The sequence below is a fragment of the Burkholderia sp. LAS2 genome, assembly GCF_018417615.1.
Lineage (GTDB): Bacteria > Pseudomonadota > Gammaproteobacteria > Burkholderiales > Burkholderiaceae > Burkholderia > Burkholderia sola.
Genome location: NZ_CP071052.1, coordinates 395,943 through 510,572 on the forward strand (window position 1 = coordinate 395,943; position 114,630 = coordinate 510,572).

At 64.4% G+C, this 114,630-nt stretch carries 101 protein-coding genes, 3 tRNA genes, 3 rRNA genes and 2 pseudogenes (2 of these 109 running past the window's edge); 49 read left to right on the plus strand and 60 right to left on the minus strand.

All coding sequences use genetic code 11. The features are described from left to right. Positions 1-833 carry the 3' portion of an NAD(P)-dependent alcohol dehydrogenase gene (locus tag JYG37_RS01850; protein ID WP_213345833.1) on the plus strand. It extends 220 nt beyond the left edge of the window, so 833 of the gene's 1,053 nt are visible here — the last part of the coding sequence; its start codon lies off the left edge, out of view; it ends in the stop codon at positions 831-833. A gap of 86 nt (positions 834-919) precedes the next feature. Here JYG37_RS01850 and JYG37_RS01855 read toward each other — a convergent pair whose 3' ends face one another. The 5 genes from JYG37_RS01855 to gatC form a co-directional block, all read right to left on the minus strand. Continuing rightward, positions 920-1,693 (minus strand): exodeoxyribonuclease III, encoded by a 774-nt coding sequence (locus JYG37_RS01855; protein ID WP_050017918.1) that lies wholly within the window; start codon positions 1,691-1,693, stop codon positions 920-922. Between the two features lie 34 nt (positions 1,694-1,727). Further along, positions 1,728-2,567, minus strand: coding sequence for a polyphosphate kinase 2 family protein (locus JYG37_RS01860; protein ID WP_213345834.1), 840 nt, complete (start codon positions 2,565-2,567; stop codon positions 1,728-1,730). Between the two features lie 118 nt (positions 2,568-2,685). Beyond that, positions 2,686-4,158: an Asp-tRNA(Asn)/Glu-tRNA(Gln) amidotransferase subunit GatB gene (gene gatB, locus JYG37_RS01865; RefSeq protein ID WP_050011133.1), complete on the minus strand. Its 1,473-nt coding sequence runs from the start codon at positions 4,156-4,158 to the stop codon at positions 2,686-2,688. A gap of 2 nt (positions 4,159-4,160) precedes the next feature. Continuing rightward, positions 4,161-5,651, minus strand: a complete 1,491-nt coding sequence (gene gatA, locus JYG37_RS01870) for an Asp-tRNA(Asn)/Glu-tRNA(Gln) amidotransferase subunit GatA (protein WP_006494379.1) — start codon at positions 5,649-5,651, stop codon at positions 4,161-4,163. 69 nt (positions 5,652-5,720) lie between these two features. After that, positions 5,721-6,020 carry an Asp-tRNA(Asn)/Glu-tRNA(Gln) amidotransferase subunit GatC gene (gene gatC / locus JYG37_RS01875; protein ID WP_006485929.1) on the minus strand — a complete coding sequence of 100 codons (300 nt, stop codon included), beginning with the start codon at positions 6,018-6,020 and terminating at the stop codon, positions 5,721-5,723. 367 nt (positions 6,021-6,387) lie between these two features. Here gatC and JYG37_RS01880 point away from each other — a divergent pair, with 367 nt between their 5' ends. The 5 genes from JYG37_RS01880 to rodA all read left to right on the plus strand — a co-directional run bounded on the left by JYG37_RS01880 (position 6,388) and on the right by rodA (position 12,694). Continuing rightward, positions 6,388-7,431 carry a rod shape-determining protein gene (locus JYG37_RS01880; RefSeq protein WP_004189550.1) on the plus strand — a complete coding sequence of 348 codons (1,044 nt, stop codon included), beginning with the start codon at positions 6,388-6,390 and terminating at the stop codon, positions 7,429-7,431. Between the two features lie 127 nt (positions 7,432-7,558). Then, the gene (gene mreC, locus JYG37_RS01885) at positions 7,559-8,635 is read left to right on the plus strand and encodes a rod shape-determining protein MreC (protein WP_213345835.1); all 1,077 of its coding nucleotides are present in this window, start codon (positions 7,559-7,561) and stop codon (positions 8,633-8,635) included. Continuing rightward, positions 8,632-9,144, plus strand: coding sequence for a rod shape-determining protein MreD (gene mreD / locus JYG37_RS01890; RefSeq protein WP_006477476.1), 513 nt, complete (start codon positions 8,632-8,634; stop codon positions 9,142-9,144). The genes mreC and mreD overlap by 4 nt, the downstream gene beginning before the upstream one ends. A 101-nt stretch (positions 9,145-9,245) precedes the next feature. Then, on the plus strand, positions 9,246-11,534 hold the full coding sequence (gene mrdA, locus JYG37_RS01895; RefSeq protein ID WP_124556230.1) for a penicillin-binding protein 2: 2,289 nt from the start codon (positions 9,246-9,248) through the stop codon (positions 11,532-11,534). An 11-nt stretch (positions 11,535-11,545) separates the two neighbouring features. Continuing rightward, positions 11,546-12,694: a rod shape-determining protein RodA gene (gene rodA, locus JYG37_RS01900; protein WP_050011130.1), complete on the plus strand. Its 1,149-nt coding sequence runs from the start codon at positions 11,546-11,548 to the stop codon at positions 12,692-12,694. Positions 12,695-12,761: 67 nt separating this feature from the next. Here the strand turns inward: rodA and JYG37_RS01905 are convergent, their stop codons facing one another. The 14 genes from JYG37_RS01905 to def all read right to left on the minus strand — a co-directional run bounded on the left by JYG37_RS01905 (position 12,762) and on the right by def (position 25,602). Continuing rightward, positions 12,762-13,517: a tetratricopeptide repeat protein gene (locus JYG37_RS01905; RefSeq protein ID WP_213345836.1), complete on the minus strand. Its 756-nt coding sequence runs from the start codon at positions 13,515-13,517 to the stop codon at positions 12,762-12,764. Then, positions 13,514-14,299, minus strand: coding sequence for an HpcH/HpaI aldolase family protein (locus JYG37_RS01910; RefSeq protein ID WP_050011128.1), 786 nt, complete (start codon positions 14,297-14,299; stop codon positions 13,514-13,516). Before JYG37_RS01910 ends, JYG37_RS01905 begins: the two co-directional genes overlap by 4 nt. A gap of 333 nt (positions 14,300-14,632) precedes the next feature. Further along, positions 14,633-15,085, minus strand: a complete 453-nt coding sequence (queD, locus tag JYG37_RS01915) for a 6-carboxytetrahydropterin synthase QueD (protein WP_050011127.1) — start codon at positions 15,083-15,085, stop codon at positions 14,633-14,635. Between the two features lie 18 nt (positions 15,086-15,103). Further along, positions 15,104-15,736, minus strand: coding sequence for a 7-carboxy-7-deazaguanine synthase (gene queE, locus JYG37_RS01920; protein WP_050011126.1), 633 nt, complete (start codon positions 15,734-15,736; stop codon positions 15,104-15,106). Positions 15,737-15,812: 76 nt separating this feature from the next. Continuing rightward, a complete protein-coding gene (gene queC, locus JYG37_RS01925; protein ID WP_050011125.1) occupies positions 15,813-16,547 on the minus strand; it encodes a 7-cyano-7-deazaguanine synthase QueC in 735 nt (244 codons plus the stop codon). 350 nt (positions 16,548-16,897) lie between these two features. Continuing rightward, positions 16,898-16,973 (minus strand) — tRNA-Phe (locus tag JYG37_RS01930). Between the two features lie 60 nt (positions 16,974-17,033). After that, positions 17,034-17,735, minus strand: coding sequence for a response regulator transcription factor EsaR (gene esaR, locus JYG37_RS01935; protein ID WP_006495385.1), 702 nt, complete (start codon positions 17,733-17,735; stop codon positions 17,034-17,036). Further along, on the minus strand, positions 17,736-20,150 hold the full coding sequence (esaS, locus tag JYG37_RS01940; RefSeq protein ID WP_089491792.1) for a sensor histidine kinase EsaS: 2,415 nt from the start codon (positions 20,148-20,150) through the stop codon (positions 17,736-17,738). It lies immediately after the preceding gene. Continuing rightward, positions 20,140-20,730, minus strand: coding sequence for a DUF4390 domain-containing protein (locus JYG37_RS01945; RefSeq protein WP_006477467.1), 591 nt, complete (start codon positions 20,728-20,730; stop codon positions 20,140-20,142). The genes esaS and JYG37_RS01945 overlap by 11 nt, the downstream gene beginning before the upstream one ends. Continuing rightward, complete coding sequence (rsmB, locus tag JYG37_RS01950) at positions 20,727-22,118, minus strand: 16S rRNA (cytosine(967)-C(5))-methyltransferase RsmB (RefSeq protein WP_213345837.1); 1,392 nt, start codon at positions 22,116-22,118, stop codon at positions 20,727-20,729. Before rsmB ends, JYG37_RS01945 begins: the two co-directional genes overlap by 4 nt. A gap of 233 nt (positions 22,119-22,351) precedes the next feature. Continuing rightward, on the minus strand, positions 22,352-23,209 hold the full coding sequence (gene htpX, locus JYG37_RS01955) for a zinc metalloprotease HtpX (protein ID WP_011546484.1): 858 nt from the start codon (positions 23,207-23,209) through the stop codon (positions 22,352-22,354). Between the two features lie 100 nt (positions 23,210-23,309). Further along, positions 23,310-23,951 (minus strand): LysE family translocator, encoded by a 642-nt coding sequence (locus JYG37_RS01960; protein WP_050011122.1) that lies wholly within the window; start codon positions 23,949-23,951, stop codon positions 23,310-23,312. Between the two features lie 120 nt (positions 23,952-24,071). Continuing rightward, positions 24,072-25,064: a methionyl-tRNA formyltransferase gene (gene fmt, locus JYG37_RS01965; RefSeq protein WP_050011121.1), complete on the minus strand. Its 993-nt coding sequence runs from the start codon at positions 25,062-25,064 to the stop codon at positions 24,072-24,074. A 34-nt stretch (positions 25,065-25,098) separates the two neighbouring features. Next, positions 25,099-25,602, minus strand: a complete 504-nt coding sequence (gene def / locus JYG37_RS01970) for a peptide deformylase (RefSeq protein WP_006485794.1) — start codon at positions 25,600-25,602, stop codon at positions 25,099-25,101. Between the two features lie 185 nt (positions 25,603-25,787). On the opposite strand from def, the gene dprA reads away from it, so the two are divergent. The 3 genes from dprA (at position 25,788) to JYG37_RS01985 (ending at position 30,326) form a co-directional block, all read left to right on the plus strand. Then, on the plus strand, positions 25,788-27,104 hold the full coding sequence (gene dprA / locus JYG37_RS01975; RefSeq protein WP_050011120.1) for a DNA-processing protein DprA: 1,317 nt from the start codon (positions 25,788-25,790) through the stop codon (positions 27,102-27,104). A gap of 36 nt (positions 27,105-27,140) precedes the next feature. Continuing rightward, on the plus strand, positions 27,141-27,521 hold the full coding sequence (locus tag JYG37_RS01980) for a thioredoxin family protein (protein WP_050011119.1): 381 nt from the start codon (positions 27,141-27,143) through the stop codon (positions 27,519-27,521). Positions 27,522-27,713: 192 nt separating this feature from the next. Next, the gene (locus tag JYG37_RS01985) at positions 27,714-30,326 is read left to right on the plus strand and encodes a DNA topoisomerase III (RefSeq protein WP_213345838.1); all 2,613 of its coding nucleotides are present in this window, start codon (positions 27,714-27,716) and stop codon (positions 30,324-30,326) included. Between the two features lie 124 nt (positions 30,327-30,450). Here JYG37_RS01985 and JYG37_RS01990 read toward each other — a convergent pair whose 3' ends face one another. After that, positions 30,451-31,497, minus strand: a complete 1,047-nt coding sequence (locus tag JYG37_RS01990) for a transcriptional regulator GvmR (protein WP_124631136.1) — start codon at positions 31,495-31,497, stop codon at positions 30,451-30,453. 426 nt (positions 31,498-31,923) lie between these two features. Here JYG37_RS01990 and JYG37_RS01995 point away from each other — a divergent pair, with 426 nt between their 5' ends. Continuing rightward, positions 31,924-32,937, plus strand: a complete 1,014-nt coding sequence (locus JYG37_RS01995; protein WP_050011116.1) for a D-2-hydroxyacid dehydrogenase family protein — start codon at positions 31,924-31,926, stop codon at positions 32,935-32,937. A gap of 61 nt (positions 32,938-32,998) precedes the next feature. Here the strand turns inward: JYG37_RS01995 and JYG37_RS02000 are convergent, their stop codons facing one another. Both JYG37_RS02000 and JYG37_RS02005 read right to left on the minus strand, forming a co-directional pair. After that, entirely contained in the window at positions 32,999-33,865 is an 867-nt protein-coding gene (locus tag JYG37_RS02000) for a patatin-like phospholipase family protein (RefSeq protein WP_124631135.1), read from the minus strand. Positions 33,866-33,873: 8 nt separating this feature from the next. Continuing rightward, the gene (locus JYG37_RS02005; protein ID WP_050011114.1) at positions 33,874-34,278 is read right to left on the minus strand and encodes a PaaI family thioesterase; all 405 of its coding nucleotides are present in this window, start codon (positions 34,276-34,278) and stop codon (positions 33,874-33,876) included. A gap of 191 nt (positions 34,279-34,469) precedes the next feature. Between JYG37_RS02005 and JYG37_RS02010 the strand changes: the two genes are divergently transcribed. Together JYG37_RS02010 and JYG37_RS02015 are read left to right on the plus strand one after the other, a co-directional pair. Then, positions 34,470-34,545: transfer RNA gene (locus JYG37_RS02010), tRNA-Lys, on the plus strand. Positions 34,546-34,736: 191 nt separating this feature from the next. Next, entirely contained in the window at positions 34,737-35,786 is a 1,050-nt protein-coding gene (locus tag JYG37_RS02015) for a DUF3592 domain-containing protein (protein WP_176016697.1), read from the plus strand. A gap of 36 nt (positions 35,787-35,822) precedes the next feature. On the opposite strand, the gene JYG37_RS02020 is transcribed toward JYG37_RS02015, so the two are convergent. Then, positions 35,823-36,437, minus strand: coding sequence for a CGNR zinc finger domain-containing protein (locus tag JYG37_RS02020; RefSeq protein WP_124631133.1), 615 nt, complete (start codon positions 36,435-36,437; stop codon positions 35,823-35,825). Between the two features lie 81 nt (positions 36,438-36,518). Between JYG37_RS02020 and JYG37_RS02025 the strand changes: the two genes are divergently transcribed. Then, positions 36,519-37,334 (plus strand): alpha/beta fold hydrolase, encoded by an 816-nt coding sequence (locus JYG37_RS02025; protein WP_176016695.1) that lies wholly within the window; start codon positions 36,519-36,521, stop codon positions 37,332-37,334. A 30-nt stretch (positions 37,335-37,364) separates the two neighbouring features. On the opposite strand, the gene JYG37_RS02030 is transcribed toward JYG37_RS02025, so the two are convergent. The 5 genes from JYG37_RS02030 to phnA form a co-directional block, all read right to left on the minus strand. Beyond that, positions 37,365-38,123 carry an amino acid ABC transporter ATP-binding protein gene (locus JYG37_RS02030; protein ID WP_089488917.1) on the minus strand — a complete coding sequence of 253 codons (759 nt, stop codon included), beginning with the start codon at positions 38,121-38,123 and terminating at the stop codon, positions 37,365-37,367. Then, entirely contained in the window at positions 38,120-38,800 is a 681-nt protein-coding gene (locus tag JYG37_RS02035; RefSeq protein ID WP_069618246.1) for an amino acid ABC transporter permease, read from the minus strand. The genes JYG37_RS02030 and JYG37_RS02035 overlap by 4 nt, the downstream gene beginning before the upstream one ends. Positions 38,801-38,814: 14 nt before the next feature. Then, positions 38,815-39,597 (minus strand): amino acid ABC transporter substrate-binding protein, encoded by a 783-nt coding sequence (locus JYG37_RS02040; RefSeq protein WP_050011108.1) that lies wholly within the window; start codon positions 39,595-39,597, stop codon positions 38,815-38,817. A 180-nt stretch (positions 39,598-39,777) separates the two neighbouring features. Continuing rightward, positions 39,778-41,232, minus strand: a complete 1,455-nt coding sequence (gene phnY / locus JYG37_RS02045) for a phosphonoacetaldehyde dehydrogenase (RefSeq protein WP_050011107.1) — start codon at positions 41,230-41,232, stop codon at positions 39,778-39,780. A 26-nt stretch (positions 41,233-41,258) separates the two neighbouring features. Next, positions 41,259-42,497, minus strand: coding sequence for a phosphonoacetate hydrolase (phnA, locus tag JYG37_RS02050; RefSeq protein ID WP_213345839.1), 1,239 nt, complete (start codon positions 42,495-42,497; stop codon positions 41,259-41,261). Positions 42,498-42,770: 273 nt separating this feature from the next. On the opposite strand from phnA, the gene JYG37_RS02055 reads away from it, so the two are divergent. From JYG37_RS02055 to JYG37_RS02070, 4 genes are all read left to right on the plus strand, one after another. After that, a complete protein-coding gene (locus tag JYG37_RS02055) occupies positions 42,771-44,159 on the plus strand; it encodes an FAD-dependent oxidoreductase (RefSeq protein ID WP_124631130.1) in 1,389 nt (462 codons plus the stop codon). A 48-nt stretch (positions 44,160-44,207) separates the two neighbouring features. Then, positions 44,208-44,609 carry a hypothetical protein gene (locus JYG37_RS34720; RefSeq protein ID WP_244138026.1) on the plus strand — a complete coding sequence of 134 codons (402 nt, stop codon included), beginning with the start codon at positions 44,208-44,210 and terminating at the stop codon, positions 44,607-44,609. 473 nt (positions 44,610-45,082) lie between these two features. After that, positions 45,083-45,529 carry a lipoprotein N-acyltransferase Lnb domain-containing protein gene (locus JYG37_RS34965; RefSeq protein WP_124631129.1) on the plus strand — a complete coding sequence of 149 codons (447 nt, stop codon included), beginning with the start codon at positions 45,083-45,085 and terminating at the stop codon, positions 45,527-45,529. Further along, positions 45,526-45,798 carry a hypothetical protein gene (locus JYG37_RS02070; protein ID WP_124556212.1) on the plus strand — a complete coding sequence of 91 codons (273 nt, stop codon included), beginning with the start codon at positions 45,526-45,528 and terminating at the stop codon, positions 45,796-45,798. Before JYG37_RS34965 ends, JYG37_RS02070 begins: the two co-directional genes overlap by 4 nt. A gap of 125 nt (positions 45,799-45,923) precedes the next feature. Here JYG37_RS02070 and JYG37_RS02075 read toward each other — a convergent pair whose 3' ends face one another. Then, entirely contained in the window at positions 45,924-46,649 is a 726-nt protein-coding gene (locus JYG37_RS02075) for a phosphonate utilization associated transcriptional regulator (RefSeq protein ID WP_124593544.1), read from the minus strand. A gap of 217 nt (positions 46,650-46,866) precedes the next feature. Then, a complete protein-coding gene (locus tag JYG37_RS02080) occupies positions 46,867-49,038 on the minus strand; it encodes a phosphocholine-specific phospholipase C (protein WP_124631127.1) in 2,172 nt (723 codons plus the stop codon). Positions 49,039-49,267: 229 nt separating this feature from the next. Here JYG37_RS02080 and JYG37_RS02085 point away from each other — a divergent pair, with 229 nt between their 5' ends. Continuing rightward, positions 49,268-50,185 carry a LysR family transcriptional regulator gene (locus JYG37_RS02085; RefSeq protein WP_050011102.1) on the plus strand — a complete coding sequence of 306 codons (918 nt, stop codon included), beginning with the start codon at positions 49,268-49,270 and terminating at the stop codon, positions 50,183-50,185. Positions 50,186-50,284: 99 nt separating this feature from the next. Here the strand turns inward: JYG37_RS02085 and JYG37_RS02090 are convergent, their stop codons facing one another. Further along, on the minus strand, positions 50,285-51,925 hold the full coding sequence (locus tag JYG37_RS02090; RefSeq protein WP_050011101.1) for an L-lactate permease: 1,641 nt from the start codon (positions 51,923-51,925) through the stop codon (positions 50,285-50,287). A 471-nt stretch (positions 51,926-52,396) separates the two neighbouring features. Between JYG37_RS02090 and JYG37_RS02095 the strand changes: the two genes are divergently transcribed. Then, entirely contained in the window at positions 52,397-52,714 is a 318-nt protein-coding gene (locus tag JYG37_RS02095) for a DUF4148 domain-containing protein (RefSeq protein ID WP_213345840.1), read from the plus strand. 75 nt (positions 52,715-52,789) lie between these two features. On the opposite strand, the gene gshA is transcribed toward JYG37_RS02095, so the two are convergent. From gshA to ada, 3 genes are all read right to left on the minus strand, one after another. Continuing rightward, entirely contained in the window at positions 52,790-54,403 is a 1,614-nt protein-coding gene (gene gshA / locus JYG37_RS02100; RefSeq protein WP_213345841.1) for a glutamate--cysteine ligase, read from the minus strand. 465 nt (positions 54,404-54,868) lie between these two features. Then, positions 54,869-55,828, minus strand: coding sequence for a DNA-3-methyladenine glycosylase family protein (locus JYG37_RS02105; protein ID WP_213345842.1), 960 nt, complete (start codon positions 55,826-55,828; stop codon positions 54,869-54,871). Then, positions 55,825-56,916, minus strand: a complete 1,092-nt coding sequence (ada, locus tag JYG37_RS02110; RefSeq protein WP_050011097.1) for a bifunctional DNA-binding transcriptional regulator/O6-methylguanine-DNA methyltransferase Ada — start codon at positions 56,914-56,916, stop codon at positions 55,825-55,827. Before ada ends, JYG37_RS02105 begins: the two co-directional genes overlap by 4 nt. A 429-nt stretch (positions 56,917-57,345) precedes the next feature. Between ada and JYG37_RS02115 the strand changes: the two genes are divergently transcribed. Beyond that, the gene (locus JYG37_RS02115) at positions 57,346-57,759 is read left to right on the plus strand and encodes a VOC family protein (RefSeq protein ID WP_006498690.1); all 414 of its coding nucleotides are present in this window, start codon (positions 57,346-57,348) and stop codon (positions 57,757-57,759) included. Positions 57,760-57,790: 31 nt separating this feature from the next. Here JYG37_RS02115 and JYG37_RS02120 read toward each other — a convergent pair whose 3' ends face one another. The 3 genes from JYG37_RS02120 to speG all read right to left on the minus strand — a co-directional run bounded on the left by JYG37_RS02120 (position 57,791) and on the right by speG (position 59,928). Next, positions 57,791-58,345, minus strand: coding sequence for a YaeQ family protein (locus tag JYG37_RS02120; protein ID WP_050011096.1), 555 nt, complete (start codon positions 58,343-58,345; stop codon positions 57,791-57,793). A 189-nt stretch (positions 58,346-58,534) separates the two neighbouring features. Beyond that, positions 58,535-58,882: a surface attachment protein Sap1 gene (sap1, locus tag JYG37_RS02125; RefSeq protein ID WP_124556203.1), complete on the minus strand. Its 348-nt coding sequence runs from the start codon at positions 58,880-58,882 to the stop codon at positions 58,535-58,537. 488 nt (positions 58,883-59,370) lie between these two features. After that, positions 59,371-59,928 (minus strand): spermidine N1-acetyltransferase, encoded by a 558-nt coding sequence (gene speG / locus JYG37_RS02130; protein ID WP_050011094.1) that lies wholly within the window; start codon positions 59,926-59,928, stop codon positions 59,371-59,373. A gap of 151 nt (positions 59,929-60,079) precedes the next feature. Between speG and JYG37_RS02135 the strand changes: the two genes are divergently transcribed. The 4 genes from JYG37_RS02135 to JYG37_RS34970 all read left to right on the plus strand — a co-directional run bounded on the left by JYG37_RS02135 (position 60,080) and on the right by JYG37_RS34970 (position 62,360). Next, positions 60,080-60,250 carry a hypothetical protein gene (locus JYG37_RS02135; RefSeq protein WP_006489933.1) on the plus strand — a complete coding sequence of 57 codons (171 nt, stop codon included), beginning with the start codon at positions 60,080-60,082 and terminating at the stop codon, positions 60,248-60,250. 118 nt (positions 60,251-60,368) lie between these two features. Then, the gene (locus JYG37_RS02140) at positions 60,369-60,617 is read left to right on the plus strand and encodes a DUF2795 domain-containing protein (protein ID WP_050011093.1); all 249 of its coding nucleotides are present in this window, start codon (positions 60,369-60,371) and stop codon (positions 60,615-60,617) included. Between the two features lie 109 nt (positions 60,618-60,726). After that, the gene (locus tag JYG37_RS02145; RefSeq protein WP_050011092.1) at positions 60,727-62,085 is read left to right on the plus strand and encodes a sensor domain-containing diguanylate cyclase; all 1,359 of its coding nucleotides are present in this window, start codon (positions 60,727-60,729) and stop codon (positions 62,083-62,085) included. 149 nt (positions 62,086-62,234) lie between these two features. Then, positions 62,235-62,360 carry a hypothetical protein gene (locus JYG37_RS34970; RefSeq protein ID WP_256097665.1) on the plus strand — a complete coding sequence of 42 codons (126 nt, stop codon included), beginning with the start codon at positions 62,235-62,237 and terminating at the stop codon, positions 62,358-62,360. A 125-nt stretch (positions 62,361-62,485) separates the two neighbouring features. Here the strand turns inward: JYG37_RS34970 and JYG37_RS02150 are convergent, their stop codons facing one another. Then, entirely contained in the window at positions 62,486-62,722 is a 237-nt protein-coding gene (locus JYG37_RS02150; RefSeq protein ID WP_213345843.1) for a hypothetical protein, read from the minus strand. A 196-nt stretch (positions 62,723-62,918) separates the two neighbouring features. Here JYG37_RS02150 and JYG37_RS02155 point away from each other — a divergent pair, with 196 nt between their 5' ends. After that, positions 62,919-64,772 carry an ATP-dependent nuclease gene (locus tag JYG37_RS02155; protein WP_213345844.1) on the plus strand — a complete coding sequence of 618 codons (1,854 nt, stop codon included), beginning with the start codon at positions 62,919-62,921 and terminating at the stop codon, positions 64,770-64,772. A gap of 260 nt (positions 64,773-65,032) precedes the next feature. Here the strand turns inward: JYG37_RS02155 and mnmE are convergent, their stop codons facing one another. After that, complete coding sequence (gene mnmE, locus JYG37_RS02160) at positions 65,033-66,427, minus strand: tRNA uridine-5-carboxymethylaminomethyl(34) synthesis GTPase MnmE (protein WP_176016688.1); 1,395 nt, start codon at positions 66,425-66,427, stop codon at positions 65,033-65,035. 338 nt (positions 66,428-66,765) lie between these two features. On the opposite strand from mnmE, the gene JYG37_RS02165 reads away from it, so the two are divergent. Next, positions 66,766-67,200, plus strand: coding sequence for a transcriptional regulator (locus JYG37_RS02165; RefSeq protein ID WP_050018236.1), 435 nt, complete (start codon positions 66,766-66,768; stop codon positions 67,198-67,200). A 120-nt stretch (positions 67,201-67,320) separates the two neighbouring features. Here the strand turns inward: JYG37_RS02165 and yidC are convergent, their stop codons facing one another. The 4 genes from yidC to rpmH form a co-directional block, all read right to left on the minus strand. Continuing rightward, positions 67,321-68,982 (minus strand): membrane protein insertase YidC, encoded by a 1,662-nt coding sequence (gene yidC / locus JYG37_RS02170; protein WP_050018235.1) that lies wholly within the window; start codon positions 68,980-68,982, stop codon positions 67,321-67,323. Positions 68,983-68,990: 8 nt separating this feature from the next. Then, the gene (gene yidD / locus JYG37_RS02175) at positions 68,991-69,257 is read right to left on the minus strand and encodes a membrane protein insertion efficiency factor YidD (protein ID WP_040142602.1); all 267 of its coding nucleotides are present in this window, start codon (positions 69,255-69,257) and stop codon (positions 68,991-68,993) included. A 75-nt stretch (positions 69,258-69,332) separates the two neighbouring features. After that, positions 69,333-69,794 (minus strand): ribonuclease P protein component, encoded by a 462-nt coding sequence (gene rnpA / locus JYG37_RS02180; RefSeq protein ID WP_006489941.1) that lies wholly within the window; start codon positions 69,792-69,794, stop codon positions 69,333-69,335. Positions 69,795-69,809: 15 nt separating this feature from the next. Beyond that, positions 69,810-69,944, minus strand: a complete 135-nt coding sequence (gene rpmH, locus JYG37_RS02185) for a 50S ribosomal protein L34 (RefSeq protein WP_004198824.1) — start codon at positions 69,942-69,944, stop codon at positions 69,810-69,812. Positions 69,945-70,365: 421 nt separating this feature from the next. Here rpmH and dnaA point away from each other — a divergent pair, with 421 nt between their 5' ends. The 13 genes and pseudogenes from dnaA (at position 70,366) to JYG37_RS02250 (ending at position 87,521) form a co-directional block, all read left to right on the plus strand. Continuing rightward, entirely contained in the window at positions 70,366-71,943 is a 1,578-nt protein-coding gene (gene dnaA, locus JYG37_RS02190; RefSeq protein ID WP_213345845.1) for a chromosomal replication initiator protein DnaA, read from the plus strand. 170 nt (positions 71,944-72,113) lie between these two features. After that, a complete protein-coding gene (dnaN, locus tag JYG37_RS02195; protein WP_006756934.1) occupies positions 72,114-73,220 on the plus strand; it encodes a DNA polymerase III subunit beta in 1,107 nt (368 codons plus the stop codon). A 189-nt stretch (positions 73,221-73,409) separates the two neighbouring features. Beyond that, a complete protein-coding gene (gyrB, locus tag JYG37_RS02200; RefSeq protein WP_050018233.1) occupies positions 73,410-75,884 on the plus strand; it encodes a DNA topoisomerase (ATP-hydrolyzing) subunit B in 2,475 nt (824 codons plus the stop codon). Between the two features lie 537 nt (positions 75,885-76,421). Next, entirely contained in the window at positions 76,422-77,528 is a 1,107-nt protein-coding gene (locus JYG37_RS02205; RefSeq protein WP_213345846.1) for a DNA cytosine methyltransferase, read from the plus strand. Beyond that, entirely contained in the window at positions 77,476-80,379 is a 2,904-nt protein-coding gene (locus JYG37_RS02210; protein ID WP_213345847.1) for an ATP-dependent helicase, read from the plus strand. The genes JYG37_RS02205 and JYG37_RS02210 overlap by 53 nt, the downstream gene beginning before the upstream one ends. A gap of 27 nt (positions 80,380-80,406) precedes the next feature. Further along, positions 80,407-80,832 (plus strand): very short patch repair endonuclease, encoded by a 426-nt coding sequence (locus tag JYG37_RS02215; protein WP_283813225.1) that lies wholly within the window; start codon positions 80,407-80,409, stop codon positions 80,830-80,832. A 150-nt stretch (positions 80,833-80,982) separates the two neighbouring features. Beyond that, positions 80,983-81,807 carry an HNH endonuclease gene (locus tag JYG37_RS02220; RefSeq protein ID WP_213345849.1) on the plus strand — a complete coding sequence of 275 codons (825 nt, stop codon included), beginning with the start codon at positions 80,983-80,985 and terminating at the stop codon, positions 81,805-81,807. 195 nt (positions 81,808-82,002) lie between these two features. After that, entirely contained in the window at positions 82,003-82,398 is a 396-nt protein-coding gene (gene tnpA / locus JYG37_RS02225) for an IS66-like element accessory protein TnpA (RefSeq protein ID WP_006477754.1), read from the plus strand. A gap of 198 nt (positions 82,399-82,596) precedes the next feature. Next, a pseudogene (gene istA, locus JYG37_RS02230) lies at positions 82,597-84,092 on the plus strand (IS21 family transposase). Continuing rightward, positions 84,089-84,910 carry an IS21-like element helper ATPase IstB gene (istB, locus tag JYG37_RS02235; protein ID WP_213345850.1) on the plus strand — a complete coding sequence of 274 codons (822 nt, stop codon included), beginning with the start codon at positions 84,089-84,091 and terminating at the stop codon, positions 84,908-84,910. Before istA ends, istB begins: the two are co-directional and overlap by 4 nt. 78 nt (positions 84,911-84,988) lie before the next feature. Further along, positions 84,989-85,294, plus strand: a pseudogene (tnpB, locus tag JYG37_RS02240) (IS66 family insertion sequence element accessory protein TnpB); the annotation flags it as partial. Between the two features lie 29 nt (positions 85,295-85,323). Next, complete coding sequence (tnpC, locus tag JYG37_RS02245; protein ID WP_213345851.1) at positions 85,324-86,886, plus strand: IS66 family transposase; 1,563 nt, start codon at positions 85,324-85,326, stop codon at positions 86,884-86,886. A 38-nt stretch (positions 86,887-86,924) separates the two neighbouring features. Then, positions 86,925-87,521: a plasmid pRiA4b ORF-3 family protein gene (locus JYG37_RS02250; protein ID WP_060011521.1), complete on the plus strand. Its 597-nt coding sequence runs from the start codon at positions 86,925-86,927 to the stop codon at positions 87,519-87,521. A 111-nt stretch (positions 87,522-87,632) separates the two neighbouring features. Here JYG37_RS02250 and JYG37_RS02255 read toward each other — a convergent pair whose 3' ends face one another. The 4 genes from JYG37_RS02255 to JYG37_RS02270 form a co-directional block, all read right to left on the minus strand. Further along, the gene (locus tag JYG37_RS02255) at positions 87,633-87,923 is read right to left on the minus strand and encodes a hypothetical protein (RefSeq protein WP_213345852.1); all 291 of its coding nucleotides are present in this window, start codon (positions 87,921-87,923) and stop codon (positions 87,633-87,635) included. A gap of 100 nt (positions 87,924-88,023) precedes the next feature. Then, the gene (locus JYG37_RS02260) at positions 88,024-88,689 is read right to left on the minus strand and encodes a hypothetical protein (protein WP_213345853.1); all 666 of its coding nucleotides are present in this window, start codon (positions 88,687-88,689) and stop codon (positions 88,024-88,026) included. Beyond that, the gene (locus JYG37_RS02265) at positions 88,682-89,089 is read right to left on the minus strand and encodes a hypothetical protein (protein ID WP_213345854.1); all 408 of its coding nucleotides are present in this window, start codon (positions 89,087-89,089) and stop codon (positions 88,682-88,684) included. The genes JYG37_RS02260 and JYG37_RS02265 overlap by 8 nt, the downstream gene beginning before the upstream one ends. A gap of 7 nt (positions 89,090-89,096) precedes the next feature. Next, entirely contained in the window at positions 89,097-90,182 is a 1,086-nt protein-coding gene (locus tag JYG37_RS02270; RefSeq protein WP_213345855.1) for a hypothetical protein, read from the minus strand. A 345-nt stretch (positions 90,183-90,527) separates the two neighbouring features. Between JYG37_RS02270 and JYG37_RS02275 the strand changes: the two genes are divergently transcribed. Next, the gene (locus tag JYG37_RS02275; protein WP_077189471.1) at positions 90,528-90,773 is read left to right on the plus strand and encodes a SymE family type I addiction module toxin; all 246 of its coding nucleotides are present in this window, start codon (positions 90,528-90,530) and stop codon (positions 90,771-90,773) included. Between the two features lie 226 nt (positions 90,774-90,999). Here JYG37_RS02275 and rrf read toward each other — a convergent pair. The 5 genes from rrf to JYG37_RS02300 form a co-directional block, all read right to left on the minus strand. Further along, positions 91,000-91,112 (minus strand): 5S ribosomal RNA (rrf, locus tag JYG37_RS02280). 129 nt (positions 91,113-91,241) lie between these two features. Then, positions 91,242-94,122, minus strand: a 23S ribosomal RNA gene (locus tag JYG37_RS02285). A 410-nt stretch (positions 94,123-94,532) separates the two neighbouring features. Beyond that, positions 94,533-96,065, minus strand: a 16S ribosomal RNA gene (locus JYG37_RS02290). Together the 16S, 23S and 5S rRNA genes form the textbook arrangement of a ribosomal RNA operon. Positions 96,066-96,639: 574 nt before the next feature. Next, entirely contained in the window at positions 96,640-97,170 is a 531-nt protein-coding gene (locus JYG37_RS02295; RefSeq protein WP_185641133.1) for a cytochrome b, read from the minus strand. Then, entirely contained in the window at positions 97,170-98,255 is a 1,086-nt protein-coding gene (locus JYG37_RS02300) for a catalase family peroxidase (protein WP_027812172.1), read from the minus strand. Before JYG37_RS02300 ends, JYG37_RS02295 begins: the two co-directional genes overlap by 1 nt. A 158-nt stretch (positions 98,256-98,413) precedes the next feature. Here JYG37_RS02300 and JYG37_RS02305 point away from each other — a divergent pair, with 158 nt between their 5' ends. Together JYG37_RS02305 and JYG37_RS02310 are read left to right on the plus strand one after the other, a co-directional pair. Then, positions 98,414-98,935, plus strand: a complete 522-nt coding sequence (locus JYG37_RS02305) for a sigma-70 family RNA polymerase sigma factor (RefSeq protein WP_175931028.1) — start codon at positions 98,414-98,416, stop codon at positions 98,933-98,935. Then, on the plus strand, positions 98,932-99,690 hold the full coding sequence (locus JYG37_RS02310) for an anti-sigma factor family protein (RefSeq protein WP_176016554.1): 759 nt from the start codon (positions 98,932-98,934) through the stop codon (positions 99,688-99,690). The genes JYG37_RS02305 and JYG37_RS02310 overlap by 4 nt, the downstream gene beginning before the upstream one ends. Positions 99,691-100,181: 491 nt before the next feature. Here the strand turns inward: JYG37_RS02310 and JYG37_RS02315 are convergent, their stop codons facing one another. From JYG37_RS02315 to JYG37_RS02325, 3 genes are all read right to left on the minus strand, one after another. Beyond that, entirely contained in the window at positions 100,182-100,499 is a 318-nt protein-coding gene (locus JYG37_RS02315; protein ID WP_124555719.1) for a hypothetical protein, read from the minus strand. A gap of 133 nt (positions 100,500-100,632) precedes the next feature. Next, a complete protein-coding gene (locus JYG37_RS02320) occupies positions 100,633-100,953 on the minus strand; it encodes a hypothetical protein (protein WP_124555720.1) in 321 nt (106 codons plus the stop codon). A 31-nt stretch (positions 100,954-100,984) separates the two neighbouring features. Further along, positions 100,985-101,245, minus strand: coding sequence for a hypothetical protein (locus JYG37_RS02325; RefSeq protein ID WP_124594483.1), 261 nt, complete (start codon positions 101,243-101,245; stop codon positions 100,985-100,987). Positions 101,246-101,833: 588 nt separating this feature from the next. Between JYG37_RS02325 and JYG37_RS02330 the strand changes: the two genes are divergently transcribed. Together JYG37_RS02330 and JYG37_RS02335 are read left to right on the plus strand one after the other, a co-directional pair. Continuing rightward, a tRNA-Val gene (locus JYG37_RS02330) sits at positions 101,834-101,910 on the plus strand. A 320-nt stretch (positions 101,911-102,230) separates the two neighbouring features. Continuing rightward, on the plus strand, positions 102,231-102,746 hold the full coding sequence (locus JYG37_RS02335; protein ID WP_050015720.1) for a DUF2628 domain-containing protein: 516 nt from the start codon (positions 102,231-102,233) through the stop codon (positions 102,744-102,746). Between the two features lie 90 nt (positions 102,747-102,836). On the opposite strand, the gene JYG37_RS02340 is transcribed toward JYG37_RS02335, so the two are convergent. Further along, positions 102,837-103,718, minus strand: coding sequence for a sigma-70 family RNA polymerase sigma factor (locus tag JYG37_RS02340; RefSeq protein ID WP_213345856.1), 882 nt, complete (start codon positions 103,716-103,718; stop codon positions 102,837-102,839). Further along, positions 103,718-104,194: a carboxymuconolactone decarboxylase family protein gene (locus JYG37_RS02345; protein WP_124594471.1), complete on the minus strand. Its 477-nt coding sequence runs from the start codon at positions 104,192-104,194 to the stop codon at positions 103,718-103,720. The genes JYG37_RS02340 and JYG37_RS02345 overlap by 1 nt, the downstream gene beginning before the upstream one ends. Positions 104,195-104,774: 580 nt before the next feature. On the opposite strand from JYG37_RS02345, the gene egtB reads away from it, so the two are divergent. From egtB to JYG37_RS02370, 5 genes are all read left to right on the plus strand, one after another. Then, the gene (egtB, locus tag JYG37_RS02350; protein ID WP_209939495.1) at positions 104,775-106,001 is read left to right on the plus strand and encodes an ergothioneine biosynthesis protein EgtB; all 1,227 of its coding nucleotides are present in this window, start codon (positions 104,775-104,777) and stop codon (positions 105,999-106,001) included. After that, positions 105,985-106,998: an L-histidine N(alpha)-methyltransferase gene (gene egtD / locus JYG37_RS02355; RefSeq protein WP_050015726.1), complete on the plus strand. Its 1,014-nt coding sequence runs from the start codon at positions 105,985-105,987 to the stop codon at positions 106,996-106,998. The genes egtB and egtD overlap by 17 nt, the downstream gene beginning before the upstream one ends. 292 nt (positions 106,999-107,290) lie before the next feature. After that, positions 107,291-107,581 carry a hypothetical protein gene (locus tag JYG37_RS02360; protein WP_213345857.1) on the plus strand — a complete coding sequence of 97 codons (291 nt, stop codon included), beginning with the start codon at positions 107,291-107,293 and terminating at the stop codon, positions 107,579-107,581. A 37-nt stretch (positions 107,582-107,618) separates the two neighbouring features. Further along, positions 107,619-107,873 carry a hypothetical protein gene (locus JYG37_RS02365; protein WP_176016550.1) on the plus strand — a complete coding sequence of 85 codons (255 nt, stop codon included), beginning with the start codon at positions 107,619-107,621 and terminating at the stop codon, positions 107,871-107,873. Between the two features lie 233 nt (positions 107,874-108,106). Further along, positions 108,107-108,478 (plus strand): hypothetical protein, encoded by a 372-nt coding sequence (locus JYG37_RS02370; protein ID WP_176016549.1) that lies wholly within the window; start codon positions 108,107-108,109, stop codon positions 108,476-108,478. Positions 108,479-108,728: 250 nt separating this feature from the next. On the opposite strand, the gene JYG37_RS02375 is transcribed toward JYG37_RS02370, so the two are convergent. From JYG37_RS02375 to JYG37_RS02385, 3 genes are all read right to left on the minus strand, one after another. Then, the gene (locus JYG37_RS02375) at positions 108,729-111,761 is read right to left on the minus strand and encodes a type III restriction-modification system endonuclease (RefSeq protein WP_089488002.1); all 3,033 of its coding nucleotides are present in this window, start codon (positions 111,759-111,761) and stop codon (positions 108,729-108,731) included. Next, a complete protein-coding gene (locus JYG37_RS02380; RefSeq protein ID WP_089488003.1) occupies positions 111,761-113,779 on the minus strand; it encodes a site-specific DNA-methyltransferase in 2,019 nt (672 codons plus the stop codon). The genes JYG37_RS02375 and JYG37_RS02380 overlap by 1 nt, the downstream gene beginning before the upstream one ends. 358 nt (positions 113,780-114,137) lie before the next feature. Beyond that, positions 114,138-114,630, minus strand: the 3' end of a protein-coding gene (locus JYG37_RS02385; protein WP_089488004.1) for a porin. 638 nt of this gene lie beyond the right edge of the window; only the last 493 of its 1,131 coding nucleotides appear in the window; the start codon falls outside the window, past its right edge; it ends in the stop codon at positions 114,138-114,140.

Below are 114,630 nucleotides of genomic sequence, written 5' to 3' on the forward strand. Positions count from 1 at the left end.
CGCAGGTGTCGCGCTTCAAGGTCGGCGAGCTGGTCGGCGTCGGCTGCCTCGTCGATTCGTGCCGCACCTGCGCAAGCTGCGAAGAAGGCCTCGAGCAGTATTGCGAAAACGGCTTCGTCGGCACCTACAACGGCCAGGATCGCGTGACGGGCGACATCACTTACGGCGGCTACTCGACGCAGCTCGTCGTCGACGAAGCATTCGTGCTGCGCGTGCCGGACACGCTCGATCCGGCCGGCGCCGCGCCGCTCCTGTGCGCGGGGATCACGACCTACTCGCCGCTGCGGCAGTGGAACGTCGGCCCCGGCAAGAAGGTCGGCATCGTCGGCCTTGGCGGCCTCGGCCACATGGGCGTGAAGCTGGCGCGCGCGATGGGCGCGCACGTCGTGCTGTTCACGACGTCGCCGTCGAAGATCGAGGACGGCAAGCGGCTCGGCGCGCATGAAGTGGTGATCTCGAAGGACGAAGCGCAGATGAACGCGCACCTGAACAGCTTCGACTTCATCCTGAACACGGTCGCCGCGCAGCACGACCTGAACCCGTTCCTGCACCTGCTGAAGCGCGACGGCACGATGACGCTCGTCGGCGCGCCGGAGCACGATCATCCGTCGCCGCAGGTGTTCAACCTGATCTTCAAGCGCCGCCGCCTCGCGGGCTCGCTGATCGGCGGGATCGCGGAGACGCAGGAAATGCTCGATTTCTGTGCGGAACACGGGATCACGTCGGACATCGAGACGATTCCGATGCAGCAAATCAACGCCGCTTACGAACGGATGCTGAATAGCGACGTGAAGTACCGGTTCGTCGTGGATATGGCGTCGCTCAAGCAGTAAGCCGCGCCCCAAACGAAACGGGCCGCATGTTCGACATGCGGCCCGTTTTGCATGCGGCGGCTACGCGCACCGCGTAGCGCCGGCCGTCACTTCGTGTAGTCGTAGTCGATCGTCAGCGGCGCGTGGTCGCTGAACTTGATGTCCTTGAAGATCGACGTGCTTTTCGCGGTGCCGGCCACGCCCGGCGTCGCGATCTGGTAATCGATCCGCCACCCGACGTTCTTCGCGTACGCCTGGCCGCGGTTGCTCCACCACGTGTACTGCTCGGGGCGTTGATCGAGCGTGCGGAACACGTCGACGTAGCCGACGTCGTCGAACAGCCTCGTGAGCCACTCGCGCTCTTCCGGCAGGCAGCCGGAGTTCTTCTGGTTGCTCTTCCAATTCTTGATGTCGATTTCCTTGTGGACGATGTTCACGTCGCCGCACAGAATCACCTCGCGCTTCTTCTTCAGCGCGGCGAGGTGCGGCATGAATTCGGCCATGAAGCGGTACTTGGCCTGCTGGCGTTCTTCGCCGCTCGAGCCGGACGGCACGTACACCGACACGACCGACAGCTTGCCGTAGCGCGCCTCGACGTAGCGCCCTTCGGCATCGAATTCGCTGCTGCCGAAGCCGATGATCACGTCGTCGGGCTCGCGGCGGCTGTACACGCCCGCACCGCTGTAGCCCTTCTTCTCCGCGTGGTGGAAATAGCTCTTGAAGCCGTGCGGCTCGACGAATTCGGCCGGCAGGTCGTCGGCCGACACCTTGATTTCCTGCACGCACACGCAATCGGCGTTCTGTTCGCCGAGCCAGTCGAAGAAGCCCTTCTTCGCGGCGGAGCGGATGCCGTTCAGGTTGGCGGTGATCACTCGCATCATGTCGGGTTCCGTTCAGTTCGATGTTTTTACAGGGTTAGCGGATCTTCACGCCTTCGAGCTCGGGCTTCGGCGGCGGGAATTCCAGCTTCATGTCGGTCATCGTGCGCAGCAGCAGCTCGGCGATCATCACGTTGCGGTGCGTCTTCGAATTCGCCGGGATCACGTACCACGGCGCATGCTCGGCCGACGTCGCGGCGAGCGCGTCGCGGTACGCGGACTGGTACGCGTCCCAGTGCTTGCGCGCGTCGAGATCCGAGATGTCGAATTTCCAGTGCTTGGTCGGATCGTCGATACGCGCCTGCAGCCGCGCGCGCTGCTCGTCCTTCGAAATGTGCAGGAAGCACTTGACGATGGTCGTGCCGTTCTCGAACAGCATCGTCTCGAAATCGCGGATCTGCCGGTAGCGACGCTCGCATTCCTTGTCGTCGATCGCACCGAGCACGCGCGGCACCAGCACGTCCTCGTAGTGGCTGCGGTTGAAGATCGCGAGTTCGCCCGCCGCCGGCACCTGCGCATGCACGCGCCACAGGAAGTCGTGCGCGGCCTCGATCGGCGTCGGCGCCTTGAACGGCACGATGCGCAGGCCGAGCGGATCGACCTCGCGGAACACCGCGCGCACGGTGCCGTCCTTGCCGCTCGTGTCCATCCCCTGCAGCACGAGCAGCACGCGCTTCTTCTGCTGCGTGTGCAGGCACTCCTGCTGGACGTCGAGCTCGGTCGACACGGCCGACAGCCGTTCGCGGTCGGCCTCCTTCGAACCGGACGAAAACGGCTTCGCGGCCGGGTCGAACGCGTCGAGCTTGAATGCGGCGGCTTCCTTGTCGCGCGTGCTGTAGGGCACGCGGAAATCGTCGAGCGACGGTTGTTTCGCCATTCGTTCCTCCGTTGAACGGTGCGATGCATACGATAACGCATCCACCAAACGCGACGGGCCGCCCCGAACTGGTTCGGAGCGGCCCGTCGTCAAGCGCGGTTCAGGCGCGCGCGCATGCTCAGCCGAGCTTCTTCTTCAGCAGTTCGTTGACCTGCTGCGGATTGGCCTTGCCCTTGGTCGCCTTCATCGCCTGGCCGATCAGCGCGTTGAACGCCTTTTCCTTGCCCGCGCGGAATTCCTCGACCGATTTCGCGTTCGCCGCGAGCACTTCGTCGATGATCGCTTCCAGCGCGCCGGTGTCGGAGATCTGCTTCAGGCCCTTCGCGTCGATGATGCGGTCGGCCGCACCTTCGTCGGTCGCCTTCTCGTCCCAGATCGTCGCGAAGATTTCCTTCGCGATCTTGTTCGAGATCGTGCCGTCGGCGATGCGCTGCAGCAACAGCGCGAGTTGCGCGGCCGACACCGGAATCGCGTCGATCTCGATGCCGTCGCGGTTCAGTTGCGACGACACGTCGCCCATCAGCCAGTTCGCGACGATCTTCGCATTCGCCGCGCCGGCCTTCGCGACCACCGATTCGAAGTACGCGGCCATCGCCTTGCTCGACGTCAGCACGCCCGCGTCGTACGCGGACACGCCGTACTCGTCGACGAAGCGCTGCTGCATCGCGGCCGGCAGTTCGGGCATGCCCGACTGCACACGCTCGACCCAGTCCTGGCCGATCACGAGCGGCATCAGGTCGGGGTCCGGGAAGTAGCGGTAATCGTGCGCGTCTTCCTTGCTGCGCATCGACCGCGTCTCGCGCTTGTCCGGATCGTACAGGCGCGTTTCCTGCACGACTTCGCCGCCGTCCTCGATCAGCTCGATCTGGCGACGCACTTCGTAGTTGATCGCTTCCTCGAGGAACCGGAACGAGTTCAGGTTCTTGATTTCCGCGCGCGTGCCGAATTTCTCCTGGCCGACCGGGCGCACCGACACGTTCGCGTCGCAGCGGAACGAGCCTTCCTGCATGTTGCCGTCGCAGATGCCGAGCCACACGACGAGCGCGTGCAGCGCCTTCGCGTACGCAACGGCCTCTGCCGCGCTGCGCATTTCCGGCTCGGTGACGATCTCGAGCAGCGGCGTGCCGGCACGGTTCAGATCGATGCCCGTCATCCCGGCGAAGTCTTCATGCAGCGACTTGCCCGCGTCTTCCTCGAGGTGCGCGCGGGTCAGGTTGACGGTCTTCTCGTACGCGGCCTTGCCGGCCTTTTCGTTGGCCGGCACCTGGATCGTGATCTGGCCGCCCTGCACGACCGGAATCTCGTACTGGCTGATCTGATAGCCCTTCGGCAGATCGGGGTAGAAATAATTCTTGCGCGCGAAGATGCTGCGCGGCGCGATGGTCGAGCCGATCGCGAGGCCGAAGCGGATCGCCCGCTCGACCGCGCCGCGGTTCAGCACCGGCAGCACGCCCGGCAGCGCCAGGTCGACCGGGCACGCCTGCGTGTTCGGCTCCGCGCCGAACTGCGTCGAGGCGCCCGAGAAAATCTTCGAGACGGTCGACAGTTGCGCGTGCGTCTCGAGACCGATAACGACTTCCCATTGAGTCATGCTTACACCCCCGCCGGAACTTGCTTGTGCCAGTCGGTCGCGCGCTGGAACGCATCCGCGACCTGCAGCATCCGGGCTTCGTTGAAATAGTTGCCGATGATCTGCAGGCCGACCGGACGCTGCGCGTTCGCGCCCGCGCCGAAGCCGCACGGCACGCTCATGCCGGGCAGGCCGGCGAGGCTCACCGACAGCGTATAGATATCGGCGAGATACATCTGCACCGGATCGTCGCCCTTCGCGCCGAGATCCCATGCGACCGTCGGCGACGCCGGGCCCATGATCACGTCGCAGGACTTGAACGCTTCCTGGAAATCGTTCGCGATGATGCGGCGGATCTTCTGCGCCTGCAGGTAGTACGCGTCGTAGTAGCCGTGCGACAGCACGTACGTGCCGACCAGAATCCGGCGCTTCACCTCCGGCCCGAAGCCTTCGGCGCGCGACTTCTTGTACATGTCGAGCAGGTCGCCGTACTGCGCGGCGCGGTGGCCGAAGCGCACGCCATCGAAACGCGACAGGTTCGACGACGCTTCCGCCGGCGCGATCACGTAGTACACGGGGATCGACAGTTCCGTCTTCGGCAGCGACACCGGCACGAGCGTCGCGCCGAGCGCTTCGTATTGCTTGAGCGCCGCGTCGATCGTCGCGCGCACGTCGTCGGCGAGGCCGGCGCCGAAATACTCGTTCGGCAAGCCGATGCGCAGGCCCGCGAGCGGCTTGCCCGCGTCGTTGCCGGCCGCCCACGGCTGGCCGAGGTGGCGCGTGAAGTCTTCGTCGTCGCGCTCGAGGCTCGTCGAGTCGCGCTCGTCGAAGCCCGCCATCGCGTTCAGCAGCAGCGCGCAATCGGACGCGCTCTGCGCCATCGGGCCACCCTGGTCGAGCGACGACGCGAACGCGATCATCCCGTAGCGCGACACGCGGCCGTAGGTCGGCTTGATGCCCGTCACGCCCGCGAACGACGCGGGCTGGCGGATCGAGCCGCCGGTGTCGGTGCCGGTCGCGGCCGGCGCGAGGCGCGCGGCGACGGCGGCCGAGCTGCCGCCCGAGCTGCCGCCCGGCACCGCGTTCGTGTCCCACGGGTTCTTCACCGCGCCGAACGCCGAATTCTCGTTGGACGAGCCCATCGCGAACTCGTCCATGTTGGTCTTGCCGAGCGTGACCATGCCGGCCGCCTGCAGGCGGGCGACGACGGTCGCGTCGAACGGGCTCTCGTAGTTCGCGAGCATCTTCGAGCCGGCGGTCGAGCGCCAGCCGCGCGTGACGAACACGTCCTTGTGCGCGATCGGCAGGCCGGTCAGCGCGCCGCCCGCACCGCGGGCGAGTTCCGCGTCGGCGGCTTTCGCCTGCGCGAGGGTGAGGTCGGCGTCGACGTGGACGAACGCGTTCAGGTCGCGCGCGGCGTCGATCCGTTTCAGGTAGTGCTGCGCGAGCTCGACGGCCGAGCATTCCTTGGCGGCGAGCGCGGCGCGCAGTTCGGTCAGGCTTTTTGCGTGCATTGAGTGGTTTTCCTGGGAATTCTGGGTGGCGCGCGGCGCTGGACGGCCGGCGCGCTTGTCATCGAATGCTTACTCGATCACCTTCGGCACGAGATAGAGGCCGTCCTGGACGGCCGGCGCCGGACGCTGGTTGTCGTCGCGATCGACGACTTCCGTCACGGCGTCGTCGCGCAGGCGCTGCGCGACTTCCTGGATCTGTTCGATCGGGTGGGCGAGCGGCGCGATGCCGGCGGTGTCGACCGCCTGCATCTGTTCGACGAGGCCGAAGAATTCATTGAGCTGGCCGAGCATGTGCTCGGCGTCGGCGTCGGCCATTTCGAGTCGCGCCAGGTGCGCGATGCGTTTCACATCGGTCAGGGTCAGGGCCATGCGATCACCGGAAAAACAAGGCTGCGCAGTGCATCGACGACAGCACTGCGGCGGGGGGTTGGAGGGTGCGATCCCACCCTCAAAAATCGGGGCCGAAGCGGCAAAAATACCGCCCGTTTCGATTCAAATACCGAGAAATTATAAGGTATCATTACGCGTTCGACCCAAACCCGGCAGCCTTTTCCCGCACCGTTTCGCCCTGTTTCGGCAAGCCGTGCGTGCTTCGTGCGATCCCCGGTAGACATCACTCGCAGCTTCGTGCGCCGCGGCGGCCGCTTCCGCCACGCTTCCCGAGGCTGTTATTTTTTCCGCTGCCGCCCTCAGCGCTCGCTATGCAGGGCCGGCCCAGAGCGAAACAGGATTCTGAATGTTCGGTTTTTTGCGCAGCTACTTCTCCAACGATCTCGCGATCGACCTCGGCACCGCAAACACCCTGATCTACATGCGCGGCAAGGGCATCGTCCTCGATGAGCCGTCCGTCGTGTCGATCCGCCAGGAAGGCGGCCCCAACGGCAAGAAGACGATCCAGGCGGTCGGCAAGGAAGCCAAGCAGATGCTCGGCAAGGTGCCGGGCAACATCGAGGCGATCCGCCCGATGAAGGACGGCGTGATCGCCGACTTCACCGTCACCGAGCAGATGATCAAGCAGTTCATCAAGACGGCCCACGAGTCGCGCATGTTCTCGCCGTCGCCGCGCATCATCATCTGCGTGCCGTGCGGCTCGACCCAGGTCGAGCGCCGCGCGATCAAGGAAGCGGCGCACGGCGCCGGCGCGTCGCAGGTCTATCTGATCGAGGAGCCGATGGCGGCCGCGATCGGCGCGGGCCTGCCGGTGTCCGAAGCCACCGGCTCGATGGTCGTCGACATCGGCGGCGGCACGACCGAAGTCGGCGTGATCTCGCTCGGCGGCATCGTGTACAAAGGCTCGGTGCGCGTCGGCGGCGACAAGTTCGACGAGGCGATCGTCAACTACATCCGCCGCAACTACGGGATGCTGATCGGCGAGCAGACCGCCGAGGCGATCAAGAAGGAAATCGGCTCCGCGTTCCCGGGCTCCGAAGTCAAGGAAATGGAAGTGAAGGGCCGCAACCTGTCGGAAGGCATCCCGCGCAGCTTCACGATCTCCAGCAACGAAATCCTCGAAGCGCTGACCGATCCGCTGAACCAGATCGTGTCGTCGGTGAAGATCGCGCTCGAACAGACGCCGCCGGAACTCGGCGCCGACATCGCCGAACGCGGGATGATGCTGACGGGCGGCGGCGCGCTGCTGCGCGACCTCGATCGCCTGCTCGCGGAAGAAACCGGCCTGCCGGTGCTCGTCGCCGAGGATCCGCTCACCTGCGTCGTACGCGGTTCGGGCATGGCGCTCGAGCGCATGGACAAGCTGGGCAGCATCTTCTCGTACGAGTGATCGCCTAAGCAGTCCCGTTTGATATGACGCACCCGCGGCGTGGCCGGATCGCTCGTTCAGAACGAACCGCCGCGCCGTTTGCGCGTCTGAGCATTATTTAACCGATCACACGCGCCCGGCGCCGACCATGGAATACAGTCCGCCGCCCCTCTTCAAGCAAGGTCCGCCCGCGCTCGCGCGGCTCATCTTCTTCGTCGCCCTCGCCATCGCGCTCCTCGTGTCGGACGCGCGCTTCAGCACGCTCGAAATCGTGCGCGGCGTGCTCGGCACCGTGCTCTACCCGCTGCAACGCGCGGCGCTCGTGCCGCGCGACCTGTTCATGGGCGCGGCCGACATCGCCGTTACCGGCGCGTCGCTGCGCCACGAGAACGACGACCTGCGCAAGCGCAACCTGCAACTGTCCACGCAAGCCAACCAGGCCGCCGTGCTCACGCAGGAAAACGCGCACCTGCGCGCGGTGCTCGAACTGCGCCAGCACATCGCGACGCAATCGACGCCGGTCGAGATCCAGTACGACACGAGCGATCCCTTCACGCAGAAGATCGTGGTCGGCCAAGGCTCGCAGCAAGGCATCCAGGACGGCTCGCCCGTCGTCAGCGAGGACGGCGTGATCGGTCAGGTCACGCGCGTGTTCCCGCTGCAATCCGAAGTCACGCTGGTCACCGACCGCGATCTCGCGATCCCCGTGCAGGTGCTGCGCACCGGCCTGCGCAGCGTGATCTACGGCACGCCGAAGGGCGATTCGCTCGACCTGCGCTTCGTGCCGACGAGCGCGGATCTCGTCGCCGGCGACGAGCTCGTCACGAGCGGCCTCGACGGCGTCTATCCGCCCGGACTGCCGGTCGCGAAGGTCGTGCGCGTCGACAAGCTCGCCGATACCGCGTTCGCCCGCGTGACCTGCGCACCGGTCGCGGCCGTGCGCGGCGCGCGCCAGATGCTCGTGTTGCATTACCGGAACGACATCCCGCCGCGCCCGGCCGAGCTTGATCCCGCGACCGAGAAGAACGCGAAGGGCAAGAAGGGCGCGAAAGCCGCCGCGAAGAGCGACAAAGCGGAGAAAACCGACAAGGCCGACGCGAACGCGAAGCCGGCCGCCGCGGCCCAGTCCGGCGCAAAGCCGGCGCCCGCGGCGCCTGCCGCGCCGGCCCAACCGGCCGCCGCGCCCGCGAAGCCCGCCGCCGGGCAATCAGGAGCCCAGCGATGAACCGCCCGCAATACATCCTGCAGCCGGTCAATCCGTATTTCATCGTCTTCAGCCTCGCCGCCGCGTTCCTGCTGAACCTGATGCCGTGGGGCCGCCTGCCCGGCGTGCCCGACTTCGTCGCGCTCGTGCTGCTCTTCTGGAACATCCATCAACCGCGCAAGGTCGGGATGGGCGTCGCGTTCGCGCTCGGCATCCTGATGGACGTGCACGACGCGGGGCTGCTCGGCGAGCACGCGCTCGCCTATACGCTGCTGTCGTACGGCGCGATCACGATCCACCGCCGCGTGCTGTGGATGCCGATCGGCGTGCAGGTGCTGTACGTCACGCCGCTGCTCGTCGCCGCGCAGCTCGTGCCGTTCGTGATCCGCCTGCTGATGGGCGCCGCGTTCCCCGGCTGGCGCTATCTGGTCGACGGTTTCGTCGAAGCCGCGCTGTGGCCGATCGCGAGCCACCTGCTGCTGATGCCGCAACGCCGCCCGGTCGACCCGGACGATACGCGACCGATCTGAGCCGGACCGACCTTGAATACCCGCCGCCCCCACGCCCGCCGCGCGCCGCGCTCCGGGGCGGCACCTCGCCCGCGCCCGCGCGCGGGCCAGATTGCCCTTAAATGACCGAATTCAACGACACCCAACAGCAGCTCTCGAGGTTCCGCCTGCGCGTCGCGGCGGCGGGCGTGTTCGTGTTCGTCTGCTTCGGGCTGCTCGCGAGCCGCTTCTTCTACCTGCAGCTGATGCAGCACGGCAAATACGCGCTGCAGGCCGAGGAAAACCGCATCTCCGTCGCGCCGATCGTGCCGAACCGCGGGATCATCACCGACCGCAACGGCGTGATCCTCGCGAAGAACTACTCGGCGTACACGCTCGAGATCACGCCGTCGAAGCTCGACGACACGCTCGACAACACGATCGACAAGCTGTCCGAGATCATCCCGATCGACGCACGCGACCGCCGCCGCTTCAAGAAGCTGCAGGAAGACTCGAAGAACTTCGAGAGCCTGCCGATCCGCACGCGGCTCACCGACGCGGAAGTCGCGCGCTTCACCGCGCAGCGTTTCCGCTTCCCCGGCGTCGACGTGCGCGCGCGGCTGTTCCGTCAGTACCCGCTCGGCATGACGGCCGCGCACGTGATCGGCTATATCGGCCGGATCTCGAAGCGCGACCAGGATCGCATCGACGCGATGAGCGACGACAACGACAGCGACCAGGAGCACTACGATCCGCGCCGCGACGCGAACAACTACAAGGGCACCGACTACATCGGCAAGATCGGCGTCGAGCAGAGCTACGAAACCGAGCTGCACGGGCTGACGGGTTTCGAGGAAGTCGAGGTGACGGCCGGCGGCCGGCCGGTGCGCACGCTGTCGCGCACGCAGGCGACGCCCGGCAACAACCTCGTGCTGTCGCTCGACATCGGGCTGCAGCAGGTCGCCGAGCAGGCGTTCGCCGGCAAGCGCGGCGCGCTCGTCGCGATCGAGCCGAAGACGGGCGACGTGCTCGCGTTCGTGTCGTCGCCAAGCTTCGACCCGAACTCGTTCGTCGACGGCATCGACCAGCAGACCTGGGACGAGCTGAACAACTCGCCCGACAAGCCGCTGCTGAATCGCCCGCTGCACGGCACCTACCCGCCGGGCTCGACGTACAAGCCGTTCATGGCGCTCGCCGGCCTGACGCTCGGCAAGCGCACACCGGGCTGGGGCTTCCAGGATCCCGGCTACTTCACGTTCGGCGGCCACACGTTCCGCAACGACGTGCGCTCGGGCCAGGGCTGGGTCGACATGAACAAGGCGATCATGGTGTCGAACGACACCTACTTCTACATGCTCGCGCGCGACCTCGGCGTGAACGCGATCGCGAACTTCATGAAGCCGTTCGGCTTCGGCCAGATCACCGGGATCGACATCCAGGGCGAGGCGCGCGGGATCCTGCCGTCGACCGACTGGAAGAAGAAGGCGTTCAAGAAAGCGGCGCAGCAGAAGTGGTTCGACGGCGAGACGATCAGCCTCGGGATCGGCCAGGGCTACAACTCGTTCACGATCCTGCAGCTCGCGCACGCCACGGCGACGCTCGCGAACAACGGCGTCGTGATGAAGCCTCACCTCGTGAAGGAAGTCGAGGATCCGATCTCGCGTGCGCGCCACCTGACCGTGCCGAAGGAAAGCGACGTGATCCCGCTGAAGGCGGCCGACATCGACGTCGTGAAGCGCGGGATGGAGAACGTGATCGAGAACCCGTCCGGCACCGCGTACAAGGTGTTCCGCGGCGTGCCGTACCTCGCGGCCGGCAAGACCGGGACCGCGCAGGTGTTCTCGCTGCAGGGCTCGAACTACAAGGGCCACCTGCTCGCCGAGCACCTGCGCGACCACGCGCTGTTCATCGCGTACGCGCCGGTCGACCATCCGCAGATCGCCATTGCGCTGGTCGTCGAGAACGGCGGCTGGGGCGCGCAGGCCGCCGGCCCGATCGCGCGGCGCGTGCTCGACTACTACCTCGTCGAGCGCCAGAACCCGAAGAACGAAGCCGCGGCCGTGGCCGCCGCGGCGTCGGCCACCGAGCCGGTGAGCGCGCCGGTGGTCGGCGACACGTCCAAGCCCGCCACGATCGCGGCCGGCTTCACCGCGCTGCCGCAGCCGGTCGTGCCGTCGGCGGCCAGCGCGGCCGATGCGGCATCGGCTGCATCGGGGGCGTCGGGTGCCTCGGGGCCGGCTAGCGCCAGCGCCACCGCGCCGGCCGACGCGAGCGCCGCGGCGCCGATGGCCGCGAGCCTGCCGCCGATCCGGCGCCCGCACCGGCCGCGCCGGCCCGCCAGCGACGCGCAGCCGGTCGTCGCCACGCCGCGGGACGACAACCACCGCGCAACGGCCCCCGCGAAAGCGGCGGACGCCGGCACCGCTCATTAACGGAGAAAGGCATGCAATTCGACAAGCGCGCCTGGCTCGACAAGATCAAGCAGATGTTCGCGGGCTTCGACCGCCCGCTCGCCCTCATCGTGTTCCTGCTGCTGTGCGTCGGCATCGTCACGCTGTACAGCGCGTCGATCGACGTGCCGGGCCGCGTCGAGGACCAGTTGCGCAACATTCTGCTGACGTTCGTGCTGATGTGGGTGATCGCCAACATCCCGCCGACCACGCTGATGCGCTTCGCGGTCCCGCTCTATACGTTCGGGGTCGCGCTGCTGATTGCCGTCGCGCTGTTCGGGATGACCAAGAAGGGCGCGAAGCGCTGGCTGAACGTCGGCGTCGTGATCCAGCCGTCGGAAATCCTGAAGATCGCGACGCCGCTGATGCTCGCGTGGTACTACCAGCGCCGCGAAGGCGGGCTGCGCTGGTACGACTTCGTCGCCGCGTTCGGGATCCTGATGGTGCCGGTCGGGCTGATCGCGAAGCAGCCCGACCTCGGCACGGGCCTGCTCGTGTTCGCGGCCGGCTTCTTCGTGATCTACCTCGCCGGCCTGTCGTTCAAGCTGATCGTGCCCGTGCTCGTCGCGGGCGTGATCGCGGTCGGCTCGATCGCCGTGTTCGAGGAACGCATCTGCCAGCCCGAAGTGCAGTGGCCGCTGATGCACGACTACCAGAAGCACCGTGTGTGCACACTGCTCGACCCCACGTCCGACCCGCTCGGCAAGGGCTTCCACACGATCCAGGCCGTGATCGCGATCGGCTCGGGCGGCGCGCTCGGCAAGGGCTACCTGAAAGGCACGCAGGCGCACCTCGAATTCATTCCGGAAAAGCACACCGACTTCATCTTCGCGGTGTTCTCCGAGGAATGGGGCCTCGCCGGCGGGCTCGTGCTGCTGACGCTGTACATGGCGCTGATCGCACGCGGCCTCTACATCGCCGCGCAGGGCGCGACGCAGTTCGGCCGGCTGCTCGCGGGCTCGCTCACGCTCGCGTTCTTCGTCTACGCGTTCGTCAACATCGGGATGGTGAGCGGCGTGCTGCCGGTCGTCGGCGTGCCGCTGCCGTTCATGAGCTACGGCGGCACCGCGCTCACGACGCTCGGCATCGCGATCGGGATGATCATGAGCGTCGGGCGGCAGCGGCGGCTGATGAAGAGCTGACCGCGCGGCCTGCCCCGCGACACACGAAAACGGCGCCCCGGCGCCGTTTTTCATTGGGCCAGGCCGCTTACTGCGGCGGCGCGTACGGCTTGCCTGGCTGCACCGCGCCGGCGCCCGATGCCGGCGTCGGCGCCTTCAGCCGCGCGCTCAACTCCTTGAATTTCAGCCCGGCCGTCTCGTCGCCCTGCGCGGCGGCGGCCGCGTAATACGCGCGCGCGATGTTCAGGTTCTGCGCGACGCCGTCGCCGCCGCGCTCGTAGAACGACGCGGTCACGTACTGCGCGACGGGATCGCCGGCGTCGGCGGCCTGCTTGTACCACGTGAACGCCTGCCGGTTGTCGCGCGGCGTACCGCGCCCGTCGAGGAACTGGTTTGCGAGCGACAGCTCGGCCTGCACATGCCCCTGCTTCGCGGCCCGCAAGAACCAGCGATGCGCTTCTGCCGGGTTGCGCGCGACGAACTCGCCGTCGTCGAACATCCGGCCGTACACGTACTGCGCGTGCGACATGTTCGCGTCCGCCGCGCGCTTGAGCCAGCGCACCCCTTCGTCGATGTTCGCCGTCACGCCTTCGCCCGTCAGCAGCATCATCGCGTAGTTGAACTGCGCGAGGCGATCGCCGCGCTCGGCCGCATCGTGGAACTGCACGAGCGCCGCGCGATAGTCGCCGGCGTTGTAGTCGGCGACCGCCGATTGCGTCTCGCGCGCCGGATCGGGCTTCGCTTGCGGCACGCCCTGCGCGGCGGCCGCCGCCCACACGGCCCACAGCCCGACCATCGTCCCGATCCGCACCCGCCTGCGGCACGCAGCGTCTGCTCCGTTCATGACCGTACCTCCTGCAACGCCTGCCGCGTCGCGCGCAACAGCCAGCTCACGTCGGCCGATACGGTAATCATCCGGTATCCGGCGTCGCGATACTGGCGCGCGGCCGCCGTATCGCCGGCGAAGATGCCGACCGCGACGCCCGCCTGCTTGCCGGCCGCGAGCACGCGCGCCATCGCGGTTTCGACGTCCGGGTGGCGGATATCGCCGAGATGCCCGAGGCTCGCCGCGAGATCGGCCGGGCCGACGAACAGGCAATCGACGCCGGGCGTCGCCGCGATCCGCTCGACTTCGTCGACGCCGCGCGCCGATTCGACCTGCACGACCACCGCGACTTGCGCATTCGCCGTCTGCAGGTAGTCGCGGCGCATGCCGAATGCCGCCGCGCGCACCATGCCGGCCACGCCGCGCAGCCCGTCCGGCGATTCCGGCGACGGGAAGCGCGTGAGCCGCACCGCGTGCGCGGCGTCGTCGGGCGACTCGATACACGGGAACATCAGCGTGCGCGCGCCGGCGTCGAGCGCGCGCTTCACGAGCCACGGCTCGCGCGCCGGCACGCGCACGACCGGCTCGCTCGGCAGGTGCGCCGCGGCGATCGCGCGCAGTTGCGATGCCACGTCGCGACTGTCGTTCGGCGCATGCTCCATGTCGATGCAGAGCCAGTCGTAACCGGCATGCGCGAGCGCTTCCGCGGCCGAGTCGCTGCCGAGCGACAGCCACAGGCCGTACAGCGGCTCGTCACCGTCGCGCAGGCGTTGTTTGAGGGAATTGGTGAGCGTGCTCATCGATACGGCCTCCGGAACGGAACGGCAATCGAACGGGACAAGCAACAGGCAAAGCGAAACGCGCACCGCCCAAGCAATCGAAGCATGGCGGCGGCCGCAGACCGCGCGCCGCAGAACGTGAGTCGGACCGGGACGGCCGATCTGACAGCGCGGGCCGCGCGATCGCCCACGCGCGCGTTTTTCGGTGCCGCACGACGATCATAGCGCGGCGGGGTGCTCGATGCGGGAACAGACGGGGGAAGCCGTACCGGCGCGGGACGGCGGGAGGCGACACCGCCAGGCGCGGTGACGGGCAGCCCGCGCCGGACGGCGGGGCTGCCGGTGCAGGCAGGATCAGCGGCCGGACTGGCGCTCGACGTCGGCCCAGCAGTTCGGCGTTTCGTACAAGCGCACGCGCTCGAGGCGCAGGTTCACGCCGTAGTGCGCGTCGTACACGTTCGCGAGGCGGTCGAACGCGATCGCCGCGAGGTTCTCGACGGTCGGGATCCGGTCGATCACGACGGTCTTGTGGTCGGCCATCTGCTCGAGGAACGAGCGCACGACGTCGTCGCGCGCATAGACCAGGAACGCGTGGTCCCACTTGCTGACGAGGTGCTCCATCGCGAGCGCCTTCACGTCGGCGAAATCCATCACCATGCCGCGGTCGGGCGCGCCCTCGGTATCGACGAGATCGCCGCGCAGCGTGATTTCGAGCACGTAGCGATGGCCGTGCAGGTTCCTGCACTGGCTGCGGTGATCGGGAATGCGGTGGCCCGCGTCGAATTCGAGTTTTCGGGTAATCAGCACGATGTCAAAGGCCGTGGCTCAGGGAATGTTCAGATATTTGTGGGTCTGCATCGACAGCCGCCACTGCGGATGACGCTTGCACCAGTCGATCGCGAGCTTCGTGTTGAGGTCGCGCGACGGGCCGTCCATCGGCTGCACGAGAAAATACTCGAAATCGAGCTTCGCGTAGTCGGCGAGCCGCTGGTTGTCCTGCGGCACGACGACCTTCAGTTCGTTGCCCTTCGTGACGACGAGCGGCGCATCGGCCTTCGGGCTCACGCAGATCCAGTCGATCGTGTCGAGCACCGGCAGCGAACCATTGGTCTCGATCGCGATCTCGAAGCCGGCCGCATGCAGCGCGTCGACGAGCGGCTGGTCGAGCTGCAGCATCGGCTCGCCGCCCGTGCAGACGACGAAGCGGTGCGCTTCGCCGTCCGGCCACAGGCCGGCGATCGTCGCGACGAGCGCGGCGGCATCCTTGAACTTGCCGCCGTTCTCGCCGTCGGTGCCGACGAAATCCGTATCGCAGAAGCGGCACACGGCCTCCGCACGATCCTCTTCGCGGCCCGACCACAGGTTGCAGCCGGCGAACCGGCAGAACACGGCCGGCCGGCCCGCATTCGCGCCCTCGCCCTGCAACGTGTAGAAAATTTCCTTGACCGCGTAAGTCATCGTGCTTCGTCCGGCTCGCGCCGCTCGTTGTCGATCAGAATCCGTTGTCCATCAAGCGCTGCCCGCGCGAGCCGCGTCACAGCGGCGCTTCGGTCACCCGCTCGCCCTTCAGGTAGGCCTCGTAGCCGCGCTTGCGCAGCTTGCAGGCCGGGCATTCGCCGCAGCCGAAGCCCCAGTCGTGCAGCTCCGCACGCTCGCCCACGTAGCACGTGTGCGTCTCGACGCGGATCAGTTCGACGAGCGCGTTGCCGCCGAGCTGTTCGGCGAGCTGCCAGGTCTGCGCCTTGTCGAGCCACATCAGCGGCGTCTCGAGCACGATGCGCGTATCCATCCCGAGATTCAGCGCGACCTGCAGCGCCTTCATCGTGTCGTCGCGGCAGTCCGGATAGCCGGAGAAATCGGTCTCGCACATCCCGCCGACCAGCACGCGCAGCCCGCGGCGATAGGCGATCGCCGCGGCGATCGTCATGAACATCAGGTTGCGGCCCGGCACGAACGTGTTCGGCAGGCCGTTGGCCGTCGTCTCGATCTCGATCGTGCGCGTCATCGCGGTATCGCTGATCGCGCCGAGCACCGACAGGTCGATCATGTGATCGTCGCCGAGCCGGTCCGACCACGCCGGAAACTTGCGCTTCAGCGCTTCGCGCACGCCTTCGCGGCACTCGAGTTCGACGCGATGACGCTGGCCGTAATCGAAGCCGAGCGTCTCGACCGTCTGGTAGCGCTCGAGGGCCCATGCCACGCACGTGGCGGAGTCCTGCCCGCCGGAAAACAACACGAGCGCGCCGTCTTTAGCGTCTGTCCGAATCACCGTGATACTCCGTGAATGTGTAGGCTCGCGTCGCACTGCGCCCCGAGGCCGGCTGCCACCGGGCGGCCGACGCGGCCGGCCTGCGCCGGCCCGACCAGTATAGGCAGCGCGGTCGGCCGCGAATGCGGCGGCGCGCTTATACCGCTCATCGCGCGGCATCGTGGCCGCGCGCCACGGCAGGTGCGCCGCGGGCAGCCTGCCATGCGCATGAAGCGATGCGCTAAGTCATTGAGCGGGCACGGATTTTATCATGCCCCGGCGAATGCTGCCGGGCCCGCCGCTCACGACGCGCGATATCCACCACAAACGAAAAACCCCAAGAACCTTCCGATTCTTGGGGTTTTAAATGCTGGTGGCCTGGGACGGAATCGAACCATCGACACGCGGATTTTCAATCCGCTGCTCTACCAACTGAGCTACCGGGCCAACGAAGAATGAAAGTATATCGAGCTATTCGGCCCCGAGCAAGTGCTTTCGCGAAATTTTTTACAGCGCGCCTTCCGACGGCTTCTTGCCGAGCTCGACGCCGAGTTGCTTCAGCTTGCGATACAGGTGCGTGCGCTCGAGGCCCGTCTTCTCCGCGACGCGCGTCATGCTGCCGTTCTCGCGCGCGAGGTGATATTCGAAGTACGCGCGCTCGAACGCATCGCGCGCCTCGCGCAACGGGATGTCGAACGGGATCGCGGCCGTCTGGCCCGCGAGGCCGAGCGCCGACGCCATGTCGTCGCCGAGCGTCGGCAGCGCCGCCGCGGACGCGACCGCCGCCGGCCCCGCGGCCTGCCCGCCGCCCGCCTTCGCCGCCGCGTTCGCGGACACCGGCGCTGCGCCGCGCGCAAGCCCGTGCTCGACCGACTTCAGCAGCTTCTGCAGCGCGATCGGTTTCTCGAGGAAATCGAGCGCGCCGATCTTCGTCGCCTCGACGGCCGTATCGATCGTCGCGTGCCCGGACATCATGATCACGGGCATCGTCAGCAGCCCCTGCGCCGCCCATTCCTTGAGCAGCGTGACGCCGTCGGTATCGGGCATCCAGATATCGAGCAGCACGAGATCGGGCGCCTGATTCAGCCGGTATTCCCGCGCGGCCTGCGCGTTCTCCGCCGCCTCGACGACATGTCCTTCATCGCTGAGGATCTCCGAGAGCAATTCCCGGATGCCCATTTCATCATCTACCACCAGGATGGTTGCCATTTACGCTGCCTTTGTCTGCTCACTTGCTTTTGTCTTGGCGGGAGTCGCCCCGTCCTGCGCACCGGGTTCGGCGCCTGGCGTATCGCTCGCCATCTGCAGGAACAGGATCGACACCTGCGCACCCTCGACGGTCTCGCCGTGCATGCGATTGCGCAGATCGATCCGCGCGCCGTGCTCGTCAACGATTTTCTTGACCGTGGCCAGCCCGAGCCCCGTGCCCTTCGCCTTCGTCGTCACGTAAGGCTCGAACGCGCGGGTCAGGATGCGTGCCGGAAAACCGGGCCCGTTGTCGGACACGGTCAGACGTACCGCGACGCGCGTTTTGCCCTCGGCGTCGGGGTCGCCATATTCTACTGTCTTGGTTTCGATCAACACACGCGGATGCGCGGACTCCGCAACCGAATCCTGCGCATTCTGCAGCAGGTTGTGAATCACCTGGCGCAATTGCGTCGCGTCGCCGCGAATCACCGGCAGCGACGGCGCGAGTTCGGCGACGATCGGGTTCTTGCCTTCGCCGACGCCGTACAGCCCGAGCACCTCGCTCGCCAGTTCGTTCAACTGCAGGTTCGCGAGCACCGCCGGCGGCGTGCGCGCGTATTCGCGGAAATCGTCGACCATCCGCTTCATCGCGGCCACCTGGTTCACGATCATCGTCGCGCCGCGCTTGAGCACGTCCGCGTCGGGCGGTGAGAGTTTGTCCGACAGCTTCATCTGCAGCCGCTCGGCCGACAGCTGGATCGGCGTCAGCGGATTCTTGATCTCGTGCGCGAGCCGCCGCGCGACCTCGCCCCACGCAACCGAACGCTGCGCGGAAATCACGTCGGAGATGTCGTCGAACACGACGACGTAGCCGGACGTCTGCGGATCGTCGGCCTGCCCCTCGACCGTCGACACGAGCCGCGTGCCGCGCACGAGCAGCGTCAGCGGATCGGTTTCGCCCGGCACCTCGATCGCGAACTGCTGCTGCCAGTGGCCGCGATCGCCGCTGCCGCCGTCGGACGCCGCCTCGCGATCGGCGAACGCCTTGCGCACCATCGCGCCGAACCCGGCGGCCACGCCGATCCGGTCGAGCGTCGTACCGATCAGCGAGTTGAACGGCTGCCGGAAGATCCGCTCGGCGCCGCGATTGGCCGTCGTCAGCCGGAACTGCCGGTCGAGCACGAACACGCCGGCCGTCAGGTTCGCGAGAATGCTCTCGAGATACGTCTTCGAATGCTCGAGCGCGATGCGGTTCTTCTCGACCGCGAGCCGCGCCTCCGACAACTGGCGCGTCATCGCGTTGAACGACTGCGTAAGGAAGCCGAGCTCGTCGCGCGTCTTGATCTCGCGCTTCGGCGTGTAGTCGCCTTCGGTGATCTCCTTCGTGCCCTGCGCGAGCAGGAACAGCGGCCGCGCGAGCTGCTGGCCGAGCGCGAGCGCGAGCATCATCGCGATGAAGGTCGCGAGAAACAGCGCGAGCGTCAGCGTGCCGATGTACATCTTGCGCAGGCCCGTGCGGCCGAGCGACTTTTCCTGGTACTCGCGGTACGCGCGCTGCACCGCGTCCGCATTGTGCGCGAGCCCGGGCGGCACCGGCTGCGTGAGCTGCAGGAACCGCTCCGCCGGCTGCAGCAGCGACGTCGTCGCATCGGGAATCGGCCGCACGACGCGCAGCCGCAGCGCGCCCTTCGCACCGTGCGCGCGCGGGTCGCCGTCGACTTCGCCCTCGATCGCCGCATACGCGCCGTGTTCGCGTGCCTGGCTCAGCATCAGCGGCGTCGGCAGGTCGTCCGGAATCAGCGCCGCGAAATTGCCCGACGCCTGCGCGACGATGTGCAGGTCGGGCGCGGCACCCGAGCCGCCGCGGCTCGGCTCGACGATCGTCGCGTCCTGCACGCCGAACTGGTCGCGCAGCCGCAGCAGCGTGAGCGTCGTGCCGTTCGTGTTCGCATCGACGCTCGCGAGCTGGTCGGACATCAGCCGCGCCTTCGTCTGCAGATCGGACAGCGACGCATCGAGCATCCCGCGGCCGAGGTTCAGGCCGGCCGTCAGCGCCGTCTCGACGTTCACGTCGAACCACGATTCGATACTGCGCGACACGAACTGGTACGACACGATGTAGATGATCCCGCCCGGCACCACACCGACGAGCGCGAAGAACACCGCGAGCTTCGCGAGCAGCCGCGTGCCGAACTTGCCCTTCCTCAGGCGCACGACGATCATCCCGATCAGCCCGAGCACCACGAGCAGGAACACGAGCGCGACGACGATGTTCGTCGCGTACAGCCACGAGTAGTAGCGGTCGAAGAATTCGGTGTTCGCGCTCGCGGCCGCGAGCAGCACGAGCAGCAGCAGCGCGGTCAGCGCGACCGTCGAGACGATCACGCGAATCAGGAGGCTCTTCCCGCTGGCCGCGCGGCGTACTTTATTTAGCACGTTCGGTCACCGTGAAGTTGAAGCGCTTCCAGTCCGACCCGAGCGTCCAGTCGCGGTTGTTCACGGCATCGACCTGGAACGGCTTCGGCATCAGCGCCGTATCGAGCTGCATGCGCACCGACGCCGTGTAGGTTTCGCCCGCGCGCACCTGGTTGCGGTCGATCACGTGCCACGACGTGATGTGCCGGACCACCGCGAGCGCATCCTTCAGCGACGGAAAGCCGAGCTGCAGGCCGCCCGTCGACACGCGGTACTCGCGCGTGAGCGGCTGGAACGACAGGCGGATCGTCTGCGTGACCGCCACCGGCTGCTCGTCGAACCAGTACCAGCGCGCGCGGCTCAGCTCGAAGTCGGTCGTGAAGTAAAGCGGGATGCCCTTGTTGACGGCATCCTCGAGGTTCGGATTCAGCTCGAAGTCGAACCGTGCGTCGAGGCTCCAGCCGCTTCCGTCGGACTGGAGCGACGCGCGCTGCACGGCGATCGATTCGGCATGCGCCGGCCGGACGACGGCCAGACACAGCGTCAACGCGACCAGCAAGACGGCCGCGAGCCGAAAGGGAAAAAGGTGTTTGATCGTCACCGTTTCTGAAACCGCGCGTAGAAAAATCCGTCGTGATCGGTGTTCTGGTCGAGTGCGCCGGCGGCCGCCCGTCCCTGCACGCCGCCCGGCAGCAGTTGGCCGGGGGCGTCCAATCGTACCGCATCTTCACAGGCCGCTTCAAACCAGCGGGCCTGCCCTTCGCCTTCCTCGGGGAAGATCGAGCAGGTCACGTAAAGCAGTTCGCCGCCCGGTTTCACGAGCGGCCACAGCGCGGACAGGATGCGCCGCTGCTCCGCGACCAGCGCCGGGATGTCGGCCTCGCGGCGCAGCCAGCGGATGTCGGGGTGCCGCCGCACGATGCCGGACGCCGAGCACGGCACGTCGGCCAGGATGCGATCGAACGGACGCCCGTCGTACCACGCGTCCGGCGCGCCGGCGTCGCCGACGCACACGTTCGCGGCGAGCGACAGGCGCACGAGATTCTCGCCGATCCGCGCGGCGCGCGTCGCGTCGCTTTCGAGCGCCACGACGTCCGCATCGGCGAGTTCGAGAATATGGCCCGTCTTGCCGCCGGGCGCCGCGCACGCATCGAGCACGCGCATGCCGTCGCGCGCGCCGAGCCATTCGGCCGCGAGCTGCGCGCCAGCGTCCTGCACCGACACCACGCCGTCGGCGAAGCCCGGAATGCGTTCGACCGGCAGCGCCGACGCGAGTCGCACCGCATGCCGGCCGATTGCGGTCGCTTCGATTCCATTCGCGCGCAGCGTGTCGAGATACGCGTCGACGCTCACGCGGCGCGCATTCACGCGCAGCGTCAGCGGCCCCTGACGCTCGCCGGCCGCGAGAATCGCCTGCCACGCGTCGGGCCATGCACGCTTCACCGCATCGACCCACCACGCGCGGTAGTTCCAGCGCGCGACCGGGTCGTCCTGCATCGCGGCGACGAGTGCGTCGCGCTCGCGCAGGAAACGGCGCAGCACCGCGTTGACCATCCCCTTCGCGAACGCGAATTCGCGCCCCGCGCCGATGACGGTGACGGCCTGGTCGACCACCGTGAACGCCGGGTACGCGGCCTCGTCCGCCGGGTCGAGCAGCAGCGCGAACGCACCGGCGAGCACCGCGTGCACGTGCGCGGGCGGCGCCTTGCTGACGAACTTGCCGATCAGCCAGTCCGCGCTGCCGAGGCGGCGCATCGTCCGATAGGCGACGTCCTGCGTCGCGCCGCGCGCGAGTGGCTGCGCACCGGATGGCATCTGCGCGAATACCGCCGACAATGCCGCCGGCAACGCGGTGCCGCGTCGCACCGCATCGACCGCCTGCGCGGCCGCGTCGAGCGCGAAGCCGAGCGAATCGGGCGCCAGGTGCAGCGCAGCCAGGCGCGCCGGGCGGCCGGAGGAAGTCGAAGCGGAAGAACGGGGTCGTGTCATCGGTGCGGAATCGGCAAACAGGCGCGGCAAACAGGCGCGAGCAATCGGGTGCGGCAAACGGCGGGATCGCAACCGCCAGTTGGCCCGGCGATCCCAAACCGCGCATTGTAGCGTGCGGCCATGCTGCACCTTTGGCCCCTTTACGGCGCGCACAAATGAAACACCCCGCAGCGCGAAGCATGCGGGGTGGCGAAGCGACCCCGCGCGGCAACGGCCGCGCGGGTCGCCAAGCGTCACTCGAAGCGGCCGGTGCGCGCCATCTCCATCAGGCGCGCGATGCGCTCCTCGGTGGCCGGGTGCGTCGAGAACAGGTTCTGCAGACCGCCGCCGTGCAGCGGATTCATGATCATCATCTGCGCAGTGGCCGGATGCGCTTCGGCCGCCTGGAACGGGATGCCCGCCGCATAGCGATGGATCTTGTCGAGCGCGGTGGCGAGCGACTGCGGATCGCCGGAAATCTGCGCGCCGCCGCGGTCGGCCTCGAACTCGCGGGCCCGCGAAATCGCCATCTGGATGAGCGCGCCGGCGATCGGCGCGAGCAACGCGACCGCGATACCGGCGATCGGGTTGGCCGGCCGGCCGTTCTCGTCGCGCCCGCCAAAGAACATCGCGAAGTTCGCGAGCGCCGAGATCGCGCCCGCCATCGTCGCGGTGATCGTCGAGATCAGGATGTCGCGGTGCTTCACGTGCGCGAGCTCGTGCGCCATCACGCCGCGCATCTCGCGCTCCGACAGCACGCGCAGGATGCCCGTCGTCGCGGCGACCGCCGCGTGCTCCGGGTTGCGGCCCGTCGCGAACGCGTTCGGCGCATCCTCGTTGATCAGGTAGACGCGCGGCATCGGCAGGTTCGCGCGCGTGGCCAGCTCGCGCACCATCCGGTAGAACTGCGGCGCCGTGTTCTCGTCGACTTCCTGCGCGTTGTACATGCGCAGCACCATCTTGTCCGAGAACCAGTACGAGAAGAAATTCATGCCGAGCGCGAACAGCAGCGCGATCGTCATGCCGCGCGAGCCGCCGATCATCCCGCCGATCACGATGAACAGGGCCGTGATCGCGGCCATCAGCATCGCCGTTTTGACCCAATTGAACATACCCACTCCTTATCCGTCAGGGGACCCGCCGCGCATCACAGCGCACGGCGGAAAATTGTAAGTGATTTGTTAGATAAGGTCTTGCCGGAAAAATTCAATCTCAGCGTTGCGAAGCGGCGAGACGAAGGCCGAGCCCGACGAAAGCGCTGCCGACCGTGCGGTCGAGCCACTTCCTGACGCCCGGCTTGCCGGAAAAGCGCTGCGTGACGCTGCCCGCCACCCACGCGACCACGCTCGTCCAGACCGTGCTCATCGCGACGAACACCGCGCCGAGGGTCAGGAACGCCCAGGCCTTGTGCGGGCTGTCGGCCGATACGAACTGCGGAAAGAACGACACGAAGAACAGCACGACCTTCGGATTTAGCACGTTGGTCCAGAAACCCTGCATGAACAGCTGGCGCAGCGGCTTGGCGGCCGCGGCCTGCGCGGCTTCGGCGCCCGACGGCGTGGCGGCCTGCTTCGCGATGATCATCCGCACGCCGAGATAAATCAGGTACGCGGCGCCGACCAGCTTGATCACCGTGAACGCGGTTGCCGACGCGGCCAGCAGCGCGGTCAGGCCGAACGCGCAGGCGAGCGCATGGACGCAGCAGCCGGCCGAAATGCCGAACGCCGACATCAGCCCCGCGCCGCGCCCCTGCGCGACGCTGCGGCCGACGATGTAGGCCGTATCGGGACCGGGCGTGATGTTCAGCAGGAAAACCGCGAACACGAAGAAGCCGAAATGGGTGATGCCGAACATGAAAACCTCGAAACCGGAGAGCGCAGGGAAATTCTACGCGCGCCTGCCGCCCCGCGCGACTCGGCCGTCCGGCCAGTTGCGCCGGGCCGGCGGACCGGGTCGAATGACGCTCGGGCCGTGTCAGTCCACGTCGGGCAGCGCGAACCGCTGGCCGGCGGCGAGCGGCGAACCGGCGAGGAATTCTCGCGCGGGCAGCCGCTTGCCGCCCGGTTTCTGCAACTGGGTCACGCGCAGCGTGCCGCTACCGCATGCGACCACCACGCCTTCCGGCGCGGCTTCGACGATCGTGCCGGGCGCCGCGTCGGCAATCGTGGCCGGCGCAGCCACGGGCTCGGCCGCCCACAGCTTGATGGCCGCGCCGTCGAGCGTCGCGACGCCGCCCGGGAACGGATCGAACGCACGCACCTGACGCGCGAGCACGTCGGCCGGCTTGCGCCAGTCGAGCGCCGCTTCGTGCTTGCCGATCTTTTCCGCGTAGGTCACGCCGTCGGCCGGCTGCGGCGTCGCCGGCAGCGTGCCGTCGCGCTCGAGCCGCACGAGCGCGTCGACGATCAGCCGCGCGCCGTCGGCGGCGAGCCGGTCGTGCAGCGTCGCGGTCGTATCGTCGGGCGCGATCGCGAGGCGCGCCTCCTCGATCATCGCGCCGGTGTCGAGGCCAACGTCCATCTGCATCAGCGTAACGCCCGTCTCGGCGTCGCCGGCCTCGATCGCACGATGGATCGGCGCGGCGCCGCGCCAGCGCGGCAGCAGCGACGCGTGGATGTTGATGCAGCCGGCGCGCGGGATGTCGAGCACTTCCTGCGGCAGCAGCAGGCCGTACGCGGCCACCACCATCACGTCGTGCGGCGTCGTGCGCAGCAGCTCGATCGCGTCGGCCGCCTCCGCCGGGTACTTGCCCGCGCGGCGCAGCGACGGCGGCTGCGCGACGGTCATCCCGTGCTCGACGGCGTAGCGCTTCACCGCGCTCGCCTGGAGTTTCATCCCGCGCCCGGCCGGGCGATCGGGCTGGGTGAGCACGAGCGGCACCGGGAAACCGGCCTCGTGGATCGCGGCAAGAGCGGCCGCGGCGAATTCCGGCGTACCGGCAAAAATCACGCGCAACGTATGGGTCATGACAGCGTTCGGGGTCGGGCTGGGCGCACGCGCATCACATCGCGCGTTCGAGTTTCTTCATCTTCGTCTTGATACGCGTCTGCTTGAGCGGCGACAGGTATTCGACGAACACGCGGCCCATCAGGTGATCCATCTCGTGCTGGACGCACACCGCGAGCAACCCTTCGCAGTCGAGCTCGAACGTCTCGCCCTGCTCGTTGAGCGCGCGCACGCGCACGTGGTCGGGACGTTCGACTTCGTCGTAGATGCCGGGCACCGACAAACAGCCTTCCTCGTAGGTCTGCTTCGCGTCGCTCGACCACACGATTTCCGGGTTGATGAACGCGCGCAGCTCGTTCTTCTCCTCGGAGACGTCGATCACGATCACGCGCTCGTGCACGTCGACCTGGGTGGCCGCCAGGCCGATGCCGGGCGCCGCGTACATGGTCTCGGCCATGTCGGCGACGAGCTTGCGGATCCGGTCGTCGACCTTGTCGACGGGCTTCGCGACCTTGTGCAGCCGCTTGTCGGGGTAATGAAGAATATTGAGCAAAGCCATGGTGTTCGGTATTCGGTGGAGCGGCGCGCCGCATCGGCCATCCGGCCGGCTGGCGCCGCCGCCGGGATGCAATGAAGATGAGGCGGATGCGTGGCATATCAATGCCGCGGATCGCGCCTCCTGCAATCGGCCGGGCGCCTGCGCGCACGGCCCTGTCGAGTATTTCGGATGATGAAAATTTTATCATGGCGCCACGCGCTCCGCTGGACGCCGCATTCGAGGGCCGCCTCATGTCCCCGCAAGCGCTGACGCCCGCCGCGCTGCGCGCCTGGCTGCAGCTCGCGCATGCGCCCGGCCTCTCGGCCGCCGTGCTACAGGCGCTGCTCGCGGCATTCGGCTCGCCGGCGGCGTTGCTGCGCGCGTCCGACGAAGCCATCGCCGCCGTGAGCAGCCCCGCCGCCGCGCAGGCCGTGCGCGCAAGCGAGCGCGACGATCTCGACACGCGCACCCGCGCCGTGCTCGCGTGGCTCGACGGGCCGGGCAACGGGCTCGTCACGCTGAGCGACCCGGCCTACCCGCCGCGGCTGCGCGACCTGCACGATCCGCCGCCGCTGCTATATGTAAAGGGGCGGCTCGACCTGCTGCACGCACACGGCCTCGCCATCGTCGGCAGCCGCCATGCGACGCCGCAAGGGCTCGCCGACGCCGCGCACTTCGCCCACGCGTTGTCCGACGCGGGCCTCACGATCGTCTCGGGCCTCGCGCTCGGGATCGACGGCGCCGCGCATCGTGGCGGGCTCGACGGCCGGTCGGGCACCGTCGCGGTGATCGCGACGGGCGCCGATCTCGTCTATCCGGCGCGGCACCGTGCGCTCGCCCACGAAATCGCCGCGCACGGCGCGATCGTGTCGGAATGGCCGCTCGGCACGCCGGCCCGCGCCGCACATTTCCCGCAGCGCAACCGGCTGATCGCCGCGCTGGCGATCGGCGCGCTCGTCGTCGAGGCGGCCCCGCGCTCGGGCTCGCTGATCACCGCGCGGCTCGCGAACGAACTGGGGCGCGATGTGTTCGCGATGCCCGGTTCGATCCACGCCCCGCTCGCGCAGGGCTGCCACGCGCTGATCCGCGACGGCGCAAAGCTCACCGCGGCGCCGCTCGACGTGCTCGAGGAATACGGGCTGGGCGAGCCGGCCGCGCGCGCAACGGGCGGCGCGACGCGGGCCGGCAACCGGGGCGAGAACGCCGGTGCGATTCGCGAACCCGAAGCTGCCGGCGTCGCGCCAACGGATCGCGCCGTCGCGGGCGCGCCGCCGCCCCCTCGCATCGAAGCCCGGCCACCGGGCAACCCGTCGGAACAGGCAGTGCTCGCCGCGCTGGGATACGGGCCCGTGACGTATGAATGGCTCGCCGAGCACAGCGGCCTGTCCGACGACGTGCTGCATGGCGCGCTGCTCGCGCTGGAACTGGCCGGCCGCGTCGCCAGTGTCCCCGGCGGACGCTTCGCGCGGCTTGATGCGGCGCCCACCCCGTCCGCGCGGGGCGTGCTACATTCCCCGGCATAGGGGCGGCCCGGCCGCCGACGCTACCCAAGGAATGCCATGCCCGCGCTGAATCTCGACACCGACGCAGATCGGATCGCCGAGCGCCTCGCCGATCCCGGCACGTTGCTGGTCGCGTGCCTGTGCGCCGACTGGTGCGGCACGTGCCGCGACTACCGGACCGCCTTCGACCAGCTCGCCGACGCGCATCCGGACGCCTGCTTCGCGTGGATCGACATCGAAACCCATGCCGACCGGCTCGACGATCTCGACGTCGAGAACTTCCCGACCATCCTGATCGAGGATGCGCACACCGCACGCTTCTTCGGCACGGTGCTGCCGCACGCGGCGATCGTCGAGCGCATGCTGTCCGACCTGAGCGCGGTGCCTGGTGCGCCGCACGCACCGAAATTGCGCGACGTCCTGAACGTCGAAGCCTGAATTCGCGGGCCGGCGCGGCGGTTTGGCGCGGGTTTGCGCGCGCCGCCGCGCCCGGCGCTTGCCGCCGTTGCGGCCCCCCTCTATGATGAGCCGCTTTTTACACGCTGAGCCGCCGTCGCTGCGGCGTGTGCTATAAAGCGGTCGTAAAAGGGACCTACACCGGCGAACCCGGTCTACCAACACACACCTGTCATGTCCAAAGCACTGATCATTGCGGAAAAGCCTTCTGTCGCGAACGACATCGCACGCGCTTTGGGCGGCTTTACCAAGCATGACGAGTATTACGAGAGCGACGATTTCGTTCTTTCGTCCGCTGTCGGCCACCTGCTGGAAATCGCCGCCCCGGAGGAGTACGAGGTCAAGCGCGGGAAATGGAGCTTCGCGCATCTACCCGTCATCCCCCCGCATTTCGACCTGAACCCGATCGCAAAAAGCGAGTCGCGCCTGAAGGTCCTCACGAAGCTGATGAAGCGCAAGGACGTCGACCGCCTGATCAATGCATGTGACGCGGGGCGCGAAGGCGAGCTGATTTTCCGCCTGATCGCGCAGCACGCGAAGGCGAAGCAGCCGGTCCAGCGGCTCTGGCTGCAATCGATGACGCCGCAGGCGATCCGCGACGGTTTCGCGAACCTGCGCAGCGACTCGGACATGCAGCCGCTCGCCGACGCCGCACGCTGCCGCTCGGAAGCCGACTGGCTCGTCGGGATCAACGGCACCCGCGCGATGACCGCGTTCAACAGCAAGGGCGGCGGCTTCTTCCTGACCACCGTCGGCCGCGTTCAGACGCCAACGTTGTCGATCGTCGTCGAACGCGAAGAGAAAATCCGCCGCTTCGTCCCGCGCGACTACTGGGAAGTGAAGGCCGAATTCGCGTGCGCGGGCGGCTTCTACGAAGGCAAGTGGTACGACCCCAAATTCAAGCGCGACGAATTCGATCCGGAAAAGCGCGACTCCCGCCTGTGGAGCCTGCCGGCCGCCGAAACGATCGTCGCCGCCTGCCGCGACCAGGTCGGCACGGTGTCCGAGGAATCGAAGCCGTCGACGCAACTGTCGCCGCTGCTGTTCGACCTGACGAGCCTGCAGCGCGAGGCGAACGGGCGCTTCGGCTTCTCCGCGAAGAACACGCTCGGCCTCGCGCAGGCGCTGTATGAAAAGCACAAGGTGCTGACCTACCCGCGTACCGACGCGCGCGCGCTGCCGGAAGACTACCTGTCGACGGTCCAGTCCACGCTCGAGATGCTCAAGGAAAGCAACAACTACCTGCCGCATGCGAAGCAGGTGCTCGACAAGGGCTGGGTGAAGCCGAACAAGCGGATCTTCGACAACTCGAAGATCAGCGACCACTTTGCCATCATCCCGACGCTGCAGGCGCCGAAGTCGCTGTCCGAACCGGAGCAGAAGCTGTACGACCTGGTCGTGAAGCGCTTCCTCGCGGTGTTCTTCCCGGCGGCCGAATTCCGCGTGACGACGCGGATCACCGAAGTCGCCGGCCATCACTTCAAGACCGAGGGCAAGGTGCTCGTCGAGCCGGGCTGGCTGCAGGTGTACGGCCGCGACGCCGAAGGCGCGGACGCGAACCTCGTGCCGGTGCAGAAGGACGAGAAGGTGAAAACGGACGAAATCGCCGCCGTCGCACTCGTGACGAAGCCGCCCGCACGCTACTCGGAAGCGACGCTGCTGTCCGCGATGGAAGGCGCGGGCAAGCTGGTCGAGGACGACGAGCTGCGCGAGGCGATGGCCGCCAAGGGCCTCGGCACGCCGGCGACGCGCGCGGCGATCATCGAAGGCCTGCTCGGCGAGAAGTACCTGCTGCGCGAAGGCCGCGAACTGATCCCGACCGCGAAGGCGTTCCAGCTAATGACGCTGCTGCGCGGCCTCGGCGTGAAGGAACTCACCGCGCCCGAGCTCACCGGCGAATGGGAATACAAGCTGTCGCAGATGGAGCGCGGCAATCTCGGCCGCGACGCGTTCATGCAGGAAATCGCCCGCATGACGCAGCAGATCGTCAAGCGTGCGAAGGAATACGATTCCGACACGATTCCCGGCGACTACGCGACCCTTCAGACGCCGTGCCCGAACTGCGGCGGCCAGGTGAAGGAAAACTACCGCCGCTTCGCGTGCACGAAGTGCGACTTCTCAATTTCGAAGATCCCGGGCAGCCGGCAATTCGAGATCCCGGAAGTCGAAGAACTGCTGCAGAAGAAGGAAATCGGGCCGCTGTCCGGATTCCGCAGCAAGATGGGCCGCCCGTTCTCGGCGATCCTCAAGCTGTCCTTCGACGACGAGACGAAGAACTACAAGCTCGAGTTCGATTTCGGCCAGGACCAGGGCGGCGAGGAAGGCGAAGCGCCCGACTTCTCCGCGCAGGAACCGGTCGGCGCGTGCCCGAAGTGCAAGGGCCGCGTGTTCGAGCACGGGATGAGCTACGTGTGCGAGCACTCGGTCGCGAACCCGAAGACCTGCGACTTCCGCTCCGGCAAGGTGATCCTGCAGCAGGAAATCACGCGCGAGCAGATGGGCAAGCTGCTGGCCGACGGCCGTACGGATCTGCTGCCGGGCTTCAAGTCGTCGCGTACCGGCCGCAACTTCAAGGCGTTCCTCGTGAAGCAGCCGGACGGCAAGATCGGCTTCGAGTTCGAGAAGAAGGAACCGAAGGCGGCCGCCGCGAAGAAGACGGCCAAATCGGCGACGAAGGATGCCGAAACCGTGACCGAAGGCGCCGAAGAGAAACCGGCGCCGGCACGCAAGACCGCCGCCCGCAAGACGACGGCGCGCAAGACGACGGCGCGCAAGACGGGTTCGTGACGGCCCGGCCGCCGGGCGCCGCTTCGAGCGTGCCCGGCGCCGGCACGCAGCCATGAAAAAACGCGGATCGATCGATCCGCGTTTTTTATTTGCGCCGGCCGTAACGCTACCGGGCGCCGCCCCGTTACAGCGGCGACGGCATCGCCACGCGCGTGCGCGGCGAGCGCGCCACACGCGGCTGCAGGTTCGGACCGGTCGATTCGGGGAGCGGCTCGGCACGCATCTCGACACCGATCGGCGGCGCGCTCTGCGCGGCCCATTGTTCGCCCATCGTCGCGTCGGTCGAGTGGCTGAAATGCTCGACGAGGTGATCGATGAACGTCCGCACCTTCGCCGGCAGATGGCGCCGGCTCGGGTACGCGATGTTGATCTCGACCTGCGGCAGGCGGAAATCCGGCAGCAGCCGCACGAGCGCGCCGCGCGCGATGTCGCTGCCGATCAGGTAGCTCGGCAGGATCGCGACGCCCATCCCGAGCAACGCGAACTGGCGCAGCATCGCGGTGTTGTTCGCGACGATCACGTTGGTCGGGCGCACGCGCACTTCGCCGTCCGGCCCCGTGAACACGCGCTCGTCGCCCCAGTATTCGGTCGGCAGGCTCAGGGCCGGGTGCTCGGCGAGCTGCTCCGGATGAATCGGCACGCCGTGCTTCTCCAGATAGCTGGGCGTCGCGCACACGGTCATGCAGCCGGTGGTCAGACGCCGGGTGACGATGCTCGCGCTACGCATCTGGCGCGTGACGACGATGCCGACGTCGAAGCCTTCCTCGACCAGATCGACCTGTCGGTCGACCAGCGTGAGATCCGGCACCACTTTCGGGAAATTCTCCGTGTACGACTGCAGCACGGGCGCGAGGTTGTGCAGGCCGAACACGACCGGCGCGACGATGCGCAGCGTGCCGACCGGCTCGTGATTGCGTGCGACGACCATCTGCTCGACGTCCTCGAGCTCGTCGAGGATCTGGCGGGCACGCTCCAGATAAACCTGACCCGACTCCGTCAGGGAGAGGCTGCGCGTGGTGCGGTTAAGCAAACGCGTGCCGAGCCGGCCTTCCAGATCGGCGACGTGGCGCGTCGCGACCGCGTTGGAGATATCCATTGCGCTCGCGGCCCGCGCGAAACTGCCGAGATCTGCAACCTTGACGAACACGCGCATCGACTGCAAATGATCCATAAACGACTCCTGCCGCTGTTACAACTTCAAAAAGATGAAGCAAATGCGTAATTCTCCTACGACAGCGGAAATGATGCAGAGTTGCTCAACAAGGCGCCGGTTGACGATAAAAATAGTCAAAAATCCTCGCCTTCTGCGGATACTTGATCCAATTATTCTGCTTGAAGCAACAATTGGGTGAACCTCGGCGAGTAAACGGCCGAATCAGAAAGGACGTGTTTGATGCGACACAACAGCGCACCCGTTTGCACGGGCCGGGAGCGGCGCCGGGGGCGGCAGGGCCGATTGCGGCGGAGCGTAACAACCTGTTAAAAAGACACCACCAAGGCGGCCGACGTTGCATCATGTCGGCCCCGGCCGGGCGAGACGGCCGCGCAAGCTGCGCCGCCGCCCTTGCCGCTTTCAACGCGCGACACCCCGTTCACCATGAAAATTGCCATCCTCGACGACTACCAGGACGCCGTCCGCAAGCTGAACTGCTTCGAGATGCTCGCCGGCCACGACGTAAAGGTCTTCAACAATACGGTGCGCGGCCTCGGACAGCTCGCCAGCCGTCTGGCCGAAGTCGAGGCGCTCGTGCTGATTCGTGAACGGACCCCGATTACGTCCCAGCTACTGGCCAAGCTGCCGAACCTGCGCATGATCAGCCAGACCGGCCGCGTGTCGAGCCACATCGATCTCGACGCGTGTACCGATCGCGGCGTCGCGGTGCTCGAAGGCACCGGTTCGCCGGTCGCGCCGGCCGAGCTGACCTGGGCGCTCGTGATGGCCGCCCAGCGCCGCATCCCGCAATACGTCGCGAACCTGAAGCAGGGCGCCTGGCAGCAGTCGGGCTTGAAGACGTCGGCGATGCCGCCGAACTTCGGCCTCGGTCAGGTGCTGCGCGGCCAGACGCTCGGCATCTGGGGCTACGGCAAAATCGGCCGGCTCGTCGCCGGCTACGGCAAGGCGTTCGGGATGAACGTGCTGATCTGGGGCCGCGAGCATTCGCTCGAAGCCGCGCGCGCCGACGGCTACACGGCCGCCGACAGCCGCGAGGCGCTGTTCGAACAGAGCGACGTGCTGTCGCTGCACCTGCGCCTGCACGACGACACGCGCGGGATCGTGAAGCAGGAAGACCTGATGCGGATGAAGCCGACGTCGCTGCTCGTCAACACGAGCCGCGCCGAGCTGCTCGAGGAAAACGCGCTCGTCAACGCGCTGTCGCACAACCGTCCGGGGATGGTCGCGATCGACGTGTTCGAAAGCGAGCCGATCCTGCAGGGCTACAGCCTGCTGCGGATGGAAAACGTGATCTGCACGCCGCACATCGGCTACGTCGAACGCGAAAGCTACGAGCTGTATTTCAGTGCCGCATTCCGCAACATTCTCGCGTTCGACGACGGCGACATGTCGAGCGTCGCCAACCCGGAAGCGCTGACGCCGATCCGCAAGCGCTGATCGCACGGGCTGCGCGCGTCGCGCGGCCCCTTTTGCCCTTTACTCCCTTCCCGATCGTTCGTCAGGCGGCCACGCGGCCGCCCGTCATCGCGCCGACGCGCGTGAGAAAGTGCTCGCCGTCGCGCCGCCCGAGATCGTACGCATGCCGCATCTGCGACGGGCTCGTGTAGTCCCAGCTCGAAATCGGCACCTTGCTCGACGGCTGCACATACAGCCGCCGCTGGTCGCCATGCGCGACCGTGAACATCTGCGGACGTGGATACAGCCGCGTGACGAGCACCAGCACGTCGCCCGGCGACGGGTCGAGCGCATCGACCGGCACGTTGTCGACCATCCCGCCGTCGAGCACCGGCCGGCCGCCGCGCCGCAGTACCGGCGTGAACGGCGGCGTGCAGGACGACTGCAGGATCAGGTCGGCGAGTTCGTCGACGTGCATGCAGGCCTGCGCGCGCACGAATTCGGGCCGAAAGCCGAGCGTGCGCCCGAGCGTCGGGTGCAGCGTCTTGCGCACGTACTTTTCGATGTTGTATGCGACGAGGCCGGCGGCCACCGCGCTGCGCGCGCCGAGCCAGCGCGGCACGTGCGACACGCCGATGCGGATCTCCGGCGCAGCGGCGAGCTTCGCGAACGGCTCGCCGTAGATGTCGAGCAGCGCCTGACGGTAGATCCGGTAATGCGGAAACACGGGCTCGCGCCCGAACAGGTTGCCCCAGTACGCATTCTTCCGGTTGTGGCGCAGCGCCTCTTCGTAATAGCGCATCACCCACGCGGCGTCGCGCGTATACAGCATGCATGCGGTCGCCGCGCCGGCCGAGATGCCGGTGATCACGCGCGGGCGCAGGCCGAGGGCCGGCTGCGCGACGTCCCAGAAGCCGGCTTGCCACCAGCAACGATTGCCGCCGCCCGCGAAGACGATCTGGTCGAACATCGCGCCGCTCAGCTGATGAGCGCGTAGGTCGACGTCGCGTGAACGGCCATCGTGCCGTCCTCGTCGAACAGTTCGACTTCGCCGAACACGAGGTTGCGGCCCATCCGCAGCACGCGCGCGGTGACGAGCACGTCGCCCTTGCGCACCGGACGCATGAAATTCGTGTTCAGTGACACCGTCGTCATCGGCCGGAATTCGCCCAGCGCGGCCGAGATCGCGACCACCATCGCGGTGTCGGCGGCCGCCGTGAACACCTGGCCGCAGATCACGCCGCCCGAATGACGGAACTCGCCGGAAAACGGCAGGCGCAGCGTGACGCTATCGTCGCCGATCGACACGGGGACCAGACCCAGCGAGCGGACCCACGGGGCCAGCAGGCGATCCAGCAATTCGCGGACTGCGTTTTCGTCCATCTTCGAATGTCCAGAAAACGTTGCGCGACCGCCGCGCAACGCGTGTGGCGTCATCATACCGGGAGCGCGCAAACTGCGACCGCTCGTTACCGCGCCGACAGCCGCCGTTGTCTTGACGAAATATTTTCAGGAAATCTGCAGAAAGGGCTTGCCATGCCCTGAAAACCCCGGCATAATCTTTCTTCTGTTGGGGGGCGTTAGCTCAGTTGGTAGAGCAGCGGACTCTTAATCCGTAGGTCGAGTGTTCGAGTCACTCACGCCCCACCAGGAATTCCAAAGGCCGGTCAGCGAAAGCTGACCGGCCTTTTTCCGTTTTGGCGCGCCGCACTCGCGGCGTGCGCCCTTCGCGGCGGTACGCGACCGCACGCCCGTCGCGCATCGTTTCCGCTAGAATCGTCCGACAAATATCACACGACCGGCGCCAGGCATCGTCGTTGGCCCGCCGGCACTGAGAGAGCATGGGACGTCAGACATGGAAGCATGTGAACGACGCGCGACCATTCAGAGGGCATGGTTGCGCCAATATCGGCCTGTCCGTCGCGATGGGCCGCTCACCCGGGCACACCCGAATCCGCGCGACGCACGAACCGGATCGCGTCATGCCGGGTAAGAACGCGCTGGTCGCGCTGATGATCGGGGTCGTCCTGTCCGTGCTGGCCGGCGCACTGGCCATCACCGCCAGCCGGGAACCCGGGCACCTGGTCCGCGCGCCGGGCACGGTCGTGCGCATCGTCCAGGACAGCGATGCGATGCGCGCGTACCGCCCGATCGTCGCGTACCTCGCGAACGACGGCCAGCGCCGCGAAGTCGCCGGCAATACCGCGTCGACGGTCCCCGCCTACGACATCGGCGAAAACGTCGACGTCCTGCTCGACCCCGACCACCCCGAGCGCCTCGCGCTGATCGACGATTTCACGCAACGCTGGTTTCCGGTGGCCGTGCCGGCGCTGCTCGCCGTCGCGGCGTTCGCGATCGGCGGCCTGCTGATTGCCGGCGAGCGTCGCCGCCGCCAATCGGACCCGGCGCCGCCCCGCGCCGCACGCAAGCCGACGCAGCGCCGCTGGGATATCGCGATCGTGCTGATTCCGATCGCGATCGGCACAGGCTTCCTCGCCGGCGCCGGCGCGGCCGGCCTGCATCAGTGGCAGATCGTCCACCACTATGCGCGTTCGACCGGCCATGTGGTCGAGATCGCGAAAAACGGGCGGTCGTTGCGGTCGCGCACGGCGCCGTACGCGGCCGTCGTCGCGTTCACCACCGACAGCGGTCGGCTGATCACGTTCGCCCAGGGCTCGGCGTCGTCGCACCTGGGCCTGCACGAAGGCGACGCGGTCAACGTACTGTACGACCCCGTCACCCCCGAGCGCGCGCTCGTCGATCGCTTCTGGGATCGCTGGGGCCTCACTGCCATCCTGTTCGCGATCGGTGCGCCGTTCCTTGCAGCGGGGCTGTTCATCGCCGCGACGTTATGGCCCGACCACCATCGGCCGCACGAAACCGCTCAATGACGCACGCGCGGCGCGGCAACCGTCGCGACGCGCGCGTCACCGCTCCCTGAACGCCTCCACCTTCGCGCGATTCCCGCACGTGCGCATGTCGCACCAGCGCCGGCCGACGCCGCGGCCGCGATCGACGAAGAACCACGTACACCGGCCGCACTGCCGCACGCGCGCGAAATCGTCGCTGCGCATCAGATGCTCGAAACCGAGCGCGACCGCATCGATCCAGCGCGACGCGGTACGCGCGTCGAGCCGCCACGCGAAACGGCCGCCGACCGCGTCGAACGCACTGCGCCCGATCGCCTCGCGGATCGTCACCGCGAGCCGGTCCGCCGCACGCGCGCCCGCGCTGCCGCCGCCTTCGGTCGTCAGATGCGCGATCGCGACGTACGCGTCGTCGCGAAAGCGGTGCAGCGCCGCCAGCTCGTCGGGGCCGTCCTGCCGAGGATGACGCAGCAGCCGCGCCAGATCGTCCGGCGCCAGCACCCCCGCCTTCGCTGCCCACGCGCGCACGGCCGGCCAGTCGACGAGCTTCTCCTCGTCGCGCGTCTTGCCCGTGTCGGCCACCGTGTTCAGGAAGTCGAGCGCCGGATGGCCGCCGACGAAATCGGCCGCGCGCCATTCGTGCTCATGTCGCGCCGGGTCGGATCGAGTAACCATTTATTTTCACCTATCGGTTTCATATCCGGAGAATCCGGCGTAACCTTTTAACAACCGAAACAGGTTATCACGGAGAAGCCGATGCTCGAACTCCCGAACCGCTTCAATTTCGAAGGCCACCGGATTGCATGGGGCACGCTCGGCGAAGGCCCGCCGCTCGTCCTCGTGCACGGCACGCCGTTTTCGTCGCAGGTATGGCGCCGGATCGCGCCGTGGCTCGCGCGGCGCCATCGCGTGTATTTCTACGACCTGCTCGGTTACGGCCGGTCCGACATGCCGGACGCGGACGTATCGCTGGGCCGCCAGAACGCGCTGTTCGGCGCGCTGCTGAATGAGTGGAAACTGTCGCGGCCGCGCGTGCTCGCGCACGACTACGGCGGCGCTACCGTGCTGCGCGCGCACTTTCTCGACGGCATCGCCTATGCGGACCTCACGCTCGTGAATCCGGTCGCGATCGCGCCGCAAGGGTCGCCGTTCGTGCGCCACGTCGCGCAGCACGGAGCCGCGTTCACCGGCTTGCCCGCGTACGCGCATCACGCGCTCCTGTCGGCCTATATCGGCCAGGCGGTCGCGCGGCCGTTGCGCGACGACGTGCTGTCGATCTACCGCGAGCCATGGTTCACGCCGGCCGGCCAGGCCGCGTTCTATCGCCAGATCGCGCAGATGCGCCAGCGCTACATCGAGGAAGCGGAGGCCCGCTACGCGCCGCCGGACTTTCCGGTGCGGATCGTGTGGGGCGAGGACGACATGTGGATCCCGCTCGAGCAAGGGCAGGCGCTGGCCGATCGCATCGCGAACGGCAAGCTGATCCGGGTCCCACACGCGGGCCATCTGGTGCAGGAGGATGCGCCGGAGGCGATCGTCGCCGCCGTGCTCGACGGGTCCGCGCCGGGCTGAGCATCACGGCATCGCGTACCGCGTGTCGCGTCAGAACACCGGCGCGCGTTGCGCGAGCGTCGCGACGAATTTCGCGGTGCGCGGATCGCGTGGCCGGCCGAACACGTCGCGCGATGGCCCGGCTTCGACGATGCGGCCGTCGGCGAGGAACACCGCATCGTGCGCGATCGACGCGGCCAGACGCAGGTCGTGCGTGGCCATCAGCATCGTCGTGCCTTCGCGCGCGAGCTGGCGCAGCACCTCGACCACTTCGACCGACAGCTCCGGATCGAGCGCCGACGTCGGCTCGTCGCACAACAGCACCTGCGGAGACGGCGCGAGCGCCCGCGCGATCGCCACGCGCTGCTGTTGTCCGCCCGACAGCGTGGCCGGCCATGCGTCGGCCTTGTCCGCGATGCCGACCTTGTCGAGCAGCGTGAGCGCCCGCTGGCGCGCCTGTTCGCGTGGCCAGCGCTGCACGGTCACGAGCCCCTCCATCACGTTCTGCACGACGCTCAGGTGCGGAAACAACTGGAAGTTCTGGAACACCATGCCGGTCTGCTTGCGCACCGCGAACACCGCGTCGCGCGACGGCCGGTGCGCCGGCACGAAGTCGATGCGCGCATCGCCGACGACCAGCGCGCCGGCCTCCGGCACTTCGAGCAGATTTACGCAGCGCAGCAGCGTGCTCTTGCCGCTGCCGGACGGGCCGATCAATGCGGTCACGCTGCCCGGCTGCAACGCGAGGTCGATGCCGCTCAGCACGCGATGCGCGCCGAACGACTTGTCGATGCGTTCAAGGCGGATCATCGCAACTCCGCGTGGAACAGCGCGTGGCGGCCGAAGCGAAGCTCCAGCCGGCGTTGCAGCGACGACAGCACCGAGCTGAACAGCAGATAGATCAACGCGGCTTCGGTATAGAGGATCAGCGGCTCGTAGGTCACGGCCGCGATGCGTTGCGCGGCCTGGAAGATCTCGGGGACTGTCAGCACGGCCGCGAGCGACGTGTCCTTCACGAGCGAGATGAATGAATTCGACAGCGCGGGCAGCGCGACGCGCGCGGCCTGCGGCAGGATCGCGCGGCGCAGCGCCTGCGCGCGCGTCATCGCCATCGAGTACGCGGCTTCCCACTGCCCTTTCGGGATCGACTCGATCACGCCGCGGATCACCTCCGCGTTGTACGCGCCGACGTTCAGCGAGAAGCCGATCACGGCGGCCGTCAGCGGATCGAGCACGATGCCGACGTTCGGCAATCCGTAGAAGATCACGAACAACTGCACGAGCAGCGGCGAGCCGCGGAACAGCCAGATATAGAACCGCACGACCGCCTGCGCCCAACGCGGCCCGAACAGCCGCACGAGCGCCGCGCCGAACGCGAGCAACAGGCCGATCGCGAACGACGCGAGCGTGAGCGGAACCGTAAACACGAGCCCCGCGACGAGCAGGGGGCGCAACGATTCCACCATCAGGTGCAGCCAGGCCGGCATCGTTCAGCCTCGCGTCACGGCTGCGACACGTCGCGGCCGAAGTACTTCTGCGAGATTTTCGCGTAGGTGCCGTCCGCCTTGATGTCCGCGAGCGCCTTGTCGATCGCGGCCACCAGCGCGGGGCTGCCCTTGCGCAGCAGCACGCCGGATGCGTCGCCCGCGCCGGTCTTGTCGGTCGCCGCGATCTTCAGTTTCGCGTCGGGCTTGTGCTTGCGGAAATCGAGGTACGACAGCGAATCGTTGATCGTCGCATCGACGCGGCCCGACGTCAGCAGGTCGATCGATTCGTTGAAGCCCTGCACCGGCACCACGTCGGCGCCGTGCGCGGCCGCGAGCTTGCCGAAATTGCTGGTCAGCGTGTTCGCGGACTTCTTGCCCTTCAGGTCGTCGAACGAGCGGATCGTCGTGTTGTCCGCGCGCACGATCAGCACCGCGTGCGACGTGATGTACGGCGTCGAGAAATCGTATTTCGCCTTGCGCGCGTCGGTGATCGACACTTCGTTGACGACCGCGTCGTAGCGGTTCACGTCGAGGCCCGCGATCAGCCCGTCCCATTTTCCTTCGACGAACTGCGGTTTCACGCCGAGGCGCTGCGCGATCGCGGTCGCGATGTCGACGTCGAACCCCGTCAGCTTGCCGGTCTCGTCGTGGTACGTGAACGGCGCGTAGGTGCCTTCGGTGCCGACGCGGAACACGCCGGTCGACTTGATCTGCGACAGGTCGTCGGCAGCCAGCGCGCTGGTGGCCGCGACGGCCTGCAGCAACGCGACGACCAGGATGGAGCGGAGGAATTTCATGGTGCGGACCCCGAATGATTGGAGAGGATCGTCCCGCCGACGCGCCTGCGCCGTTCGAGAGGTCCGCGAATTCTACCGATGCGTCTGGGTGCGGCAAAAACGCAAATCCGCTAACGATATGAGCCGATCGAATAACGCCCGCACCGGCCGCCACGCCGGCGCGCGCGCCTTACATGCCGCTTACCACGGCAGCGAATACGTCTTCGTATTCGTGAAGCTCTTCATCGCTTCCTGCACGCCTTCCTTGTACCCAAGCCCCGAATCCTTCACGCCACCGAACGGCGTCAGTTCGAGCCGATAGCCGGGCACCTCGCGCACGTTCACGCTGCCAACTTCCAGCTCGGTGATGAAGCGCGTGATGTGGTCGAAGCGGTTCGTGCATACCGACGACGACAGCGCGTAGTCGGTGCTGTTCGACATCCGGATCGCTTCGTCGATGTCGCGAAAGCGCATGATCGGCGACACCGGCCCGAAGGTTTCGTGCTTCACCAGCGGCATGTCGGGCGTCACGCGATCGACGACGGTCGGCGCATACAGCGCGCCGTCGCGCACGTTGCCGACCAGCAGCCGCGCCCCACGCACGAGCGCGTCGTTCACCTGCTGCTCGCAGAACTTCGCGGCCGCTTCGTCGATCACCGTGCCCATGTCGACCGACGGATCGGACGGATCGCCGTACGACCACGCGCGCGTCTTCTCGACGACCAGCTCCGTGAAGCGATCGGCGACCGCCTCGTGCACGAGCATCCGCTTGATCGCCGTGCAGCGCTGCCCCGAATTCCTGTACGAGCCCGACACCGCGAGCGTGCTCGCCTCGTCGAGATCGGCATCTTCCATCACGATGATCGGATCGTTGCCGCCGAGTTCGAGCACCGCGCGCCGGTAGCCCATCCGCGCGGCGATCGACTTGCCGATCGACACGCCGCCGGTGAACGTGATCATGTCGATCGCCGGGTTCGTAATCAGCTCGTCGGCGATCTCCTTCGGGTCGCCGGTGATCACCTGCAGCATCTGCGGCGGCAGGCCGGCCTCGTACAGGAGGTCCGCGAACAGGTAGCACGACAGCGGCACCTTCTCCGACGGCTTCACGACGATCCGGTTGTTCGTCGCGACCGACGGCACGATCTTGTGCGCGACCTGGTTCATCGGATGATTGAACGGCGTGATCGCCGAGATCACGCCGAGCAGCGGGTCGCGCTGCGTGTACACACGGCGCTTCTTGCCGTGCGGCGTCAGATCGCACGAGAAGATCTGCCCGTCGTCCTTCAGCACTTCGCCGGCGCCGAACGTCAGCACGTCGGCCACGCGGCCCGCTTCGTACGTCGAATCCTTGATGCACAAGCCGGCCTCGGCCGTAATCAGCGCCGCGATCTCCGCGGTGCGCGCACGCACGATGTCGGCCGCGCGGCGCAGGATCGCCGCGCGCTCGTGGCGCGTGAGCGTCGGCCGGTACGCACGCGCGACCGCGAATGCGCGGCGTACGTCGTCGAGCGTCGCCTTCGGCACGGTGCCCACCCGCGCGCCGTCGTACGGGTTGCGTACGTCGATCACCGCGTCGCGATAGATCTTTTCACCGTCGATTCGCAGTGCTTCACGATGTGGCGTGCGGACATCGGCCGATGCTGCAATGGCGTTCATGACAGTCTCCTGGCGGATCGTCTGCGTCACTGCAGATGGTTGAGCGCGATGTCGATGACGTCGAAGTTACGCAGCCGCGCTCGGCCCGTGACGTGGGCCGCAACCGGCTTGCTGAAAATCAGCGGCACGATCTGCTCGGAGATCCCGCCGTGCGAGCGCAGCGGCACGTCGAGGCCCGACAGGTCGTGCTTGATGCGGCGCGTGCCGAGCACGACGTCCTGCTTCGAGATCACGATCAGGTCGCCCATCCGCGCGGGCGGCAGCTCGAAGCGCGCGCAGCCTTCGGCGCCCGCCAGCACGACCTCGATGCCGTCGACCGCGGCGAGCCGCGCGCGCAGCGCATCGGTGTCGGCCGTCGCCGGCACGTAGACGGTCGCGAACGAACCGAGCGCGCCGTGGTGCACGACGTATGGATCGGTGATCGGCAGGATCACGCGCGCCGCATCGGGGCCGAGCCATTCGTCGAACAGCTCCTGCAGATAGATCACGTTCGGCTCGCCGGTCGTGTCGTCGTGCTTCGCGTTCATCCCGTGATCGGCGGTGATCGCGACGATCGCGCCAAGTGCGTCGAGGCGTTGCAGGTAGGTGTCCATCATCGCGTAGAACGCGTTCGCGCCGGGCGTGCCGGGCGCGCACTTGTGCTGCACGTAGTCGGTGGTCGACAGGTACATCAGGTCGATCGGGCGCGTCTCGAGCAGGCGCACGCCGGCCGCGAACACGAATTCGGACAGATCCGCGCTGTACACGCTGGGCACCGGCTTGCCGACCAGCTCCAGCACGTTGTCGATGCCGTTTTCGGCGACGCTCGCTTCGTCGGCCTTTTCCGACGAGAAGCAGACGCCCTTCAGCCCCTTGCCGAGCAGGCGGCGCAGCTTGTCCTTCGCGGTGACGACCGCGACGCGCGCGCCCTGTTCGGCGAAGGCCGCGAGCACGGTGGGCGCGACGAGGTATTTCGGATCGTTCATCAGCACCTCGGTGCCGGTGTCGCGATCGTAGAAGTAGTTGCCGCTGATCCCGTGGATCGCCGGCGGCACGCCGGTGACGATCGACAGGTTGTTCGGGTTCGTGAAGCTCGGCACCACGCACTCGCCCTTGAGCGCCGTGCCCGGCTTCAGCAGCGTGCGCAGGAACGGCGCGACGCCGGCCTCGGTCGCTTCCTCCAGATATTCGTATGCGCAGCCATCGACGCAGACGACCACCACGGGCCGGCTCATCCAGTTGTAGCGGCGCCCATTCACTTCCACGGATACAGGCGTTTCAGTCATGACGTTCAGTCCTTTCCGATCGAAGGGGTAAGCCGTCGGCGCCCGCGCCGCGCCGATGGGAAGTGTTTTCAGGCTTGACATTAAAAGGGAGTATTTGTAGATTGTCAACAACATGCAGAGAACAGAAGGCAAAGTTCGAGGCGCGATGACCATGATGGGTGGCGACCACCCGGCCGCCTCGGGCTGCGGCGTGGTTTTTATCAGGCGGTCAAAAAAGCGCGGCTACATTCGGGCTGCGGCACGGCAACCTCATCCTCACTGATACGACACCCGATGCGCCCCTTCTGGATCGAACAAGCGCTGCTCAACGACGGCGACCTCGCCCCCGCGCTGCAAGGCGCGACGCAGGCCGACGTGTGTATCGTCGGCGGCGGCTTCACGGGCCTCTGGACCGCGATCCAGGCGAAGCAGCAGCACCCCGCGCTCGACATCGCGATCCTCGAAGCCGACCTGTGCGGCGCCGGCGCGAGCGGCCGCAACGGCGGCTGCCTGCTCACGTGGTCCGCGAAATTCCTGACGCTGCGGCGGCTGTTCGGCGAAGCCGAGGCGATCCGGCTCGTGAAGGCATCGGAAGCGGCCGTGCAGCACATCGCCGATTTCTGTCGCACGCACGCCATCGATGCCGAACTGCGGCTCGACGGCACGCTGTACACCGCGACGTCGCGTGCGCAGGTCGGCACGCTCGCGCCGGTGCTCGACGCGCTCGCCGCGTGCGGCATCCACAGCTACGAGCCGCTGCCGCCCGCCGACATCGCACGCCGCTCGGGCTCCGCGCGCAATCTCCACGGCGTCTACTCGCCGATCGCCGCGACCGTCCATCCCGGCAAGCTCGTGCGCGGGCTGCGCCGCGTCGCGCTTGCGATGGGCATCCGGATCTACGAGCGCACGCCGATGCTCGACTTCACGCCCGGCCAGCCGGTCGTCGTGCGCACGCCGTCCGGCAGCGTGAGCGCGGGCAAGCTCGTGTTCGCGATCAACGCGTGGATGGCGAGCCGCTTTCCGCAGTTCGAACGGACGATCGCGGTCGTGTCGAGCGACATGGTCATCACCGAGAAATGTCCGGATCTGCTGGAGCAGACCGGGCTGGTGGACGGCGTGTCGGTGCTCGATTCGCGGATCTTCGTGTACTACTACCGCACGACCGTCGATGGCCGGCTTATGCTCGGCAAAGGCGGCAACACGTTCTCGTGGCGCAGCCGCATCGCGCCCGTGTTCGACCGCCGCTCGCCGTACGAGGCGCAGCTCACGCGCAGCCTGCGCGAATTCTTCCCGTCGCTGGCGGGCGTGCCGATCACCGCGAGCTGGAACGGGCCGTCGGATCGCTCGGTGACGGGTTTTCCGTTCTTCGGCCGCCTCGACGATGCGCCGAACGTGTTCTACGGCTTCGGCTATTCTGGCAACGGCGTCGGGCCAACCTACATGGGCGGGCAGATCCTGTCGTCGCTCGTGCTCGGCCTCGACAACGCGTGGACGCGCAGCCCCATCGTGCGCGGCCCGATCGGCCATTTCCCGCCGGAGCCGATCCGTTATGTCGGCGCGCACGTCGTGCGCAACGCGATTCGTCGCAAGGAGCGCGCGGAGGACGAGAGCCGGCAGCCGTCGGCGGTCGATACGTGGCTCGCGAAGTTTGCGAGCGCGGCGGGGAAGGCGGATAAGGCTTGAGATGTTCGCCGCTGACGGCATCAAGCATCGCCCTGTTGGCGGATGAGTGTGGCGATTCAAAAAAGGGCTTATGTTCCTGGCGATTTGCAGATCGGTCCAGATGGCAAGAATCGCCATGTGATTGCTCCGTCAAGGAGCATGCCCCTTGACAAATACAAGAGGCTTCTTCAAGAAATGGCCATGTCCGCCACGCGGGAATTCAGCAAAAAACAGGAGTTCCATATGGAAACCATGAAACTCGAACTAACAGCCAGCCAGGTCAAAATCGTCCTCGAAGCGCTTGCCGAAACAGACAAGCACTGGACCGAGATCTGCAACACGTCCGACGACGAGGACGCCATGGCCGATTACGGCAACGACCTCGTCCTGCTGCGAATCGTCAGAGACGAAATCACCCCAAAGGCGATCGCCGCATTCGGCTCCGACATCGTCAATTGTGACCGGGGCTGAACCCGTCCGGTACGGCGAAGAAAGCGAACCTCGCTTAAACAGGAAAGGGCACCGATCAATCGTATCGGCGCCCTTTCGTCATCGCTCTACCGGCCACACGTCCCGCGCCCGTTACTCACGCGCCCGCCCTCTCCCGCTCGGCCTTTCCCGCCGGAGCCGATTCGCTATGTCGGCGCGCATGTCGTGAGCAATGCGGTGGGAGGCAGGAAAGGCCTGCGGCTAGCCCGCACCATCACGTCGCCAGCTTCTATAGAACAAGTCCAATTCCTGATGCCGCGTTTGTTCCGAAACTAGACATTCCCCACGAAAACAATCACGTACCAATAAGACGATTCCCATCTAAAATAAAGCTTATAAAGCAGAATACCGTACTACGCATTTTATTTTTGTCATTTCATTATCTCGATTTTATTATCATAAACAACATGATAGGATTTCAATGACACAAAAAATAGGAATCCCATTTTCCCTCCATGCACGCATCAACAACCATTGAAATCTTGATTAGCGACTCCCGCTCTATCTCAAGAGGGTCACAGTTCGGACATACAGCGATTGCAGTCGATGGAATCGTATATGGCAGAGCGCACCCAGGATGGGACGTCGATAACATCGCGAACTACCTAAACCGCCAGCAGACCAAGATGCAACGCGATACGATCGGCTATCTCCTCCATACATCCAAGGACGAGAAAAGGATCATCGTTTCCGAAATAGAAAGACGGCGACACGAAAACAAGCCATACTCTCTCGTCGACAATAATTGCTCATCGAACATAGCCGAAATACTTGGCAAGGCTGGCATTCTGGCTTACGACCCAAGGTGGCAACTCCCGGGTATCATCCCTCCTGCGGATTTGATGATCGGTCTGCGCCATTCGAAACGCCTGATTGGAATCCGACGATATCCGAAGAAATGACACGCCTCCTGCTATTGGCCGCACTCGCCGCGATGATCAGCGCGTGCTCGAAATACAAAGATGAGGAATGGACGGCACTTCAGGATATGCCTGCGTTTGCCGAACCTAACGACGACAGGACCCAGCCGATCTTCACGATCAGGAAAGGCGAGTCCTGTGTTCCGCTGACGGATCGTGTTGCCAAAATCTACGCATACACGCAAGTGGACTGCAAATCCGGCACGGGGTGGGTGCTGGATGATGCCTTCGATAAACGACACCGCAAATAATCGCCTGCTGGCGATCGTTGCATTTGGCCCGGGCCATGTCGATTCCGAGCAAAGCTAAGCCCGGCCGGCATAACGGGCGGACGGCCCGTAACCGAACGACGCGCAACGACACGCACCGCGTCCCCTTACGTGCCCGCCCTCTCCCGCGCCGCCTTACCCGTCACCGGCAGCCCCTGCTCATGCATGCGACGCATCCGCGCGAGACCATGCGCGACGTGCTCGCGCACGAGCGCGACGGCCTTGTCCTCGTCGCCGGCCGCGAGCGCCCGCACGATCTTGTCGTGCTCGGCCGCCGACACCGCGATCGCATCCTCCTCGGCCTCGATCGCCGCCTGACGCAGCAGGCCGAGCTGGCGCACGAGCCGCCGGTAGGTATCGGTGAGATGCGTATTGCCGACGCCGACCACCATCGCGTCGTGGAACTGCACGTTCAGCTCGGTATAACGCGTGACGTCGTGCGTCTTCGCGGCGCCCTTCATCGACTGGGCGATGCCCTTCAGCACCTTCAGCGTCTCGGGCGAGATGCGCTTCGCGAGTGCGCGCGCGACCGATTCGTCGAGCATCGCGCGCACTTCGTAGATTTCCTCGGCCTCGCGCAGCGGCACGACACGCACGGTCACGCCGCGGTTCTTCTCGTTGCGCAGCAAGCCGGCCTGTTCGAGCCCGCGGAATGCCTCGCGCACCGGGCCGCGCGACACGTTCAGCTTCGTCGCGATATCGACTTCGTTGAGCTTTTCGCCGGGTGCGTATTCGCCGGACACGATCGCGCGCTCGAGCATGTCCTGGACGATCATCGCGAGCGACTGGCTTTGCAGGAGTTCGATGGCGCTGAGCGCGTTCGGGGCAGTCATGGTCGGGCAGGCAGCGGGGCTGCAGGTGAAAACGAGGGCGCCATGTCGGCGAGTGGTCGTTGTATACCTCTCACCCCGCCAAATTGTCAACAGTTTTCAGTTTCCAAAAGCCAGTCCGGCGTACGACTCACATTCGCAATCGCCATGCAACCGGCACGCAGCGGTCGCGCGATGCGGGCGAACCCTCCCGCGTCGCGCGCCACCGCCTGCACAGCCGTCAGGCCGTACGCTTCACCGGACCCGGATCGCTGTGGCTCGGCCGACCCGTTTCGACGTGGCCCGCGAAGCGGCGCACGACCTTGTCGTCGCCGCCGCGCAGCGTCGTCGCGGTGATCGTCAGATCGTACCAGCCGTGGCTCGACGACAGCTCGAAGTGCGCGTCGACGCGCTCGCCCGGCTCCAGCGTGTACGTGCGTGCATGTGCATGGCTGTACGCGTTGTCGACCGACACGCGGCACGTCGCGCGTCCGCTGTTGCGCAGTTGCAGATACACGTGGCGATTGCGCACGTCGTAGCCGATCTTCGCTTCGGGGTTCGCGTGGCGGCCGTCGGCCGCGAGCCGCGTGTTGCCCTGGAATTCGCACAGATAGCCGTTCGGGCCGTAGGCGGCCAGATGATAGTCGCCGCGCGCGGCCGACGTGCTCCACGTATCGACGAAGCGGTCGCGCGCGGACACCGCGTAGCGGCGCGGCGGCGTCGCCGGGTTGCGGCGGTCGTACACGTAGAACGCGGCGCCCGCGTCGCCGGTGTTCGCGAAGTCGAGCGACACGGTGTCGTCATGCGCGCCGACGCGGCTGTGCACGAACAGCTCGTACGGCAGCGCGCGCGCCGGACGCGTGCCGGACTCCTGCGTCGGCATCGACTGCTGCGCGGGCACCTGGTACGCCTGGCCGGCGGTGGCGATGTGCTGCGGCACCGTGAAGCTGACCGTGCGCGTGTCGGGGCGCGCGGAGAAGTCGAACGCCGACGTGAGGTCGCCGCAGATCGACCGGCGCCACGCGCTGATGTTCGGCTCCTTCACGCCGAACCGCGCCTCGAGGAAACGCAGTACCGACGTATGGTCGAACGTCTCCGAGCAGACCCAGCCGCCCTTCGTCCACGGCGAGATGATGATCAGCGGCACGCGCGGCCCGAGGCCGATCGGCTGGATGCCGCCCGGGTCGGCGCCCGGCACGAGCGGGCTCATTTCGCCCGGGTACTTGTTCAGGTCGAGCAGTTCGTCGCCGAGGTTCGACAGCAGGTTCGACGACACGATGCCCTGCCCGCCCACGCCGCTCGTGGCCGGCGGCACCGGCGGCACAACGTGGTCGAACAGCCCGTCGTTCTCGTCGTAGTTCAGGATGAACACCGTCTTCGCCCACACTTCGGGGTTCGACGTCAGCGCCTCGAGCACCATGTTGATGTAGAACGCGCCGTCCGTCGGCGACGCCTGCGGATGCTCGCTGTACTTGTACGGCGACACGATCCACGACACCTGCGGCAGCCGGTTGGCCTGCACGTCGGCCTTCAGCTCGGCAAGCGTGTGGTCCGACGCGCCCTTGTCGACCAGCGGGCCGCTCGCGCCTTCCTTCACCTGGAAGCGCTTGAAGAACATCAGCGAGTTGTCGGTGTAGTTGTCGGTCGGGTCGCCCGGGATGCCGGTGCCGCCCTGGTACACCTTCCAACTGATCTTCGCGTTCTCGAGGCGTTCCGCGTAGGTCGTCCACGTGTAGCCGTTCACGTCGTTGCGCTCGCCGATGCCCGGGCCGTTCGTCGCGCTGCCGTAGACGTTGCGCGAGTCGACCGTGCCGGTCCACAGGTAGATGCGGTTCGGCGCCGTGTCGGCGTGCGCGGAGCAGAAGTACGAATCGCAGATCGTGAACGCGTCGGCGAGCGCGTAGTGGTACGTGAGATCCTGGCGCTTCAGGTAGCCCATCGTCAGCACGTCCTGCTTCTGGTTCACCCACTGGTCCCACTGGCCGTTGTTCCAGGACAGGTGGCCACTGCTCCAGCCGTGATTGGTACCCGGCTGGAATTCGGTCGTCTGCTTCGGATCGAGGTAGAACGGCAGCACGTACGGCGCCTGCGGATCGAGGCCGCGCGAATGGTAGTTCTTCGTGAACACCGACGCCGGCGGCTGCTGCCACACCGGCGCGCCGTTCGGCAGCAGGTGCGGACGCGGGTCGTCGAAGCCGCGTACACCGCGCAGTCCGCCGAAGTAATGGTCGAACGAACGGTTTTCCTGCATGAAGATCACGACGTGCTCGACGTCGCGGATCGTGCCGGTACGATAGGCGGCCGGCATCGCCAGCGCATTGCGGATCGCGGGCGGGAAGCCCGCGTAGGCGGCCATCGCGCCGGCCGACTGCGCGGCGAGGCGCAAGAAATCGCGTCGATTGTTCGAGGACATGAAGAGCACCCTGTGGTCGGTGGGAGTGGAGGCGCCGGGCGAGCGGGGCCGGCGATCTGCGTCGTCGTTATTACCCCGCACCGGCATGTCCCGGCCGTGACCGGTTCCCGCAGGTTTCTTGCCGTCATCCCCAGCTTTTTTTCGAAGTCTCGCACGGCGCGCCTTTCATCCGGCCGACACATGCGTACGCTACGCTGACGCGCGATGAAGAGGGGGGAGAAGCCGAGTCGTGTTCGATCAGCTGAAGGCGTTCCACGCGACCGTCCGGCAGGGCAGCATCACGCGCGCCGCGCGCCACCTGGGCGTGAGCCAGCCGACGATCGCCGCGCAGATCCGGCAGGTCGAGCAACTGTACGGCGTCGAGCTGTTCTACCGCAGCGGCCGCAAGCTCGAGGTGACCGAGACGGGCATCGAGCTGCTGCCGCTCGTCGAGAAGATGATCGCGCTCGAGGCGCAGGCCGACATCATGCTACGCAACATCGGCGGCCTGTTCGAAGGCCATCTGAGGATCGGCGCGACGGGCCCGTACTACATCATGGACGCGGTCGGCCGCTTCTCGAGCGCGCACCCGTCGATCGCGCTCACGTGCCGGATCGGCAACTCCGAGGAAATCCTGCAGGCGCTGCAGGAATTCCGCATCGATCTCGCGGTCTCGTCGCAGCGCAACGACGCCGACGGCCTCGAACGCAAGGTGATCTCGACCGATCCGCTCGTGCTCGTCGTGCACCGCCATCATTCGCTCGCGCGGTTCGATTCGATCGACGCGGCGCAGCTCGCCGACGTGCGGCTGCTGATCCGCGAGGAAGGGTCGGTCACGCGCCGCTGCACGGAGACGATCCTCGCAGCGGCCGGCGTCGCGGCCACGTCGGTTGCCGAGATCGGCAGCCGCGAAGCGATTCGCGAGGCGATCCTGCATGGCGTGGGCGGGAGCCTCTTTCCGCTCGGCGAAGCCGAACGCCATCCGGACTTGCGCGTGATCGCGCTGCGCGGCGTCGACACGACGATCGACGAATACGTGTACTACCTGAAGGCGCGCCGCCAGAGCCCCGCGATCGACGCGTTCCTCGCGTGCATCCTGCCGGGCCGTGCTGAAGCAGCCGGCGCATCCGACCACGGACAACCGGCGCGGCGGGCGAACGCACGCTGAGCCGCCGCGCGTTCACCGCTTCCGCACATGACCTAGCGCTCTTCCCGCGCCTTCCCTCGTTGTTTTCCTCGTGCCTTTCTTCTGTCGTGGCGCCGTGCGTCACTTCGGCAGCGCCGGAATCATCCAGGTCAGCACGTGCTGCTGCAGGAACACCAGCACGCCGAGCAGCAGCGTGAGGATCACGCTGTGCCAGAAGGTGCGCGCGAACACGACGCCTTCCTGCCCTTTCAGGTCCGTCGTCGACACGCCCGTCGCGATATTCTGCGGTGAGATCATCTTGCCCATCACGCCGCCCGACGAGTTCGTCGCGGCCATCAGCACCGGGTCGAGGCCGAGCTGCCGCGCGGCGACGACCTGCAGGTTGCCGAACAGCGCGTTGCCCGACGTGTCGCTGCCGGACAGGAACACCGCGATCCAGCCGAGCGATGCCGACACCAGCGGGAACAACGCACCCGTCGACGCGACGCCGGTGCCGAGCGTATAGCTGATGCCAGAGTAGTTCAGCAGGTACGCGAGGCCGACGATCATCATCACGGTGACGATCGCGATCCACGTCTGCCGCCACGTCTTCCCCACGCATTCGATGAACGCCCCGGGCCCGGTGCGCGTCAGCGCGGCCGTGATGATCGCCGACAGCAGGATCGCGGTGCCCGTGCCGAGCGGCTGGAAATCCCAGATCGCCGCATACGGCTTGTGGTACAGCGACACGTACACCGCGTTGTGCAGGCCCGGCCACTTGATCTTCACGTCGCCGATCGCCGCGATGTTCGCGTGCACCCACACGATCACGACCACCGACACGACGAGCCACGGCAGCCAGCCGCCGAAGCCCGCGCGCGCGGCGCCGGCGGCGGCCGGCACGCTGCGCGCGAGCGCGTATTGCGGATCGGGCTGCGGCTTCCACAGCTGCAGGAAGCCGATCGTCACGATCAGCGACGAGAGCGACGACAGCACGTCGGTGAGCTGGTAGCCGAGGAAGTTCGACGTGACGAACTGCGCGATCGCGAAGCTGCCGCCCGACACGAGCAGCGCGGGCCACAGCTTCGCGATCGAGCGCAGCCCGCCATACGCGCCGACCACATAGAACGGCAGCAGCAGCGCGAAGAACGGCAACTGGCGGCCGACCATCTGCGCGAGCGTCGCGGGCGGCAGCGACGTGACCGCGCCGAGCACGGTGATCGGCACGCCGAGCGCGCCGAACGCGACCGGCGCCGTGTTGAACAGCAGCGTATAGGTGAGCGCTTCGAGCGCGGGGAAGCCGAGCGCGATCAGCAGCGCGCTCGTGATCGCGACCGGCGTGCCGAATCCGGAGATCCCTTCGAGCAGGCAGCCGAACGAGAACGCGACGACGAGCAGCACGAGGCGGCGGTCGTCGGGCAGGTTGTCGAGCATCCACTGCCGGAACTGGTCGAAGCGGCCCGACTTCACCGCGATGTTGTACAGCAGCAGCGCGTTGAAGACGATCCACATCACCGGCACGACCGCGAGCGCCATGCCGGCGCCGACCGCGTTGAACGCGAGCCCGGCCGGCATCCCCCACGCGCCGATCGCGACCGCGAGGCCCGCGACGAGCCCGGCGAGCGACGCCTGCCACGCGGGGCGGCGCAGCACGCCGAGCGCGATCAGCGCGACCGCGATCGGGATCGCGGCGACGAGGAACGACAGGAGCAGCGAGTGCGCGACGGGCGTCAGCGGTTGCGCGAAGACGATGCCGGGCGGGAGGGCGTCGGTGGGGTTCATCGTGTCTCCAGATGTCGACCCGAGTCGGCGCTTCAGCGTCTACTCGGGTCCCATGCCTTGTGCGGTCGACCCGGGTTCGCATGTCGATGCGCCGGGCTCGGTACAAGGCGATGTCCTGCGGTCACGACCACGCTCGGGCGCTTGCGTACGCAACGACGTTGCGCGGCCAACCGATCGGTCGCTTAAAAGAGGTTAGGAGGCGCAACGCGCTTGTACAAGGGGGAGAAGCCCGATGCGGGCGAGCCGATGTAAACCGGCCGCCGCACGATGGCCGGCAGATGGCGCGCCGCTGTCGCGTTCGACAGGCAGCCCGCCGCGGCCGCCTCACCGGTGCGCGCAATGTTGCGCGACCGGAAAAGGTGACTGCCCGCCACGAGGATGTTTCGTTTGGCGTCCGAAGCCTAGACTGGCTGCATCGTTTCCGCCCGCGCCGCCGATGGCGCGGCGGCGGAACCTCACGGAGCCAACACGATGAAGACGATGAAACACGCGGCATGCGCGTGCGTGCTGATCGGCGCGGCGTTCGCCGCTCACGCGCAAGCCGCGTCGACGCTCACCCGCGCGCAGGTCCGTCAGGAACTGGTGGAACTGCAGGCCGCCGGCTACCGGGCGAGCCTTGCAAGCAGTCCCGACTTTCCGCGGAACATGCAGGCGGTCATGCAGCGTGCCGCGCAGGCGCGCGGTGAGGGCGACGCCGCCGGTTACGGCAGCGACGGCCGGGCGCACGGGGAATCAGGCAAGCCGGCGCTGCCGCACGCAGTCGATCGCGACACGTATGCGCATCACTGACCGGATCACTGACGGAACCGGATGGATCGCGCGGCAGCGGCGCGGCGCACCCTGCGCCGGCCGCATGCGCGACCGTCACACGCTGAAGCGGTTCAGCGTATAGGCGCGATAGGCGGCGACGAACGCGTCGAACGATCCGGCCTCCTTCGCTTCGAGCTCGGCCTGCTCGGCGAGCGACTTCGCGGCAAGCGCCTGCTCGGCGTGCAGCGTCTCAGCCGACGGCGGGCGCGCGCGAAAATGCGCGGCATGCGCTTCGCTCTGCGCGAGCGCGAACGCGAGGAACGACTGACCGTTCTCGCGCATCGTGCGCAGCACGCGCGCGGATGGCGTGCGCTCCGGATCGGCGAGCTTCTCGCGCTGCGCGGCGATCGCGCGCGCATGCTCGTCGCCGCCGCGGATTTCGTCGAGGCGGCGGCCGACGATCTCGATATCGGCCATCAGTTCATCGGCCCACTGCTGCAGTGTGACCGCTTGACCTTCGCGCGTCAGCGTGAGCCCCGGCTTGCGGCCGTCCAGCGTCACGCTGCCGAAGTTCGCGTTCGCTTCCTTGTACGCGTCGCAGTCGAGCGGCGCGCTTTCGTCGAGCGCGCACGCGAGCAGGAACGCGTCGATGAAGCGCGCGGTCTCCAGCGCGATGCCGGTCGGCTCGAACGGGTCGATGTCGAGGCAGCGCACTTCGATGTACTGCACGCCGCGCGACGCGAGCGCATGCAGCGGCCGCTCACCCGAATACGTGACGCGCTTCGGCCGGATCGTCGAGTAGAACTCGTTCTCGATCTGCAGCACGTTCGTGTTGATCTGGATCCACTCGCCGTCGCGATGCGTGCCGATCGCCTCGTACGCCGGATACGGCTCGCTCACGGCCTTCGACAGCGCGTCGAGATAACCGGGCAGCGTGTTGTAGTCGACGTGCAGCGCGGCCTGGGCCGTCGTGTTCGAGTAGCCGAGATCGCTCATTCGCAGGCTGGTCGCATACGGCCGGTACAGCGTATCGGCGTCGAACGTGTCGAGCTTGTGCGGCTTGCCGCGCAGGAACTTCGTGTCGAGCACCGGCGACGCGCCGAACAGGTACATCAGCAGCCAGCTGCGGCGGCGGAAGTTGCGGATCTGCGCGAGATAGCGTTCCGACTGGTAATCGACGAGCGTCGCCGTCGACTCTTCGTCCGCATGCAGGCGCCGCCACACTTCCTCGTGCAGCGAGTAGTTGTAGTGGATGCCGGCGATGCACTGCATCGTGCGGCCGTAGCGATACGCGAGGCCGCGCCGGTACACCGTCTTCAGGCGGCCGATGTTCGACGTGCCGTAGTTGGCGATCGGGATCTCGTCGTCGGCCGGCAGCAGGCCGGGCATCGACTCGTTCCACAGCATCTCGTCGCCGAGCGATGCATACACGTAGCGATGCAGATCGTCGAGGCGCTCGAGCGTGAGCGCGGCGTCGCGCTCCGCGGGCGTGATCAGTTCGATCAGCGCTTCGGAATAGTCGGTCGTCAGCGCCGGATGCGTGAGCGCCGAACCGAGCGCGCGCGGATGCGGCGTGAACGCGATCATCCCGTCGCGCGTCACGCGCAGGCTTTCCTTTTCGATGCCGCGCAGGCCGTCGGGCAGATGCTGCCGCGTCGGGCCCGAGCTCAGCGCGTCGAGGCGTTTCAGCAACAGTTCGGACTGGCGGTGAGTCATGGTGTTCGACATGGAGACGCAAGTGCGTGACGGCCGCGCGCAGAACGCCGCGCGCGGCCGGCTGGATTGTTGGTCGCTTCGTTGGTAGCGGGCACTTTAACATCTCGCCGGAACCCGCGCTTGAGGTGGCCGCGAGCACGGCGCGCGGGCCTGAGCGGGCGATCGGGCGGGCCGGGCGCGGTAGCGCTGGCGCATATCGCCGGGTCGGGACGAGGGCGATCGGCACGCCGGTCAGCGGAATTCGTCGGACGGAATGGGAACGGCGAACGGTTGGCGGCAGGTGCAACCGTGTCGCGGAATGGATCGGAAAACGACGCATGCGGAGGCGTCGCACGCGCGGCCTCCGGCCGGTGCCGAAGGCATGGAATCGCCATGACGGGCCGCGTCACGCCGGCACTCGGCGCATGCTGGCACCGCCCGCGCAATGGGTTGCAGCCCCGCCTTCCTGCGGTCGCACCCGGCCGCGGGCCGCCGCGCTTACCCGCCGCGCGCGCCGCCCGCCCGGTCGGCCACCTCGTTCCACAGATGCAGCGCCGCATACGCGCGCCACGGCCGCCAGCCTTCGCTGCGGCGTTTCTGGCTGGCGAGCCGGTCGAGCGCCGGGTCGCGCGCGGCGATCGACTGCATCAGCACGAGATCGGATGCCGGCCACGCATCCGGATCGCGCCATGCGCGCATCGCGATGTATTCGACGGTCCACGGGCCGATGCCGGGCAGATCGAGCCACGCGCTGCGCAGCGTCGCGAGATCGGCATGCGCGCGATCGACCGGCACGTCGCCGGCCGCCACCGCGCGCGCCACGCCGGTCAGCGCGGCCACGCGCTTGCCGGGCATCCCGATCTTGTCGAGATCGCACGCGGCCAGCGCGTCGGGCGTCGGGAAACGCCACGCGGGCGCGCCGTCGTCTTCCGGCATCACGCGTTCGCCGGCCCGTTCGACGAGCCGGCCGACGATCGTCGTCGCGGCCTTCACGCTCACCTGCTGCCCGACGATCGCGCGCACGGCCAGCTCGAACCCCGACCACGCGCCCGGCACGCGCAGCCCCGGCGCGGCCTCGACGAGCGGCGCGAACCACGGATCGCGCGCGAGGCCGCCGCCGATCGCGGCCGGATCGGCGCCGAGGTCGAACATTGTCGCGACGCGCGCGGCGAACGCATCGTCGACGCGACGCGCGACCGCCCCTTCGACGATCGCGATCAGGCAATGCTTGCGCGGATGCTTCTTGACGGTGAGGCGGCCCGCCTCGCCGTGCAGATCGACGATGCGGCGATACACGCCGTCGGCAACCTGCTCGACGCCCGGAATCGCGCGCCCGCTGAAGAAGCGCAGCACGCGCGCCCAGTCGTACGGCGCCTTGTAGCGCAGTTCCATCTGCGCGGACGGCGGCACCAGGCCGCCGTTCCCGAGGGACGTGATCGTTATCGTGTCGATGCTCAAACCGCACTGCCCTCCGTCTCGGCTTCGGCTTCATCGTTGTGAACATGACGCGCCTCGGCCGCGAGCAGCGTCGCCTTGCGGCGTACACCCCAGCGATAGCCGGCGAGCGCGCCGCCCTTTTGCACGACCCGGTGGCACGGAATCGCGAGCGCGACCGGATTCGACGCACACGCGGACGCGACCGCCCGCACCGCGCGCGGCGAGCCGAGCGCCTCCGCGATCTCGGAATAGCTGCGCGTTTCGCCGTACGGGATATGCGTCAGCGCTTCCCACACGCGCTGCTGGAACGCGGTCGGCGCGATGTCGAGCGGCAGGTCGAACGCGTGCCGCGTGCCGTCGAGGTACGCGCGGATCTGCGTGACGAACGGCGCGAGCCGCGCGGACGATTCGACCAGTTCGGCGCGCGCGAATGCGTCCTTGAGTTCGCCGACGAGCGACGCCGCATCGTCGCCGAACGCGATCCGGCAGATGCCCTGTTCAGTGGCGGCGACGAGCACCGTGCCGAGTGACGTCGACGCGGTCGCAAAGTCGATCCGCAGGCCGGCGCCCTGGCGACGGAACGCGGACGGCGCCATCCCCAGCTCGCGCGGCACCGACGCATAGAGCCGCGACGGCGAGTTGAACCCCGCATCGACGGCCGCCTGCGTGACCGGCTGCCCGCTTTGCAGCGCCTGGCGCAGCGCGGCGCCGCGCTGCGCGGCCTGGTACTGCCGCGGCGACACGCCGACCACGCGCTTGAAGAGCCGCTGCAGATGAAACGGGCTCACGTGCACGGCGTCGCTCAACTGCTGCAACGTGAGCCGCTCGGCCTGCGCGTCGAGCACCGCGCACGCACGATTGACGATTTCCAGCTCGCGCGGCAGCCCTTCCGGCTGGCAACGCTTGCAGGGCCGGAAGCCGGCCGCGCGGGCGGCCGCCGGATCGGCGAAAAAGGACACGTTCTCGCGGCGCGGCTGCCGCGACGCGCAGGTCGGGCGGCAGAACACACCGGTCGTGCGGACGCCATAGAAGAACGCGCCGTCCGCATGCGGATCGCGCGTGGTCACGGCGGCCCAGCGGGCATCGTCGGTCGGATAGGCGGTTTTCATCTGAACCTCGCACTCTCTAGTGTAGATGGTGCCTACTCTAGCCATCGGCACATGCCGTCGCGCCCTGAATCTTGCTCTGTGATTCGTGTCGGCGAATCGGGGCCGTATCGATCGAAATAAATCCGACAAAACCCGCGCGGCGGCCGCTCCGGCGCGGTTTTCGTCATCGTCCCGTCACCGTTTTGCTGCAGTGCGGATGCGACAAATCGCCGTCCTGACGTTTTTTTGCAATCGGAATATTGCGTCGCACCATCGCCGTGTGTATAGTTGGAACTGTCTCCTCCATGTCTCCTCCTGATATGGATTAAGCCCGTTCCGCACTGCGTGAACGGGCTTTTTTTCGTCCGTCGATTGTGCCGCGTGCCGGCCGGCAGCGCAGGCGCGATGCGTCTACACTCGATGCTCGTCGACTGCGAAGGAGTCCCGCCCATGAAGCCCACCATCCGCGGAATCGATCACATCGTGCTGCGCGTGACCGACATGGCGGCAATGACACGCTTTTACTGCGATGCCGTCGGTTGCCATGTGGAGAAGGAGCAGCCCGATCTGGGCCTCGTGCAACTGCGCGCCGGCGACGCGCTGATCGACCTGCTGACGGTCGGCGGCCCGATCGACCGTCCCGACAGCGGGCCGCCCGGCACCGGGCGCAACCTCGACCACCTGTGCCTGCGCGTCGAGCCGTTCGATCCCGACGCACTGATCGCCCATTTCGCCGCGCATGGCGCGCGACCGGGCGCGCCGGCCGAACGCTACGGCGCCGGCGGTTACGGGCCGTCGATCTACCTGTTCGATCCCGAAGGGAACATGGTCGAATTCAAGGGGCCGCCGGCCGCGCTCGGCTGAACGCGGCCGACGCGCGGGCCCTGACGGACCCTTACGCGCCCTCGCGCGCCTTCAGCACCGTCCATTCGACCGCGACCGGATCGTGGTCGGCGCTCGAGACCCACGCGGTGCCGTCCTGCACCGTGCACTGCAGGCGCATCGTGCGCGCCGCGAGCCGCCCGAGCGCGGCCGCGACGCCGTCGGCCAGCGACAGCACCTGCACGTTGCGCAGCCGTTCGACCTTGCTGCGCACGCCCTGCCACCAGATATCCGACGTCTTGCCGCCGTACGCGATCACCGTGACCTGCCCGGCACGGCCGGCCGCCTTCGAGATGCGCCGTTCGTCCGGCTGGCCGGCCTCGATCCACACGTCGATCGCGCCCGTCAGGTCCTTCTGCCACAAGTCGGGCTCGTCGACGTCCGACAGCCCCTTGCAGAACTCGAGCCGCTCATGCGCGAACAGCGCGAACGCGACGATGCGCACCATCATCCGGTCGTCGGTTTCCGACGGATGGCGCGCCACCGTCAGCGCGTGATCGGCGTAGTAATGCCGATCCATGTCGGCGATTTGCAGTTCGGCTTTGTAGATCGTGGATTTCAGCGCCATGCGGATGCGGCCCGGGCGGGCATTCGGTTCGGTCGGGCCGTGATGATACCGAATGCGCGCCGTCCGGCGTGCGTCATGCGCCGTTCACAGCGCAACGGCCCGGCATGCGCCGGGCCGTGTTCGGTTCGCGCCACCCGCTCGTCGGGCCGGCGCGCTCGCGCGTCGCGCGACGGCGCGGCGAATCGACGGTTACTGCTTGACGAAGCGCGAATCGGTCCAGAGACCTTGCTGGTCGCTATTGTCCGCGCTGACGAATTGCACGTCGCCCTGGTCGACCGCCACCACGCGGAAACGCTGGCCTTCCGGCACCGACAGGCAGCGGAAGTCGTCGAAGTACTGCTGCTTCGCCTGCGATTTGCCGTCACGTTCGTGATTCAGTACGGAATCCAGATTGTCTTTCGACAGGCAGCCCCATGCATTCTTCGTCAGCTGGATTTCCTGCTTCGGCTTGACGGCCGAATCGCCGCCGGCCTGCGCAATCGACACAGCGCAAAATGCGCCGACAAGGGCAAAAAGGACACCGGTACGCTTCGTCATGTTCTGTCTCCAGGCTTGCGGGCGCCAGGCCGGGTTAGCTATGTGTTTAAAGGTGATCGTGAACCCACGTTTTTCACTTTAGAAGACCGGTAAACGATAGCAAGCACATTTGTTGTGCGACCGCAATAGCGGCGGATTGTCGCACCCCGTGCGCAGGCGGCTTTTGGCGCGACGGGCGCGCGCGGCAAGCGTCGCCGAATGGCGGATAGGCCTTGGCCGCCGGGCGGAAACCGTTATCCGGCAAGGCTTTCAGCAAAGTTACAATGCATCGATTGAACGGTTTGGATAATCCATTTCGCTATCCGGATCATTTTGATGCGTTGCACATAAAGTCATCCGAAACGATTCGCCTTTACCGCAGTGCGGAATCGCATTTGCCTGATACAAGAAAAATGCCAGGTATAAGCGCATCCGTATTTATCCGTAGTTCCCCGCATCCATTCGGCGCCTTGAAGCCCCATCGCAAGCGCCTTTCGTCCGCGTGGTGTTTACCCTGCCTTATTCGACCCGATTTGCTGGCGCTCGAAATAATCGCGCTGGAAAATGCACATGCGATAAGCGTTGTGATACGCGCCATTCCCGAAAAATTCTTCCTTCAATTCGGCCTCGTGCTGGAATCCGCATTTTTCGTACACGTGGATCGCCGCCGCATTCGACGTATCGACGATCAGGTAAAGCTTGCGCATGTTCAGCACCTTGAACGCGTACTCGATCGCGAGGCGCGTCGCCTGGCCGGCGTAGCCGCGCCCCTGGCACTGCGGCGCGATGATGATCTGGAACTCGCCGCGGCGGTGGATGTAGTCGAGCTCGATCAGCTCGACGAGGCCGACCAGTTCGTCTTGCGCGTCGACCGCGACGAAACGGCGTTCGCGCTGGTCGTGCACGTGGCGGTCGTACAGTTGCGACAGTTCCGAGAAGGTTTCGTACGGCTCCTCGAACCAGTAGCGCATGATCTTCGCGTCGTTGTTCAGCTCGTGGACGAAGCGCAGGTCCTGGCGCTCCAGCGGCCGCAGCGCGAGCGTGTTGGTATCGTTCTGGAGTTGCATGGTCATGTCCTTTTTGAGGCCGGCGCACGTGCGGAACGCCCGCGCGGCGCGGCCGCGTTCGGGCCCGTTTCGCACTGTAAGAATTTGAACGCGGGCGCAGTTCAGAGCCTAGAATGGGAGCAAGGGTTCCTGCCACCGCAAGGAGGCTATCGTGATCGAGCAAGTCATCCTCGGAATTTTCCTCGTGCTGCCGCTCGTCATCGTGGCCGCGCTGTTTTCCGACGAACTCTGGCAGGAGCACCGTCGCCAGCATCCGCGCGACGAGAACGCGCCGCACATCGACTGGAAGCATCCGTGGCGCCGCGTGCGACGCGGGCACTGACTTCGATCACCGCCGATTCGCCGCCCGCGCCGGCCGGGCCATCTGGACCGGGTAACATGCGATGCGGGTACAGCTCTTGCGCTCGATCCCATTCCCGCCCCACCCGCGAGACACCGACGTGAACGACAAGCCCGCCATTCCCCCGCACGATATCCCGAACGAAACGATCGATCTGCAGATCGCCGATGTGCTGGCGGCCGTCCGCTATCCGGCGAACAAGGATGCGATCGTCGATGCCGCGCGCGACGCCGGCGCCAGCAACGAGGTGCTGTCGATGCTCGACGGCCTGCCCGAACAGGACTACGCGGACGTCGACGCCGTCACGCGCTGCGTCGCCGGCAACTTCGGCCCGGGGCTCGGCATTTGAGCGGATTCCAATAACGCGATAGGATCGGGCCGCACCGGTCGCGCCGCGATCGGGATGCGTGCCGCCCGGCGCAAGATCGGGCGCTTCGCACGCGTGTCCGGGGGACTCCATGGAAGGCATCCTGATCCAGCACACGACGCAACGTCAGCTGTGGTTCGGCGCGCTGACGGCGCTCGTCATCCTGCTCACGCTCGGGATCGCCGCGCCGCACGCGAACGTCGCGCTGCCGCCCGTCGAGCCGTTCATGCCGATGTGCGCGCTCACCGTGTTCACGACCGCGAGCATCGCGGCGTTCTTCCTCGGCGCGCAATTCACCGTCACGCGCCAGCCCGTGCTCGGTGCGCTCGGCGGCGCCTACGCGTTCACCGCGCTCGCCGTCGCGCTGCAACTGCTCACCTTTCCCGGCGTGTTCGCGCCGCATGGCCTGCTCGGCGCGCGCCCGCAAAGCGCCGCATGGATGTGGATCTTCTGGCATGCCGGCTTTCCGTGCTTCGTGATGGCCGCGCTGTTCGCCCGCGAGCGGCTGACGCGCGCCCCGGTCGGCGCGAAGGAGACGCGCCGCTGGACGATCGCGCTGGTCGGCGGCCCGGCCGTCGCCGCGGCGCTCCTGTGCGCGATCGCGCTGAACGTGTCGCTGCCGCCCGCGTTCCATCCGCCCCGCGACGCTGCCGTGCTGCCCGTCAACGGCATCGCGCTCGTCGTGTGGATCCTCAATGTGCTCGCGCTCGTGGCCGTACTGGTCACCGGCCGGCTGCGCACGACGCTCGACCTGTGGCTCGCGATCGCGGTGCTCGCGTGCCTCACCGATACGACGCTGAACTTGCTGAGCACGAACCGCTTCACGGTCGGCTGGTATGTCGCGCGCGTGTTCAGCATGTTCACGCCCGGCGTGCTCGTGTGCGTGCTCGCGTGGGAAGTGACGATGCTGTATCAGCAGTTGTTCGAAGCGCACGCGACGCTGATCCGCTCGTCCGCGCGCGACGGGCTCACGGGCGCGTTCAACCGCAGCCATTTCAACGATCATTTCCACACGCTGTTCCTGCAGGCGCGGCGGCAGGGCGAACCGCTGTCGCTGCTGATGGTCGACGTCGACCACTTCAAGGCATACAACGACGCGTTCGGTCACGTGAAGGGCGATGCGTGCCTGATCGCCGTCGCGAATGCACTGACCGGCGCGGTGCGGCGGCCGTCCGATATCGTCGCGCGTTACGGCGGCGAGGAGTTCGCGGTCGTGCTGCCGAACACCGGCGCGCGCGGTGCGCGGGTGGTGGCCGACGAAGTGCGCGACGCGGTGCTGCGGCTCGACCTCGCGATGCCCGACTCGCCGGCCGGACGCGTGAGCGTCAGCGTGGGTTGCGCGACCGTGTCGGCCGACGATCTGTCGACCCCCGACGCGTTGATCGAAGCCGCCGACGCCGCGCTGTATCGGGCGAAGGATACGGGGCGAAACCGGGTCGTCGTCGCCTGAAACGTCTGCTGTTTGGCCAATTGTTACGGTCATTGTGACCGGAATAATCCGCCGTTACGGATTGCGGCGCGGGGATACGATCGCTTACAGCCCGGGCCGGGGCCGCTCGCTATGCTGGGTTTCATATTGAATCCGAGCAGGTGAACGCGATGAAGAAGGCCCTTTTGCTGATTGCCGGCGTCGCCGTGTTGTTGAGCGGCTGTATCGTAGTGCCTGATGGTGGCGGGTATTACGGTGGGGGTGGGTATTACCATCATCATCGTCATTGGGATTGATGGCGCGTAAAGATTTCGGTGCTTCGATTGCGTAAAGGCCGACGCACCGTCATCGTCGTGAAGTGTCCGGATACGTCGATCGCCTTGTCTTTGCAACGCAATCGATGCACCGGGCTGAAGCCCGCTCAGGCGGGCTTGCTCGGATCGGAGCGCATCAGGAACACCTGTAGCGCAGCAAGCATGTCACACGCAGACATTCCAGACGCGCATCCTTTCCCGTCCGTGACCAGATCTCCCTTGGTATCACGCCTGTACGGCTCGCCCATCAATTCGGCTATGTCGAACTGGTGGTCCGTGCGATTCCCGTATGGCCGTTTACCGTCGATGTAGATCATCGGCCAGAAATCCCCCTCGGTCAGCATGTCGTCGATAGCGTCCGGATCGATGATCCACCAGTGGGCACCCCCACAGCACTGTGAGACGCGCAGCGCGAAACTCGATATTCCATTTGTGTACCCTACCGTGTACCCAAAGGCGTTCCGGACATCTCAATTGGTTTCGATGCGGCTTCGCGGTGTCGATGCGCTAGGCGGGGTAACACGAAGAAGCCGAGTATTGATGTCAGCTATTAAATCAGATGCAAAAGTGTGGCAGCATTGCGGTCATCGTGATTCAGGACTGCTGCGGCTCAGGGCACCCCTGTTTCCCCATCTGACCGCAGTAGCTACCGGAACCCCGGCGCCCATGATCAAAACGATAACTTTTAAGGCAGGTGCGGCTCCCAATTCACCGCCTTTATCGATCGATCTTTCCCCAGTGACTATCTTGGTGGGGCCGAACAATAGTGGCAAATCTCTCGCGCTTCGAGAAATCGAACAATGGTGCCACAGCGCCAGACGTCTTGTTGGCAACGTCATTGACAGCGTCAAGTTCGGGCCCTGGACAGAGCAGGATCTTGACGCATTTCTCGCAGAGCATTCGATTGGAACGGAGGATGGTGAGACCTACAAAATTGCACGATCCACCACTGCAGGTTCGATTGGCGGACAACTGCACCGACAAAGCGCCTTAAGTGAAATAGCGAACGGTCTGGACTACCGGGGCCATATGCTCCAAGCGTTTCAGTTTTTGACAACACGCCTTGACGGACGGAATCGCCTCGCATTAATCGAAGACGCCGAAGACCCCGATTTCACGCAGAAGGCGAAATATCCGATTGGGGTCTTGTTTCGTGACGACAGTTTGCGGGCAACAGTACGCCAAATGATCTATCAAGCGTTTGGTCGCCACCTTGTAATTGACCCAACTAAGGCCGGTCATTTGCGGTACCGCTTAAGCGATGTAGCTCCTGCAGATGGTGAAGAGGAGCGCGGCTGGGGAGAAAGGTCAGTCAACTTTCATAGCGCAGCCACCCCCATTGCCGGGCCATCTGCAAGCGATGGAGTAAAGGCGTACACCGGCATCCTCACCTCGCTTATGGCGGGTAAACCGAGGATCACGCTGATTGATGAACCGGAGGCTTTCCTGCATCCGAGTCTCAGCCATCAACTTGGGAAGGACGTATGCACACACTTGGCTACTGAAAGCCAGCGCGTGATCGTGTCTACCCACAGCGCTCACTTTCTCATGGGATGTGTAGCGGGTTCTTCAGCTGTCAATATAGTGCGGCTCACCTACGCGAATGAAGCGGCGACGGCACGTGTCCTGCCGCACGACAAACTAAAGCCGATGCTGCGTAACCCGCTTCTGCGATCGATTGGCGTGCTCAGCGCACTCTTTCACAACACGGTCGTTGTAACCGAAGCGGATGCTGATCGAGCTTTTTATCAGGAGATAAATCAACGTTTGCTCAACGCACGAGATCCTCGAGGCATTGAGAACTGCATATTCCTCAATGCACAGAATAAACAAACGGTTTGGTCAATCGTCAAACCACTTCGCGAACTAGGCATCCCAGCCGTAGGAATTGTTGACCTCGACGTGTTAAAGGAAGGGGGAACCGTCTGGGCAAAGCCGATGGACGGAGCATTTGTCCCACAGCCAAGTCGATCTGCACATGAAGTGACTCGATCTAGATTGCTTGACGCCTTCAAGCGTCTTCCAAACTACAACGATAAGACAATGAAGCGCGATGGCGGCATCGCGCAACTGGATGCAGAAAATCGTCAAGCCGCAGATGATTTCTTTGATCAACTTGATACTTACGGGATCTTCGTTGTTCGAGCCGGCGAACTTGAGCGATGGCTACCGACGATAGAAGTCGAGCGGTCAAAGGAAACGTGGCTGAGGGGCATTTTTGAGGCAATGGGCGAAGATCCGGCAGACCCCAATTACATCGTACCCGCACAGGGGGATGTATGGGATTTCATCGGCAAGATCAACGCTTGGCTATCCAACTCGTCGCGTCGCGGAATGCCGCAAATTGGGTCCACAACTACCGCTAAGGCAAGCATCGATTCCGCGATTGCCTAAGCGCGACGCCATGCCCGCTAATAACAGTGTGACGGTGTCGTAGGTATACGTATAGGCATGCAGGACTGGCACTCACGCGATTGGCCGAGGAGAAGTATTAGCTGCTAAGATCGAGCCCCCCAGGGAGAAGGGCAAGGTCTTCGCAGATGGCGTCGTTACGAACGTCTATCGAACACCCGATTCGCAATATTGAGGAGTTCGTTCTAGTCCATGTCTGGAGATACAGGGGCAAGTCCGTTTGGTCCCCGCCGGATGATGGTTTACTTCCCAATACAAAACCTGCTGAAAATCACCCCCAGCAGATCATCCGACGTGAACTCCCCGGTAATTGCATTGAGCTGCTCCTGCGCGAGCCGCAGCTCTTCGGCAAACAGATCGAGTGACTGCGCACGCTGCTCCGCGTGATCCGCCGCCTGCGCGAGATGTTCCTGCGCGGCCCGCAGCGCAATCAGATGCCGCTCGCGTGCGAGATACACACCCTCAGCGCCCGCCTGCCAACCCGCAATCCGCAGCAGCTCGGCACGCAACATATCGATCCCGTCGCCGCGCTTCGCCGACAGGTGCACCTCGGTCAGATCGCCTTCCGCCGCCGGATGCTCGACGCACGCCGGCACGCCGGTCAGATCCGTCTTGTTCAGCACGCGCACCACCGGCACGCCGGCCGGAAACCGCGCGGCGATCGTCCCGTCGTCCGGCGTCATCCCCGTGCGCGAATCGAGCAGATGCAGCACGACATCCGCACGCTCGATCTCGCTCCACGTGCGTGCAATGCCGATCCGCTCGACTTCGTCTTCCGTCTCGCGCAACCCGGCCGTATCGATGATGTGCAGCGGAATCCCTTCGACCTGGATCGTCTGCGCGACCTTGTCGCGCGTCGTGCCGGCGATCGGCGTGACGATCGCCAGCTCGGCGCCCGCCAGCGCATTCAGCAGCGACGACTTGCCGACGTTCGGCTGCCCCGCCAGCACGACCGACAGCCCTTCACGCAACAGCGCCCCCTGCCGCGCGTCGCCGAGCACGTGTGCGAGTTGTTCGCGAATCCTCGCGAGCTTGCCGCGCGCGTCGGCCGCTTCGAGGAAGTCGATTTCCTCCTCCGGAAAATCGAGCGTCGCCTCAACCAGCATCCGCAGCGTGATCACGTCCTCGACGAGCGCATGGATCTGCCGCGAGAACGCGCCGTCGAGCGAACGCCCGGCCGAGCGCGCGGCCGCCTCGGTGCTCGCCTCGATCAGGTCGGCGACGGCCTCGGCCTGCGCAAGGTCGAGTTTGTCGTTCAGGAACGCGCGCCGCGTGAATTCGCCCGGCTCCGCGAGCCGCAGCCCGAAGTCGCGCCCTGCATCCAGGCAACGCTGCAGCAGCAACTGCATCACGATCGGCCCGCCATGCCCCTGCAGTTCGAGCACGTGCTCGCCGGTATACGAATGCGGCGCCGGGAAATACAGCGCGATCCCGCGGTCGAGCGGCGCGCCGTGCGCGTCGAGGAACGGCACGTAGCTCGCATGGCGCGGCGCGAGTGTCTGCCCGCACAACGCGTCGACCAGCGGCAGCGCGGCCGCCTCGCCGCCGCGCCCGAACGACACGCGGACGACGCCGATGCCGCCCCGGCCGGCAGCAGTGGCAATGGCGACGATCGGATCGGAATCGGTAGCGAGCATGGCAATCAGAGCAATCGGGTAATCAGCGAGTCAATGGTGCGCCCGCGCAACAGTTCGGGCAGAGGAACGCCGGCATTGTAGCGTGCGGGCTCATCAGCCACCGGCCGCGGCGCCCGATTCGGACTCGCCCGAATTTATCCCGCCGGGGATAAGCTAAGTATCAGTCCAGCGTGATGAGCCACCCGCCATTTCGGACAAGTATGTTTGCTGGAGCGGCTCGACACTGCGTCCCTCAATTTCATCCACCATCCTGATCCCGGTCGGGATTCGTCTGAATGAGATATGTTTATCTTATATGGTTGTCTGAAATGCGGCGATGAAATTGCACAATCTCCCCCATGCCGACATCCGAAGAAAAAGCCGCGTTCTCGGAACGCCTGAAATTCGCCCTGCGGCGCAGCCCGGAGAAGGTCACGGGCGCGACGGAGCTGGCGAACCGATTCAATCTGCGTCACCGCGGAACGCACCCCGTTTCGCCGCAAACCGCGCACAAATGGCTGACGGGCCGCACGATCCCGACGTCGGACAAACTCGAAACGCTGGCCGAATGGTTGCGCGTTGAAGTGCACTGGCTGCATTACGGGCCGTCGCCGAGCGTGGTCGAACATCCGACGCCGCAACCGCTGCCGCGCGACGAACGCTATCCGCCGACGCCCGAGACGATTGAACTCGCATCGAAGATCGAGGCGCTGTCTCCACACCAGCGCTACCTCGTTCAGGAACTCGTCGAGCAGTTCTACGGCGATCCGAAACTCGAAGCGAAGAAGGCCTGAGCGACAGCCACCGCACGCGCCGTCACCGTCACCGGGAAACAAAAAGCCGCATGGTCGCGAACCATGCGGCTTTTTTTGCGAGCATCGCAGGCGGCTGGCCGCCCGCGAATGCATCAAGCGTCAGGCCGGCTTCTTCTTGACGCCGCCGAGCTTGCGCGTGATGTAGTACTGCTGCGCGATCGACAGCACGTTGTTCACGACGTAGTACAGCACGAGGCCAGCCGGGAAGAAGAAGAACATCACCGAGAACGCGATCGGCATGAACTTCATCATCTTCGCCTGGACCGGGTCCGGCGGCGTCGGGTTCAGGCTCGTCTGCACGAACATCGACACGGCCATCAGCACCGGCAGGATGAAGAACGGATCGCGCTGCGACAGGTCGTGAATCCACAGAATCCACGGCGCGCCGCGCATTTCGACCGACGCGAGCAGCACCCAGTACAGCGAGATGAACACCGGGATCTGGATCACGACCGGCAGGCAGCCGCCGAACGGATTGACCTTCTCGGTCTTGTACAGCTCCATCAGCGCGGCGTTCATCTTCTGCGGATCGCTCTTGAAGCGTTCGCGCAGCGCCTGCATGCGCGGCGTGATTTCCTTCATGCGCGCCATCGATTTGTAGCTCGCAGCCGACAGCGGGAAGAACACGGCCTTGATCAGCACCGTCAGCAGCACGATCGCCCAGCCCCAGTTGCCGACGTAGCTGTGGATCTTCTCGAGCAGCCAGAACAGCGGCTTCGCGATGATCGTCACCCAACCGTAGTCCTTCACGAGCTCCAGGCCCGGCGCGATGCCTTCGAGCATGCGCTCTTCTTCCGGACCGGCGAACAGGCGCGCCTGCACGTCGGCCGACTGGCCCGGCGCGATCGCGGCGACCGGCTGCTTCACGCCGACGCGATACAGCGTCGGATCGATCTTTTCAGCGTAGATGTCGCGCTTCGCGCCCTGCTGCGGAATCCAGGCCGACGCGAAGTAGTGCTGCACCATCGCAACCCAGCCGTTGTCGGCGGCCTTCTCGAAGTTCGCCTTGTTCTTGTCGAGGTCGCTGAAGTCGATCTTCTGGAAGTGCTTCGCGTCCGTATAGACCGCCGGCCCGAGGAACGTATGCGAGAACATCGGCGTTTCGACGGCCGTGTTGTCGCGCACCAGTTCCATGTAGACCGTCGGCGTGACGGGCGCCGTGCCGACGTTGTCGATCTTGGTGTCGACGCCGATCACATAGCTGCCGCGCGTGAACGTGTAGGTCTTCACGACCTTCACGCCGCCCTTCACCGGCGATTCGAACGACAGCTTCAGCGTGTTCTGGTCGCCCGTCAACGACGTCGAGCCGGGGTTCAGCTGCGTGTAGACGTCGTTGTGGTTCGGGAAATCGCCGCCGAGCAGGCCCGTGCGTGCGAGATACGTGTGGCCGGCCGTGTGGTCGAACAGCGTGATGTACAGGTCGGGCTGCTTGCCGTCGCCCTGCTTCTTCAGCGTCAGCTTCGCGAGCGTGCCGCCGCGCGTGTCGATTTCGCCGTCGTACACGTCGGTCGAGAACTTCACGAGCTGCGCCTGCGCGGCCGGGGCCGTCGTCGACGGTGCGGCGCCGGCTGCGGCGGCCGGCACGTCACCTGCGGTCTTCGTCGCGCCCGTGCCCGATGCGCCGCCGGCAGCAGCCGGGGCCGTCTGCGTGGCGCTCGGGAAGAACATCGACGGGCGTCCATGGTCCCGCTGCCAGTTGTCGTACAGCATGACAGCTGACATGAAGAAGATCACCCATAGGACGGTGCGTTTGATATCCATGCGTTGTCTCAGAGTCGATGGGACCGCGCGTCGGCTTCGCCGCGAGCGCGAGTGTCGGAGTTGGGCGGCGGGACGAGGTCGACGCCGCCCGCGGAAAACGGGTGGCATCGGCACACGCGCCTGACGGCGAGATACGTGCCGCGCGCGGCGCCATGATACTGGATTGCCTCGCGCGCGTAATCCGAACAGGAAGGATAAAAACGGCAACGGTTGCCGAGCATCGGGCTCACGGCAACCTTGTAGAAGCGCAGCAAGGCGATCAATACCGTTTCCATACCTTGGGCGACGCCGTACGACGCCGCGTCAAAACCGGCCGGGCGGGCGCGAACGCCGCGCCGGGCACGGATGCGTCACTCGGACGCGGGCTTCGACGCGCGGCGCGCGATTTCCCGGACTGCCCTGTCGAGCAGTTCGCGGATCTCGGCCGCGCACATCGCCGCGAGCGGGGCGGAAGCCGCACTCGGCAGCGCTTTCTTGTCGAAGCGCGTGTGCTGCCGCAGCAGCAGGTCGTAACCGGCGAATTCGGCCCGGCGCAGGCGAAACTGATCGCGCGCCAGCCGCTTCACGAGGTTACGGGTAACCGCTCGCGGCGCATACTTCTTGCCGATGACGAGCCCCAGACGTGCAGGCTGACCGGTCGGCTTGCCGTAGATCACGAAGTGCGCGGAGCGCCGCCAGGGGCGCAAACGAAAAACGGATGAAAATTCATCCGTTTTCAGAAGTCGCGCAGCTTTCGGGAAGGCGGCTTTCGTCTGCGACGGATTCGCACCCGGCTCGACGGCACCTTCCGCAGGACTGCGGACGGCGGACACAGCGCGCAACCTGCCTTAGATGGCGAGGCGCTTGCGGCCCTTCGCGCGGCGAGCGTTGATGACCTTGCGGCCACCTGCCGTCTTCATGCGGACACGGAAGCCATGGGTGCGCTTGCGGCGCGTCACGGACGGTTGGTAAGTACGTTTCATGATGTTCTCACTTGTTCGAGAATGTCGAAATTCAGGGGACCGCGTGCCCTTAACCGGAGGCATTCGGGCGAACGCAATCGCCGGGAATACAGGATTGGTTTTCGCGGAACCCGCTATTTAAACCGTTTTTCCGTTGACGGTCAATACTTTACGAGTCGCTCACCTGTGCCGGGCCGCTCCGATCCGGCCCCGCGACCCACAAACCCAGCCTGTGGATAAGTCCCGCTGTGGCCGCGTTTGGCGTTAGAATCTCGCCTTATCTCCAAGAATCCCGCACGCCGCTTCGGCTCGCGCCTGCCCCTCCACGACTGTGACGCAGGCGTCCGAGGCACGCTCGCACGACCGCTTCGGGCCTTGTTGCGCGACCGCGACAAGGGCGCCGGCGAGCCGCGCTGTGCACGCAAAAAACGACAGTTACTTGATGAACGATTTCTGGCAACACTGTTCCGCACTGCTGGAGCGCGAGCTGACGCCCCAGCAGTACGTGACGTGGATCAAACCCTTGGCCCCGGTGGCCTTCGATGCGTCGGCGAACACGCTGTCCATCGCCGCGCCGAACCGCTTCAAGCTGGACTGGGTCAAGAGCCAGTTTTCGGGCCGGATCTCCGATCTGGCCCGGGATTTCTGGAATGCGCCGATCGAAGTCCAGTTCGTCCTCGATCCGAAGGCCGGCATGCGCAGCGCAGCGGCAGGTGCCGCACCGGCCGCGCCGCGCGCGCCGCTGGCCTCGAGCGGCCCGGCCGCGACGGTCGCCGCGATCGCCGCCAACCTCACCGCGAATGCCGCCGCCGCGCCCAGCGCGCCGGCCGACGTGCCGATGACGCCGTCGGCGGCCGCCGCGCACCACCTGAACGCCGACGACGCCGACATCGACCTGCCGAGCCTGCCCGCACACGAAGCGGCCGCCGGCCGCCGCACGTGGCGCCCGGGCCCCGGTGCCGCACCCGCGAACGGCGGCGAAGCCGATTCGATGTACGAACGTTCGAAGCTGAACCCCGTGCTCACGTTCGACAACTTCGTGACCGGCAAGGCGAACCAGCTCGCGCGCGCCGCCGCGATCCAGGTCGCGGACAACCCCGGCATCTCGTACAACCCGCTGTTCCTGTACGGCGGCGTCGGCCTCGGCAAAACCCACCTGATCCACGCGATCGGCAACCAGCTGCTGCTCGACAAGGCCGGCGCGCGCATCCGCTACATCCACGCCGAGCAATATGTGTCCGACGTGGTGAAGGCGTACCAGCGCAAGGCGTTCGACGACTTCAAGCGCTACTACCACTCGCTCGACCTGCTGCTGATCGACGATATCCAGTTCTTCTCCGGCAAGTCGCGCACGCAAGAGGAATTCTTCTACGCGTTCGAGGCGCTGGTCGCGAACAAGGCGCAGGTGATCATCACCAGCGACACGTACCCGAAGGAAATCTCGGGCATCGACGATCGCCTGATCTCGCGCTTCGACTCGGGCCTCACCGTCGCGATCGAGCCGCCCGAGCTCGAGATGCGCGTCGCGATCCTGATGCGTAAGGCGCAGTCCGAAGGCGTGAATTTGTCGGAAGACGTCGCGTTCTTCGTCGCGAAGCACCTGCGCTCGAACGTGCGCGAACTCGAAGGCGCGCTGCGCAAGATCCTCGCGTATTCGAAGTTCCACGGCCGCGAGATCTCGATCGAGCTGACCAAGGAAGCGCTGAAGGACCTGCTGACCGTACAGAACCGGCAGATTTCGGTCGAGAACATCCAGAAGACCGTCGCCGACTTCTACAACATCAAGGTCGCGGATATGTACTCGAAGAAGCGTCCCGCGAACATCGCGCGGCCGCGGCAGATTGCGATGTACCTGGCGAAGGAACTCACGCAGAAGAGCCTGCCGGAAATCGGCGAGCTGTTCGGCGGGCGCGATCACACCACCGTGCTGCACGCGGTGCGCAAGATCGCCGACGAGCGCAGCAAGGACGCGCAGCTCAACCACGAGCTGCACGTGCTGGAACAGACGCTGAAGGGCTGAGCGCGCGCGCCGCGCTTGATAATTCGGCCTCCGCCCCAATTTAAGGGGGGCGGTTCGGTTTTGAGGCACAATACTGGTTTGACCGCCCCGGTGGTGGCGGGCCAAGAGCCCGGCCGGCGGGGCGCTGCGAGGCTGCTGCGCTGCAGGCCGTTACTCAACGAAGGAACTCTATGCAACTGGTCAAGACCGAACGAGACACCCTCCTCAGGCCGCTGCAAACGGTCAGCGGCATCGTCGAACGCCGCCATACGTTGCCGATCCTCGCCAACCTGCTGATCACCAAGAACGGCCCGGACGTTTCATTCCTGTCGACCGACCTGGAGCTGCAGATCACCACGCGCGCCGATTTCGGCGTCGGCGGCGACCAGGTCGCGACCACCGTCGCGGCGCGCAAGCTGCTCGACATCCTGCGCGCGATGCCTGACGGCCAGGTCACGCTGTCGCTCGCCGACAAGCGCCTCACCGTTCAATCCGGCAAGAGCCGTTTCGCACTCCAGACGCTGGCGGCCGACGAGTTCCCGACCGTCGCGCAGGCGAAGGATTTCGGCGCCACGCTGACCGTCCCGCAGAAGTCGTTCCGCCAGCTGCTCGGCATGGTGCACTTCGCGATGGCGCAGCAGGACATCCGCTACTACCTGAACGGCATGCTGCTCGTCGTCGACGGCGACCAACTGATGGCCGTGGCCACCGACGGCCACCGCCTCGCGTTCTCGTCGATGAAGCTCGAAGGCGGCACGTTCGGCCGCCAGGAAGTCATCGTGCCGCGCAAGACGATTCTCGAGCTGCAGCGCCTGCTCGAAGACATCGACGACACCGTCACCATCGACATCGCGCAAACCCAGGCCAAGTTCACCTTCGGCCAGGTCGAGCTCGTGTCGAAACTCGTCGAGGGCAAGTTCCCCGACTTCCAGCGCGTGATCCCGAAGGCGCACAAGAACACGTTCGAGATCGGCCGTGAAGAACTGCAGCGTTCGCTGCAGCGCGCGGCGATCCTGACCTCGGACAAGTTCAAGGGCGTGCGCTGCATCATCGCGCCGGGCCAGCTGAAGATCATGTCGACCAACGCCGATCAGGAAGAGGCGCAGGAAGAACTCGAAATCGCCTACCAGGGCGATACCGTCGACATCGGCTTCAACGTCACGTATCTGCTCGACGTGCTCGCGAACCTGAAGGTCGACACCGTGCAGGTGAGCCTCGGCGACGCCAGCTCGAGTGCGCTGATCACCGTGCCCGAGAACGACGAGTTCAAGTATGTCGTGATGCCGATGCGCATCTGACGCGCTCGACATCGCGACACACACCAGGGGGCGGCAAGCCCCTTTGGCGTTTATGGCGAACTGACAACCCGCCCTTTTGGTGCCGTTTCGGCGCCTCGGGCGGGCCAGGAAACTGGAGCGGCCCGGCGATTTCTCGCTGAAACGCACCGCGCCGCCACGAGAGTGGCCCCGCAGAACCGGAAGATATCCATGAGTGAACAGCACAATTCGCAACCCGATAACAGCAGCTACGGCGCCTCGTCGATCCAGATCCTCGAAGGTCTGGAAGCGGTGCGCAAGCGCCCCGGGATGTACATCGGCGACACGTCGGACGGCACCGGTCTGCACCACCTCGTGTTCGAGGTGCTCGACAACTCGATCGACGAAGCGCTGGCCGGGTACTGCAACGACATCCACGTGACGATTCACGCCGACAACTCGATTTCCGTGACCGACAACGGCCGCGGGATTCCGACCGACGTGAAGATGAACGACAAGCACGAGCCGAAGCGTAGCGCTGCGGAAATCGTGATGACCGAGCTGCATGCCGGCGGCAAGTTCGACCAGAACAGCTACAAGGTGTCCGGCGGCCTGCACGGCGTGGGTGTGTCGTGCGTGAACGCGCTGTCGAGCTGGCTGCGCCTCACGGTGCGCCGTGACGGCAAGAAGCGGTTCATGGAGTTCCATCGCGGTGTTGCGCAGGATCGCGTGCTCGAGACGGTGGACGGCGTGGAAGTGTCGCCGATGCTCGTGACGGGCGACACCGAGAACCGCGGTACCGAAGTGCACTTCATGGCTGATCCGACGATTTTCGGCACCGTCGAGTATCACTACGACATCCTCGCGAAGCGGATGCGCGAGCTCTCGTTCCTGAACAACGGTGTGCGGATTCGCCTCACCGACCTGCGTTCGGGCAAGGAAGACGATTTCGCGTTCGCCGGCGGTGTGAAGGGCTTCGTCGAGTACATCAACAAGACGAAGACCAACCTGCACCCGACGGTGTTCTTCGCGAACGGCGAGAAGGACGGCGTGGGCGTCGAAGTCGCGATGCAGTGGAACGACAGCTACAACGAGAACGTGCTGTGCTTCACGAACAACATTCCGCAGCGCGACGGCGGCACGCACCTGACCGGCCTGCGGGCCGCGATGACGCGCGTCATCAACAAGTACATCACCGACAACGAAATCGCGAAGAAGGCGAAGGTCGAGACGACCGGCGACGACATGCGCGAAGGGCTGTCGTGCGTGCTCTCCGTGAAGGTGCCGGAGCCGAAGTTCAGCTCGCAGACGAAGGACAAGCTGGTTTCGTCCGAAGTGCGTGCGCCGGTTGAGGAAGTTGTGGCGAAGGCGCTGGAAGAATTCCTGTTGGAAACGCCGATCGACGCGAAGATCATCTGCGGGAAGATTGTTGAAGCTGCTCGGGCGCGTGATGCTGCGCGGAAGGCGCGTGAGATGACGCGCCGTAAAGGCGTGCTCGATGGCGTCGGCCTGCCCGGCAAGCTCGCGGACTGTCAGGAGAAGGACCCGGCGAAGTGCGAAATCTACATCGTCGAGGGTGACTCGGCAGGTGGGTCGGCGAAGCAAGGGCGTGATCGGAAATTTCAGGCGATCCTGCCGCTGCGCGGCAAGGTGCTGAACGTCGAGAAGGCGCGCTACGACAAGCTGCTGTCGTCGGAGCAAATCGTCACGCTCGTGACCGCGCTTGGGTGCGGGATCGGCAAGGAAGACTACAACCTCGACAAGCTGCGCTATCACCGCATCATCATCATGACCGACGCGGACGTCGACGGTGCGCACATCCGGACGCTGCTGCTCACGTTCCTGTATCGCCAGATGCCGGACATGATCGAGCGCGGGTACGTGTATATCGCCCAGCCGCCGCTTTACAAGATCAAGGCGGGCAAGGACGAGCGGTATCTGAAGGATGACGTGGAGCTCAACGCGCATATGCTGCGGTTGGCGCTGCAAGGGTCAGAGCTGGTGCCGGGTGAGAATGCGGCGGCGATTTCGGGCGATGCGCTTGGGGAGCTGGCAAGGTCGTATCTGCTGTCGCAGAGCGTGATCGAGCGGTTGAGCCGGTTGTATGACCCGGCCGCGCTGGAAGCCGTTATGGATGGCGTGGTGATCGATCTCTCCAATGAGGAGTCGACCGAGGCTTCGGCGAAGGCGCTGCATGCTGCTTTGCATGATGAAGCGCTGAAGAATGAAGTGCGTGTGGTGCCTTCGTATGACGCGGTTCGCGAACAACGGGCGCTGCATGTCGAGCGGACGCATCACGGCAACGTGCGGGTCTCGGTCATCGACCAGGAATTCCAGCACACGGCGGATTATCAGCAGCTCGTGACCACCGCGAATACGTTCAAGGGGCTTATTGGGGAAGGTGCGGTCATCAAGCGCGGTGAGCGCAGCATGGCCGTAGCGGACTTCAAGAGCGCGATGAAGTGGCTGCTGGCGGATGCTGAGCGGAACGTCTCGAAACAACGCTATAAGGGGCTCGGCGAGATGAACCCCGAGCAGCTGTGGGAAACGACGATGGATCCGGCAGTGCGGCGTCTGCTGCGTGTGCAGATTGAGGATGCGATTGCGGCGGATGGGATCTTTACTACCCTCATGGGGGATGATGTCGAGCCGCGGCGGGCGTTTATTGAGTCGAATGCGTTGCGGGCGGGGAATATTGACGTTTAATGCTTTGCCAGGTGCAGGGCGCCAGAGTAAGTGTGACTGTGCGACAAAGTTGGTGCGACTAGCCTCCCTATCGAGCGTCGTGTCTTATGAGAGCTCAGTCGCGGAATCATAATCTGCAGGTTCGGGTTCCGATTCGCCACCATATGCGAAAGCCCTGTAGGCCCTCGATCTACAGGGCTTTTTCACTAAGGGCTCTGCGGCTTCGCTGCGAGTCCTTTTCTTTTACCGGCCCCTCGCGGTGCAATACGCGGTGTAGCCCTCATAGAAGGGCACCATGGCAGCACTGACAAAAAACCCCCTGGCACCTCGAAAGCAACCATCCGGCGCGTTGGTTGGCCGGCCGTCGCCAAGACATTCCGCACGAAGCGCGATGCATACCGCAGTGGCGGACATCGAAGAACTGGCGGTTGCAAAGCTGGCAAAGGATAATGCAGACTTGATCCAAGTGCGGGACCAATTGAAGCAATGGCAACACGGCCCAGTGGCGTAAAGGTTCGCAGGCCCCACATCGGACTGTTCTCCGGTTGAATTTATAAAATGGCTTCTAGAACGACATCTCCGCAAAAGCACCGCCCTAGTGCTATAGATCTGTTTAGCGGGTGTGGCGGGTTAAGCACCGGCCTAGAGCAGGCTGGATTTCGCGTCTGCGCGGCCGTTGAGATCGATGATAAGGCGCAACGGACCTATCAGCTAAACCACCCAGGCGTCAAGCTGTATGGCAACGACATTCGCAAGCTGAGTGTTCGCAAAGTCATGCGAGATTTGAGTCTTTCCGCTGGCGAGCTAGACTTGCTTGCAGGATGCCCGCCATGTCAAGGCTTCTCGAGGCTGAGGACGCTTAATCAGGCCGACTCTGTCGACGACCCTCGGAACAATCTAGTACGCGACTTTCTTCGGTTCGTGCGCGTCCTGCGTCCGAAAACAGTAATGCTCGAAAACGTACCCGCGCTTGAGAATGACGAACGCTTCACCTCACTTTGCGAGGCTCTGAAAGCGATGAAATATAAGCTCGTCGTTCACGTGCTGAACGCTGCCGACTATTCGGTTGCTCAGCGGCGCAAGCGTCTCATCTTGCTTGCGTCGAAAGTACACCTCCCAGCTATCGCCCCGAAATCGAAGCAGCGCAAGACAGTGGGGGATGTCATTCGGCACCTGGAAGCCCCATCAATGACCCGCGACGCGTTGCACGCGGTCCCAGAAAAGCGCTCGAAACAGGTCATGGAGCTAATCCGCCTGATTCCGCGCGATGGCGGCAGCCGTACCGACCTGCCTGCCGACCGGCAACTCGAGTGTCACAAACGTAGTGACGGTTTTCGCGATGTGTATGGTCGCATGGCGTGGGACGATTTGGCTCCCACGATTACCAGTGGATGCATCAACCCGTCGAAGGGCCGATTCCTGCATCCCATGCAGGACCGCACCATCACGCTCAGGGAAGCGGCTTTGTTGCAAGGCTTTCCGCCGAAGTACAAATTCGACGTATCACACGGAAAAGAGGCAATAGCCTTAATGATCGGCAACGCGCTGCCACCGCCCTTTATTGAGGCTCAGGCTCGCGCGTTGCGCGACGGCATTTTGACGGGGAAACGCGATGAAAAAAATTTCAACCGTGGACGAGCTTCGCGCCGAGGGACTGACTGCTGAACAGTCAGCAGCCGCAGCCGATACATCAGCGACCGTTCTGTGCATAGCTTGTGCGGGTTCGGGTAAGTCACAAACCCTCGCTTATCGGATTGCGCGTCTGATATCCGAAGGGACGCCAGCCACTTCGATCGTGGCCATAACCTTTACCGAAAAAGCCGCCGACTCGATCAAGCGTCGCGTAGCCAAAGTTCTGGTCAAATGCGGTCTCAGCGCGAATCTGATTGGTCAGATGTACATCGGCACTATCCACGCATTCTGTCAGAATGTGTTGGGTGACTCGGACGCCATTTTTCGTCAGTACGATGTACTCGACGACAACCGCTTCACGCTGTATTTGATGTCCAGATATCCGGAACTCGGAATCAATACACTGAAACCGCGATTTAAGGATCGATACTTTGAGACTCTGTCACAAGTCCAGCGCGCGTGGAACGTATTCCGGGATGAGGGGCTATCGCTAGATGAAATCGAGACGCACGATCCGGAGGTAGGTCTTGTACTAAGAGAGATCGGGCAACGCTTAATACGCGACCAATTCCTTGACTTCTCCTCGATGGTCCGTGAGACGGCCGAACGGGCGAAAAGCAATGTCAACGTTCGAGCACGCCTCGGTCGTATTCGGCATTTACTAGTTGACGAATATCAGGATGTGTCTGGCTCTCAAGAGGAGCTAATTGCGACGATTCACGAATTAGGTGCCAACCTCTTCGTGGTAGGCGATGACGACCAGTCGATTTATGGATTCCGCGGCGCTCACGTTTCGAACATCCTTAATTTTGTTACTAGGTACAAGGGCGTTAGCGAACACGTCCTCGCCACGAACTTTCGAAGCACCCGCGCTATTGTGGCCGCGACCAACGCGTTCGTCGCGTCACAATTGGGTCCTCAGCGGCTCTATAAGCAACCTCGTGAACACGTCGATCTCGCTCCGCGACATCTTGCCGTGCATCATTTTGCGACTCGCCCAGAAGAAGCCGAATGGGTGGCACAGCGCATCAAACATCTGCTGGGAACAGAATACGTCCAATCGGATGGGACGGTCCGAGGTCTCACACCAGGTGACTTCGCCATCCTTATGCGTTCAACAAAGACGCCTGAGCAGGACGACAATCCACGACATCACGCGTTCACGCGCGAACTAGACGCGCTTAACATACGCTATACGTTAAACGCTGGCGGTTCGGTTTTTGATCGGCCGTGCGTAGCTGCGCTGCGAGAAACATTTATCGCGCTCGAGAATGGGCCGATCTCACGACCCGACGCTACTCGCCTGATCGATGATCACATCAGGCCAGCATACCCTCGTGTTAGCCCAACAAAAACATACGCCGTGCTCGCGGATTGGGGGCGGCGGATACATGCGCCGCTAGGCGCAGCCCGGCAGCGACTGTTTCCTCAGCAGCTGCTGAACGACCTTCTGGACGCATTCGACGTCGCACATAGCTCGCTCCCAGACGAAGTGATGCGCGAGATCGGCCTTTTCAGCAGGATGCTGCAAGACGTTGAAAGTGTATATCTAAGCATCGACTCGAGCGGTCGATTCACATCTGTCGTGCGGTTCCTGCAGCAAGTCGCTGAGGAAGGCTATAACATCAGTACAGAGGACGTAGTATCCCGGCCCGACGCAGTTACCGTCTCTACGGTGCATCAGGTGAAGGGACTAGAATTCCCGGTCGTGTTTGTGGTCGATGTCGTCCCAGGGCGATTTCCGGGCAAGCGTTCAAATTACAGCGGACTGCTACCGGCAGATCTTCTCGCGAGCGCAATCGCACGCGGCGCGTACTCCAACACACGCGAAGCCGAAGCACGACTGTTCTATACGGCCCTCACGCGCGCGGAACGCTACCTATACGTTACTGGCGCCGCGTCTCTTCCAAACGGGAAGCGCACGAATCGCCAGTCGGAATTCGCCGCAGCGCTGCAAGATGTCGAGCTGATCGGTGATCCGCTGCAAACGCCTCCTGAATTAAGTCGGGCCGCGCCGCGGCAGAGAGAAGACGAGTCGACGTTACCCACGTCGTTTAGCGACATCAAGTACTACCTGCACTGTCCCATGGACTATCGGTTCCGCAAGGGCTTCGGGTTTAGCCCACCTGTCCCGGAACTGTTCGGGTACGGCCGCGTGGTTCACGTCGCCATCGAGAAACTGCACGAGCATTTCTCGGGGGCCGCTCCCACGCCAGCCGAAGCGAGTCAGATCGCCGCCGATCATTTTCACCTGAAGCATGTTGCGCGGAGTCGCGATCCGGAAAACCGTCCCGGCGCTTACGAGCAAGCGATGAACAAGGCACAGGAAATCGCAGCGGACTATGTTACGAGATTTGCCTCGGACTTCGCTCAACAAAAACAGGTTGAAGTGCGTTTCGAGATCCCAGCACAGGGATGTCTCATCACAGGCTCCATTGATCTGCTCATGCGTTACAACACGAGGGGCGATATCGTTGAAGCTCACGTTGTAGATTTTAAAACGATGCAAGGCGGAGACGACCCATCTAGGAACATGCAGCTAGACTGGCGTGAACTTTCACTTCAGGTACAGTTATACGCTAAGGCTGCGCGCGAAGTGTTCAATGAAAATGCGGCTACAGGATCAATCCATCTGCTGAAGGATAACAAACGAGTTGACGTGCCCATCGATGATGCCGCAATACAAGCCGCGGTTGCGAACATCGAGTGGGCTGTTCGGGGCATTTTGGCAAGGGACTATCCAAGTAGGCCAAGCAAAGAAAAATGCGCAAACTGCGACTTCAACCGACTATGCTCTAAAACGCCTCAGCAATTTCGCGCCGATGCAGGTGTCCCGCCCCCCATCATGACGCCGCTCGGCCCAATGAGTGCGTCGGCACTGTGAAAGGACTGTTGGATCGGTGCAGCAATGATGGACAAGGTAACGCAGTTGACACGAAGCCGCATGATGGCGGCTGTACGCAATCGCGACACCGCTCCGGAGCGTCAAGTCAGAGCAATGCTCCACGCGGCAGGTCTACGTTTCCGACTGCACGACCGGTCGTTGCCAGGTACTCCCGACATCGTGCTGAAAAAGTACGCCACCATAATCATGGTAAATGGATGTTTTTGGCATGGCCATCATTGCCCCAGAGGTAAGTTGCCAGCGACGCGCACCGAATTCTGGCTGAAGAAACAAGCGACTAATCGTCGCCGGGACGCGGAAGCGATTCGTCGGCTCAGGGCACTAGGTTGGCGAGTTCTAGTAATATGGGAGTGTAAAATCCGGAAAAAGACGGAACTTGCTCGAACCTTAGCAAAAGCGTTCCCGCAGATACAACGAATCGAGTTGGAGTGACACAATAACGATAGCAGTTAGCGCTCCAATACCGATCCCTAAGTGGCAATTGGCATACAGAATATCCAGACGCCAGTGACGTGTGACGCCTCAGTCATTCGCGGACTACATTACAATGCTAGAAGCGCGTAACGCTAAAATGGACGGCACATGCAACTGAAAAAAGTGCAGGATATCTTTTCCCTTTCAACCGGCCAGCTCATTTCGAAGAGAAATCTCTTCGATCTTATACAGCGGTCGAAAGTCGAGGGATCTGATTATTGGTCGGGCCCCGAATTTGTTGTGGGAAATACACCCCAGCAGGGAATAAATTGGATTGGACGACCACCATCAATTCGCGCAATAATTATCAAAACACGGCCTGGCTCATACGTTGATGATGGATGGTCTACCGAAGACAAGACGGTGTACCATTATTCCTTTAAGGCAAAAAATGGCAGCATCAACCCTACAGAAAAAGCCAATACTGTTTTAATCCAGCAACCAGAGCATCTTTATCCGATATTTTTATTTACAGAAAATACGAATAATTGGTGCTTCGAAGGATCATTCCACGTCTCCGATCTCCAAGAGAAATTTGTCATTCTTCAGCGCGGAAACCCTTCAGTGGAAATTAACGATAATCCCGGTGAATTCAAATATTCGGAGGGCGAACGGAAGTATGTAACCCACTTGCTTGCCGAAAGAAATAAAGGAGTTGTAGAAACCCTAAAATCATCTGAGCCGTGGGTTTGCGACATATGCCGTACGGACTTCGAATCTAAATACGGCGTTAAGTATATAGAAGCTCACCACAAAATTCCCATCTCAACGTATGCATCAACATCGAAAGTAAGCACGTCCGATTTTGCCCTTCTCTGCCCGAACTGCCACAGAGCGGTGCACATTTATATGAAAAAAGAAGGGCTTGCTTATTCTCAAATTAAGGCCATTTTGTCAGCTGATCCACACTGCCACCAGTCCTCCCCCCCCTGAACGCTCTCAGTGTATCGAGCACAACACGTCAGTTTGAGGTATATATTTCCCGCGCCCCAGCACATCGGACCTCGTTAGGCTCCTTAAGCTGCGCATCACCACAGAACATCCGTAAGCGAGTCTCCAGCACCGTCTCGACGGCCTGACCAGAAATTGCCAAAGTAGTCCCCACCACTTCAAGTAGCGGGGACTACTTTGACAACAGAAGCACCAAAGAGGATTGGCCGCAAAGGCATCCCGAATCACCCGCTCGAATTCCGGCGCGAGATGGCCAGGCTGGCATGCGAGCCCGGCGTGTCGGTCGCGCGCCTGGCAATGGAGCACGGCCTGAATGCGAATCTGGTGTTCAAATGGCGCCGTTCGTTGCGGGCCGGCGAATACGATTCGGCTGGACTGCTACCGGTGAAAGTGGAGACGCCGCTTGCCGAGACTACGCCGCTGGTGCCGGTGTCGCCGCCGACGACGATACCGACCGGCGCGATTGAGATCAACGTAGGCAACGCCCATGTCCGCATCGAAGGCGCTCCGAACGAGAGTACGTTGACGCTGGTGCTGCACATGTTGCGCGGCATGCCGGGGATGGCAGCGTGATCGGTTTGCCGAGTCGAACTCGCGTCTGGTTGGCTGCATGCGCGGCGACAATCATTTTGGCCGGTATAGCGACAGAGGTTTTGGCCGGTGGGGAGAAGTCGGAGGCGGCGTAGCCGCCGGAGACTTCTCCCCCCCGGCGGCGCCGAGTCGGCCGGGTTCTACGATGGCTGATCAAATCAAGAAGAAGCGATCAGCCGCATGTCCGGAACCCGCATTACCGACCAACAGGTTCGCCTCTACATGTCCAAACGCAAACAACACTCTCAGGAGATCGCCGCCGCCAAGGCCGGCATCAGCGTGCGCAGTGCCCGGCGCATAGAACGAGAAGCCTCGCTGCCGTCCCAGAAGCCACGTCGCTACTGGCGCTCGCGCCCCGATCCGTTCGCCGACGTCTGGGACACCGAAGTCGTTCCGATGCTCATGAACGCACCGCAACTGCAGGCGATCACGATCCTGCGCAAGCTGCAGGACGATCATCCCGATCAGTATCCCGACAGCACACGCCGCACGCTCGAGCGGCGCGTCAGGCACTGGCGGGCAATGTCCGGCCCGCCGAAGGAAGTCTTCTTCCCGCAGCAGCATGAGCCCGGCGTGCGTGGCCTGTCGGACTTCACCGACATGGCTGAACTGCGCGTGACCATCGCCAGCGCGCCATTCGCTCATCGGCTGTACCACTTCGTGCTGGCCTTCTCGCACTGGGAATACGCCAATGTCGTCGAAGGCGGCGAGAGTTTCGAAGCGCTGTCCACGGGCCTGCAGAACGCGCTTTGGCAAGCCGGCGGTTGCCCGCGTGAACACCGCACCGACAGTCTGTCGGCGGCGTTCAAGAATCTGCAGGATGAAGAGGACTTCACGGTGCGCTACGCCGCGCTGCTCGAGCATTACGGCATGGTCGGCACGCGCAACAATCGCGGTCAGGGCCACGAGAACGGCAGCGTGGAGTCGTCGCATCGCTATCTGAAGGAGGCCGTCGATCAGGCGTTGATGTTGCGCGGGCACGGGACTTCGCCGATCGCGCGGCTTACGACGAGTTTCTGCGCGAGATCGTCATGCGCCGCAACCGGCGCAACGCGGCGGCGTTCCGCCTGGAGCGCGAGCAGCTCATCGATCTACCGCTGCGGCGCACGACCGACTTCGTTGAGGAGGAAGCACGTGTCACACGCTGCAGCACCTTCACCGTGCGCGGCATCCTCTACAGCGCGCCGTCGCGACTGATCGGCCACCGCCTGAAGGTGCGGGTCTACGGCGACCGGCTCGACTGCTATCTGTCCGGCGCGCTGGTGCACAGCACCCCACGCGGCTCGCGTGCCGGCGACAACCGCCGCGCCCTCGATTACCGGCACTTCATCGAGGGCCTCAAGCGCAAGCCGCAGGCCTTCAAGGGACTCGCGTTTCGCGACGAGCTGTTTCCGCGTGAGGCCTATCGCCGGACGTGGGAACAGCTTGAGGCACGGCTGACGCAGCGCGACGCGTGCAAGACGATGGTCGGTCTGCTTGAGCTTGCCGCACTCGATGGCGTCGAAGCCGTGCTGGCCGCACGCCTCAACGCATTGCTGGTGGACGGCAGGTTGCCGGATCTCAAGGCGTTGCGCGAGGAATTTGCGCCGCGCCAGGTCGACTGCCCGGTGGTCAATGTCGAGATTCCGCCTGCAAGCTGCTATGACGCGCTGCTGGGCAAGCAGGTGGCAGCATGAATACGCCCGCTTACGATGCCGGCCGTCTGGCCCTGATGCTCAATGAATTGCGCCTGCCGACCATCGCTCGCCTGTGGCCCGAGTTTGCCCAACGCTCCGACAAGGAAGGCTGGCAGGCCACACGACTGCTCGGTGCACTGCTTGAGCACGAACTCGCCGAGCGCGCCAAGCGGCGCATCGAACGACACCGCACCGAGTCCCATCTGGATCCGACCAAGACACTGGCCACCTTCGACTTCGGCATGGTGCCGATGGTCTCCAAAGCCCACGTGATGGCACTGGCTACCGGCGATTCGTGGCTCGAGAAGGGCGCCACCGTGCTCCTGTTCGGCCCGCCCGGGGTCGGCAAGAGTCACCTTGCGGCAGCCATCGGACACGCGCTGATCGACGCCGGTTACCGCGTGCTGGCCACGCGGACCAGTGAGTTCGTGCAGAAACTGCAGGCTGCGCGTCAGAGCCTGCAATTGCCGTCAGCGCTCGCCAAACTCGATCGCTTCGACCTGATCATCCTGGACGACCTGTCGTACGCCCGCAAGGATCAGGCCGAAACCAGCGTGCTGTTCGAACTGATCGCCGAAAGATACGAGCGCCGCAGCCTTCTGATTACGGCCAACCAGCCGTTCTCGGGCTGGAACGACGTGTTTCCGGATCCCGGCATGACCGTCGCCGCAATCGACCGGCTCGTCCATCACTCGACGATCTTCGAGATGAACGTCGAAAGCTACCGCCGCCGCACGGCCAGCGACAAACAGACCAGCCGGCGCCGACAATCATCCAGCGACAATCATCAGGAAGGAGCGACAAACATGGCCGAATAACCACCGACAATCACCCGGTCGACCGGCCAAGATGGTTGTCGGTAAACCGGCCAAGCTGCTTGACGCTATCTAGCTGCAGGCGTGACCGACATGCGCTGCGGGTTCAACACCCTGGCGGCTAAGGTCCAGACCGTGCTGGAGCGAGACCCGTTCAGCGGGCACGTGTTCGTGTTTCGTGGCCGGCGGGGCGATCTGGTCAAAGTGCTGTGGTGGAGCGGCGACGGCATGTGTCTGCTGATGAAACGCCTGGAGCGTGGGCGCTTCATCTGGCCGCGCGCCGATGGCGGCGTGGTCTGCCTGAGCCAGGCCCAGTTATCGATGCTGCTCGAAGGCATCGACTGGCGGCAGCCGGTGCGTACGACCGAGCCGAGTTCGGCGTTGTAAACCTACCGGCGCCCGCGTAAACTGCGGGCATGACCACGGCCAACGCCTATCCGGATGACATCGAAGCGCTCAAAGCCTTGTTGCTTGAGCGCGATGCGCGCATCGGTCATCTGGAAGATCTGGTCCAATCACACGAAGCCGTGGTGGCCACGGGCAAGGCCGAGATCGAGCACCTGAAGCTGTTGATCGCGAAGCTGCGCCGTATGGCATTCGGGCGCAGCTCCGAGAAACTGGATCGCCAGATCGAGCAGCTCGAACTGAAACTGGAAGATCTCGAAGCCGACGAAGGCGCTGCGCCCATCGAGATTCCCAAGGCACCGCGCACGGTACCGGAACAGATACAACGCAAGCCGCTGCCGGAGTATCTGCCGCGCGACATACGAACGTACCTGCCGGAGTCCGACGAAACCTGCAAGGCGTGCGGTGGCGCGATGACGCCGCTCGGCGAAGACGTGTCCGAGCAACTGGAATACGTGGCGGCCAGCTTCCGCGTGATTCGCCATGTTCGACCGAAACTGGCCTGCACCTGTTGCGATCAGATCGCACAGGCGGCAGCGCCAAGCCGCCCCATCGAACGGGGTCAGGCCGGCCCGGGACTACTTGCGCATGTGCTCGTGGCGAAGTTCAACGATCACCTGCCGTTGTACCGCCAGTCGGCGATCTACGCCCGAGAAGGCGTGGAACTGGATCGCTCGTTGCTGGCGAAATGGGTGGGGCACAGTGCCAAGCTACTGCAACCGCTGGTCGATGCGCTGCGCTTGCATGTAATGGCAGCCACGAAGCTGCACGCCGACGATACGCCAGTTCCGGTGCTCGCGCCGGGCAATGGCAAGACGAAAACCGGGCGGCTGTGGGTCTATGTGCGCGATGACCGATACTCGGGCGACAAGGCGCCACCGGCAGTCTGGTTCGCCTACACCCCTGATCGCAAAGGCGAGCATCCGCAACAGCATCTGGCCAAGTTCAAGGGGACGCTGCAGGCTGATGCCTATGGCGGCTATCAGAAGATCTACGAGACCGGCAAGGTACTTGAGGCGGCTTGCTGGGCGCATGCCCGGCGCAAGTTCTACGATCTGTACGCGGCGCGGCCCAACGCGCTGAACAAGGAAGCGCTGGAACGCATCGGCGCGCTCTACGAGGTCGAAGAAGCGATCCGGGGCAAACCGCCAGACGAGCGGCAAGCGCACCGGCAGACGAACGCCAAACCATTACTCGAACAGTTCCATGTGTGGCTAAACGCCGCGCTGGCAACACTCTCGCGCAAATCGGACACGAGTCAGGCCATCCTCTATGTCCTGAACCGGTGGGAAGCATTGACTCGCTACTGTGACGACGGACAATTGGAAATCGACAATCTGCCGGTCGAACGGGCACTGCGCGGCGTTGCCCTGGGCCGACGAAACTACCTGTTCGCCGGCGCGGATTCCGGCGGCGAACGTGCGGCCGCGATTTACAGCCTGATCGGCACGGCCAAGCTCAATGGTATCGATCCCGAGGCGTACCTGCGTCATGTCCTGGCGCGCATCGCCGCTCACCCGATCAACCGAATCGACGAACTGCTCCCCTGGACGGTGACCCCTCCCACGCCGTGAAGGGATAATGCCACTGATGCCCAGACCTCGGAGATCAGATGGCCAAGTCGTTCCAGCGCTATACCTTGCACGTGCAATTACTGTATATCCAACCGCCTATCTGGCGCCGGATCACAGTCGAAGGACCCGACTCGCTGCGCAAGTTACACCACATTCTGCAAGCAGCCTTCGGATGGGAAAGCACACACATGCACGACTTCCTGATCGACGGCAAAACCTACGCCATGTTCGATGTCGATGCGGCACTAGAGTTCATGGATCGATCGAAGACATTCGACGACCGGAAAACCAAACTGAACAAAGTCCTGCGACCTGACTCGCGCATTCTCTACCGCTATGACTTCGGAGACGGCTGGGATCACCAGATCGTGGTCGAGAGCGTTGAGACGATTGCAGACGAGTCGTGGGGCGAGTCCAGGGTGATCGATGGTGCTCGCGCTTGCCCACCGGAAGACGTCGGCGGTGCGCCAGGGTATGAAACGTTCCTGACCACGTTGCGCGACAGTCCTGACAGCGAAGAAGCGGATAACTATCGTCAATGGGTCGGCCCAGGATTCGACCCGGAGCTATTCGATTTGCGTGCTGCCAACGCCGCGTTGATGCGACTCGCGACCAATCGATGGGGTAATCGATAACTCCGTCACGACGGTGCTGGTGACGCGCTTACGAACATCCCACCGACTCTCAAAAAATGGGGCGCTCATCGAGTTTGCCCCATATCCTGCGCGCAGCCTACTTCCAAACAATTACGATTTCCCCTCAGCCTTCTTCTTCAATGCCTTTTGTACATCCTTAAAAGCAAGAACAGGTATCTTATTAGTCACAATACAACCACTCTTCCCCGCCTTCTTCACCGAGAGCACCACGGAATTTTTTTGGGACTCTTCTAAGGATCGGCCTTTCGTTGGATTGGCTTCTTTGATGTGACCAAGCGCCTTATCCTCCGCCGCCTCTTTACTATCAGCCGATACGATCATTTCCAGTACATGCGGATGATCCAGTGTCTGTACATACACCTTGTAAAGTCTCTCAGCCATATTTCCCCCGTATTGATCTAGTACTTTACATCGACTCGAAAGGTCCCGGAGCATTCTTTCCCCAACGACACTACGCCAGAAAGACCTGTATTACACCAAGTCACTTTTCCGGTGCGTGACGCAGATGGAGCACCATATGTCGAATCCTATACGGTAGGCCAGTTCCCTTGTGTATCTCGGCGGTTCTGAATGCGAGACCGGGCCGTCCACCATCATTCATATCGCAAACGATCGAATGATCGTTGGTCAGATACTCGGCCCATTGCGTCAAACGCCCAGCAGCATTGTCATAGTCGAGCACATAAATGAGCATGCCTCCATGATCGGAATTCTTTGACGCAGAGCTATACCTAGTAGTCAGCTGCAAAAGTCCGCCGTATGAATTGGCGGGACCTCTATCGATTTTCGCCTCGCCAAGCCAGATGAAGGCAGGCTTATGCTTACACTCAACAGTTATGTCGACATGTCCATTGCTGTCTTTGTCATGATGTGCAGCGTACCCAAATCTACGTAGGTCACTAATTATGGCATCGGATATTTGATCTTCGCTTGACTCAGAGAAATATTTCTTTCGCTTCTCCAGATCACCGAGAATTTCGTCGAAATCTTCATATAAGATTGCTATGAACTCTTCATACGTTTCAGTACCCGCGCGCGGCAACGCACGATTTCCGCCTGCCGCCAATCGGAGCATCGCCTCAAACGCTTTGTAGCTGACGCGGTGTCCACCATCGCCATCAGGAAGAACAAATCCGATCTCACTCATCAGCAACAATTTCCTTTGCCAATGTGGACGGAACGAATGTTATGAAAATCCGCTCTTCGTAATTATCGATAGCCTCCCCAGTTTCGGGGTGGTGGAGATCACCATCACGTCTCGCTATATTTAAATCCTCGGGATCGAAATAATAAACATCATCCTCATCATCGATAAACTCAAACTCCATGTCTAAAAGATGAAGATCGTGCCCTGTTAAATATTGGATTGCCCGTGCAACATCAACCTCGTCAGCCTTAGTTTGTTCGGCCAGACCATGGAGCTGACCAAACGTCAGCCGCTTCAATACACCCGATGATATGAGCTCCAACACGGCCAAGCAAAGCGCCCCCGCGGGGGTTTCATCCCAAACGGAGTGGACGCGTGTGATTGCCTCGTGTCGGTTCATGTGCAAATCAAACATGCTGAAGGAGAACTCGAACGACCTGATCAAAGTCGTCCTCAGAGATACCCCCGCTAACTGCTCCTAGCTCCAATCGTTGCGACGGCTTTGCCAGCTCGCGAAACGATCCCGGAAGAACAAGCTCCACCGTCGCGCCGTTGACGCTACCTGGAAAGCGCACGGCCAGACGATATGGGACGATTTTTGCGAGGTTACCCAACCCCGCTTTGCCAGCTTTATGATACAGCTCCTCACGAAGGTCAGACGACCTGTCCCGCATCTTCTCGATCTTCACCGAGTCAGTCGGCGTCTCGAATCCAAGCTCGCTGACTCTACCCAAATCTTTCGTACGGTAAATTTTGTCGATCGCCTTGAATAGATTCACGCGCTCGCCAAGGATGGGCTCGCCTTTCGGTCCAGAAAAGTGAGCGTGGAAGTGCTGCAACAAACTGGTTGCACAGATCTCCGCATAGTCCATGTTCGTAAGCGTCGGCAAATCGAGTCGAATCTCCACCGACGCGTCAGGCGACACAATGATACTGTCCACGCACTGCTTGAACCTAAGCTTGATCGCGATGAACTCGTCGTAGTCATTGAAGGCATCTCGCACTACCTGCGCGACGTCCTCGCGCTTGTACTTGTCCCGCTCCTCCACGTACCGACCGGACAAGAAGAACAATGCGATCCGCCCGTCTCCATACTTCCGCGTACCCGCGAACGTCGGAACACCAGGCACATCCTTCTTCGCCTTGCTCTCCGGAATCAACGAGGGAAAGTGTTCCGAGACAACGCTGACAGGTGCAACGGCCTTCTTAGCGAGATTGTAAAGCCGAGCCCCAAAATCGACACTAGGCCGAAAGAACATCACGATACGGTCACCAGCCGATAGCTGCGCGACGTAGAAACTTGTCAGCTTGTCAGCTACCTTTCGGAGAGCAGCCTCAGACGTATTGTCCTCTAGCAACCGCTCCAAAAACGGATCCCACGTCCTCGTGACCGGAAGTCCATTTGCAGCGGCGAAGATTCCCATCCGCCCCCATTTTGTCACTCGACGCAGATCGGCAACAAGTCTCTTAACTTCGGTCTCGGTAGCGCTCATCGAATTGGTCTCAGCGGTTACTTTTTCTATTAGTCAAACGCAATTGGCTGATGAGTATATACCGTATGACCTAGGCGATGACGCACCACCATGGGAGCAAGCACTAGTCAGTGGCGACAAAACGTCCGGCGCCACTAGTCAACGTCAATGTCGGCAACGCCTGCGCCGTAATTTCCAGCGGCAAAAACTCGAGAAGCTATGCCGTTTGGCCATCTCTTGAATTTTCCATATTTCGAGATGCCCAGTTAGGTAGACTCAAATGGCGTCACCGCAAAAAGCGCGGGCCGCATGGGCTGCCACCCATACGACCCGCTGACCACAACCAACTCGCCAAAGGAGTCGGAAATGGCTAACGCCAATCATAAGTCACGCCCCGTCGTAACGGAACGCTTCGTCACTGTTCAAGAGTCAGCGCGCCATCATTCCTTGTCTCGGGTCCTCCGTGCCATCAGAGCGCACCGGAAACTGAACACGACGTACTTCCCGTGGATCAAATTGGCTGGAGTATGGCTTGAGGACGCGGGATTCGAGGCTGGAGAACGTGTTCGGATTACTGTCGAGGACAAGCGGCTCATCATCACGCCGATGTGATCGACGCATTGTCGATGGTGGGCGACGCAAGTCACTATCCGTCTGGATAGCTCGGTACCCGATGCTCCATACCGTTAGTAACTGTGACAAGCGACAATTGTTCTGAAACTGCAGCGGGCCGATCGCTGCCGCATAGCCTTTCAGGACGTGCTGCGCACCGTACACATTTCCATCGCGCCAATGCAAAAACCCCCGCCTTGTCGGGCGGGGGTTCTTGGCTTAGGGAGCCTGACGATTACCTACTTTCACACGGGAATCCGCACTATCATCGGCGTAGAGTCGTTTCACGGTCCTGTTCGGGATGGGAAGGGGTGGGACCGACTCGCTATGGTCATCAGGCAAAGGGGGTTGTCGCGTTGCTTCGCAGCGCGACCAATCTTGGAAGAAGCAGTAATTTTGAGTTGTGTGTATCACACACGAGAATCCAACTTGTCCGACGCGCTCTGTAGCGCGAAACAGACTTGTTATAGGATCAAGCCTTACGGGCAATTAGTATCAGTTAGCTGAACGCATTACTGCGCTTACACACCTGACCTATCAACGTCCTGGTCTCGAACGACCCTTCAAGGAGGTCTAGCCTCCAGGGATATCTCATCTTAAGGCGAGTTTCCCGCTTAGATGCTTTCAGCGGTTATCTCTTCCGAACATAGCTACCCGGCGATGCCACTGGCGTGACAACCGGTACACCAGAGGTTCGTCCACTCCGGTCCTCTCGTACTAGGAGCAGCCCCCTTCAAATATCCAACGCCCACGGCAGATAGGGACCAAACTGTCTCACGACGTTTTAAACCCAGCTCACGTACCTCTTTAAATGGCGAACAGCCATACCCTTGGGACCGGCTACAGCCCCAGGATGAGATGAGCCGACATCGAGGTGCCAAACACCGCCGTCGATATGAACTCTTGGGCGGTATCAGCCTGTTATCCCCAGAGTACCTTTTATCCGTTGAGCGATGGCCCTTCCATACAGAACCACCGGATCACTATGACCTGCTTTCGCACCTGCTCGACTTGTCGGTCTCGCAGTTAAGCACGCTTATGCCATTGCACTATCAGCACGATTTCCGACCGTACCTAGCGTACCTTCGTACTCCTCCGTTACGCTTTGGGAGGAGACCGCCCCAGTCAAACTGCCTACCATGCACTGTCCCCGACCCGGATCACGGGCCAAGGTTAGAACCTCAAACAAACCAGGGTGGTATTTCAAGGACGGCTCCACCGAAACTAGCGTTCCGGTTTCATAGCCTCCCACCTATCCTACACAGATCGGTTCAAAGTCCAATGCAAAGCTACAGTAAAGGTTCATGGGGTCTTTCCGTCTAGCCGCGGGTAGATTGCATCATCACAAACACTTCAACTTCGCTGAGTCTCGGGAGGAGACAGTGTGGCCATCGTTACGCCATTCGTGCAGGTCGGAACTTACCCGACAAGGAATTTCGCTACCTTAGGACCGTTATAGTTACGGCCGCCGTTTACCGGGACTTCAATCAAGAGCTTGCACCCCATCATTTAATCTTCCGGCACCGGGCAGGCGTCACACCCTATACGTCCACTTTCGTGTTTGCAGAGTGCTGTGTTTTTATTAAACAGTCGCAGCCACCAGTTTATTGCAACCCCTTCACCCTCCTGGCGCAGGCCAGTCAAGCTACAAGGGCGTACCTTATCCCGAAGTTACGGTACCAATTTGCCGAGTTCCTTCTCCCGAGTTCTCTCAAGCGCCTTAGAATACTCATCTCGCCCACCTGTGTCGGTTTGCGGTACGGTCATCGTTAGACTGAAGCTTAGAGGCTTTTCTTGGAACCACTTCCAATTGCTTCGCTCCCTAAGGAGCTCGCGCCACACCCTTGAATTGCGCGCCCGGATTTGCCTAAGCGCCTTCTCCAATGCAGCGACCGGGACTTCCAACACCCGGACAACCTTCCGCGATCCGTCCCCCCATCGCATCTAACAATGGTGCAGGAATATTGACCTGCTTCCCATCAGCTACGCATTTCTGCCTCGCCTTAGGGGCCGACTCACCCTACGCCGATGAACGTTGCGTAGGAAACCTTGGGCTTACGGCGAGGGGGCCTTTCACCCCCTTTATCGCTACTCATGTCAGCATTCGCACTTCCGATACCTCCAGCACCCTTTACAAGGCACCTTCGCAGGCTTACGGAACGCTCTCCTACCATGCGAGCAAGCTCGCATCCGCAGCTTCGGTATATAGCTTAGCCCCGTTACATCTTCCGCGCAGGACGACTCGATCAGTGAGCTATTACGCTTTCTTTAAAGGGTGGCTGCTTCTAAGCCAACCTCCTGACTGTTTTAGCCTTCCCACTTCGTTTCCCACTTAGCTATATTTGGGGACCTTAGCTGGCGGTCTGGGTTGTTTCCCTCTTGACACCGGACGTTAGCACCCGATGTCTGTCTCCCGTGATTGCACTCTTCGGTATTCGGAGTTTGCTATGGCGGGGTAATCTGCAATAGACCCCCCAACCATGACAGTGCTCTACCCCCGAAGGTGAGACACGAGGCACTACCTAAATAGTTTTCGGAGAGAACCAGCTATTTCCAGGTTTGTTTAGCCTTTCACCCCTATCCACAGCTCATCCCCTAACTTTTCAACGTTAGTGGGTTCGGACCTCCAGTACGTGTTACCGCACCTTCATCCTGGCCATGGATAGATCACCTGGTTTCGGGTCTACGCCCAGCAACTGAACGCCCTATTCGGACTCGCTTTCGCTACGCCTGCCCTATACGGTTAAGCTTGCTACTGAACGTAAGTCGCTGACCCATTATACAAAAGGTACGCCGTCACCCCTTGCGAGGCTCCGACTGTTTGTATGCATGCGGTTTCAGGATCTATTTCACTCCCCTCCCGGGGTTCTTTTCGCCTTTCCCTCACGGTACTGGTTCACTATCGGTCGATCACGAGTATTTAGCCTTGGAGGATGGTCCCCCCATCTTCAGACAGGATTTCACGTGTCCCGCCCTACTTGTCGCACACCTAGTTCTTTCATACTGTTTTCGCCTACAGGGCTATCACCTGCTATGGCCGCACTTTCCAGAGCGTTCGGCTAACAATACAAATAAAGAGTGCAAGGCTCATCCCATTTCGCTCGCCACTACTTTGGGAATCTCGGTTGATTTCTTTTCCTGCGGTTACTTAGATGTTTCAGTTCACCGCGTTCGCTTCACTGGACCTATGTATTCAGTCCAGGATGACCCAAAAGGGCCGGGTTTCCCCATTCGGACATCTACGGATCAAAGCTCGTTTGCCAGCTCCCCGTAGCTTTTCGCAGGCTACCGCGTCCTTCATCGCCTGTGATCGCCAAGGCATCCACCACATGCACTTGTTCGCTTGACCCTATAACGAGTCTGTCTCATCTTTCGACGCGACAGTCGCTACAGGTTGAGTTCTCGCGTTGTGCCGTATTCCAAAATCGAGCCGAACAATGAAGTTCGAATCATCTTGAGATACATCGATACAATCACAACCCGGATAACTTCCACGTCCATCTCGAGACGCTTCCGCTATCCAAATTACTTACTTCTTCCAGATTGTTAAAGAACGACAGCCGATACATACTACGTATCACTCTGACTGGCTCAATCGCCAATGAGAAAAACTCGAACCAAATTTCATTCGAATGTTTGTCATTGAGGATTATCTAAAGCGGCCGGCATTATAACCGGTTAAAACCGCTAACAGACAGTCTTTCTGTCTTTATCAACAGCCGATAAGCGTGAGCGCTCAACTTGTGCGAGAAGCTCTGGAAAGGAGGTGATCCAGCCGCACCTTCCGATACGGCTACCTTGTTACGACTTCACCCCAGTCATGAATCCTACCGTGGTGACCGTCCTCCTTGCGGTTAGACTAGCCACTTCTGGTAAAACCCACTCCCATGGTGTGACGGGCGGTGTGTACAAGACCCGGGAACGTATTCACCGCGGCATGCTGATCCGCGATTACTAGCGATTCCAGCTTCATGCACTCGAGTTGCAGAGTGCAATCCGGACTACGATCGGTTTTCTGGGATTAGCTCCCCCTCGCGGGTTGGCAACCCTCTGTTCCGACCATTGTATGACGTGTGAAGCCCTACCCATAAGGGCCATGAGGACTTGACGTCATCCCCACCTTCCTCCGGTTTGTCACCGGCAGTCTCCTTAGAGTGCTCTTGCGTAGCAACTAAGGACAAGGGTTGCGCTCGTTGCGGGACTTAACCCAACATCTCACGACACGAGCTGACGACAGCCATGCAGCACCTGTGCGCCGGTTCTCTTTCGAGCACTCCCACCTCTCGGCAGGATTCCGACCATGTCAAGGGTAGGTAAGGTTTTTCGCGTTGCATCGAATTAATCCACATCATCCACCGCTTGTGCGGGTCCCCGTCAATTCCTTTGAGTTTTAATCTTGCGACCGTACTCCCCAGGCGGTCAACTTCACGCGTTAGCTACGTTACTAAGGAAATGAATCCCCAACAACTAGTTGACATCGTTTAGGGCGTGGACTACCAGGGTATCTAATCCTGTTTGCTCCCCACGCTTTCGTGCATGAGCGTCAGTATTGGCCCAGGGGGCTGCCTTCGCCATCGGTATTCCTCCACATCTCTACGCATTTCACTGCTACACGTGGAATTCTACCCCCCTCTGCCATACTCTAGCCTGCCAGTCACCAATGCAGTTCCCAGGTTGAGCCCGGGGATTTCACATCGGTCTTAGCAAACCGCCTGCGCACGCTTTACGCCCAGTAATTCCGATTAACGCTCGCACCCTACGTATTACCGCGGCTGCTGGCACGTAGTTAGCCGGTGCTTATTCTTCCGGTACCGTCATCCCCCGACTGTATTAGAGCCAAGGATTTCTTTCCGGACAAAAGTGCTTTACAACCCGAAGGCCTTCTTCACACACGCGGCATTGCTGGATCAGGCTTTCGCCCATTGTCCAAAATTCCCCACTGCTGCCTCCCGTAGGAGTCTGGGCCGTGTCTCAGTCCCAGTGTGGCTGGTCGTCCTCTCAGACCAGCTACTGATCGTCGCCTTGGTAGGCCTTTACCCCACCAACTAGCTAATCAGCCATCGGCCAACCCTATAGCGCGAGGCCCGAAGGTCCCCCGCTTTCATCCGTAGATCGTATGCGGTATTAATCCGGCTTTCGCCGGGCTATCCCCCACTACAGGACATGTTCCGATGTATTACTCACCCGTTCGCCACTCGCCACCAGGTGCAAGCACCCGTGCTGCCGTTCGACTTGCATGTGTAAGGCATGCCGCCAGCGTTCAATCTGAGCCAGGATCAAACTCTTCAGTTCAAACCTGTTACTGTTTTCGGTTCAGTTAAGAACCGGTCGCTCACTCAAAGCTGACAGGAATATGAATCACTTCATAAACCTGACTTACTTTAGTGTGAGACTCTTGATACTTTCGCTATCTGATCCGAGGATCAGCTCGCTACCATCAAGCGCCCACACTTATCGGCTGTTAATTTTTAAAGAGCATTCTGCGAGGAACTTTGTGTTTCTCGGCAGCGCCGCGTTTTCAGCAGCAGAGAAGCGAGATTATCAACCGTTTTTTGAAACTCGTCAACAACTTTTTTAACTACTTCGTTGCGACGACTGCGGTTTAATTTCGCGTGCACTGGAATCGATAAAGCCGACTTCAACAGCACCGCTTCCCTCTTCTTCCCCCGCGCTGCGTTTCCGTTAGCGCGAAAGAGGCGTGATTCTATGCATCCGCCCCGGTCTCCGCAACCCCTTTTGTGAAATATTTTTGACGTGCTATGGCGAGGACCGCCGAGCACTTCCCAGTGCTCATATATAAGACGACACGGCAGGCGCAGGTCGCCCTTGAACAGCCCCCGCCGTATCGAACGCAACCTTCCGTCGATTACCGCCCGACCATCGCCCTCACCACGCCGTCCCGCCGAATCAGCCCGTGATACAGCGCCGCCGCAAAGTGCGCGAGGAACGTCAGGAAGAAGAGATAGGCCAGCACGCGATGCGCGACCCGAAGCCACGCGAACGTCACCGGATCGGCCGACACCAGCGCCGGCAGCTGCACACCGCCGCCCAACGTCACCGGATACCCGCCCGCCGACAGCATCGCCCAGCCGATCAGCGGCATCGCCACCATCAGCGCATACAGCACGAGATGCGACCCGTGCGCGGCCACCTTCTGCCACCACGGCAGATCGTCGGGCAACGCCGGCGGCTTCGACAGCATCCGCACCACGATCCGCACGCACACCAGTACCAGCACGGCCGCGCCCAGCGGCTTGTGAATCGCCACCAGAATTTCGTGCCGCCCGGAAACCGACGCCACCATTCCCACCCCGATGAACAGCATCGCGAGGATCATCGCGGCCATCACCCAGTGCAGCACCCGCGCCGGCAAACTAAACGTCGTCGAAGTCTTCATCACCGTCCCTCCCCACTCACTCGCGCCACGCCTGCCACGCCGGCCTCTTCACTCGTGCGCCGCAGATACGAATCCGCATACGCGGCCGAACGCGCCGCAAGCAACGGATCGCCCGACACCTGGATTCCCTGCGGCAGCACCGTCGGGTCGTAGTTCACGTCGCGGCACGGGCCGCTGTCCTGCGCCTCCACGCGATCGAGCACGAGCGTGCCAGCATCGATCGTCGTGCGCTGCGCGGGCCAGATCTTCGTCGCGTCGTCCACCGGGTCGCCGGGCTCCGCCAGCGTGACCAGCAGCTTCCACTTCTGCGGGCCGGCCGCGATGCGCTGCGTCACGTCCTGTTGCAGCACGTTCGGATCCGCGGCCGTCGCAACGTCACCGGCGCCCGCCGTCTGCTCCGGCACGACGCGCCACCGCACCGCCTGGCGCTTGCCGGCCGCATCGACGAAGTAGAACGCGTTCAGCCCGTAATAGCTTTCGGTGACGTAGCTCGCGCTCGGCTTCGCACCCTTCACCCATTGCAGGAACGCGCCGGCTTCCGGGTGCGCGCCGAAGAACGCCTTCACCTTCGCCGGATCGGGCTTGCCCGTCTTCGGATCGGGCCGGGTCGCGAGCGTCTGCTCGTAGAACGCCTGCGGCGTCGCCACCGGAAACACCGGCATCGCGTTCATCCCGGTCCGCCATTGCTCGCCGTCCGGCGCGGTGAGCTTCAGCGCGAGGCTGCGGATCGGCACGCTGCTGTCCGGCGCATAAGGGTTCCCGCCCGGCAACGCGAAGCGCCCGACAACCGGCGTGCGCACCGCCTTGAAGAACGGCGCGACCGAATACGCGCTCGCGGCGCCGTTGCCTTCGAAATAGCCGGTCACGCACACGCCCTTCGCGTGATTGCGCCGGTAGCCGGGATGGATGCCGCTGTTGGTCTGCAGCGCGTCGACGAGCCGGTGCGGGGTCAGACGCGCCGGCGCGAGCCATCCGCCGGCATACCCGAACGCCGCGGCCACGCCGGCCACCGCGCCGCCGATCACGGCCCAGCGCCACCATCCGCGCCCGGGCTCGCGCTGCGGCGAAGAAGAAGATTGCTTCATGAATGCACTCCCGATCGTCAGATCATTGTCGAACGCGTGTAGGACGCCGCCCACGCCGCTTTATTCCACGAAGAATTTTTTCGTATGCTGGAGGGAATAACCGATGCCGACAGGCGTCATACGCGGCATCCACGACCCTTTCGGCAACCGGCCCAGCCATGCCCTCCACCGCCCTCGACGACGAAGCATTGCGCGAACTCATCCCCAGGCTGCGACGCTTCGCGCTCTGGCTGGCGCGCGACGTCCATGCAGCCGACGATCTCGTCCAGTCGACGCTCGAGCGCGCGTTGTCGCGCTGGACGAGCCGTCGCGACGACGCGTCGCTGCGCAGCTGGCTCTTCACGATCCTGTACCGGCAGTTTCTCGACGGCAAACGCAGCGCGAAGCGCTACGCGTGGCTGCTTGGCCGCATGGGCGACGACGACGAAGCGCACTGGCCGTCCGCCGAACGCGAATTCGCGGCGCGCGCGACGCTCGAAGCGTTCGGCCGGCTCTCGGACGAGCAGCGCAGCCTGCTGCTGCTCGTCGCGGTCGAGGGCTTCACCTATCAGGAAGTCGCCGACCTGCTCGAGGTGCCGATCGGCACCGTGATGTCGCGGCTCTCCCGCGCGCGCCAGGCGCTGCGCCAGCTCAGCGACGGTGAACTTCCCGCTCCTTCCTTGCGGTTGATGAAAAAATGAACACGCCTCCGAACGAACATGACCTTCAGGCCTATGTCGACGGCCAACTCGACGACGATGCGCGCGCCGCGGTCGAGCGCTATCTCGCGCTGCATCCGGCGCGCGCGGAACAGGTGAAGCAATGGCAACAGGACGCGCAGCGGTTGCGGGCCGCGCTGGAGAGCGTGCGGATGCCGGCCGATAACCCTGCGCTGGATCCGGCGGCGATTCGCGGCCGGCGGGCCGAGCGCTCCCGGATGCGGTTCGCGATGGCGGCTTCGTTCGTATTCTGCGTCGGGCTCGGGACGTTCGGCGGCTGGCAGGCTCGCGGGTGGAACGCGGCGCCGCCTATCGCGCCGATGAGCGATGCGGTCAAGGCTTACCAGATGATGGCGGTCGATCGGACGGCCAAGGTCGATTACCGGCCGACCGGTGCGGGCGATTTGCAGGGATGGCTCACCAAAGGCGTGGGCGCATCGGCGAAGCTGCCGGATTTGAGCGCGGCGGGGTTCAGGCCGGTCGGTGGACGGTTGTTCACGACGGACAGCGGGGCGACTGCTGCGATGGTGCTCTATGAGGATGATGCGGGACGGACGCTGAGCTTCTATCTCCGGCCGGCGGAATCGGGACATCGGCTGCTGCCGAACGGGCAACGCGTGGATGGCGCGCTGCTCGCGCGGTATGGATCGGTGAATGGGCTCAACTATGCGGTGGTCGGACCGGCGGGGAGTCTTGCCGAGAAGGCAGTCGTGCAGGCGCTCGATCAGCAGACTTGAAGCGGTAGGATGCGCGCCCGGCTGGCGGTTGGTCGTGGCCGTCAGCGCCTTTTGTGGGGCGGCTTGGCGGGCTTGAACGGGCGCATGCTCACCGCTCGAATGCACAGCGTTTCGACTGACTTTCCTCGGCAGTTATTCACATCGACACCGCGCCGGCACCCTCACCTTTAAAATCACAGGGTTTCGAGTCGCCGCGGAACCGGATATCCACATATTTTCTGCTGGTCCCGCAGGTCGCCTTCGGTCGGTTCGCTCACCTTTGACGTGCACAGCGTTTCGGGTTGTTTTGGGCGTCGATATCCACAAGGCATTCGACTTCCAGACGTCGCGCGCGATTTGTTCGCTGCCTTCTTTCATTGTCGGCAAAGCCTGGTCAGGTAGGGCATTCAGGCCGACAGGACCATCGAAACCGGAATGCTCACCGATCGGGTGCACAGGGTTTCAACTGGATCGTGCGCCGGTTATCCACACACCGCCGCTCGCGCTTCCGGTCACTTCGTCCCGACTATCCCGAGAATCTCGCCGGTTTCCGGCGCGATGACGCAGTGGATCGACTTTCCGAGCCGGTTTGCGTTGCCCAGCCCGCGCATGCCCGGAATCAGCTTCGCCACGAACGTGATGGTGATGACATCATCGTCTGGTCCGGGATCCACCGTGGATGCCCTTTTATCCGTGATACAGATCTCGAAGCTGCGCAGGTCCTGCCCGGTCGCGGCAAAGTCTTCGTAGGCAGTTTTCAGGCCGAGCAGCGTCGCGGTGTTGAGCGTGACCGAACACCGGTCGATCGTGCCGAAATTCGATGTGCTCATCGTCTTCTCCGAATTTCACCGCCTGTCTTCCGATAACAATTGCCCGCGCAGGCGGATGTTCCATCCCGTGTCATGGTTCCTGAAGCACGGGTGTCGCCCGGGTCCTGCTTCGGTTTCGTCATGTCGTTCGTCGTCATCCGATGACGAATTGCGTCGGCCCGCGCCATGCAACCGAACGGTACCCGCTTCGAACGACGCCGATCTCCCGGTAATACTCGACGAGTGCCTGCGGGCTCCAGTCGCGGCCTGCGGGAAACAACGCATCGAGATCGATAAGCGCGGCGACGAGCGCCTGGCGATCGGTATCGTCTGCGATCGCGCGTTCCCACCGATCGGATTGGCGAGCGAAGCCCAACCGGATCAGCCCCTCGACCGCAGCCGCCATGTCGGTCACGACGACCGCAATGTGGCCGGCAATGTCCGTCACCAGCATCTCGTCGACGGGCGCCTTCATCGCGCGCATCGTCCAGTGTCGCCCGCTGTGATCACCTTGCCTCCTTCGTGAGCCATCCAACGATCTTCGCGACGTCCTCGCCGGACAGCATGCCGACACGATCAACAGACACCTCGTAGTCGAGATCGAACTTCACGTTGAATCGCTCGCCTTTGTAGCGGCAACACAGGACCTCGGCTTCCGGTATCGACACGCGTCGCTCCAACACGATGTCGCCCGGATGGTGCTGCATCCGGCGTACGACGGTGTCGATATCGAGCGCCTGGAGATGGGTCGACGAAGCATGGGTCATTGGCTGTGAACCCGTTCGTCGGGCGTTTGCATTCTGGATGCCGGCGATTCTACAGACATGAAGACTCGCGCATCGATCGACGTGCTTCACAGCGTTCCGTTTCGTTTGTCAGCTCGCTGCACGCAGTGCATATCCGGGCAGAGCACAGTCGACGGACTGTGCTTATCCAAAGGTGTTAACAGGGTTCGTATATATACGTAGTGATAGTTAACAAGCTCTGTGCCCCACAGTGGATAACCTCCGTAACGCACTGAATTTTCAACGCGAACCGAAATGCATAACCCTGGGTGCGCGACGTGAACAGCGTCCGGCAGCACAGAACAACTTTTCGTCGATTCACAGCCGCGCCGACATATCCTCAATCGTTCCACTGTGAATCCAGAGACTTCCCGGACGGTTATCCAGAGGGCAATGTGGATAACACCACAGCACATCGACGCGTTTTGCTGTGATGCGAACAGATGAAGCCTCAGCGTCCCCGCATCGGCAGGCCACATCGATCGCCCGCCTCCACACACGCCCTTTCAAAAAATTTTCACGAAGGGGCTTGTGCTGCCCCAAAACCCTCTCTATAATTCGCGGCTTCTTAGGCTCGTAGCTCAGTTGGTTAGAGCACCACCTTGACATGGTGGGGGTCGTTGGTTCGAATCCAATCGAGCCTACCAACGAACAAAATGAAGGGGTCCGGCAGCACAACTTGCCTACAGGCAACGCGGCTCGCCAACATACAAACGCCACGCGGCAACCTCGCGTGGCGTTTTTCTTTTCCGGTCCGAAACAACGCAAAACAACGCATGAAGCCCCGATGCGTTGCGCGATACACGGCCCGGCATCGCATCGTCACGAACCATCCGATCCGCCACACAACTGCCGCTGCACGGCGCGTAGAATCGTGTGCGCATCGACGCGGCGGCTTCGCCCGTCATCCGACTTCCACCACATCAAAACAACGACGCGCGATCCGCGCGACTGAGAGCACACGATCATGTCCGAGGCCACGACCGCCGCATCATCGGCAAGCAACGACGAAATCGCCGCTTACGTCGGCAAGAAGGCCGCCTGGTACGAACGAAAATGGGCGATCGCCGACTCGCGCAAGAGCCGGCAATCGTGGAACTGGGCCGCGTGCTTCCTGGGCCCGGCCTGGATGGCGTATCGATGCATGTACTGGCAGGCGGCCGCCGTGCTTGCCGCCACGCTCGGCATCACGCTGCTCGAGTTGCTGTACTTCCCGACATACTTCGAATCGAGCACGCTCGACCCGATCACCATCGGGATCGCGGTCTCGCTCGGCTGGTGCGGGAACAGCCTCTACAAGCGATACGTCGAACGCCAGATCGAAAAACTGCGCCCGCACGCGACGTCTCGCGAATCGTTTCTCGCGCTGCTCGAGGCGCAAGGCGGCACGAACTGGCTGGCGGCGGCCGGTTTCGCCGTCGCGACGCCGCTGCTCGGCGTGCTGTTGTACATGATCGGCAACGTCGGAGGCGCGACGTACTGATCGCGATAGCCGGCGATTGGAAAACGCAGGGCAAAAAGAAGAGGGCGGCGCCGGCGGGCACATCGCATACGGCGCATGCTCGCGCCGCGCTCAATGCAGATGCTTCAATTTGTCAGGATTCCGCACGACATAAATCGAGACGATCTTTCCGTCGTCGATCTCGAGCGCAGTCGTCTGCAGCTCGCCGTCGGCTTCCAGCGTGACGAAACCCGGCAGCCCGTTGATGAACCCGGCCCGCACGAGCTTCGACGCATGCGTCGCGAACAGCTCGGCCAGGTATGCATGCACCCGCATCACCCGCTCGAAGCCGAACACCGGCTTGCCGGCCGCCGCGCGCTTGCCGCCGCCGTCGGAATGCAGGCTCACGTCCTCGGCAAGCATCGCGCCGAGCGTACGCATGTCGCCGCTGCGTGACGCCGCGAAGAACGCTTCGGCCAGTTCGATCCCGCGCTGCTTTTCGACATGAAAACGCGGTCGCGCCTCGCGCACGTGCGTGCGGGCTCGCGCGGCGAGCTGCCGGCAGGCGGCCGGGTCGCGCTGGATCGTCGTGGCCACTTCGTCGAATTCGAGGCCGAACACGTCGTGCAGCAGGAACGCCGCGCGTTCGAGCGGCGACAGCCGTTCGAGCGCGAGCAGCAGCGGCAGCGTGACGTCGTCCGGTTCGTCTTCCTCGACGACCGGCTCGGGCAGCCACGGGCCGATATAGGTCTCGCGCTGGTGCCGCGCGGACTTCAGCTGGTCGAGGCACATGCGCATCACCATGCGGCGCAGGAACGCCTCGGGCACGCGCACCTCGGTACGGTCGACGTCCATCCAGCGGATGAACGCGTCCTGCACCATGTCCTCGGCATCCGCGACGGAACCGAGCATTCGGTACGCGACGCGGATCAGCGTGCGACGCAGCGGATCGAAGCTCGCCGCCGCGTCGGCCCGTTCGTCGGCGTGGCTGCCGACCGGGTCGAGGCTCGGCATCAGGCCACCATTTTCGCGGCGGCGGCCTTCGCGTCGGCCGGGTCGACCCATAGCCCGAAACCGACGGCGAGCCGGTTCCAACCGTTGATCACGTTGATCATCACCGTGAGTTTCACCTGTTCCTCCTCGCTGAAATGGTCGTTCAGCGTCGCATAGGCGGCTTCGTACGCGGCGTGGCCCTCCGACAGCCGCGTGAGCGCCTCGGTCCAGCCGAGCGCCGCGCGCTCGCGGTCGGTGTAGCAGGGCGCTTCGCGCCACGCGGACAGCAGGTAGATGCGCTGCTCGGTCTCGCCTTGCTCGCGCGCCTCGACGGTGTGCATGTTAAGGCAGTTCGCGCATGCGTTGATCTGCGACGCGCGGATCTTGACCAGCTCGATCAGCGTCGGCTCGAGGCTCCCGGCAGCGGCGACCGACACGGTCATCCAGCTCTTCATCAACGCGGGGGCGGCGGCAAACGGATTGAGTTTCGCAGTCATGGTTCCTTCTCCTTTCGTGTGGGTTCCGCCGATATGACGAGCGAGCACCCGCGCGTGTGACATCGATGCAAAAAATTTTTTGCGGCCGGAGAAGAAAGCGACGGCAAGCAAAGGGTGGAGCCGTAGAGCCGGGCACCCGGAAGGTCGCGATATCGACTGACGAATCGGCTGCCTGACGCCGCGCCTCGGGCGCACGCGCGCCATCGACCTTTCACGCATGCCGAGCGGTTGTCACCGGACGTCAGTAGGGCGCAGCCGCGGGCACGCGGGTTGCCTCCGTCGGCCGAACCCCGTCACGACAGGCATCGGCCGTTCCTGAAACGCGCGACGCCCACCTCACGTATGCTTTCATTTTTCTTTCGTCTTCGTTTCATCCGAAATCCGATTCGCGACGTTCACATTTCTGGACCATACTGTTCTGCACGGGCAGATGAAGTGAAGCCGCATTCGCGGCCCGGCGCGCGCGCCGGCTGCCCGACGACGCAGCAGCAAATCGCCCGTCAGCCGCGCGCATCCCAGCGCAAGGCTTTCCTTTTTCCGGCAACGCAACGCAGCGAATCGCGACGTGAACGGTAAACCGATGAGCCTTCTTGCATCACAGCTTCAGCGCCGTTACCAGGACGTGCGCGCCCATAGCGTCGCGTTAACCGCGACGCTGTCCCCCGAAGACCAGGCCGTGCAGTCGATGCCCGACGCGAGTCCGACGAAATGGCATCTCGCGCATACGACCTGGTTCTTCGAAACCGTGGTGCTGATGCGCCGCGTGCCTGGCTACGCGCCGTTCGACGACGCCTTCCAGTTCCTCTTCAATTCCTATTACGAAGCGCTCGGTCCGCGCCATCCGCGGCCGCAGCGCGGGCTGCTCACGCGTCCGTCGCTGGACGACGTGCATGCGTACCGGCAATACGTCGACGACGCGATGCTGCGCGCGCTGGCCGGCGCCGATGCGGCGCTGCTCGACGCGATCGCGCCGGAGCTCGTGCTCGGCCTGCATCACGAGCAGCAGCATCAGGAACTGATCGTCACCGACATGCTGCATGCGTTCTCGTGCAACCCGTTGAAGCCGGCGTTCCGGCCGCGTACCGGCGCCGAGGCGGAACACGCGCTCGCCGCGGGCGATGCCGGCCCGCTGCGCTGGCTGCCTCAGCCGGGCGGGCTCGTCGAGATCGGGCACGACGGCGATACGTTCTCGTTCGACAACGAACGGCCGCGCCACACCGCACTCGTGCGGCCGTACGAGATCGCGAACCGCCTGGTGACGAATGCGGAATTCGCGGCGTTCGTCGCCGACGGCGGCTATACGCGCCCCGAGTTCTGGCTGTCCGACGGCTGGGCCACGGTGCAGCGGGAAGGGTGGCAAGGGCCCGCGTACTGGATGCCGGACGACGACGATGCGGCCGCCACGCGCGTGCGGCGCACCTTCGGCCTGCACGGCGTCGAACCGCTCGCGCCCGACGCGCCAGTGTGTCACGTGAGCTTCTACGAGGCCGCCGCGTATGCAGAATGGGCCGGCGCGCGGCTGCCGACCGAATTCGAATGGGAAACCGCGTTCGCGGCCGACGGGATCCGGCAAATGCTCGGGCACGTCTGGCAGTGGACGCGTTCGTCCTACGAGCCCTATCCGGGCTTTCGGCCGCTCGCCGGGGTCGCGGCCGAATACAACGGCAAGTTCATGGTCGGCCAGCAGGTCCTGCGCGGCAGCAGCATCGCGACGCCGCCCGGGCACGAACGGCCGACGTACCGCAATTTCTTTCCGCCGGCGGCACGCTGGCAATTCACGGGGGTGCGACTTGCGCGAGACGTCTGACCTGACGGCCACGAGCGGTGGCCTGCAACCCGCCCGCGATTCGCGGCCGAGCGCGTTCGAGCGCGACCTGATCGACGGACTGTCGCGCACGCCGCGCAGCATCCCGCCGAAATACTTCTACGATGCGGCCGGCTCCGCGCTGTTCGACCGCATCTGCGAACTGCCGGAGTACTACCCGACGCGCACCGAGCTCGGCATCCTGCGCGATCGCGCGGCCGAGATCGTGCGGCGCGTCGGCCCGCATGCGGACATCGTCGAATTCGGCGCGGGTTCGCTCGAGAAGATCCGCGTGCTGCTCGACGCGTTCGCGGACAACTACGCGAACGCGCCGGCGCGCTACGTGCCGGTCGACATCTCCGCCGATTACCTGCACGGTGCGGCCGCGCGGCTGCGTGCGGCCTATCCGTGGCTCGACGTCGCGCCGCTCGCGGCCGACTACACGAAGGCCGAGCAACTGGCCGGGCTGACCGAAACGCCGCGGCGACGCATCGGCTTCTTTCCCGGCTCGACGATCGGCAACTTCTCGCCGGAAGAGGCCGACACGTTCCTGCGTGACGCCGCACGGCTGCTGCGCGGCGGCGGCCTGCTGGTGGGGGCCGACCTCGTGAAGGACGAGCGCACGCTGCATCACGCGTACAACGACGCGCAGGGCGTGACCGCGCAGTTCAACCTGAACCTGCTGGTGCGCGCAAACGCGGAGCTCGGCGCGGATTTCGACGTCGACGCGTTCTCGCATTGCGCGTTCTACGACCGCGAGCGCCAGCGCATCGAGATGCATCTGGTCAGCGACGTCGCGCAGACCGTGCACGTGCGCGGCCACGTGTTCCGCTTCGAAGCCGGCGAGCGCATCCACACGGAGAACTCGCACAAGTTCACGATCGACGGCTTCCACGCGATCGCGCGCCGCGCCGGGTTCGCACCCGATACCGTGTGGACCGATGCGGACAACCTGTTCAGCGTGCACTGGCTGCGCAGCGTCGACGATATCCGCGCGTAACGCGCGCCGTTGCGAGCCGCCCGCGCCGCGGGGTGAGGGCGGTTCGCTCCCCGTGCACACCGGCGGGTTCGATCCGATCGCCGGTTTCGTGCTGAAAATTCCCTTTTTACCGACCCGGTGCATCGCTGCAACGGTGTCCGGAACGTCGCCTTTCCCTTGCTCCATAAGGCTTTGCGGGCACCCGTAAACGTCCGTTACCTGTCTCGCATACCCGTTTCACCTGTGTCAGCGTCCGGTGCCTAGACTCCGAACCGTAGTCACATGACGCACGACACGTGCAGGGAGTCGCGAAATGAGCAAGAAACTTATTCTCGGTGCAGTTCTCGGTGTAGCGGCGCTGGCAGCCTCGGGCGTCGCGTCGGCCCACGTCGACCTGTCGGTCGGCATCGGCGTGCCGGGCATCTACACGGCGCCGGCGCCCGTCTATGTGGCGCCGCCGCCGCCGGTGATGTACGCGCCGGTCGGCTACCGCGACTACGGTTGGCGCGGCGACGGCTGGCGTCAGCGCGAATGGCGCGAACGCGAATGGCGCCGCCATGAATGGCGCGAGCGCGGCGGCTGGCGTGGCGGCCGCTGGGATTAAGCGGCCCATCTGATCGTCGCAAGAGGAGGATGAAAACATGATGCCCGTGCGATACATCAGGCTGTGTGCCGCCGCCGCTGTCGTTGCGCTCGCAACGATCGGCAGCGCGCACGCGGCGGGCTGCATGAAGGGCGCGGTGGTCGGCGGGGTGGCCGGCCACTATGCGGGGCACCACGCGGTGGTCGGCGCAGTCGGCGGCTGTATCGTCGGCCATCACGTCGCGAAGCAGCACGAGCAGGAGCAGGCCGCGCAGCACAAGGCGGCTGCGCAACGGATGCTGCCGGCGCAATAAGCGCCGAGCTAGCATCTTCATCGACCGGCGGAACGGCACGCGCCGCTTCCGCCTTGCAACTTCCTTGTTCGGCGACGGCCGGCCGCGCATTCCGCGCACGCAGCCGGCATACGGCAAATTGATCGGACGAATGCGCGCGATGCGCGTCGTTACGATCATTTACAACGTCGAGTCGCGCGGAAACCGCGCGTTCCTAGAATGCAATCATTCGAACACGCTCCAGGGAGCAAACAATGAAAACCCAACGATATCTGTCCGTGCTGGCAGCCGCGCTGCTCGCACTGGGTGCCGTCTCCGCGAATGCGGCAGCCGGCGGCAATGGCGGTGGCAATGGCGGCGGTCACGGCGCAGGCGGGATGGGCGGGATGGGTGGCAACGCGGGCGGCATGTCGGCCGGTCACATGAGCGGCCAGGCGCTGAGCAACTCGAACGGCTTCAGTGCGGGCGACCGCGACAAGGGCCTCGCGCGCGCGGCCGACCGTTCCGACACGATCGCCGATCGCGCGGGCACGCAGCCGGGCCGCGGGCATACGCACAGCCATACCACGCACGGCAAGACGTCCACGCCTCACACGCACCGCAACGCGTTCGGCCGCACGCTGTAAGCCGGCGCACGCAGGACGGGGAAGGGCGCTTCGGCGCCTTTTTTTCATTGCGGCGGCACAAGCGACACAAGCGGCTGAGGCGACCGTCGCGCCGAAACGTCGAACCGACCCGATTTGCAACCAGCCGTAACCGGGCCGCCCAGTCCGCCATCATACGAACCGCTTTCACGCGCTTGACGGACGGATTCGACGGGGGAAGAAGGACACCGCCGGCCCATGAAAAAAGGGCGGCTCGTCGCCGCCCTTCGTGTTACCGCCCGCCGCCCGCCGGTGGCGCAATCGCGGCCGGTTCGAACAGCGCATCCGCCTGCCCGACGCGCACGAAGCGCGCCGCGCCGTCACCCTCGACCAGCGCGCGGAAATGCGCTTCGCCGCACGCGAGCTTCGCGCGCTCGTGCTCGCTCGGCACGTGGCCGTCCGCATTCGGCGTATCGACGACGAAGTACAGCCGCTCGCCGCCGTCCTGTTCCGCGAGCACGGCCCAGTCCGGGTGATAGCTGCCGAGCGGCGTCTGCACGCGGAACCACGCCGGCAGCTTCGCGTACAGCTTCACGCCGTCGTGCGCTTCGAGCGCATCGGCGAACGCGCGCTCGGCGTCCGTCTCGCACACGACCGCTTCGTGGATCGACTTGCGCGCGTCCGGCCGCAGGTTGCGCAGGTAGCCGGTCAGCGCCTCGCTCTCGAACGATTCGAGCGCATGCACGTGGCGCTCGCCGAGCTTGCGGTACGCGATGCCGGCAACCAGCGCGAGCCGCTTGCAGCGGTTGATCGCGTCGGCCGCGACCGCGATGAACTGCTGCGGATTCACGCGAAAATCGTCGAGCCGGCCGCTGTCGGCAAGAATCGTCGCGAGCGACCGACGCGTGAGCTGCGTGCGGTCCTGCAACTCGGTGAGCAGGTCGGGCAGCGGCAACTCGCCTTCGTCGAGCAGCACCGTGCCGGCGCCTGCTACTTCGATCGCCTCGATGCCGGCCTTGCCGATGTCGATCTCGGCCTTGCGCCACTGCAGCCGCGCGCGCGCGATGTCCGGCGCGTCGCGCAGCGCGGCCGTGCAGTCGCGCACCAGCTTCGCGTTGTCGAACTCGACGCGGTACACGGTGCGATGGCGGATGCGGTCCCACAGCGCGCGGAAATCCTCGCCGAACACGACGGCCTTGCCCGACGCATCGCGCCGCAACGCGATCGCGCGGCGCTCGTCGGCATTGCGCACCGCGAAGCGGCCCGACAGCTTGCGCAGCGTCGCGACGATCGGCGCGCGCAGTCGCTCGAACGCGTCCGGCAGCACGAGCGCGCTCTGGCGCAGCGCATCCTTCAGCCGGTCGAGCACCTTGCCCTGCGCGTCGACGTAGCCCTGCTCGTGCAGATGGTTCCACAGCACGCGCGACAGCTCGATGCCGAGCGCATGCGCGGGGCCGTCGTCTTCCTGCACCGGCAGCGCCGCGAACTGGTGTTCCTCGACGATCCCGAACCGGATGCCCGTATCGGCCTCGATTTCCTTCTGCAGGTTCTCCGCGAACGACTCGTAGCGCTCGGTCGCGATCACGGTGAGCGTGTTCACGCCCGCGTCGCGCACGCGTTCGCCGTCCTGGTCGACCGCGAGGCGCAGCCCGCGGCCGAGCGTCTGGCGGCGCTCACGTTCGGTCTGGATGTCGCGCAGCGTGCAGATCTGGAACACGTTCGGGTTGTCCCAGCCTTCCTTCAGCGCCGAGTGCGAGAAGATGAACTTGAGCGGCGTGTCGAACGACAGCAGCGCTTCCTTCTCGCGCATGATCAGGCCGTACGCGCGTTCCGCGTTCTCGCGGGCCGCCGCGCTGCTTTCGCTCGTGTCGGTCCAGCCGCCCTTGCGGTCGATCGAGAAGTAGCCGTTGTGTGCACGCTCGACTTCCAGCGCGACGTCGACGCCGTCGAACAGCGCACGGTAGGCCGGCACGCGCGCCGCGCGCGCATATTCCTCTTCGAAGATCAGCGCGTAGTCGCCCTTCACGGGCACGCCGTTCTCGTCGTAGCGGCGATAGCGCTCGACCGAATCGACGAAGAACAGCGACAGCACCTTCACGCCTCGTTCGGCGAGGCGCAGCTCCTTGTCGAGATGCTCGCGGATCGTGCGGCGGATCATCTCGCGCTGCACGGCGAGCGTGTCGATGTCGCCGAACGCCTCGCCGAGCGACAGGAACGCCTCGCCTTCCGGATGGCGCAGCTCGACGTATTCGGCGCCCTTGACCGCATGCACTTCGCCGATCCGCAGCCCCGCGTACAGCGCGCGCTTGGTCAGGCGCTCGAGATCGTCGCCGTCGGTGGCCGACACGATCTGGCGCTTCACGCCGGCCGCGGTCGCGACGTCGAGCTCGACGCGCGCGCTGATCGCGCCGCGCCGGTTCGACACGCCGACGAGCCGCACGTACGGCTTGTTGTGCGCATCCTCGACGATCGCCGACGCGATCTCGATCTGCTTGACGAGCTTGCGCTCGTACGCGTCGACCGCATCGAGCCGGTACACCATGTGGTGGCGGTCGACGTGCGTGGCCGAATAGCGCAGCGTGCAGAGCGGCGCCATCGCGGCGAGCGCTTCGCGCCCGCGCCCTTCGAGGCCGCCGTCGACGCTTTGCGGTTCGTCGACGATCACGATCGGCCGCGTCGCGCGGATCAGGTCGATCGGCTTCTCGCCGCCGGTCTTCTCGCTGTCCTTGTAGAGGTTGTTGATCTCTTTCTTGTTGATCGCGGCGACCGTCATCACCATGATCTGGATCGCCGCGCTCGCCGCGAAGTGGCGCACCTGGCCGAGCTTCGCGGAGTCGTAAAGGAAGTAGTCGTACGGCACGCCCGCGTACAACGCACGGAAGTGATCCTCGGTGATCGACAGCGTCTTGTGCACGCCTTCCTTGATCGCGATCGACGGCACGACGATCACGAATTTCGTGAAGCCGTAGCGGCGGTTCAGCTCGAAGATCGTGCGCAGGTACACGTAGGTCTTGCCGGTGCCGGTCTCCATCTCGACGGTGAAGTCGCGCGAGCCGGGCAGGCCGGACGGCGGCAGCCCGCCGCGCAACTGCACGTCGGCGAGATTGCGTGCGAGCGCGTCGTCGGTCAGCGACAGCCGGTTACCGACGCCTTGCTCGGACACCGCGAAGCCGAGCGAGCCTTGCGCGGCGGCCGTCGTGCCGGGCGCGGCGTTCGCGAGCACGCTGAAGTCGCCGCGATACGATTCCTGCCCGCGAAACAGGTCGCAGACGGCGTCGATCGCCTCGCGCTGGTAGTCGAGATCCGCTTCGAAATGCAGCCGCATCACAGGCTCCGCACGCGCTTCACGCCGTGCTGTTCGAGCAGCGCGGCGAGATTGAGCTTCGCGACGTCGTCGACGAAGCCGCTGTCGCGGAACAGGCACGTGACGTCGCGCGACGCGCCGGTCGCATCCAGCAGGTCGACGATGCCGTCGGCGAGCGGGCCCGCGTCGTCGCGCGAAATGCGCGCATCGAAGCACGCGACGATCGCGCGGCCGATCAGGTGCACCGTCTTGCCGGCCACCTGGTGATGCTCAACCGGCGTGCACAGGTCGAGGCCGAGCTTCAGCGTCAGCTCGGCGAGCAGGTCGTCCTCGGTGCGGCCGGTCTTCACGTGTTCGACGGACGCGAACAGCGCATGGTCGAAGTCGTCGCGGCGCGGGTCCCACTCGATCACGTTGGTCGTGTCGAGCCGGTACACGCGAAAACCCAGGTCGCCATAGCTTTCCGGATAGTCGCGCGCGACCTGCTGCGCGGCGCGGCGCAGGCGTTCCTTCGTGATTTCGGCGAGCGTCAGCGGCTTCTTCAGCTTCGCGCAGAAATCGGCGGCTGCCGTCTGCGTCTTGTCGCGTCGGTCGAGCGCCTCGGGCAGCTGCACGAGGATGTAGCGGCGCGCGCCGCCGTCGGTCGCGTTCACCTGCATCACCGCGTGGCCGGTCGAGCCGGAGCCGGCGAAGCAGTCGAGCACGATGTCGTCGCCGCGCGTGCACCAGCCGATCACGGCGGCCGCGAAGTCGACCGGCTTCGGCAGGTCGAACGGGATGCCGAGCGTTTTCAACAGCGCGTCGTCGGAGCCCGCGAACGGCAGCACCGACGGCACGTTCTCGTACATGTTCTCGTCGAGGTAGTAGATCCGCTGCGGCTGCGTGGTTTCGTCCGGGCCGAATTCGATCTGGCCGCGCTCAAGCAGCGCCTGCATCGTCGCGGGCGGGTTGCGCCAGCCGCGCGCCGGCATCGCGCACGGCTTGCCGGTGACCGGGTGGATCAGCGGCGTGAAATATTCGTCCGGGGCCTTCTTCTTGTTCGGCCAGGCCATCGACACGAGGCGGTACACGCGGCCTTCCGCCGACAGCCGGTCGTACATCACCTCGCCGCCGGACAGGTTGGTCTGCGCCTTCATCCACGCGCGGTACGCCTTCTGCGCGTCCTTCGGGTTGCCGCTGCGGTACACCGCGTCGTGCGCGGCGTCGAGCATGCGCTGCGCATTGCGCTTCGGGCGCTTGAGCGGCGCCTGTTCGAGCAGCGTCTCGGCGTTGCGCGCGAACAGCACCAGCGATTCGTGCTGGTACGCGACGCCGCGCGCGTCGCCCTTCGGGTTGCGCTTGTCCCACACGGCCACGCCGAGCTCGTTTTCCTCGCCGAAGATCTCGCGCAGCATCAGCACGAGCGCATGCACTTCGTGCTCGTCGATGTGCACCGCGATCAGCCCTTCGTCGGACAGCAGCGCGTGCGCGAGCTTCAGGCGCGGATACATCATGTTCAGCCAGTCGGTGTGGAACCGGCCGTTCGCCTCGGTGTTGGTGCTGCGCTTCACGCCGGCTTCGGTCTGGCCCGTCATCGCCAGGTAGTGGCGGATGCTGTCGCTGAAGTCGTCCGGATAGACGAAATCGCTGCCGGTGTTGTACGGCGGATCGATGTAGACGAGCTTCACCTTGCCTGCGTAACTCTTGTGCAGCAGCTTCATCACGTCGAGGTTGTCGCCCTCGATCACCAGATGGCGCGTGTCGTCCCACGCGACGCTGTCGTCGGGGCAGGGCCGCAGCGTGCCCGTCGACGGCGTGAGCGCGGCCTGGCGAGCGGCGCGCTTGCCGTGCCAGTGAAAGCCGTAGCGCTCGTCGGCGTCGCCGACCGTGCGCTCGCCGACCAGCGCCTTCAGCACGTCGACGTCGACCGACGCGCCGTCCGGGCCTTCGGTCACGAGTTCGGGGAACAGCGCCTTCAGGCGCGCGACGTTGTCGGCGGTGAAATCCGTCGACATCGCCTGCGGGCTGGCCGCATCGAGTTTCTGCATCGTCTTTTCCATCGGAGCCCGGCCGCGCGCGCCAGGACGTCGGGCGCGCTCACGGCACCGGCGGCAATGGCCGCCCGGGCAAACCCGAAACGCTAGCGAGTCGGTCGGCGCAGGTCAAGCACCGATGTGCGACGAACGTGCTTGTATCGGCCGCGATCGCCCGCCGGACGGGCTGGAAGCGGGTTCGGGCCGGTTGTCGCACGGGGCGGCCGGCGGGCGCGCGGCGGACCCCGGCGACGCCGCGAAAAAGACGAACAAGGGACGAAAAAAAGGGCACGGTCGGCGCAAAGCGCCGGCGTGCCCGCATGGAGAATCCCGGATGGAGGGTGAGGCAGGGCCCGACGGGCCCCGCCCGGATGATTGCCTCAGGTCAGAAGCGCGTCCGGATGCCCGACGTCAGTTCGAGCTGGTTCTTCGCGCCGAACGTCGACGACACCGTGTAGCCGCCGTGCAGCTTCATGTAGTCGCCGGCCAGGTACACCTCGGTGCGCTTGCTCAGGTGGTAGAACACCGACCCGTAGATCGTCTCCTTGAAGCCGTTGGCGACGCCGTTGGTCAGGCTGAACGCGCCGAGGTTGGCATTCGGCGTGAAGCCGTCCGCGTTGTTCGCGGCGTTCTTGATGCGCATCTGCTGGTAGCCGAGCTCGTAGTCGAGCGCGCCCTTCGGCGCGATCTTCATCGACACCGTCCACGAATTGTCGTGACGCTGACCGAGCGCGCCCTGGTCGCCGTTGTAGCGGAAGTAGCCGGCATTCAGGCGCACGATGTCGAACGTGTAGTTGCCGCCGACCGAGAACGTCTGGTTCCGGAAGCCGCCGTGGTTCACGTGGTTGTAGAAGCCCGACACGTTGAACGGCCCGCCG

What these genes read in the sequence shown, in the direction of transcription:
- htpX (WP_011546484.1), bottom strand. Translation starts at nt 23,209, where the DNA reads ATGTTCAATTGGGTCAAAACGGCGATGCTGATGGCCGCGATCACGGCC.
- JYG37_RS02300 (WP_027812172.1), bottom strand. Translation starts at nt 98,255, where the DNA reads ATGAAGCAATCTTCTTCTTCGCCGCAGCGCGAGCCCGGGCGCGGATGG.
- JYG37_RS02265 (WP_213345854.1), bottom strand. Translation starts at nt 89,089, where the DNA reads ATGAACCGACACGAGGCAATCACACGCGTCCACTCCGTTTGGGATGAA.
- JYG37_RS01995 (WP_050011116.1), top strand. Translation starts at nt 31,924, where the DNA reads ATGAAAATTGCCATCCTCGACGACTACCAGGACGCCGTCCGCAAGCTG.
- JYG37_RS02205 (WP_213345846.1), top strand. Translation starts at nt 76,422, where the DNA reads ATGGCTTCTAGAACGACATCTCCGCAAAAGCACCGCCCTAGTGCTATA.
- JYG37_RS02375 (WP_089488002.1), bottom strand. Translation starts at nt 111,761, where the DNA reads ATGCGGCTGCATTTCGAAGCGGATCTCGACTACCAGCGCGAGGCGATC.
- JYG37_RS02165 (WP_050018236.1), top strand. Translation starts at nt 66,766, where the DNA reads ATGCCGACATCCGAAGAAAAAGCCGCGTTCTCGGAACGCCTGAAATTC.
- gatC (WP_006485929.1), bottom strand. Translation starts at nt 6,020, where the DNA reads ATGGCCCTGACCCTGACCGATGTGAAACGCATCGCGCACCTGGCGCGA.
- JYG37_RS02270 (WP_213345855.1), bottom strand. Translation starts at nt 90,182, where the DNA reads ATGAGCGCTACCGAGACCGAAGTTAAGAGACTTGTTGCCGATCTGCGT.
- dnaA (WP_213345845.1), top strand. Translation starts at nt 70,366, where the DNA reads ATGAACGATTTCTGGCAACACTGTTCCGCACTGCTGGAGCGCGAGCTG.
- istB (WP_213345850.1), top strand. Translation starts at nt 84,089, where the DNA reads ATGAATACGCCCGCTTACGATGCCGGCCGTCTGGCCCTGATGCTCAAT.
- JYG37_RS02220 (WP_213345849.1), top strand. Translation starts at nt 80,983, where the DNA reads ATGCAACTGAAAAAAGTGCAGGATATCTTTTCCCTTTCAACCGGCCAG.
- rpmH (WP_004198824.1), bottom strand. Translation starts at nt 69,944, where the DNA reads ATGAAACGTACTTACCAACCGTCCGTGACGCGCCGCAAGCGCACCCAT.
- JYG37_RS02325 (WP_124594483.1), bottom strand. Translation starts at nt 101,245, where the DNA reads ATGACCCATGCTTCGTCGACCCATCTCCAGGCGCTCGATATCGACACC.
- JYG37_RS02360 (WP_213345857.1), top strand. Translation starts at nt 107,291, where the DNA reads ATGAGCAAGAAACTTATTCTCGGTGCAGTTCTCGGTGTAGCGGCGCTG.
- JYG37_RS02210 (WP_213345847.1), top strand. Translation starts at nt 77,476, where the DNA reads ATGAAAAAAATTTCAACCGTGGACGAGCTTCGCGCCGAGGGACTGACT.
- JYG37_RS02310 (WP_176016554.1), top strand. Translation starts at nt 98,932, where the DNA reads ATGAACACGCCTCCGAACGAACATGACCTTCAGGCCTATGTCGACGGC.
- JYG37_RS02295 (WP_185641133.1), bottom strand. Translation starts at nt 97,170, where the DNA reads ATGAAGACTTCGACGACGTTTAGTTTGCCGGCGCGGGTGCTGCACTGG.
- queE (WP_050011126.1), bottom strand. Translation starts at nt 15,736, where the DNA reads ATGACTTACGCGGTCAAGGAAATTTTCTACACGTTGCAGGGCGAGGGC.
- JYG37_RS02090 (WP_050011101.1), bottom strand. Translation starts at nt 51,925, where the DNA reads ATGAACCCCACCGACGCCCTCCCGCCCGGCATCGTCTTCGCGCAACCG.
- phnY (WP_050011107.1), bottom strand. Translation starts at nt 41,232, where the DNA reads ATGAACGCCATTGCAGCATCGGCCGATGTCCGCACGCCACATCGTGAA.
- JYG37_RS01860 (WP_213345834.1), bottom strand. Translation starts at nt 2,567, where the DNA reads ATGGCGAAACAACCGTCGCTCGACGATTTCCGCGTGCCCTACAGCACG.
- JYG37_RS02370 (WP_176016549.1), top strand. Translation starts at nt 108,107, where the DNA reads ATGAAAACCCAACGATATCTGTCCGTGCTGGCAGCCGCGCTGCTCGCA.
- JYG37_RS01960 (WP_050011122.1), bottom strand. Translation starts at nt 23,951, where the DNA reads ATGTTCGGCATCACCCATTTCGGCTTCTTCGTGTTCGCGGTTTTCCTG.
- gyrB (WP_050018233.1), top strand. Translation starts at nt 73,410, where the DNA reads ATGAGTGAACAGCACAATTCGCAACCCGATAACAGCAGCTACGGCGCC.
- JYG37_RS01905 (WP_213345836.1), bottom strand. Translation starts at nt 13,517, where the DNA reads ATGAACGGAGCAGACGCTGCGTGCCGCAGGCGGGTGCGGATCGGGACG.
- JYG37_RS02055 (WP_124631130.1), top strand. Translation starts at nt 42,771, where the DNA reads ATGCGCCCCTTCTGGATCGAACAAGCGCTGCTCAACGACGGCGACCTC.
- yidD (WP_040142602.1), bottom strand. Translation starts at nt 69,257, where the DNA reads ATGGAAACGGTATTGATCGCCTTGCTGCGCTTCTACAAGGTTGCCGTG.
- JYG37_RS02365 (WP_176016550.1), top strand. Translation starts at nt 107,619, where the DNA reads ATGATGCCCGTGCGATACATCAGGCTGTGTGCCGCCGCCGCTGTCGTT.
- JYG37_RS02030 (WP_089488917.1), bottom strand. Translation starts at nt 38,123, where the DNA reads ATGATCCGCCTTGAACGCATCGACAAGTCGTTCGGCGCGCATCGCGTG.
- JYG37_RS01855 (WP_050017918.1), bottom strand. Translation starts at nt 1,693, where the DNA reads ATGATGCGAGTGATCACCGCCAACCTGAACGGCATCCGCTCCGCCGCG.
- gatB (WP_050011133.1), bottom strand. Translation starts at nt 4,158, where the DNA reads ATGACTCAATGGGAAGTCGTTATCGGTCTCGAGACGCACGCGCAACTG.
- JYG37_RS02120 (WP_050011096.1), bottom strand. Translation starts at nt 58,345, where the DNA reads ATGGCGCTGAAATCCACGATCTACAAAGCCGAACTGCAAATCGCCGAC.
- tnpC (WP_213345851.1), top strand. Translation starts at nt 85,324, where the DNA reads ATGACCACGGCCAACGCCTATCCGGATGACATCGAAGCGCTCAAAGCC.
- JYG37_RS02335 (WP_050015720.1), top strand. Translation starts at nt 102,231, where the DNA reads ATGTCCGAGGCCACGACCGCCGCATCATCGGCAAGCAACGACGAAATC.
- JYG37_RS02320 (WP_124555720.1), bottom strand. Translation starts at nt 100,953, where the DNA reads ATGAAGGCGCCCGTCGACGAGATGCTGGTGACGGACATTGCCGGCCAC.
- esaR (WP_006495385.1), bottom strand. Translation starts at nt 17,735, where the DNA reads ATGGCAACCATCCTGGTGGTAGATGATGAAATGGGCATCCGGGAATTG.
- JYG37_RS01990 (WP_124631136.1), bottom strand. Translation starts at nt 31,497, where the DNA reads ATGGATCATTTGCAGTCGATGCGCGTGTTCGTCAAGGTTGCAGATCTC.
- JYG37_RS02145 (WP_050011092.1), top strand. Translation starts at nt 60,727, where the DNA reads ATGGAAGGCATCCTGATCCAGCACACGACGCAACGTCAGCTGTGGTTC.
- rsmB (WP_213345837.1), bottom strand. Translation starts at nt 22,118, where the DNA reads ATGACACGACCCCGTTCTTCCGCTTCGACTTCCTCCGGCCGCCCGGCG.
- JYG37_RS02215 (WP_283813225.1), top strand. Translation starts at nt 80,407, where the DNA reads ATGGACAAGGTAACGCAGTTGACACGAAGCCGCATGATGGCGGCTGTA.
- mreC (WP_213345835.1), top strand. Translation starts at nt 7,559, where the DNA reads ATGGAATACAGTCCGCCGCCCCTCTTCAAGCAAGGTCCGCCCGCGCTC.
- def (WP_006485794.1), bottom strand. Translation starts at nt 25,602, where the DNA reads ATGGCTTTGCTCAATATTCTTCATTACCCCGACAAGCGGCTGCACAAG.
- JYG37_RS01880 (WP_004189550.1), top strand. Translation starts at nt 6,388, where the DNA reads ATGTTCGGTTTTTTGCGCAGCTACTTCTCCAACGATCTCGCGATCGAC.
- JYG37_RS02275 (WP_077189471.1), top strand. Translation starts at nt 90,528, where the DNA reads ATGGCTAACGCCAATCATAAGTCACGCCCCGTCGTAACGGAACGCTTC.
- JYG37_RS02250 (WP_060011521.1), top strand. Translation starts at nt 86,925, where the DNA reads ATGGCCAAGTCGTTCCAGCGCTATACCTTGCACGTGCAATTACTGTAT.
- JYG37_RS02155 (WP_213345844.1), top strand. Translation starts at nt 62,919, where the DNA reads ATGTCAGCTATTAAATCAGATGCAAAAGTGTGGCAGCATTGCGGTCAT.
- mreD (WP_006477476.1), top strand. Translation starts at nt 8,632, where the DNA reads ATGAACCGCCCGCAATACATCCTGCAGCCGGTCAATCCGTATTTCATC.
- JYG37_RS02345 (WP_124594471.1), bottom strand. Translation starts at nt 104,194, where the DNA reads ATGACTGCGAAACTCAATCCGTTTGCCGCCGCCCCCGCGTTGATGAAG.
- JYG37_RS02025 (WP_176016695.1), top strand. Translation starts at nt 36,519, where the DNA reads ATGCTCGAACTCCCGAACCGCTTCAATTTCGAAGGCCACCGGATTGCA.
- speG (WP_050011094.1), bottom strand. Translation starts at nt 59,928, where the DNA reads ATGCAACTCCAGAACGATACCAACACGCTCGCGCTGCGGCCGCTGGAG.
- dnaN (WP_006756934.1), top strand. Translation starts at nt 72,114, where the DNA reads ATGCAACTGGTCAAGACCGAACGAGACACCCTCCTCAGGCCGCTGCAA.
- JYG37_RS02315 (WP_124555719.1), bottom strand. Translation starts at nt 100,499, where the DNA reads ATGAGCACATCGAATTTCGGCACGATCGACCGGTGTTCGGTCACGCTC.
- JYG37_RS02005 (WP_050011114.1), bottom strand. Translation starts at nt 34,278, where the DNA reads ATGGACGAAAACGCAGTCCGCGAATTGCTGGATCGCCTGCTGGCCCCG.
- JYG37_RS01980 (WP_050011119.1), top strand. Translation starts at nt 27,141, where the DNA reads ATGCCCGCGCTGAATCTCGACACCGACGCAGATCGGATCGCCGAGCGC.
- JYG37_RS02380 (WP_089488003.1), bottom strand. Translation starts at nt 113,779, where the DNA reads ATGGAAAAGACGATGCAGAAACTCGATGCGGCCAGCCCGCAGGCGATG.
- JYG37_RS02255 (WP_213345852.1), bottom strand. Translation starts at nt 87,923, where the DNA reads ATGGCTGAGAGACTTTACAAGGTGTATGTACAGACACTGGATCATCCG.
- JYG37_RS02260 (WP_213345853.1), bottom strand. Translation starts at nt 88,689, where the DNA reads ATGAGTGAGATCGGATTTGTTCTTCCTGATGGCGATGGTGGACACCGC.
- JYG37_RS02150 (WP_213345843.1), bottom strand. Translation starts at nt 62,722, where the DNA reads ATGCTGACCGAGGGGGATTTCTGGCCGATGATCTACATCGACGGTAAA.
- rodA (WP_050011130.1), top strand. Translation starts at nt 11,546, where the DNA reads ATGCAATTCGACAAGCGCGCCTGGCTCGACAAGATCAAGCAGATGTTC.
- ada (WP_050011097.1), bottom strand. Translation starts at nt 56,916, where the DNA reads ATGAAAACCGCCTATCCGACCGACGATGCCCGCTGGGCCGCCGTGACC.
- JYG37_RS02080 (WP_124631127.1), bottom strand. Translation starts at nt 49,038, where the DNA reads ATGTCCTCGAACAATCGACGCGATTTCTTGCGCCTCGCCGCGCAGTCG.
- JYG37_RS02000 (WP_124631135.1), bottom strand. Translation starts at nt 33,865, where the DNA reads ATGTTCGACCAGATCGTCTTCGCGGGCGGCGGCAATCGTTGCTGGTGG.
- gatA (WP_006494379.1), bottom strand. Translation starts at nt 5,651, where the DNA reads ATGCACGCAAAAAGCCTGACCGAACTGCGCGCCGCGCTCGCCGCCAAG.
- JYG37_RS02040 (WP_050011108.1), bottom strand. Translation starts at nt 39,597, where the DNA reads ATGAAATTCCTCCGCTCCATCCTGGTCGTCGCGTTGCTGCAGGCCGTC.
- dprA (WP_050011120.1), top strand. Translation starts at nt 25,788, where the DNA reads ATGGCGCCACGCGCTCCGCTGGACGCCGCATTCGAGGGCCGCCTCATG.
- gshA (WP_213345841.1), bottom strand. Translation starts at nt 54,403, where the DNA reads ATGTCGAACACCATGACTCACCGCCAGTCCGAACTGTTGCTGAAACGC.
- yidC (WP_050018235.1), bottom strand. Translation starts at nt 68,982, where the DNA reads ATGGATATCAAACGCACCGTCCTATGGGTGATCTTCTTCATGTCAGCT.
- JYG37_RS02340 (WP_213345856.1), bottom strand. Translation starts at nt 103,718, where the DNA reads ATGCCGAGCCTCGACCCGGTCGGCAGCCACGCCGACGAACGGGCCGAC.
- fmt (WP_050011121.1), bottom strand. Translation starts at nt 25,064, where the DNA reads ATGACCCATACGTTGCGCGTGATTTTTGCCGGTACGCCGGAATTCGCC.
- JYG37_RS02015 (WP_176016697.1), top strand. Translation starts at nt 34,737, where the DNA reads ATGGGACGTCAGACATGGAAGCATGTGAACGACGCGCGACCATTCAGA.
- JYG37_RS34965 (WP_124631129.1), top strand. Translation starts at nt 45,083, where the DNA reads ATGCACGCATCAACAACCATTGAAATCTTGATTAGCGACTCCCGCTCT.
- JYG37_RS02035 (WP_069618246.1), bottom strand. Translation starts at nt 38,800, where the DNA reads ATGCCGGCCTGGCTGCACCTGATGGTGGAATCGTTGCGCCCCCTGCTC.
- sap1 (WP_124556203.1), bottom strand. Translation starts at nt 58,882, where the DNA reads ATGACGAAGCGTACCGGTGTCCTTTTTGCCCTTGTCGGCGCATTTTGC.
- mrdA (WP_124556230.1), top strand. Translation starts at nt 9,246, where the DNA reads ATGACCGAATTCAACGACACCCAACAGCAGCTCTCGAGGTTCCGCCTG.
- JYG37_RS02115 (WP_006498690.1), top strand. Translation starts at nt 57,346, where the DNA reads ATGAAGCCCACCATCCGCGGAATCGATCACATCGTGCTGCGCGTGACC.
- JYG37_RS02020 (WP_124631133.1), bottom strand. Translation starts at nt 36,437, where the DNA reads ATGGTTACTCGATCCGACCCGGCGCGACATGAGCACGAATGGCGCGCG.
- JYG37_RS01985 (WP_213345838.1), top strand. Translation starts at nt 27,714, where the DNA reads ATGTCCAAAGCACTGATCATTGCGGAAAAGCCTTCTGTCGCGAACGAC.
- mnmE (WP_176016688.1), bottom strand. Translation starts at nt 66,427, where the DNA reads ATGCTCGCTACCGATTCCGATCCGATCGTCGCCATTGCCACTGCTGCC.
- JYG37_RS01910 (WP_050011128.1), bottom strand. Translation starts at nt 14,299, where the DNA reads ATGAGCACGCTCACCAATTCCCTCAAACAACGCCTGCGCGACGGTGAC.
- JYG37_RS02305 (WP_175931028.1), top strand. Translation starts at nt 98,414, where the DNA reads ATGCCCTCCACCGCCCTCGACGACGAAGCATTGCGCGAACTCATCCCC.
- JYG37_RS02070 (WP_124556212.1), top strand. Translation starts at nt 45,526, where the DNA reads ATGACACGCCTCCTGCTATTGGCCGCACTCGCCGCGATGATCAGCGCG.
- JYG37_RS02095 (WP_213345840.1), top strand. Translation starts at nt 52,397, where the DNA reads ATGAAGACGATGAAACACGCGGCATGCGCGTGCGTGCTGATCGGCGCG.
- egtB (WP_209939495.1), top strand. Translation starts at nt 104,775, where the DNA reads ATGAGCCTTCTTGCATCACAGCTTCAGCGCCGTTACCAGGACGTGCGC.
- phnA (WP_213345839.1), bottom strand. Translation starts at nt 42,497, where the DNA reads ATGACTGAAACGCCTGTATCCGTGGAAGTGAATGGGCGCCGCTACAAC.
- JYG37_RS34970 (WP_256097665.1), top strand. Translation starts at nt 62,235, where the DNA reads ATGAAGAAGGCCCTTTTGCTGATTGCCGGCGTCGCCGTGTTGTTGAGC.
- JYG37_RS02075 (WP_124593544.1), bottom strand. Translation starts at nt 46,649, where the DNA reads ATGACTGCCCCGAACGCGCTCAGCGCCATCGAACTCCTGCAAAGCCAG.